The sequence below is a fragment of the Microtetraspora fusca genome (assembly GCF_001570365.1).
GTDB classification, from domain to species: domain Bacteria; phylum Actinomycetota; class Actinomycetes; order Streptosporangiales; family Streptosporangiaceae; genus Microtetraspora; species Microtetraspora fusca.
On sequence record NZ_BBYK01000056.1, the window covers coordinates 1 to 115343 of the forward strand.

Annotated in this window: 76 protein-coding genes (1 of these 76 running past the window's edge); 45 read left to right on the forward strand and 31 right to left on the reverse strand. The window is 72.4% G+C overall.

Annotated features, from left to right (window positions below):
* The 10 genes from AWQ68_RS25110 to AWQ68_RS25155 form a co-directional block, all read left to right on the forward strand.
* Window positions 1-2098 (forward strand): non-ribosomal peptide synthetase (locus tag AWQ68_RS25110; protein ID WP_157545693.1); only part of this gene is annotated, 2098 nt, incomplete at its 5' end.
* 75 nt (window positions 2099-2173) lie between these two features.
* Window positions 2174-2938 (forward strand): thioesterase II family protein, encoded by a 765-nt coding sequence (locus tag AWQ68_RS25115; RefSeq protein WP_066944334.1) that lies wholly within the window; start codon window positions 2174-2176, stop codon window positions 2936-2938.
* On the forward strand, window positions 2935-9318 hold the full coding sequence (locus tag AWQ68_RS25120; RefSeq protein ID WP_084464381.1) for a non-ribosomal peptide synthetase: 6384 nt from the start codon (window positions 2935-2937) through the stop codon (window positions 9316-9318). Before AWQ68_RS25115 ends, AWQ68_RS25120 begins: the two co-directional genes overlap by 4 nt.
* Complete coding sequence (locus tag AWQ68_RS25125; RefSeq protein WP_066944335.1) at window positions 9308-19201, forward strand: non-ribosomal peptide synthetase; 9894 nt, start codon at window positions 9308-9310, stop codon at window positions 19199-19201. Before AWQ68_RS25120 ends, AWQ68_RS25125 begins: the two co-directional genes overlap by 11 nt.
* Entirely contained in the window at window positions 19198-22392 is a 3195-nt protein-coding gene (locus AWQ68_RS25130; protein WP_066944340.1) for a non-ribosomal peptide synthetase, read from the forward strand. Before AWQ68_RS25125 ends, AWQ68_RS25130 begins: the two co-directional genes overlap by 4 nt.
* Window positions 22389-29873 (forward strand): non-ribosomal peptide synthetase, encoded by a 7485-nt coding sequence (locus tag AWQ68_RS25135; RefSeq protein WP_066944342.1) that lies wholly within the window; start codon window positions 22389-22391, stop codon window positions 29871-29873. Before AWQ68_RS25130 ends, AWQ68_RS25135 begins: the two co-directional genes overlap by 4 nt.
* Window positions 29857-30801: an ornithine carbamoyltransferase gene (locus tag AWQ68_RS25140; RefSeq protein WP_066944344.1), complete on the forward strand. Its 945-nt coding sequence runs from the start codon at window positions 29857-29859 to the stop codon at window positions 30799-30801. Before AWQ68_RS25135 ends, AWQ68_RS25140 begins: the two co-directional genes overlap by 17 nt.
* Window positions 30798-31922 (forward strand): Zn-dependent hydrolase, encoded by a 1125-nt coding sequence (locus tag AWQ68_RS25145; protein WP_066944548.1) that lies wholly within the window; start codon window positions 30798-30800, stop codon window positions 31920-31922. Before AWQ68_RS25140 ends, AWQ68_RS25145 begins: the two co-directional genes overlap by 4 nt.
* A 108-nt stretch (window positions 31923-32030) precedes the next feature.
* A complete protein-coding gene (locus AWQ68_RS25150; protein ID WP_066944552.1) occupies window positions 32031-32870 on the forward strand; it encodes an ABC transporter ATP-binding protein in 840 nt (279 codons plus the stop codon).
* Window positions 32863-33732, forward strand: coding sequence for an ABC transporter permease (locus AWQ68_RS25155; protein WP_084464382.1), 870 nt, complete (start codon window positions 32863-32865; stop codon window positions 33730-33732). The genes AWQ68_RS25150 and AWQ68_RS25155 overlap by 8 nt, the downstream gene beginning before the upstream one ends.
* 90 nt (window positions 33733-33822) lie before the next feature.
* On the opposite strand, the gene AWQ68_RS25160 is transcribed toward AWQ68_RS25155, so the two are convergent.
* From AWQ68_RS25160 to AWQ68_RS25170, 3 genes are all read right to left on the reverse strand, one after another.
* A complete protein-coding gene (locus tag AWQ68_RS25160) occupies window positions 33823-35337 on the reverse strand; it encodes an FAD-dependent monooxygenase (RefSeq protein ID WP_245656076.1) in 1515 nt (504 codons plus the stop codon).
* Window positions 35338-35500: 163 nt separating this feature from the next.
* Complete coding sequence (locus AWQ68_RS25165; RefSeq protein WP_066944348.1) at window positions 35501-36796, reverse strand: erythromycin esterase family protein; 1296 nt, start codon at window positions 36794-36796, stop codon at window positions 35501-35503.
* 55 nt (window positions 36797-36851) lie between these two features.
* Window positions 36852-37505 (reverse strand): CatB-related O-acetyltransferase, encoded by a 654-nt coding sequence (locus AWQ68_RS25170; RefSeq protein ID WP_066944350.1) that lies wholly within the window; start codon window positions 37503-37505, stop codon window positions 36852-36854.
* Between the two features lie 244 nt (window positions 37506-37749).
* Between AWQ68_RS25170 and AWQ68_RS25175 the strand changes: the two genes are divergently transcribed.
* Entirely contained in the window at window positions 37750-38400 is a 651-nt protein-coding gene (locus AWQ68_RS25175) for a TetR/AcrR family transcriptional regulator (protein ID WP_066944354.1), read from the forward strand.
* A 174-nt stretch (window positions 38401-38574) separates the two neighbouring features.
* On the opposite strand, the gene AWQ68_RS25180 is transcribed toward AWQ68_RS25175, so the two are convergent.
* Together AWQ68_RS25180 and AWQ68_RS25185 are read right to left on the reverse strand one after the other, a co-directional pair.
* Window positions 38575-40527 (reverse strand): Xaa-Pro dipeptidyl-peptidase, encoded by a 1953-nt coding sequence (locus AWQ68_RS25180; protein ID WP_218007019.1) that lies wholly within the window; start codon window positions 40525-40527, stop codon window positions 38575-38577.
* Between the two features lie 196 nt (window positions 40528-40723).
* Window positions 40724-41677: a LysR family transcriptional regulator gene (locus tag AWQ68_RS25185; RefSeq protein WP_066944355.1), complete on the reverse strand. Its 954-nt coding sequence runs from the start codon at window positions 41675-41677 to the stop codon at window positions 40724-40726.
* A gap of 632 nt (window positions 41678-42309) precedes the next feature.
* On the opposite strand from AWQ68_RS25185, the gene AWQ68_RS25190 reads away from it, so the two are divergent.
* The 3 genes from AWQ68_RS25190 (at window position 42310) to AWQ68_RS25200 (ending at window position 47572) form a co-directional block, all read left to right on the forward strand.
* Complete coding sequence (locus tag AWQ68_RS25190) at window positions 42310-44625, forward strand: M64 family metallopeptidase (protein WP_066944356.1); 2316 nt, start codon at window positions 42310-42312, stop codon at window positions 44623-44625.
* A 1067-nt stretch (window positions 44626-45692) separates the two neighbouring features.
* Window positions 45693-46709, forward strand: coding sequence for an ornithine cyclodeaminase (locus AWQ68_RS25195; RefSeq protein WP_066944357.1), 1017 nt, complete (start codon window positions 45693-45695; stop codon window positions 46707-46709).
* A gap of 206 nt (window positions 46710-46915) precedes the next feature.
* Window positions 46916-47572 (forward strand): LysE family translocator, encoded by a 657-nt coding sequence (locus tag AWQ68_RS25200; protein WP_066944358.1) that lies wholly within the window; start codon window positions 46916-46918, stop codon window positions 47570-47572.
* Between the two features lie 272 nt (window positions 47573-47844).
* Here AWQ68_RS25200 and AWQ68_RS25205 read toward each other — a convergent pair whose 3' ends face one another.
* The 4 genes from AWQ68_RS25205 to AWQ68_RS25220 form a co-directional block, all read right to left on the reverse strand.
* Entirely contained in the window at window positions 47845-48663 is an 819-nt protein-coding gene (locus AWQ68_RS25205) for a class I SAM-dependent methyltransferase (protein WP_306306826.1), read from the reverse strand.
* A 104-nt stretch (window positions 48664-48767) separates the two neighbouring features.
* Window positions 48768-49622, reverse strand: coding sequence for a DUF4253 domain-containing protein (locus AWQ68_RS25210; RefSeq protein ID WP_066944365.1), 855 nt, complete (start codon window positions 49620-49622; stop codon window positions 48768-48770).
* A gap of 182 nt (window positions 49623-49804) precedes the next feature.
* Window positions 49805-50950 carry an alpha/beta fold hydrolase gene (locus AWQ68_RS25215; RefSeq protein ID WP_245656077.1) on the reverse strand — a complete coding sequence of 382 codons (1146 nt, stop codon included), beginning with the start codon at window positions 50948-50950 and terminating at the stop codon, window positions 49805-49807.
* 489 nt (window positions 50951-51439) lie between these two features.
* On the reverse strand, window positions 51440-52051 hold the full coding sequence (locus tag AWQ68_RS25220; protein ID WP_066944370.1) for a TetR/AcrR family transcriptional regulator: 612 nt from the start codon (window positions 52049-52051) through the stop codon (window positions 51440-51442).
* Here AWQ68_RS25220 and AWQ68_RS25225 point away from each other — a divergent pair.
* On the forward strand, window positions 52050-53630 hold the full coding sequence (locus AWQ68_RS25225; protein ID WP_245656078.1) for an MFS transporter: 1581 nt from the start codon (window positions 52050-52052) through the stop codon (window positions 53628-53630). The genes AWQ68_RS25220 and AWQ68_RS25225 overlap by 2 nt on opposite strands.
* A 415-nt stretch (window positions 53631-54045) precedes the next feature.
* Here the strand turns inward: AWQ68_RS25225 and AWQ68_RS25230 are convergent, their stop codons facing one another.
* Complete coding sequence (locus AWQ68_RS25230; protein WP_066944374.1) at window positions 54046-55269, reverse strand: trans-sulfuration enzyme family protein; 1224 nt, start codon at window positions 55267-55269, stop codon at window positions 54046-54048.
* Window positions 55270-55368: 99 nt separating this feature from the next.
* Between AWQ68_RS25230 and AWQ68_RS25235 the strand changes: the two genes are divergently transcribed.
* Window positions 55369-55893, forward strand: coding sequence for an Lrp/AsnC family transcriptional regulator (locus AWQ68_RS25235; protein ID WP_066944376.1), 525 nt, complete (start codon window positions 55369-55371; stop codon window positions 55891-55893).
* A 31-nt stretch (window positions 55894-55924) separates the two neighbouring features.
* On the opposite strand, the gene AWQ68_RS25240 is transcribed toward AWQ68_RS25235, so the two are convergent.
* Together AWQ68_RS25240 and AWQ68_RS25245 are read right to left on the reverse strand one after the other, a co-directional pair.
* Complete coding sequence (locus AWQ68_RS25240) at window positions 55925-57064, reverse strand: winged helix DNA-binding domain-containing protein (protein WP_066944378.1); 1140 nt, start codon at window positions 57062-57064, stop codon at window positions 55925-55927.
* An 89-nt stretch (window positions 57065-57153) separates the two neighbouring features.
* Window positions 57154-57717, reverse strand: coding sequence for an EF-hand domain-containing protein (locus AWQ68_RS25245; protein ID WP_084464396.1), 564 nt, complete (start codon window positions 57715-57717; stop codon window positions 57154-57156).
* 73 nt (window positions 57718-57790) lie between these two features.
* Here AWQ68_RS25245 and AWQ68_RS25250 point away from each other — a divergent pair, with 73 nt between their 5' ends.
* From AWQ68_RS25250 to AWQ68_RS25260, 3 genes are read left to right on the forward strand one after another with little or no spacing between them, the layout of a single operon-like run.
* Complete coding sequence (locus AWQ68_RS25250; RefSeq protein WP_169808983.1) at window positions 57791-58852, forward strand: SDR family oxidoreductase; 1062 nt, start codon at window positions 57791-57793, stop codon at window positions 58850-58852.
* Window positions 58849-60507: a fatty acyl-AMP ligase gene (locus tag AWQ68_RS25255; protein ID WP_066944382.1), complete on the forward strand. Its 1659-nt coding sequence runs from the start codon at window positions 58849-58851 to the stop codon at window positions 60505-60507. The genes AWQ68_RS25250 and AWQ68_RS25255 overlap by 4 nt, the downstream gene beginning before the upstream one ends.
* A 30-nt stretch (window positions 60508-60537) precedes the next feature.
* On the forward strand, window positions 60538-60834 hold the full coding sequence (locus AWQ68_RS25260; protein ID WP_157545695.1) for an acyl carrier protein: 297 nt from the start codon (window positions 60538-60540) through the stop codon (window positions 60832-60834).
* Between the two features lie 279 nt (window positions 60835-61113).
* Here AWQ68_RS25260 and AWQ68_RS25265 read toward each other — a convergent pair whose 3' ends face one another.
* Both AWQ68_RS25265 and AWQ68_RS44335 read right to left on the reverse strand, forming a co-directional pair.
* The gene (locus tag AWQ68_RS25265) at window positions 61114-61737 is read right to left on the reverse strand and encodes a TetR/AcrR family transcriptional regulator (protein ID WP_245656079.1); all 624 of its coding nucleotides are present in this window, start codon (window positions 61735-61737) and stop codon (window positions 61114-61116) included.
* 233 nt (window positions 61738-61970) lie between these two features.
* Complete coding sequence (locus AWQ68_RS44335; protein WP_066944388.1) at window positions 61971-62414, reverse strand: J domain-containing protein; 444 nt, start codon at window positions 62412-62414, stop codon at window positions 61971-61973.
* A gap of 237 nt (window positions 62415-62651) precedes the next feature.
* On the opposite strand from AWQ68_RS44335, the gene AWQ68_RS25275 reads away from it, so the two are divergent.
* The 10 genes from AWQ68_RS25275 to AWQ68_RS25320 all read left to right on the forward strand — a co-directional run bounded on the left by AWQ68_RS25275 (window position 62652) and on the right by AWQ68_RS25320 (window position 75419).
* A complete protein-coding gene (locus AWQ68_RS25275) occupies window positions 62652-63086 on the forward strand; it encodes a CBS domain-containing protein (protein ID WP_066944390.1) in 435 nt (144 codons plus the stop codon).
* 110 nt (window positions 63087-63196) lie between these two features.
* Window positions 63197-65095 carry a S9 family peptidase gene (locus tag AWQ68_RS44340; protein ID WP_066944392.1) on the forward strand — a complete coding sequence of 633 codons (1899 nt, stop codon included), beginning with the start codon at window positions 63197-63199 and terminating at the stop codon, window positions 65093-65095.
* A complete protein-coding gene (locus AWQ68_RS44345; protein ID WP_245656080.1) occupies window positions 65044-66369 on the forward strand; it encodes a serine hydrolase in 1326 nt (441 codons plus the stop codon). Before AWQ68_RS44340 ends, AWQ68_RS44345 begins: the two co-directional genes overlap by 52 nt.
* 9 nt (window positions 66370-66378) lie before the next feature.
* Window positions 66379-67719, forward strand: coding sequence for a serine hydrolase domain-containing protein (locus tag AWQ68_RS25290; RefSeq protein WP_066944396.1), 1341 nt, complete (start codon window positions 66379-66381; stop codon window positions 67717-67719).
* Window positions 67712-68584 carry a serine hydrolase gene (locus AWQ68_RS25295; protein WP_066944397.1) on the forward strand — a complete coding sequence of 291 codons (873 nt, stop codon included), beginning with the start codon at window positions 67712-67714 and terminating at the stop codon, window positions 68582-68584. Before AWQ68_RS25290 ends, AWQ68_RS25295 begins: the two co-directional genes overlap by 8 nt.
* A gap of 29 nt (window positions 68585-68613) precedes the next feature.
* Window positions 68614-70200 (forward strand): PucR family transcriptional regulator, encoded by a 1587-nt coding sequence (locus AWQ68_RS25300; protein WP_066944399.1) that lies wholly within the window; start codon window positions 68614-68616, stop codon window positions 70198-70200.
* Window positions 70201-70294: 94 nt separating this feature from the next.
* Window positions 70295-71881: an ABC transporter substrate-binding protein gene (locus tag AWQ68_RS25305; protein WP_066944401.1), complete on the forward strand. Its 1587-nt coding sequence runs from the start codon at window positions 70295-70297 to the stop codon at window positions 71879-71881.
* Entirely contained in the window at window positions 71882-72904 is a 1023-nt protein-coding gene (locus AWQ68_RS25310) for an ABC transporter permease (RefSeq protein WP_084464386.1), read from the forward strand. It begins immediately after the preceding gene.
* The gene (locus AWQ68_RS25315; protein WP_066944403.1) at window positions 72904-74730 is read left to right on the forward strand and encodes a dipeptide/oligopeptide/nickel ABC transporter permease/ATP-binding protein; all 1827 of its coding nucleotides are present in this window, start codon (window positions 72904-72906) and stop codon (window positions 74728-74730) included. The genes AWQ68_RS25310 and AWQ68_RS25315 overlap by 1 nt, the downstream gene beginning before the upstream one ends.
* A complete protein-coding gene (locus tag AWQ68_RS25320; protein ID WP_066944405.1) occupies window positions 74727-75419 on the forward strand; it encodes an ABC transporter ATP-binding protein in 693 nt (230 codons plus the stop codon). Before AWQ68_RS25315 ends, AWQ68_RS25320 begins: the two co-directional genes overlap by 4 nt.
* Before the next feature lie 13 nt (window positions 75420-75432).
* Here AWQ68_RS25320 and menC read toward each other — a convergent pair whose 3' ends face one another.
* The 9 genes from menC to AWQ68_RS25365 form a co-directional block, all read right to left on the reverse strand.
* Window positions 75433-76533 (reverse strand): o-succinylbenzoate synthase, encoded by a 1101-nt coding sequence (gene menC / locus AWQ68_RS25325; RefSeq protein ID WP_066944407.1) that lies wholly within the window; start codon window positions 76531-76533, stop codon window positions 75433-75435.
* 62 nt (window positions 76534-76595) lie between these two features.
* The gene (locus AWQ68_RS25330) at window positions 76596-77372 is read right to left on the reverse strand and encodes a GNAT family N-acetyltransferase (protein ID WP_066944409.1); all 777 of its coding nucleotides are present in this window, start codon (window positions 77370-77372) and stop codon (window positions 76596-76598) included.
* Window positions 77369-78448 carry a M20/M25/M40 family metallo-hydrolase gene (locus AWQ68_RS25335; protein ID WP_218007020.1) on the reverse strand — a complete coding sequence of 360 codons (1080 nt, stop codon included), beginning with the start codon at window positions 78446-78448 and terminating at the stop codon, window positions 77369-77371. Before AWQ68_RS25335 ends, AWQ68_RS25330 begins: the two co-directional genes overlap by 4 nt.
* Before the next feature lie 193 nt (window positions 78449-78641).
* On the reverse strand, window positions 78642-80450 hold the full coding sequence (locus AWQ68_RS25340) for a DUF2075 domain-containing protein (RefSeq protein ID WP_245656082.1): 1809 nt from the start codon (window positions 80448-80450) through the stop codon (window positions 78642-78644).
* A 280-nt stretch (window positions 80451-80730) separates the two neighbouring features.
* The gene (locus tag AWQ68_RS25345) at window positions 80731-81144 is read right to left on the reverse strand and encodes a nuclear transport factor 2 family protein (protein ID WP_066944413.1); all 414 of its coding nucleotides are present in this window, start codon (window positions 81142-81144) and stop codon (window positions 80731-80733) included.
* Entirely contained in the window at window positions 81141-82688 is a 1548-nt protein-coding gene (locus tag AWQ68_RS25350; RefSeq protein ID WP_066944415.1) for a tRNA ligase subunit PheS family protein, read from the reverse strand. The genes AWQ68_RS25345 and AWQ68_RS25350 overlap by 4 nt, the downstream gene beginning before the upstream one ends.
* A 3-nt stretch (window positions 82689-82691) precedes the next feature.
* Complete coding sequence (locus tag AWQ68_RS25355; RefSeq protein WP_218007021.1) at window positions 82692-83903, reverse strand: cupin domain-containing protein; 1212 nt, start codon at window positions 83901-83903, stop codon at window positions 82692-82694.
* Window positions 83900-85060, reverse strand: coding sequence for an aminotransferase class I/II-fold pyridoxal phosphate-dependent enzyme (locus AWQ68_RS25360; protein ID WP_084464387.1), 1161 nt, complete (start codon window positions 85058-85060; stop codon window positions 83900-83902). Before AWQ68_RS25360 ends, AWQ68_RS25355 begins: the two co-directional genes overlap by 4 nt.
* Window positions 85060-85629, reverse strand: a complete 570-nt coding sequence (locus tag AWQ68_RS25365) for an EF-hand domain-containing protein (protein ID WP_169808984.1) — start codon at window positions 85627-85629, stop codon at window positions 85060-85062. The genes AWQ68_RS25360 and AWQ68_RS25365 overlap by 1 nt, the downstream gene beginning before the upstream one ends.
* 127 nt (window positions 85630-85756) lie before the next feature.
* On the opposite strand from AWQ68_RS25365, the gene AWQ68_RS25370 reads away from it, so the two are divergent.
* The gene (locus tag AWQ68_RS25370) at window positions 85757-86560 is read left to right on the forward strand and encodes an inositol monophosphatase family protein (RefSeq protein WP_066944421.1); all 804 of its coding nucleotides are present in this window, start codon (window positions 85757-85759) and stop codon (window positions 86558-86560) included.
* Between the two features lie 70 nt (window positions 86561-86630).
* A complete protein-coding gene (locus AWQ68_RS25375; protein ID WP_066944423.1) occupies window positions 86631-87959 on the forward strand; it encodes a nicotinate phosphoribosyltransferase in 1329 nt (442 codons plus the stop codon).
* Window positions 87960-88007: 48 nt separating this feature from the next.
* Here AWQ68_RS25375 and AWQ68_RS25380 read toward each other — a convergent pair whose 3' ends face one another.
* Window positions 88008-90395, reverse strand: coding sequence for a glycoside hydrolase family 65 protein (locus AWQ68_RS25380; protein WP_066944425.1), 2388 nt, complete (start codon window positions 90393-90395; stop codon window positions 88008-88010).
* 159 nt (window positions 90396-90554) lie between these two features.
* Between AWQ68_RS25380 and AWQ68_RS25385 the strand changes: the two genes are divergently transcribed.
* Window positions 90555-91151 (forward strand): CBS domain-containing protein, encoded by a 597-nt coding sequence (locus AWQ68_RS25385; protein ID WP_066944427.1) that lies wholly within the window; start codon window positions 90555-90557, stop codon window positions 91149-91151.
* Between the two features lie 52 nt (window positions 91152-91203).
* Here AWQ68_RS25385 and AWQ68_RS25390 read toward each other — a convergent pair whose 3' ends face one another.
* From AWQ68_RS25390 to AWQ68_RS25405, 4 genes are all read right to left on the reverse strand, one after another.
* Window positions 91204-93810 (reverse strand): FtsX-like permease family protein, encoded by a 2607-nt coding sequence (locus AWQ68_RS25390; RefSeq protein WP_066944429.1) that lies wholly within the window; start codon window positions 93808-93810, stop codon window positions 91204-91206.
* On the reverse strand, window positions 93810-94532 hold the full coding sequence (locus AWQ68_RS25395; RefSeq protein ID WP_066944431.1) for an ABC transporter ATP-binding protein: 723 nt from the start codon (window positions 94530-94532) through the stop codon (window positions 93810-93812). The genes AWQ68_RS25390 and AWQ68_RS25395 overlap by 1 nt, the downstream gene beginning before the upstream one ends.
* A 126-nt stretch (window positions 94533-94658) precedes the next feature.
* Window positions 94659-95546, reverse strand: coding sequence for an NAD(+)/NADH kinase (locus AWQ68_RS25400; RefSeq protein ID WP_066944433.1), 888 nt, complete (start codon window positions 95544-95546; stop codon window positions 94659-94661).
* 301 nt (window positions 95547-95847) lie between these two features.
* A complete protein-coding gene (locus AWQ68_RS25405) occupies window positions 95848-97110 on the reverse strand; it encodes an MFS transporter (protein WP_218007022.1) in 1263 nt (420 codons plus the stop codon).
* Window positions 97111-97186: 76 nt separating this feature from the next.
* Between AWQ68_RS25405 and AWQ68_RS25410 the strand changes: the two genes are divergently transcribed.
* Together AWQ68_RS25410 and AWQ68_RS25415 are read left to right on the forward strand one after the other, a co-directional pair.
* The gene (locus AWQ68_RS25410; RefSeq protein WP_066944435.1) at window positions 97187-97933 is read left to right on the forward strand and encodes an AraC family transcriptional regulator; all 747 of its coding nucleotides are present in this window, start codon (window positions 97187-97189) and stop codon (window positions 97931-97933) included.
* A 144-nt stretch (window positions 97934-98077) separates the two neighbouring features.
* A complete protein-coding gene (locus AWQ68_RS25415; RefSeq protein WP_066944436.1) occupies window positions 98078-98536 on the forward strand; it encodes a winged helix DNA-binding protein in 459 nt (152 codons plus the stop codon).
* Between the two features lie 78 nt (window positions 98537-98614).
* On the opposite strand, the gene AWQ68_RS25420 is transcribed toward AWQ68_RS25415, so the two are convergent.
* Entirely contained in the window at window positions 98615-99271 is a 657-nt protein-coding gene (locus AWQ68_RS25420; RefSeq protein ID WP_218007023.1) for a TetR/AcrR family transcriptional regulator, read from the reverse strand.
* Window positions 99272-99360: 89 nt separating this feature from the next.
* On the opposite strand from AWQ68_RS25420, the gene AWQ68_RS25425 reads away from it, so the two are divergent.
* On the forward strand, window positions 99361-100380 hold the full coding sequence (locus AWQ68_RS25425) for an aldo/keto reductase (RefSeq protein WP_066944438.1): 1020 nt from the start codon (window positions 99361-99363) through the stop codon (window positions 100378-100380).
* Window positions 100381-100438: 58 nt separating this feature from the next.
* Here AWQ68_RS25425 and AWQ68_RS25430 read toward each other — a convergent pair whose 3' ends face one another.
* Window positions 100439-100816 (reverse strand): hypothetical protein, encoded by a 378-nt coding sequence (locus tag AWQ68_RS25430; RefSeq protein ID WP_066944439.1) that lies wholly within the window; start codon window positions 100814-100816, stop codon window positions 100439-100441.
* Window positions 100817-101170: 354 nt separating this feature from the next.
* Here AWQ68_RS25430 and AWQ68_RS25435 point away from each other — a divergent pair, with 354 nt between their 5' ends.
* Window positions 101171-102181: a TolB family protein gene (locus tag AWQ68_RS25435; RefSeq protein ID WP_066944440.1), complete on the forward strand. Its 1011-nt coding sequence runs from the start codon at window positions 101171-101173 to the stop codon at window positions 102179-102181.
* Between the two features lie 269 nt (window positions 102182-102450).
* On the opposite strand, the gene AWQ68_RS25440 is transcribed toward AWQ68_RS25435, so the two are convergent.
* Window positions 102451-104133, reverse strand: coding sequence for a LamG-like jellyroll fold domain-containing protein (locus tag AWQ68_RS25440; RefSeq protein ID WP_066944441.1), 1683 nt, complete (start codon window positions 104131-104133; stop codon window positions 102451-102453).
* Window positions 104134-104782: 649 nt separating this feature from the next.
* Here AWQ68_RS25440 and AWQ68_RS25445 point away from each other — a divergent pair.
* The 9 genes from AWQ68_RS25445 to AWQ68_RS25485 all read left to right on the forward strand — a co-directional run.
* Window positions 104783-106975: a glycoside hydrolase family 18 protein gene (locus AWQ68_RS25445; protein WP_066944442.1), complete on the forward strand. Its 2193-nt coding sequence runs from the start codon at window positions 104783-104785 to the stop codon at window positions 106973-106975.
* 251 nt (window positions 106976-107226) lie between these two features.
* A complete protein-coding gene (locus AWQ68_RS25450; RefSeq protein ID WP_218007024.1) occupies window positions 107227-108342 on the forward strand; it encodes a GntR family transcriptional regulator in 1116 nt (371 codons plus the stop codon).
* 51 nt (window positions 108343-108393) lie between these two features.
* Window positions 108394-109683, forward strand: coding sequence for an ABC transporter substrate-binding protein (locus tag AWQ68_RS25455; protein ID WP_066944446.1), 1290 nt, complete (start codon window positions 108394-108396; stop codon window positions 109681-109683).
* 2 nt (window positions 109684-109685) lie between these two features.
* Window positions 109686-110630 carry a carbohydrate ABC transporter permease gene (locus tag AWQ68_RS25460; RefSeq protein WP_066944564.1) on the forward strand — a complete coding sequence of 315 codons (945 nt, stop codon included), beginning with the start codon at window positions 109686-109688 and terminating at the stop codon, window positions 110628-110630.
* Window positions 110623-111435 carry a carbohydrate ABC transporter permease gene (locus AWQ68_RS25465; protein ID WP_066944447.1) on the forward strand — a complete coding sequence of 271 codons (813 nt, stop codon included), beginning with the start codon at window positions 110623-110625 and terminating at the stop codon, window positions 111433-111435. The genes AWQ68_RS25460 and AWQ68_RS25465 overlap by 8 nt, the downstream gene beginning before the upstream one ends.
* 30 nt (window positions 111436-111465) lie before the next feature.
* Window positions 111466-112473, forward strand: a complete 1008-nt coding sequence (locus AWQ68_RS25470; RefSeq protein WP_084464389.1) for a Gfo/Idh/MocA family protein — start codon at window positions 111466-111468, stop codon at window positions 112471-112473.
* On the forward strand, window positions 112470-113240 hold the full coding sequence (locus tag AWQ68_RS25475; RefSeq protein ID WP_084464390.1) for a sugar phosphate isomerase/epimerase family protein: 771 nt from the start codon (window positions 112470-112472) through the stop codon (window positions 113238-113240). The genes AWQ68_RS25470 and AWQ68_RS25475 overlap by 4 nt, the downstream gene beginning before the upstream one ends.
* The gene (locus AWQ68_RS25480) at window positions 113237-114670 is read left to right on the forward strand and encodes a beta-N-acetylhexosaminidase (RefSeq protein ID WP_169808985.1); all 1434 of its coding nucleotides are present in this window, start codon (window positions 113237-113239) and stop codon (window positions 114668-114670) included. Before AWQ68_RS25475 ends, AWQ68_RS25480 begins: the two co-directional genes overlap by 4 nt.
* A gap of 1 nt (window position 114671) precedes the next feature.
* A protein-coding gene (locus AWQ68_RS25485) for an NAD-dependent epimerase/dehydratase family protein (RefSeq protein ID WP_066944454.1) crosses the window boundary here: on the forward strand, window positions 114672-115343 show its 5' portion. The gene runs 354 nt beyond the window's last position; 672 of the gene's 1026 nt are visible here — the first part of the coding sequence; it begins with the start codon at window positions 114672-114674; its stop codon lies off the right edge, out of view.

Consider the following 115343-nt stretch of genomic DNA (forward strand, 5'->3'; position numbering starts at 1 on the left):
CCCGCCCGGCGAGCCGTACACGCTGGCCGGGGCGGCCGCCACGGATGAGGACCGCATCGCCGACCTCTTCGCCCGCCGCGCCGCCGCGACCCCGGACGCCGTCGCCTTCATCACCCGCTCGCGCGCCCATGACATCGAATCCGACGCTCCCCGCGCGGATCGCACCGACGCCGAAGCGACCGGTGAGCTGACCTACGGCGAGGTGGACCGTCGCGCCCGGGAACTGGCAGCCCGCCTGCGCGCCTTCGGCGCCGGCCCCGAAAGCGTCGTGGGCGTCTGCCTGCCGCCGGGACCGGACCTGCCCGTGGCGCTCCTCGGCATCCTGTACGCCGGAGCCGCGTACCTCCCGCTCGACCCCGCACTCCCCATCGAGCGCCTCGCGTACATGATCGAGGACGCCGGGGCGGCGCTCGTGGTGATCGACCCGCCCGGCCCCTGGGCCCCTTCTGGCGACTCCACGAACCCCTCCGGTCCCGCGTACTCCGCTGGACTGCCCGCCGGGACGCGGCCGGTGCCCGTCCGCCGGCCCTCGGCCGGCATCACCGAGAACGCCCCGGCCGTGCACGGCGACATCGGCGAGGCCGTCACGCTGCCCGTCGCGGCGGACCCGGACGGGCTCGCGGCCGTCATCTACACCTCGGGCTCGACGGGACGGCCCAAGGGGGTGGCGATCACCGGTCGCTCGCTGCTCAACCGGCTCGCCTGGATGTGGCGCGATCTGCCGTTCGGGCCGGACGAGGTGTGCTGTCAGAAGACCGCGATCGGGTTCGTGGACAGTCTCTGGGAACTGCTCGGCCCGCCGCTCGCGGGGGTTCCCACCGTGGTGGTCGAGCCCGCCACGGTCCGCGACCCGCTGGCGTTCGTCGAGGAACTCGCCTCCGGCCGGGTCACCCGCCTGCTGCTCGTGCCGTCCCTGCTGCGGGTGCTCCTGCGCGCCGTGCCCGACCTGGACGCGCGCCTGCCCCGCCTGACGACCTGGATCAGCAGCGGCGAGCCGCTGTCCCAGGAGCTCTCCCGGCTGTTCCACGAGCGGATGCCGGGGCGGACGCTCGTCAACCTCTACGGCGCGTCGGAGGCGTGGGACGCGCTCTGCCCCGAGCCGGACACCGCGCCGACTCCGGTCGAACAGGCCGACTCGGGCGACTCCCAGCCGGGCGAGGGGGCGCACGGCGTACCCGTCGGCCGCCCGATCGCGGGTGTACGCGCCTGCGTTCTGGACGGCGGCCTCCTCCCGGTGCCCGGCGGCGTCCCCGGCGAGCTGTACGTCGGCGGACGCTGCCTGGCCCGCGGCTACCTCGGCCGCCCCGCGCTCACCGCCGAGCGGTTCCTGCCCGATCCGGCCGGGTCGGGGGAGCGGCTGTACCGAACAGGAGACCTGGCGAGAGTGCGTTCGGACGGCCGGATCGAGCTGCTCGGGAGGGCGGACCACCAGGTCAAGATCCGGGGGATGCGGGTCGAGCCCGGCGAGGTCGAGGCCGCGCTCGACGAGTTCCCGGAGGTGGGGCAGGCCGCCGTCGTGGCGGCGCGGGCCGGGGACGACGCCGTCCTCGTCGCGCACGTGGTGCCCGCCGAGGGCGCGGCCCCGTGCGTTCCCGCCGAGCTGAAGCGCGCCCTGGCCCGCCGCCTGCCCGCTCACCTGGTGCCCGCGCAGGTCGTGCTCCGTGACGAGCTGCCGCGCACGGCCACCGGCAAGATCGACCGCCGCTCGCTCGCCGATGAAGGCCTGGTCTCCGGCACGCTCGCCGAGGACCCGCAACGCGACCGGGACGGCCGGGAGCCGTTCGGTGAGGCGGAACCCGTCACCGAGCTGGAGCGCCGGATCGCCGCCGTCTGGGCCGAGGCGCTCGGGCGCGAGGTCGGCCGGTACGACGACTTCTTCGACGTCGGCGGCCACAGCCTGCTGGCTCCCGTCCTGGTCGCCAAACTCTCGGCCGAGCTGTCCGTGGACCTCCCGCTGAGCTGGGTGTTCGACCATCCGACCGTGTACGCCATGAGCCGGTCGCCCGAACCGGCCCGGACGGGCGACGGTGGCCCCACCGGCCCCTGCCACGCGCCCCACGACGTCGGCGAGCCGGGTCGAAAGGGGTGCATCCCGTGAGCCGAAACGGAGAGTGCCGTGAGCCCGGCCGAAAGGGCGTGGCGCCAACCCCCGGACGCGAGGTGAGGAGAGGTCATGACTGATCCGAGAAACCCCTGGCTGGCTCGCTTCCGCCCGGCCGGAGCCGGGGACCTGCGGCTGATCTGCCTCCCGCACGCGGGCGGCGGCGGGGCGACCTTCCGCGACTGGGCGGACGACCTGCCGCCCGGGATCGACCTGTGCGGGGTGCGCCTCCCGGCGCGGGAGAGCCGCCTGCGGGAGAAGCCGTACCTGCGGATGGACGACCTGATCCCCGCGCTCGCGGACGGCCTGGCCGACGTGCTCGACGGGCGCTTCGCGCTGCTCGGCTACTGCTCGGGCGCGCTCACCGCGTACGAGCTGACCCGCTTCCTGCTGGACACCGGGCGGCGGCCACCGGAACTGCTCGCGATCTGCGCCTTCCCCTCACCCGAGCTGGTGGAGCCGACGCAGGTGCACCGGCTGCCCACGGAGCGGCTCGCCGCCCACCTGCGCGGGCTCGGCGTCATCCCGGACGCCATCCTCGCCGACCCCGGGCTGTTCTCCATGTTCGAGCCGGGCGTACGGGCGGACTACGAGGTGTTCGAGACCTGGACCCACCGCGAATCGGGACCGCTGCCCGTCCCGATCACGGTCTTCGGCGGCCACGCCGACCCCAGCGTGACCATGGCCGAGCTGGCCGCCTGGCGGGGCCGGAGCACCGGCGAGTTCACGCTGCGGGCCCTCCCCGGCGACCACTCGTTCTTCACCGCGGCACGCCGCAGGATCACCGGCGCGCTCGTCGCCGACCTCCTCGCCGGGCAGGCGGTGAGCCGCCGATGAGCAACCCGGACGGACTCTCCGACGTCAAACGGCGCCTTCTCGCCCGCCTCGCCGCCGGATCGGCCGGAGCGGGCGGGCCGGTGGGACCACCGGCGACCAGGGTGCCGCGCCGGCAGGGCACCGATCCGGTGCGCCTGTCGTACGCCCAGGAGCGCGTCTGGCTGATGGACCGGCTGGCCGGTGAGCTGCCGCTGTTCAACCTGGTCATCGCCGGACGGGTGCGGATGGACGTGGACCTGGCCGAGATGCGGCGCCGGCTGGCCGAGATCGTGGCGCGGCACGACGCGATGCGCATGTCCGTGGCCGAGATCGACGGCGAGCCGGTCATGCGCATCGCGCCCGCCGTGCCGGTCGAGATCCCGCTGGTGGACCTGTCGCGCGCCGACCCCGCCGCAGCCGAACGGCTGGCCTTCGAGCGCGCCTACGAGACCGGGATGCGCCCCTACCGGCTCGACGTCGCGCCGCTGTGGCGGGTCGAGCTGCTACGGCTCGGCGACGGCGACCACGTCCTGGTGATCGCGGCCCACCACATCGCGGTCGACGGCACCTCGCTGACCCTGATCCTGCGCGAACTGGCCGGGTTCGAGGCCGCCCCGGAGCTGCTCGTGGGTTACGCGGACTACGCCGTCTGGCAGCGCGAACGCATGGAGAGCGGCGGCTTCGACGCCGAGCTGGACTACTGGCGCGACCGGCTGGCGGGGCTGGAGCCCCTGGAGCTGCCCGCCGACCGGCTCCGGCCCGCCCGGCCGACGTACGTAGGGGACTCGCTGCACGTCGCCATGGACCCCGAGCTGGCGCGCCGCCTCGTCGAGGTCGGCCGGGCGGCGGGCGCCACGCCGTACATGACGGTCATGGCGGTCTTCTGCGTGCTGCTGCACCGCTACACCGGCGCGCGGGACATCGGGTTCGGCAGCCTCGTCTCCGGGAGGACCGAACCCGAGCTGCACAACGTGATCGGCATGTTCGCGAACATGGTGGTGGTCCGCGCCGACCTGAGCGGCGACCCCGACTTCCGCGCCGTCGTGGGCCGGGTCAAGGAGGCGCTGCTCGGCGCGATGAAGCACCAGAACGTGCCGTTCGAGCGCCTGGTGCAGGAGCTGCGGCCCGACCACGACCGGTCGGCGCCGCCGCTGGTCCGCGTCGCGTACAACATGCCGGCCGAGACGACGGCGCTGCCCCGGATCGGCGAGTCGGTGCCGCTCGACATCACCCGCCACGGCTCCCAGCTCGACCTGACCCTGCACATGATCGAGGAGGCGGGCACCCTCCGGCTGACCTTCGAGTACGCGACCGACCTGTACGACCGCGAGACCGTGCGCCGGATGAGCGACCACTTCCTGCGGCTGGCCGCGGGCGTGGCGGACGACCCGGGGCGGCCGGTCGCGCGGATCGCGATGGCCCCGCCCGGCGAGGAGCGGGCGCTCCGCTCGTTCGAGGAGGGGCCGGTCCGCGGCGGCCGGACGCCGCTGCACGTGCTGGTCGCCGAGCAGGCGCGGCGCACTCCGGACGCGGTGGCCGTCCTGCGGGGCGGGCGGCGGATCACCTACGCCGAGCTGGACGCCGACGCCGAGGCGCTCGCCGGGCGGCTGCGCGCGTGCGGCGTCGCGCCGGAGACGCCGGTCGCGGTCTGCCTGGGGCGGGTGCCGTACCTGCCCGCCGCGCTGCTCGGCGTCTGGAAGGCGGGCGGCGCGTACGTGCCGCTCGACCCGGGCCACCCCCGTGACCGGCTGGAGGCGGTGCTCGACGACACCGGCATCGAGGTGGTGGTGACCTCGCGCGAGCTGGCCGGGGTCATCCCGGGAGGCCCGCGCCGCCTCGTCCTCGTCGACGAGCTGGAAGACCTGGACCTCGACGGCACGGACATGCCGTGCGGCCGGGCGGACGCGGCCGTCCACGCGGACAACGCGGCGTACGTGATGTACACCTCCGGCTCGACGGGCCGGCCCAAGGGGGTCGTCATCACCCACGGCGGCATCGCCAACCGGGTCATGTGGACGGTGCGGCGGCACGGCTTCGGCCCCGGCGACCGGGTCCTGCAGAAGACCCCGCTCACCTTCGACGCGGCCGGGTGGGAGTTCTTCGCGCCCCTGGTCAGCGGCGGCGCCGTGGTGCTCCCGGAGGACGGCGTCGAGCGCGATCCCGCCGCCATCGTGCGCGCCGTGGGCGACCACGGCGTCACCATCCTCCAGGTCGTGCCCGCGCTGCTGCGGCTGCTGGTGGACGAGCCGGGCTGGGAGCGCTGCGGCGCGCTGCGGCTGCTGTTCTGCGCGGGCGAGCCCCTGCACGCCGAGCTGTGCCGGCGCGTCCGCGCGCTCACGGACGTGGAGATCTGCAACACGTACGGCCCGACCGAGTGCGCCATCGACGTCACCGCCCACGAGGTCCAGGACGAGGAGGGGCCCGTCCCGATCGGCGCGCCCATCGACGACACGCGGGTCCTGGTGCTCGCGGGCGGGCAGCGGGCGCCGCTCGGCGTGCCAGGCGAGCTGCTCGTCGGCGGGGTCGGCGTCGCCCGCTGCTACCTGAACCGGCCGGGCGCGACCGCCGAGCGGTTCGTCCCCGATCCGTACGGCCCGCCCGGGGCGCGGCTGTACCGGACCGGCGACGTGGCGCGGTGGAACCCGCGGGGGGAGCTGGAGTTCCTCGGCCGCACCGACGACCAGGTCAAGATCAACGGAGTCCGGGTCGAGCCCGGCGAGGTGGAGGCCGCGCTGGCCGCGCACCCAGCGGTCCGGGCCGCCGTCGTGACCGTCCAGCGCATGCCGACGGGAACGGCGCGGCTCGTCGCGCACATCACGACCAGGAGCCCGGTGACCCCGGCCCGGATCCGCGACGACCTGCGGGAGCGGCTCCCCGACACGCTGATCCCCTCGGCGGTGGTCGAGGTCGCCGACTTCCCCAGGACCAGCAGCGGCAAGATCGACAGACAGGCTCTCGCGGCGCTGCCCGTACGCGAGGAGGCGGGGCGGTCCGCGTCCCCGATGACCGCGACGGAGGAGGTCGTGGCCGGGGTGTGGCGCGGGCTGCTCGGCGTGCCGGACGTCGGCCCGGAGGACGACTTCTTCCAGCTCGGCGGCCACTCGCTGCTCGTCGCCCGGCTCGCGGCCAGGCTCGGCGCGGCCACGGGCCGGCAGGTCGAGCTGCCGGAGCTGTTCGGCGCGATGACGGTCCGGGCGCAGGCCCGCTACCTGGAGAGCCGGGCGAGGCCCGCGCAGCCGCCGCTCGCCAGGATCGCCGCGGACGGCCCCGTGCCGCTGTCCTTCGGCCAGCGCCGCCTGTGGTTCCTCGACCGGCTCTCCCCGGGGAGCCCCGAGTACGTGGTTCCGCTGATCGTCCGCCTGCCCGGCGGCGGTCTCCCCGGCACGGACGTGCGCGCGCGGCTGCGCGCCCTGGCCCTCCGGCACGACGCCCTGCGCACCCGGTACGCCGCCGGGGAGGGCGAGCCGTACGCGATCGTGGACGACGAGGCACGGGTCGCGTACGAGGAGGCGGAGGCCGGTTCGCGCGACCAGGTGGCCGAGCTGGTCGCCGCCCGGCTCGCCCGCGGCTTCGACCTGGAGCGCGGCCCCGTCTGGCGGGCCCTCGGCATCCGCCTGCCCGGCGGCGACGGCCTGCTGCTCCTCACCGTCCACCACATCGCCTGCGACGCGCGCTCCCTGGAGATCATCGCCCGCGACCTCCACACCGAGGGCACGGGTGTGGGATCGGAGCCGCCGGTCGGGTACGCGGACTTCGCCGACTGGCAGCGCCGCGCTCTCACGGGTGAGCACCTCGACCGGCTGCTCGGCTTCTGGCGGGAACGGCTCGACGGGCTGGCGCCGTTCGACCTGCCGGCCGACCGGCCGCGGCCCCCCGTCCGCGACCCGCGCGGCGCGATGCTCGCCTTCGAGGTGTCCCGCGAGATCGGCACGCCGCTGCTCGACCTCGGCCGCCGCGCCGGAGCCACGCCGTTCATGACGATGTTCGCCGCGTTCTGCGTGTTCCTCGCCCGGCACACGGGCCGGACCGATCTGGCCGTCGGCGTCCCCGTGGACGGCCGGGACCGGCCCGAGCTCGACGACGTCGTGGGCTTCTTCGTCAACACGCTCGTGCTGCGCGCCGACCTCGGCGGCGATCCGAGCTTCGCGGACCTGCTCGACCGGGTCAGGGAGCGCACGCTGGACGCCCTGGCCCATCGGGACCTGCCGTTCGAGCGGCTGGTGGACGAGCTGCGGCCGGAGCGCGACCTCGCCCGGACGCCGATCGTCGGCGTGCTCTTCGACCTGCAGACCGGCGACGACCCGGGCGTCGCCGCGGACGACGACATGCTCTCGGCGTGGCGCACCGCCAAGGCGGACCTCACGCTCATGGTGCGGCTGCTGCCGGACGGCACGCTGTCCTGCCGGTTCGAGTACGCCACGGCGCTGTTCGAGCGGGCGACCGTCGAGCGGTTCGCCGCCCGGTTCGCCCGCCTCCTTGAAGGGCTCCACGGCGACCTCCCGGTCTCGCGGGCCGAGTTGCTGGACGAGGGGGAACGGCTGCTGACGGAGCGGCGCGGCCGGGGCGCCTCCGTACCCGAGCCGCCCGCCTGCCTGCACGACCTGGTGGCCGCGCAGGCGCGGCGCACCCCGGACGCCGTCGCCGTGGCCGCCCCGGGCACGGCCGGGCTCCGCTACCGCGATCTCGTCGTCCGCGCCGCCCGGCTCGCCGCGCGGCTGCGCGCGGCCGGCGTGGGCAGGGGCGACGTGGTCGGCGTCTGCCTGGAGCGCGGGCCGGATCTGGTGGTCGCGCTGCTCGCCACGCTCCATGCCGGAGCCGCCTACCTGCCGCTCGACCCGGCCGACCCGCGCGAACGCCTCGCCTGGCTGGTCGCGGACACCGACGCCGCGGCGGTGATCACGGACGCGGGCGACCTCTTCCCCTCCGCCGTGCCCACCGTCTCGCCGAAGGAACCCCCGGAGACCTCGCACGGCGAGGCCGCCCCGCCCGAGAAGACGGACCCGCGGGACCTCGCCTACGTCATCTACACCTCGGGATCGACCGGCACGCCCAAGGGCGTGATGATCGAGCACGCCGCGATCGTCAACCGGGTGCGCTGGATGCAGCGCGCGTACGGCCTGCGTCCGGGGCACCGGGTGCTGCAGAAGACCCCGTTCACCTTCGACGTCTCGGTGTGGGAGTTCTTCTGGCCGCTCACCACGGGCGCGACCCTCGTCATGGCTCCGCCCGGACTGCACCGGGACGCGCTCGGGCTGGCCGCGCTCGCGGAGGCGGAGGGGGTCACCCACCTGCACTTCGTCCCGTCCATGCTGGACACGTTCCTCGCCGTCGGAGCGCGCCTCCCCGCGAGCGTGCGCGAGGTGTTCTGCAGCGGGGAGGCGCTCGGCGCGGCCACCGTCCGCCGCTTCCGCGAGGTCTCCTCCGCTCGCCTGCACAACCTGTACGGGCCGACCGAGCTCTCGGTCGACGTCACCTTCCACGAGGTGGACGGTCCGCATCCGGCGCCCGCCGACGTGCCGGCCGGCGTTTTCGGCACCGTGCCCATCGGGGTGCCGATCGACAACGCGCACGCCGTGGTGGTGGACCGGGCGGGTGAGCGCGTCCCGGTCGGGGTGGCGGGGGAGCTCCTGGCCGGCGGCGCGGGTGTCGCCCGCGGCTACGTGAACCGGCCGGGCCTGACGGCGGACCGGTTCGTCCCCGACCCGTACGGCCCGCCCGGGGCGCGGCTCTACCGGACCGGCGACGTGGTGCGGTGGACCGCGTCGGGCGACCTGGAGTTCCTCGGCCGCGCCGACGACCAGGCGAAGATCCGCGGCGTCCGGGTCGAGCCGGGCGAGGTCGCCGCCGTCGCCGCCACCCATCCCGGCGTACGCGAGGCCGTGGTCGTGGCCGACGGCGACCGCCTCGTCGGCTACTACGTGCCCGAACGGGGCGAGCCTCCGGGCGAGGGCGAGCTGGCGCGGCACTGCGGACGGAGGCTGCCCGCGTTCATGCTGCCCGTCGCGTGGATCGCCCTCGACCGGATGCCGCTCGGCCGCAACGGGAAGCTCGACCGCCGGGCGCTCCCCGCGTACCGGCCGGTCCCGGCGGCGGGGGACGGGCGCCCGAGCACCGCGGCGGAGAAACGGGTCGCCGCGGTCTGGGCCGAGCTGCTCGGCGTCGAGCCGGGCGCGCACGACGACTTCTTCGCGCTCGGCGGCCACTCGCTGCTCGCCGTGCGCGCGCAGCACCGGCTGGCCGAGGAGTTCGACGTGGACGTGCCGCTGCGGGTCCTGTTCGAGGCCACCACGGTGGCCCGGCTGGCCGAGGCCGTCGAGGCCGAGCTGGAGGCGCAGATCGCCGGGTTGTCCGACGCCGAGGTGGAGAGCCTGCTGTCCCAGGGAGCGCGCGATGACGCATGACACCGTACGATCGGCCGCACTCCGCCGCGAGCTGCTGGAACGGCGGCTCGCGGGGACGCGCGGCTTCGGCGCGGACCTGCCCAGGGCGGACCGGTCGCGCCCGATCCCGGTCTCGCCCGCCCAGCGCCGCCTCTGGTTCCTCGACCGTCTCGACCCCGGGAGCGCCGAATACGCCGTCCCCCTCGTCCTGCGGCTGCGCGGCGCGCTGGACCGCGACGCGCTGCGCCGCGCCTTGTCCGAGCTGGTCGCCCGGCACGAGGCGCTGCGCACGCGCTTCGCGCTGGGCGACGACGGCGAGCCGTACCAGGTGATCGACCCGCCCGCGCCCGCCGAGCTGCTCGTCGCCGAGCTCGGCGACGAGCCGCTCGACCGGGCGATCGCCCGCGAGGCGTGGCGCGGCTTCGACCTCGCCGGTGCGCCGCCCTGGCGGGCGCTGCTCCTCCGCGTGGCCCCCGACGAGCACGTGCTCGTGCTGACGCTGCACCACATCGCCTGCGACGGCTGGTCGCTGGGCATCCTGAGCCGGGAGCTGACGGCGCTGTACGCGGGGTCCGCGCTGCCCGCCGCGCCGCGCCTGCAGTACGCCGACGTCGCCGCCTGGCAGGCGGCGCGGCCGGTGGCGGGCCGTGACCTGGACCACTGGCGCGAGCGGCTCGCCGACCTGAGCCCGGTGGAACTGCCGACGGACCGCCCGCGTCCGGCGCGCCGCCGTCCCGAGGGCGCGGTGACGGTGTTCTCGGTGCCCGTGAAGGTCGCCGCGGCCCTCGCGGCGGCGGGGCGGGCCCGGGGCGCGACGCCGTACATGACCCTGCTCGCGCTCTTCTGCCTGCTGCTCGCCCGGCACGCGGGACGCACCGACGTGGCGGTCGGCTCGCCCGTCGCCGGGCGGTCCCGCCCCGGGCTGGAGGGCGTCGTCGGCTTCTTCGTCAACATGCTGGTGCTGCGCGCCGACCTGCGCGGCGATCCCACCTTCCCCGAGCTGCTCGACCGCGTGCGCGAGACGGCGCTGGCCGCGTTCGCCCACCAGGACCTGCCGTACGAGCGGCTGGTCGACGAGCTGAGCCCCGACCGCGACCTGTCCCGCAACCCGATCTTCCAGCACGTGTTCGCCTACGAGGACGACGTGCCGGGGCCGACGGGCGTACCCGATCCCGCCTTCCCGACCGTTCCGCTGGGGGTCGCCGACCCGTCGAGGGGTTTGGAACCGTCGGGGGGCGCCGCCGGGCCCTTCAGCGGCGCCGAACCGCTGACGACGGTCCGGCCGCACGGGATGCCGGAGCCGTGGGCGGAGACGGTGCCGGTGGCGCCGGTCACGGCCAAGTTCGACCTGCAGTTCACGCTGCGGCGGCAGGCGGACGGCTCCCTGGTGGGCGTCGCCGAATACGCCACCGCGCTGTTCGACGCCGCGACCGTGGATACGCTGGCGGCCCGTTTCGTGCGCCTGGCCCGGGCGGTCGCCGCCGACCCCGGGGCCAGGCTGAGCGAGCTGCCCGTCCTCGACGACACCGAGCGCGCGACGCTGCTCGCCTGGAGCGGCGCCGCACCGGCCCTGCCCGGGGGGACGCCACCCCACACCGGCACAGCGGCGGCGCTCAGCGCCGATCCGGTGGCGCGAGAAAGCGACGTGGTTCCGCTCCAGCCCGATGGGGTGCGCGACCTGCTCGTCGGGGACGGGATCCCTCCCGGGGCCGCACCGGACGTGGTCGCCAGGTTCGAGGAGTGGGCGCGGATCGCGCCCGCGCGGGTCGCGCTCGTCGCGGGGGAGACGCGGCTCACCTACGGCGAGCTGGACGCCCGCGCCGACCGGCTCGCCCGCCGCCTGCGCGCCGAGGGGGCCGGCCCCGAGAGCCGCGTCGGCGTCTGCCTGGGCCGGGGCGCCGATCTGGTCGTCGCGCTCCTCGCCGTGGCCAAGTCCGGCGGCGCCTACGTGCCGCTCGACCCCGCCTATCCACGGGAGCGGCTGCGGTTCATCGCCGCCGACGCCGGCATCCTGCTGACGGTCACCGAACGGCGCCATGCCGCCCTGGTGCCCGGCCGCCGAATCCTGCTCGACGCCCCCACCGCCGACACCCCGGCGGGCACCGATGATCGCGTGCCCGGTGCGGAGGCGCCGGGGCTCAGTCCGGAGCGGGCGGCGTACGTGATCTACACCTCGGGGTCGACCGGACGGCCCAAGGCCGTGCTGGTCACCCACGCCAACCTGGCCCGGCTGTTCACCGCCGACAGGGAGCGGTTCGGATTCGGGCCGGACGACGTGTGGACGCTGTTCCACTCCTTCGCCTTCGACTTCTCGGTGTGGGAGCTGTGGGGCGCGCTCGTCCACGGTGGACGGCTGGTCGTGGTCCCCTCCGAGGTCGCCAGGGAGCCGGAGGAGTTCGCCGCCCTGCTGGCGGCCGAGGGCGTGACCGTGCTCAACCAGACGCCGTCCGCGTTCGCCGCGCTCGCGCCCGTCGTCTCGGACGTGTCCCGCCTCCGACTGGTGATCTTCGGCGGCGAGCGCCTCGACGCCGCCACGCTGCCGACCTGGCCGGGCGTCGAGATGATCAACATGTACGGGATCACCGAGACGACCGTCCACGTCACCCTCGCCTCCGTCACCAACCGGATGACGGGCAGCCCGATCGGCCGGCCGCTGGCGGATCTCCGCGCGTACGTGCTGGACGCCTTCGGCGACCTCGCGCCTCCCGGGGTCACCGGCGAGCTGTACGTGGGCGGGGCGGGCGTGACCCGCGGCTACCTCGGACGGCCGGGCCCGACCGCCGAGCGGTTCGTCCCCGACCCGTACGGCCCGGCGGGCGGCCGGCTGTACCGCACCGGCGACCTCGCCCACTGGACGGCCTCCGGCGAGCTGGAGTTCCTCGGCCGGGCCGACCAGCAGGTGAAGATCCGCGGCCACCGGATCGAGCCGGGCGAGGTCCGGGCCGCGCTGCTCGCCCACCCGTCGGTGTCCGACGCGGCGGTGGTGGCCCGCGAGGACGCGCCCGGCGCGCGGCGGCTGGTCGCCTACGCGGTGCCCGCGGACGTCTCTCCCGCCGCGCTCCGCGACCACCTCCGCCGGACGCTGCCGCCGTACATGGTGCCCTCGGCGGTCGTCCCGCTGGACGCGCTGCCGCGCACCGCCACGGGGAAGCTCGACGTGGCGGCGCTCCCCGCGCCGGACGGGGCGCGCGAGCGGGGTTTCGTCGCCCCCGCGACGCCCGGCGAGCGGCGGATGGCCCTGGTGTGGCGGTCGGTGCTGCGGCGCGAGGCGGTCGGAGCGCACGACGACTTCTTCGATCTTGGCGGCGACTCGTTGCGGGCCGTCGCGCTGGTGGGCGCCCTGCGGGAGGAGGGCTTCGACGTCGCGGTCCGCGACGTGTTCGAGCACCGGACCGTCGCCGCGCTGTGCGCGCACGCGGAGGGCCGCCCCGCGCCCGCGCCGCACGCGTCCGTCGCGCCGTTCGCGCTGCTCGACCCGGCCGACCGCGAGCGGCTCCCGGACGGGGTGGCCGACGCCTACCCGCTGACCCGCATGCAGGCCGGCATGGTCTACGAGATGCTCGCCGACCCCGACGTGCGGAACTACCACAACGTCACGAGCTTCAGCATCAGGGACGACGCGCCCTTCTCGGAGTCCGCGCTCCGCGCGGCGGCCGCGATCGTGGTGGCGCGGCATGAGGTGCTGCGCTCGTCGATCGACCTCACCGGCTACTCCGAGCCGCTCCAGCTCGTCCACGCGGAGGCGGAGATGAGCGTCGGCGGCGCCGACCTGCGCGGCGATCCCGACCAGGCCGCGCGGATCGCCGGCTTCCTCGCCGCCGAGCGGGCCACGCCGTTCGACCTGTCCGCCCCGCCTCTGCTGCGGGTGTTCGCCCACCGGGTCGCCGACCACACCTGGCGCCTGTCGATGACCGAGTGCCACGCGATCCTGGAGGGCTGGAGCTACCACTCGCTGCTGATGGAGCTGCTGGCCTGCTACCGCGCGATCCGCGACGGGCTCCCGGTGCCCGAGTACGAGGTCCCGCCCGTCCGCTACGCCGACCTCGTGGCCGCCGAACGCGAGACGATGGCCGACCCCGCCTCCCGGGCGTACTGGAGCCGGGCGGTCGAGGATCACGCCAAGCTGGAGCTCCCGGCACCCTGGGCCGACCCCGAGGGCGGGCGCGAGCCGTACCAGATCGGCGTCCCGCTGTTCGAGCTGTACGAGGGGCTGAGCGCGCTGGCCTCGGCGGCGGGCACGCCGCTGAAGAGCGTGCTGCTCGCCGCCCACCTGAAGGTCCTCTCCCAGCTCACCCACGAGGCCGCGTTCCACACCGGGCTGGTCTGCGACACCCGCCCCGAGGCGGCAGGGGCCGACCGGGTCTACGGCATGTTCATCAACACCGTGCCCTTCCCGTTCCGGGTCACCGCCCCGACCTGGCGCGAGCTGGTGCGGGACGCCTTCGCCGCCGAGGTCGGCATGTGGCCGCACCGGCGCTTCCCGCTGCCCGCCGTCCAGCGCGAGCTGGCCGGAGGGCGGCAGCTCGTCGACGTGTATTTCAACTACCTGGACTTCACCGTCGTCGACACCGAGCTGGTGGACCTGCCGGAGAGCATCGACGTCAGCCCGAACGAGTTCCCGCTGTCGGTGACCGTCCTCGGCGGCATGCTCACGCTCACCTCCCGCCCCGAGGTGCTGCGCCGCGCCGACGCGGAGCGGCTCGCCGGCATGTACCGGGCCGTCCTGGCCTCGATGGCGGCCGACCCCGGCGGCGACGCCCTCGCGTCCTACCTGCCGGGCGACGAGCGGCGGCTGGTGCTCACCGAGGTGAACGACACCGCGCTGCCCCGGCCGGGCATCAGCGCGTCCGCCGTCATCGAGGAGTCGGCGCGGCTGCTGCCCGACGCGGTCGCGGTGACCGCCTGGGACGGTTCCCGGCTGACCTTCGCCGAGCTGGACGGCCGGGCCAACCAGGTCGCCTGGCTGCTGCGCGACCTCGGCGCGGGGCCGGAGACCGTGGTGGGCGTCTGCCTCGACCGCGGCCTCGACCTGCTGCCCGTGCTGCTCGGCGTGTGGCGGGCGGGCGCGGCCTACACCCCGCTCGAACCCGCCCACCCGGCCGAGCGGTGGGGCGCCGTGCTCGCCGACTCCGGCGCGCGGATCGTCGTCGCGGAGGCCGCCTACGCCGACGAGCTCGGCGAGGTTTACGGCGGCGCCGTCGTCACGGCCGGGGAATGGGACGGCCGGCCCACGCGCCGGCCACCGATCCACGAGGCCGACGGTCTCGGCGGTCTCGCGTACGTGATCTACACGTCCGGCTCCACCGGACGGCCGAAGGGCGTCCTGATCGACCACCGGGGCCTGGCGAACTACCTCTGGTGGACGGTCGAGAAGTACGCCGCCCACGGCTGCGGCGGGGCGCCGCTGTTCTCCTCGATCGCGTTCGACATGGTGGTGCCCGATCTCTTCACCCCGCTGATGATCGGACAGCGCGTCCACATCCTGCCGCCCGACCTCGACCCGGGCGACCTCGGCCGCCTGCTCGCCGAGGCCGCGCCGTACAGCTTCGTGAAGCTCACCCCCGGCCATGTCGAGCTGCTCGCCCATCAGCTCGACCCCGACCAGGCCGCCGGGCTCGCCGAACTGCTCGCGATCGGCGCCGACGCCTTCCCGACCGGCGTCCTGGACCGGTGGGCGGCGATGGCGGGCGACACCCGGCTGCTCAACGAGTACGGCCCGACCGAGATCTCGGTGGCCAACAGCACCTTCGACATCGACGGTCCGGTCGACGGCGACCTGGTGCCGATCGGCCGTCCGATCCCCAACACCACGATGTACGTCCTCGACCGGAACCTCGAACCGGTGGCCGTCGGCGTCATCGGGGAGATCTACATCGGCGGCGACGGAGTGGCGCGGGGCTACAACGGCATGCCCGCCCGCACGGCGGAGCGCTTCGTCCCCGACCCGTACGGTCCGCCCGGCGCCCGCCTCTACCGGACCGGCGACCTGGGGCGGTTCCGGCCCGGCGGCGACGTCGACTTCCTCGGCCGTACGGACGACCAGATCAAGATCCGGGCGTACCGGATCGAACCCGGCGAGATCCAGGCCGTGCTCAACGCCCATCCGGACGTCCACGAGACGCTGGTGCTCGCGAAGGGCGACCGCCTGGTGGCGTACTGGGTGCCCTCCCGGACGCCCGGAGCGGAGCCGGGCCCCGAGGGGGCGACGGCGGCCGGGGGCGCGGAGCCCGTGCGGCGAGCCTGGAGCGCCACGGATGCGGAGGCGGGGCCGGGGCCCGACCTGGCCGGCTGGTGCCGCGACCGTCTCCCCGACTACCTCGTGCCCGCCCATTTCATCCGGATCGCCGCGATACCGCTCAACGCCAACGGCAAGGTGGACAGGAAGGCGCTGCCGGAGCCGGAGGAGACCGGCGAGCGGGTCCGCGTCGCGCCCCGCACCGACGTCGAGCGGCGGATCGCCGCGATCTGGGCCGAGACGCTGGGCGTGGAACCCGGCGTGACCGACGACTTCTTCCGTCTCGGCGGCCACTCGATCCTGGTGGTCCGGATGACCACCCGGCTCCGGGAGGAGTTCGGCGTCGCACTGCCGGTCCGCGCCGTCTTCGACCGCCCCACCATCGAAGGCATCGCGCGGCTCGTCGCCCCCGGACCGGACGACGGAACGGTCGGCGAGGCGGACGGCGTGGCGGACGGCGGGGCCGCCCCGGTGGCGGCGCCCGAGCCGATCCCGCCCGTGGAGCGCACCGGCCCGCTGCCGTTGTCACCCGCCCAGCGGCGGCTGTGGCTGCTGGACCGGCTCAGCCCGGCGAGCCCCGAATACCTCGTGCCGATGGCGGTCCGCCTGCGCGGCCCGCTCCGTCCCGAGCGGGTACGGCAGGCGTGGGACGGCATCGCGGCCAGGCACGAGATCCTGCGGACCCGCTACGTCGTCGTGGACGGCGAGCCGCGCCAGATCGTCGATCCGCCCGGTCCGGTCCCGTTCGAGACGGCCGACGTCGGCGCGGGCGGCGAGGCGGAGGCGTGGCGGCGCGCTCTCGACGCGGCGCGGCGGCCGTTCGACCTGGCCGGGCAGTGGCCGGTGCGGGTGCAGGTGCTCCGGATTGCGCAGGACGATCACCTCCTGGTCGCGGTGCTCCACCACATCGCCTGCGACGGCTGGTCCACCCGGCTGCTGAGCGAGGAGTTCGCCGCCCGCTACGCGACCGATGCCGAGCCCGCCGCGCCGCGCCTGCAGTACGCGGACTACGCGGCGTGGCAGGGGGACCGGTCCGTCGGCGGCTCGCTCGCGTACTGGCGCGACCGGCTCGCCGGGCTGGGCCCGCTCCCGCTGCCCGCGGACCGGCCCCGCCCGAAGGCGCGCGACTGGGCGGGGGACACCGTGACCTTCGCCGTGCCGGACGCCACCGCGCGGGCCCTGCGCGACCTGGCCCGGCGGGAGGGCGCCACCCTCTTCGCCACGCTGCTCACCGCGTTCCAGATGCTCCTGGCCCGCCAGACCGGGTCCCGCGACATCGCGGTCGGCACCCCGGTGGCCGGACGCGACCACCCCGACCTGGCGGGCATGGTCGGCTGCACGGTCAACACGCTCGTGATCCGCGCCGACCTGACGGGCGATCCGGCGTACACCGACCTGCTCGCCGCCACCCGGCGGACCGTGATGGACGCGCTCCAGCACCAGGACGTGGCCTTCGAGACGCTCGTGGAGGAGCTGTCCCCGGAGCGCGACCTGTCCAGGAACCCGCTGTTCGACGTGATGTTCACCGTCGAGCACGGCGACACGCGCGGGGTGTGGCAGGGCGGGGCGGACGCCGCGCCCGTCGTGCTCGACGCGGCCGTGGCGAAGTTCGACCTCACCCTTCACCTGGACGAGAACGCGGACGACGGCTCGCTCACCGGGCTGTTCGAGTACGCCACCTCGCTCTTCGACCGGACCACGATCGAGCGGCTGAGCGGTCGGTTCCTCCGGCTCCTCGATGACATCGCCGCCGACCCGTGTGCCCGGCTGTCCGGCCTCGGCCCGCACGTCGCGCCGGTCCCCGTACGTGAGGTCGAGGCGGGGGTGTGGCGGTCGGCTCCGGATTTGGTGGCGGCGCGTGCGGTGGCGGTCCCGGATGCGGTGGCGGTGGTTTCCGGTGGTGGGGCGCTGTCGTTCGGGGAGCTGGATCGGCGGGCTCGTGGGGTGGCGGGCCGGTTGCGGCGGCTGGGCGTCGGTCCGGAGTCTCTGGTGGGGGTGTGCCTGGAGCGTGGGGTGGATCTGCTTCCGGTGTTGGTGGGGGTGTGGTACGCGGGGGCGGCGTATTTGCCGGTGGAGCCGTCGTGGCCGCCGGCCCGGCGGCGGGCTCTGCTCGCAGACGCCGGCGCCCGCGTCCTGATCGCCGCCGAGGGGGCGGGCGAGTGGGGGCCGGGGGTCGTGGTGGTCACTCCGGAGGAGTGCCCGTCGTGGCGTCCGGAAGACGCGCCGGACAGTGCGGCTGGGGCGGTCCCGGTCGCATCGGGCGGGCTGGCCGACGGGGCCGAGGCGGTGCCGGTCGCGGTCGATCCGGATTCGCTGGCGTACGTGATCTACACGTCGGGCTCGACCGGACGGCCCAAGGGGGTCGAGGTCAGCCACCGCTCGCTGGTCGCCTATCTCCTGGACGCCGCCGCGCGGTACGACGCGGCCGGAGGCTCGGTGCTGCTCTCCTCGGTCGCGTTCGACATGGCGGTCACCGCGCTCTTCGCGCCCCTCGTGGCCGGAGGCTCGGTCCGCGTGCTGCCCCCGGACGTGGATCCCGCCACGCTCGGCCGGTCGCTGGCCGAGTCCGGGCCGTACGGCTTCGTGAAGATGACGCCCGGTCACATGGAGGCGGTGCTCTCGTCCGGCCCGGTGCCCGGGACCGCCCACCTGGTCGTCGGCGGGGAGGTGCTCGCGCCGTCGCTGGTCGAGCGGTGGCGCAAGGTCGTTCCCGGCTCCGTCGTGGTCAACGAGTACGGCCCGACCGAGGCGACGGTGGCGTGCTCGACGTTCGCCGTGCCCGAGGGGGCGGACGGCGTGCGGGCGCCCATCGGCCGCGCGATGCCGGGCGCCTCTGTACGCGTCTTCGACCCGTGGCTGGACCTGTGCCCGGTCGGCGTGCCCGGCGAGATCATGATCGGTGGGGTCGGGGTGGCGCGGGGCTATCGCGGCCGTCCGGCTTTGACGGCTGAGCGGTTCGTCCCTGATCCGTACGGGCCGGCGGGGTCGCGGATGTACCGGTCGGGTGATGTGGGCCGGGTGCTGGAGTCGGGAGACGTGGATCTGCTCGGCCGGGTGGACGAGCAGGTGAAGATCCGGGGCTACCGGGTGGAGCCGGGCGAGGTCGCGGCCGTGCTGGCGGAGCATCCCGGGGTGTCGGACGCGGTGGTGATCGCCGTCGACGGCCGCCTGGTCGGCTACGTGGTCCCGGCCGCGCCGACTTCCGGGGAAGCCGAGGTGCTGGCGTGGCTGCGTGAGCGGCTGCCGGCGTACATGGTGCCGTGGCGGCTGGTCGAGATCGCGGCGGTGCCGTTGACCGCCAACGGCAAGCTCGACCGGACCGCCCTGCCCGCCCCGGAGCACGCCTCGCCCGACGCGATCGACCGGGAGCCGCGCGGCCCCGCCGAGCGGCTGCTGTGCGAAATCTGGGCCGAGCTGCTCCGCGTGGACCGGGTCGGCCCGCACGACGACTTCTTCCAGCTGGGCGGCCACTCCATCCTCGCGGTGCGGCTGCTCTCCCGGATCCAGGAGATCTTCGAGGTGGAACTGGCGTTCCGGACGCTCTTCGAGCAGCCCACGGTCGCCCGGCTCGCCCTGGTGATCGAGGCGGAGATCCGCGCCCAGGTTGCGCTGCTCACAGACGCGGAGGTCGCGGCCGACGCGCGGACTCAGGAAGGCAGACGGTCATGACTGACGTGCTCCGTGAGGAACTGGTCCAGCGGCGGCTCGCCGGCGCCCGGGTGGGCAGGCGGGCCACGATCGAGCGCGCGCCGCGCGGCGGCCCCTTGCCGCTCTCCTTCGGCCAGCGGCGGCTCTGGGTGCTCGACCGCATCGACCCGGAGGGCGGCGAATACCTCGTGCCCACCGTCATGCGGATGCCCCCGTCGCTCGACCCCGACATCACGCGCAGGGCGTGGCAGGCCCTGGTGGACCGGTACGAGGTGCTGCGCACCCGGTACGTCGTGATCCGGGACGAGCCGATGCAGGTCATCGACGACCCGGGCCCGATCGACTTCGAGTACCGCGAGCTGTCCACCGCCGACGCGCTGCGCTGGGCGGACGAGGTCTCCCGCACGCCGTTCGCGCTGGAGCGGGAGTGGCCGGTGCGGGTGCGGCTCGCGCGGCTGGAGGAGGGCGACCACCTGCTCGTCGTGGTCCTCCACCACATCGTCTGCGACGTCTGGTCCAACGCGCTGCTCGGCGCCGAGTTCGGCACGGTGTACGCCGCGTACGCGGAGGGCCGGACGCCGGACCTGCCCGAGCTGCCCGTGCAGTACGCCGACTACGCGGTCTGGCAGCGGGAGCGGCTCACCGGCGAGTTCCGCGACCGGATCCTCGGCTACTGGCGGGAGACGCTCGCCGACCTGCCCCGGCTGCGGCTGCCGCTCGACCGGCCCCGGCCTCCGGTGCGCGGCGGGACCGGCGGCACCGTGCCGTTCCACGTTCTGGCGGACACCGCCGAGCGGCTGCGCCGCATCGCCGTCGAGCACGACACGACGCTGTTCACGGTCCTGCTCGCCGCCTTCCAGGCGCTGCTCGGGCGCCACTGCGGCACCCGTGACGTCGCCGTCGGCACCGCCGTGTGCGGCCGTACCCGTCCCGAACTGGACCAGGTGGTGGGCTTCCTGGTCAACACGCTGGTGATCCGGTCGCGCTGGCGGCACGACACCACGTTCGCCCAGCTCGTCGACATCGCCAGGGACGCGATGCTCGGCGCGATGGACAACCAGGAGCTGCCGTTCGAGCGGCTGGTCGAGGAGCTCCAGACCGAGCGCGACCCGTCGCGCATGCCGCTCTTCGACGTGATGTTCGGCTCGCAGACCGACGACTCGCTCCGCATCGACCTGGACGAGCTGACCGTGACCCAGATCGTGCCCGACTCTCCCGTGGCCAAGTTCGACCTCAGCGGCTACGTCGAGGACCTGGCCGACGGAGCGCTGCTCGGCCGGCTGGAGTTCGCCACCGTGATCTTCGACCGGCCCACGGTGGAACGGCTGGCCGGCCGGTACGTCGCGCTCCTTGAACACGTCGCCGCCGATCCCGGCGGCCCGGTGGCGCTGGCCGAGGTGCTGGACGGCCCCGGCGCCGTCGAGGGTCCCCCGCTGCCGGACGCACCGCTGGTCCTCGACGCGTTCGAGGCGTGGGCGCGGGCCACCCCGGACGCGCCGGCGATCCTGGCGGGCGACCGCCGCCTGACGTACGCCGAGGTGGACGCGCGGGCCAACGCCCTGGCGCACCTGCTGCGCGAGCGCGGGGCCGGGCCGGAGAGCGTCGTCGGCGTCTGCCTGCCCCGCGGGGAGCACCTGGTGCCCGCGCTGTTCGGCGTCTGGAAGGCGGGGGGCGCGTACCTGCCGCTCGACCCGGCCTTCCCGGCCGAACGGCGCCGCCTCATGCTCGCCGACGCGGGCGCCCGGATCGTCATCACCGACCTCGACGCGGAGGATCTGGCCGGATTCCAGGTCCTCTCTCCCGAACCGCCGCCGGGGACGCCGCGGACGGCCCCGCCACGCGAGGTGGACGGCGACAACCTCGCGTACGTCATCTACACCTCCGGCTCGACGGGACGCCCGAAGGGCGTGCAGATCACCCTCCGCGCCCTGGCCGGCTACGTCTCGCAGGCGGTCGGGTACCACCGGGGAAGCGGAGGGACGCCGCTGTTCTCCTCGGTCGCCTTCGACCACCCCGTGTCCGGGCTGCTCCCGCCGTTCGTGCTGGGGAGTTCGGTGCGCATGTTCTCCGACGACTTCGACCTCTCGCGGCTCGGCCGCACGCTCGCCGACACCGGGCCGTACGCCATGCTCAACCTCACCCCGGCCCATCTGGAGCTGCTCTGCCATCAGCTCACCCCCGAGCAGGCCTCCGCGCTGGCCGGCCTGCTCGCCGTCGGCGGAGAGGCGCTGTCGTACGCGACCACGTCCCGCTGGTACGCGCTCGCGCCGGACACGCCGATCGTCAACGAGTACGGTCCGACCGAGGTGACCGTCGCCTGCGTCAACCACCGGGTGCGCGCGGACGGCGCGGGCGTCATGCCGATCGGGCGGCCGATGGCCGGGGCGAGCGTGTCCCTCCTCGACGCCGAGCTGCGGCCGGTCCCGGAGGGTGTCATCGGCGAGCTGTACGTCGGCGGGCCGGGGGTCGCCCGCGGATATCTCGGGCAGCCCGGGCTGACCGCCGAGCGGTTCGTCCCCGCCCCGGGAGGCGGCCGCCTCTACCGGACCGGCGACCTGGCCCGGCTCACCGCGGACGGCGAGCTGGAGTTCCACGGCCGGGCGGACGAGCAGATCAAGATCCGCGGCTACCGGATCGAACCCGGCGAGATCGCGGCCGTGCTGCGCTCGCACGCCGGGGTGCGCGACGCCGTGGTCGTGCCGTTCGAGCAGGGCGGACGCGTGCGGCTGGCCGCCTACGTCGTCACGGACGGCGAGGCGGCGGGGGAGGACCTCGTCCGGCACTGCCGTGCCCACCTGCCGGATTACATGGTGCCCGGCGCCGTCGTGACCGTTGACGCGGTGCCGCTCACCCACAACGGCAAGGTGGACGTGGCCGCGCTGCCCGCGCCGGGCGACGCCTCGCCCGCCGCCGCCCACGAGCCCCCGCGTACGGCCACGGAGGAGATCGTCGCCGAGCTGTGGGCGGAGCTGCTCGCGGTCGACGACCCCGGCGTCCACGACGACTTCTTCGCCGCGGGCGGCGACTCGATCACCGCGATCCGGGTGATCGGCGGCATCCGCGAGGCGTTCGAGGTGGACATCCCGTTCCGTACGTTCTTCGCCGAGCCGACGATCGCGGCGCTCGCGGTTGCGGTCGAGGACGCGATCAGAGCCGAGGTCGAACAGATGTCAGAGGGCGAGCTGCTGGCCTACGACGAGGACCGCGCATGACGGCGAACGACACCGAGGCCCTGCGCGAGGACCTGATCCGGCGAAGGCTCGCCGGGGCGCGGCGCAAGCGGCAGGGCATCCCGCCGGCCGACAGGTCGGCGCCCCTCCCGCTGTCGTTCGGGCAGCGGCGGCTGTGGCTGCTCCACCGGCTCGACCCCGCCAGCCCCGAGTACCTGGTGCCGATGGCGCTGCGGCTGCGCGGGCCGCTGGACGCGACCGCCGTCTGGCGGGCGTGGGACGCCATGGTGATCAGGCACGAGATCCTGCGCACCCGCTACGTCGTCGTGGACGGCGAGCCCGCGCAGGTGGTGGACGAGCCGCGCGCGTTCCCGGTGCGGGAGGCGGACCTGACCGGTCTTCCCGCCGACGAGCGGCTGCCCGCGGCGCTCGAGGTGTTCGAGCGTGAGGCGCGGACGCCGATCTCGCTGGAACACGAGTGGCCGGTGCGGGCGTGGCTGGGCAGGCTGGACGACGAGGACCACGTCATGTTCGCCGTCTACCACCACATCGCCGTCGACGGCTGGTCGCAGGGCGTCATCAACACCGAATGGCCCGCCCTGTATCTCGCGTACGCCCTCGGGCACGAGAACCCGCTCGCGGACCTGCCCCCGCTCCCCGTCCAGTACGCCGACTACGCCTCCTGGCAGCGGAGCCGGATCTCGGGCCCGCTGCTCGACCGGGAGCTGGAGTTCTGGCACGGGCGGCTGAGCGGTGTGCCCCACCTGGAGCTGCCCACCGACCGGCCGCGCCCCGCCGTACGCGACTGGTCCGGAGGCAAGGTCGAGTTCCGCGTGCCGCCGGAGCTGGCCGAACGGCTGCGCCGGATCGGCCGCGAACGGCAGGCGACGCTGTTCATGGTGCTGCTCACCGCGTTCCAGGTGCTGCTGTCGCGGTACTCGGGGCAGCGGGACATCGCGGTCGGCACCCCGGTGGCCGGACGTACCATGCCGGAAATCTCCGGAATGATCGGCTTCACGGTCAACACCCTGGTCATCCGGGGACGCTGGCACGACGACCCGCTCTTCACCGAACTGCTCGACGCGACCCGCCTCACCGTGCTCGACGCGCTGGACCACCAGGAGCTGCCCTTCGAACGGCTGGTGGACGACCTCCAGCCCGAGCGGGACATGTCCCGCAACCCGCTGTTCCAGGTGATGTTCGGCCTGCACAACGAGGAGACGAGCGAGGGGGAGTACGGGACGCTCAAGGCCGAGACCCTGCTCACCAGCGGGTCGGTGGCCAAGTTCGACCTCAACCTCCAGTTCGAGGAGACCGCCGCGGGCGGGCTGTTCGGCGTGCTCGACTACGCCTCCGCGCTCTTCGACGCGGACACCGTGAGCCGGATGGCGGACCACCTCCGGCGGCTGCTGGAGAACATCGCGGCCGACCCCGAACGCCCCGTCTCCGCGCTGCGCCTGCTCGCGCCGCACGAGCTCCCGGACCTCGAGGCGCCGGCCGCGCCGGGCGATCCCGAGGACGTGGCCGGCTCGGAGGGGTGTGGCTCTCCTGGTGACCCGGTCTCCCTGGTGGTCGATCTCGTCGAAGAGCGGGCACGGGTCACTCCGGACGCGATCGCCCTGACCGTCGGCGGCGCGTCGACCACGTACGCCGAGCTGGACGAGCGGGCCGACCGGCTCGCGTGGCGGCTGCGCTCGCTGGGCGTCGGGCCGGAGTCGCTCGTGGCGGTCTGCCTGCCGCGCGGCGCCCTGCTGGTGCCCGCGCTCCTCGCCGTGTGGAAGGCGGGCGGCGCGTACGTCCCCCTCGATCCGGGCCACCCTCCGGCCCGGCTCCGGCAGACGCTCGCCGACTGCGGCGCCGAGGTGGTGGTGACCGACTCCGGCCTCGCGGACGCGTTCGACGGCGCGCGGCTGCTCCTCCTCGACGAGCCCGCCCCACATGCCGCTGCTGTGGGAGACGAGGACGGCTCCGGGGCGGACCGGCCGCCGGGGCCGCCGGAGCGGACCGCCGACCCGGACGGGCTCGCCTACGTCATCTACACGTCGGGTTCGACCGGCCGTCCGAAGGGCGTGATGGTCACCCACGGCAACCTCGCCCGGCTTCTGGCCGCCACGCGGGACGGCTTCCGCTTCGGACCGGACGACGTCTGGACGCTCTTCCACTCGGCCGCGTTCGACTTCTCCGTCTGGGAGATGTGGGGGGCGCTCTCGACCGGCGGGCGGCTGGTGGTCGTGCCGTACACCGTCTCGCGCTCGCCCGAGGAGTTCCTCGACCTGCTCGTCGCCGAGCGGGTGACCGTGCTCAACCAGACGCCGTCCGCGTTCGCCGGGCTGGCCGCGGCGGTCTCCGCCGACGACGGACGGCGGGCCGCGCTGCGCCTGCGCCTCGTCGTCTTCGGCGGCGAGCGCCTCGACGCCGCCGCGCTGCCGTCGTGGCCTGGCGTCGAGATGGTGAACATGTACGGCATCACCGAGACGACCGTCCACGTCACCCGGCACCCGGCCGACCCGGCCGAGCGCGGGGCGGGCAGCCGCGTCGGCCGCGCCCTGGACGGCGTGAGCGCCCGCGTCGTGGACTGCTACGGGGACCTCGCGGCGCCCGGCGCGGCGGGCGAGATCCACGTCGGCGGTTCCGGAGTCGCCCGCGGTTACCTCGGGCGGCCGGGACTGACCGCCGAGCGGTTCCTCCCCGACCCGTACGGACCGCCGGGTTCGCGTCGTTACCGGACCGGCGACCGCGCCCGCCTCCGCGGCGACGGCGGCCTCGAATTCCTCGGCAGGGTGGACGACCAGATCGCTTTGCGCGGCTACCGGATCGAGCCGGGCGAGGTCGAAGCCGTCGTCACGGCGCATCCGGCGGTCCGCGAGGCCGCCGTGGTGGTGCGGGACGGGCGGCTGGTCGCCTACGTGACCTACCGGACCGCCGAGAGAACCGCTGGAGCGGATCCCGCGGCCGGCTCGGCCGACACGAGGGAGGGCGGCGCGCTCGCGGCCGAGCTCCGTGGGCACTGCGCGTCCCTGCTGCCGTCCCACATGGTGCCCGCGCTCTTCGTGGGCATGGAGCGGCTGCCGCTCACGCCGAACGGCAAGACGGACCGGCGGGCCCTGCCCGAGATCGATCCCGGCGATCCGGCGGCCGGGTCCGGGGCGGCGACCCCGCCGGAGACCCAGGCCGAGGCGCGCATGCTCGGCCTCTGGACCCGCGTCCTCGGCCGCTCGTCGATCGGGACCGGCGAGGACTTCTTCGAGCTCGGCGGCGACTCCCTGCGCGCGGTCGCCCTCGTCGGCGACCTGCGCGCCGCCGGGTTCGACGTGTCCGTACGCGACCTCTTCGAGCGGCGGACCGTGGCCGGCCTCGCCCGCCTGGCCGACGAACGCCCCACGGCGGGGGAGCACACGGCCGTCGCCCCCTTCGCCCTGCTCGGACCGGACGACCTCGCCCTGATCCCCGCCGACGCCGTCGACGCGTACCCGCTCTCCCAGGTGCAGGCGGGCATGGTGTACCAGTCGCTCGCCCACCCCGAGGCGCGCTACTACCACGACGTCTTCAGCTTCGGCGTCCGGGACGAGGCGCCCTTCTCCGCCGAGGCGCTGCGGGCCGCCGTCGCGCGGGCGGTGGAGCGGCACGAGAACCTGCGCACGTCCATCGACCTCTCCACGTTCTCGACGCCCATGCAGGTCGTCCACGCCGCCGCCGACCCGCGGCTCGTCGTGCGGGACGTACGGCACCTGCCCGCCGGCGAGCGCGCCGAGGACGCGGCCCGGTGGCTGGCGCGGGAGTGGGAGACGCCCGTGGAGCTGGAGCGCGCCCCGCTCCTGCGGCTGTTCGCCCAGGTGGAGGAGGACGGCCACTGGCGGCTCGGGATGACCCTCCACCACGCGATCGTCGAAGGATGGAGCCAGCACACGCTCCTGATGGAGTTGCTGGACGACTACCGGTCGCTCAGGGACGGCCGGGAACCGCCCGAGCGTCCCCTCCCCGCCGTCCGGTACGCCGACTTCGTCGCGGCCGAAGTGGCCGCCCTCGCGTCCCCGGACGACGAGGGCTACTGGGAGAGGCAGCTCACCACCCACGCGCGCTGGGCCGTACCGGCCGACTGGGCGGACGCGACGGCGGGCGACGAGGTCGATCAGGTACGGGTCGATCTTCTCGATGCGTACGAGGGGCTGGCCCGGCTCGCCTCCTCGGCGGGTGTGCCGCTCAAGAGCGTGCTGCTCGCGGCGCACCTCAAGGTGCTCAGCGCGTTCACCCCGGACACCGCCTTCCACACCGGCCTGGTGTGCGACGCCCGCCCCGAGGCGGCGGGAGCCGACCGCGTCCACGGCATGTTCCTCAACATCGTGCCGTTCCCGTTCCGGCTCGACGCCCCGACCTGGCGGGACCTCGTACGGGATGTGTTCGCGCGCGAGGTGGACCTGTGGCCGCACCGCCGCTTCCCGTTCCCCGAGATGCAGCGGCGCTGGGCCGGCGGGGCGGAGCTGCTCCCGATCTTCTTCAACTACCTCGACTTCCACGTCATCGACACCGACGTCGTGGATCTGCCGGAGAGCACGGGGGAGACCCCCAACGAGTTCGCGCTTCAGGTGACGACGCTCAACGGGACGCTCACCCTCACCGCCCGCCGCCGGGACGTCGGCCCGGCCGCCGCGGCCCGGCTGGCCGAGATGTACCGACGTGTCCTCACCGCCATGGCGGAGGACCCGGAAGGAGACGCGCTCGCCGCCTACCTCCCTGCCGACGACGCCGTGGAGGGTGGCGTGGAAGGCGCCTCTGAGGCGGTGTCGGCGGTGGCCTTACGGGACGGCGGCGTGGTCGGGGAGTGGCGGTCGGCTCCGGATTTGGTGGCGGCGCGTGCGGTGGCGGTCCCGGATGCGGTGGCGGTGGTTTCCGGTGGTGGGGCGCTGTCGTTCGGGGAGTTGGATCGGCGGGCTCGTGGGGTGGCGGGCCGGTTGCGGCGGCTGGGCGTCGGTCCGGAGTCCCTGGTGGGGGTGTGCCTGGAGCGTGGGGTGGATCTGCTTCCGGTGTTGGTGGGGGTGTGGTACGCGGGGGCGGCGTATTTGCCGGTGGAGCCGTCGTGGCCGCCGGCCCGGCGGTGGGCTCTGCTGGCGGACGCGGGCGCCCGCGTCCTGATCGCCGCCGATCGGGAGCCTCATGCAGGTGGAGCCGTCCAGGAAGCCGAAGGGGCGCCGGAGGTCGTGGTGGTCACTCCGGAGGAGTGCCTGTCGTGGCGTCCGGAAGACGCGCCGGACAGTGCGGCTGGGGCGGTCCCGGTCGCATCGGGCGGGCTGGCCGACGGGGCCGAGGCGGTGCCGGTCGCGGTCGATCCGGATTCGCTGGCGTACGTGATCTACACGTCGGGCTCGACCGGACGGCCCAAGGGCGTCGAGATCACGCATCGGAATCTGGCCTCGTACCTGCGCCACTGCGAGGGGAGGGGCGGCGCGCCGCTGTTCTCGTCGGTCGCGTTCGACATGGCGGTGACCACGCTCTTCGCGCCTCTTGTGGCAGGGGAGCCGGTCCACCTGCTGCCGCCGGACCTGGACGTGGCGGACCTCGGGCCCGCGCTGGCCGAGTCCGGGCCGTACGACTTCGTGAAGCTGACTCCGTCCCACCTGGAGGCGCTCTGCCAGACCGTGCCGCCGGGCGGCGCGGCGGGGCTGGCGCGGGCCTGGCTCGTCGGCGGGGAGGCGCTCGCGCCCTCGCTGGTCGAGCGGTGGCGCAAGGTCGCGCCCGACTCCGTCGTGGTCAACGAGTACGGCCCGACCGAGGCGACGGTGGCGTGCTCGACGTTCGCCGTGCCCGAGGGGGCGGACGGCGCGCGGGCGCCCATCGGCCGCGCGATGCCCGGAGCCTCCCTGCGGGTGCTCGACCGCTGGTACGAGCCGCGGCCCACCGGTGTGCCGGGCGAGATCATGATCGGTGGCGTCGGGGTGGCGCGGGGCTATCGCGGCCGTCCGGCTTTGACCGCCGAGCGGTTCGTCCCCGATCCGTACGGTCCGCCGGGGTCGCGGATGTACCGGTCGGGTGATGTGGGCCGGGTGCTGGAGTCGGGTGACCTCGATCTGCTCGGCCGGGTGGACGAGCAGGTGAAGATCCGGGGCTACCGGGTGGAGCCGGGCGAGGTCGCGGCCGTGCTGGCGGAGCATCCCGGGGTGTCGGACGCGGTGGTGATCGCCGTTGACGGCCGTCTGGTCGGCTACGTGGTCCCGGCCCCGGAACCGCCGGTCGTCTTCGAGGGCGCCGCGCCTGCTCTGTCCGACGTATCGGCACCGCCTTCTTCGCCCGGATCGGCAGGGGCGGCCGGGCGGCGCGGTCCGGGAGAGGCGGAGGCGCTGGCGTGGCTGCGTGAGCGGCTGCCGGTGTACATGGTGCCGTGGCGGCTGGTGGAGATCGCGGCGGTGCCGTTGACGGCCAACGGCAAGCTGGACAGGGCCGCCCTGCCGGAACCCTCGGGGGCTGGTAGCGCGGCGCGCGACCCGCTTCCCGCCGCCACGCCGACGGAGGCGGCGATCGCCGAGGTCTGGCAGGAGGTTCTCGAACTCTCCCCGGTCGGCGTCGAGGACGACTTCTTCGAGCTGGGCGGGCACTCGCTGCTGACCCTCCGCGCCGTGGCGCTGGCGAACCGGCGCGGGCTCCCCGTCCGGGCCCACGACATCCTGGAACTGCGCACGGTGCGCGCGCTCGCGCGCCGGGTCGACGGAGCCGAGGCCGCCCGGCCGCTCGTCTGGCTGAACCGGCGGCCGACGCCGCCGCGCGTGGGAGCCCGCGAGCAGTCGGCGCCGCTCTTCGTCGTCCATCCGGCGGGCGGCGCGTCGCACTGGTACCGTCCGCTCGCCGAGCGCCTGTCGCGCCCCGTCGCGTCGTTCGTCGTGCCCGGCCTCGACGACGCCGCCGACGTCGTACGGCTGGCCGCCCACTACGTGGGGCAGATCCGGGCGGCGGAGACTCCGCCGTACCGCCTGCTCGCCTGGTCGTCGGGGAGCACGATCGCCTGGGAGATAGCCGCCCAGCTCATCGCGGCGGGCGGCCCGGCTCCGGAGCTGATCCTCGTCGATCCCATGGCCGACATCCCGGGCAGCGCCGTGGGGGCCGAGACCTTCGACCTGCTGGAGACCCTGCTGCGGGAGCCCGGACGGACCCGGCTCGCGCGCGGTGTCACGGCCTACCGGGCCAGGAAGCTGCTCGCCGAGCTCGGCATCACCGCCACCAGGGACGACTTCGAGGCGCTCGACGCCCAGATAGAGCTGTGGCGGACCCTCGACCAGGCGACCGCGGAATACCGCTTCCCGCCGCTGCCGATCCCGCTGCGGCTCGTCGTGAGCGACGACTGCGTGAGCGGGCGGCACACGGTGACCGGACGCCGGCCCTACGCCGAGTACCTGGACCGATGGCGCGCGCTCGCGGGCGGCGGGCTGACCCTCCACCGCCTCGGCTGCGACCACCGCGGCGTTTTCAACCCTCCCTACGTCGACCTTCTCGTTCGCATCGCCGGTGAGGTGACCCCCAATGAAGCCAGGACGTGACCGTACCCGCCATCTGATCTCTCTCTCCGACCTCTCCGACGAGGACCTCGAAGCGCTGGTCGAACGCGGCTGCGCCATCGCCGCGGGCGCCCCGATCGAGGGCATCCTGCGCGGACGCGTCGTCGGCGTCTACTTCACGAAGACCTCGACCCGTACGCGTACCGCGTTCTCCAGCGCCGCCATCCGCCTCGGCGCGGGCGTGATCGCGTACGGTCCGGACGACCTGCAGCTCAACACCGGAGAGACCCTGCAGGACACCGGCCGGGTGCTGTCCAGGATGCTGGACGTCCTGGTCGTCCGGACCGCCGGGCCGCCCGAGGAGATGGCGGCGCTGGCCGCGCAGCGGCGGATGGCGACGATCAACGCCATGAGCGCGGACGAGCACCCCACCCAGGCCCTGGCCGACCTGACCACCATGCAGCTCCGGTTCGGCTCGCTCTCCGGGCTGCGCGTCCTGTACGTCGGGGAGGGCAACAACACCGCCGCCGCTCTCGCGCTCGCCCTCACCCGGTTCCCGCGCGCGGAGCTGCACCTGCGCACACCCCCCGGGTACGGCCTCGCGCCCGGCATCGCGCTCAGGGCCAAGGAGTACGTCGCGGCGAGCGGCGCCCACCTCACCGAACGGCACGACATGGGGGACCTCCCGGGCGAGGTGGACGTCGTCTACACCACCCGCTGGCAGACGACGGGCACGTCCAAGCCCGACCCCGACTGGCGTTCCGTCTTCGCACCCTTCCACGTGAACCGGGAGCTGATGGCGCGCTATCCGATGGCCCTGTTCATGCACGACCTGCCCGCCCACCGGGGCGAGGAGGTGAGCGCGGAGGTGCTGGACGGCCCGCGCAGCATCGTGTTCGAGCAGGCGGAGAACAAGATGCACAGCGCGGCCGCCGTACTGGAGTGGGCCGCGGGCGGTGGGCGGTGGTGACCCGGATCTCGGCGGAGCGGCTGCTCGCCGACATCGCGTCCCTCGCCGCGTTCGGCGGCCGGGCGGACGGCGGGGTGGACCGGGTCGCGGGGTCGGCGGCGGACCTGGCGGCCCGCGACTGGCTGGCCGGGCGCATCGCCGAGGCGGGGTGCGTCGCCTGGCGCGACGACATCGGCAACGTCTTCGGCCGGACGCCCGGCGGCTCCGGCCCGTGGCTGCTCGCCGGCTCCCACACCGACAGTGTCCCCGGAGGCGGCCGGCTCGACGGAGCGTACGGCGTGCTGTCCGCGCTCGAGGTCCTCCGTACGCTGCGGGAGGCGGGGCACCCCGCCGCGGAGACGCTGGAGATCGTGAGCTTCTGGGACGAGGAGGGCGCGGCCCCCACCTCCGGCGGCGGGCTGGTCGGCTCCACCGCGTTCTGCTCCGGCGGCCACCTCGCCGAGATCACCGCGTTCCTGGAACTCCACATCGAGCAGGGGCCGCGGATGGAGCGCGCCGCGCTCGACCTGGCGGTGGTCGAGGGCATCGTCGGCATCGACCGGTACGCCGTCACGCTCACCGGCGAGACCAACCACGCGGGGACGACGCCCATGGACGGCCGCGCCGACGCCGGCCGGGCCGCCGCCCGGGTGCTCGTCGAGGTCAGGGAGATCGCCGCGGCGGCCGACCCGGGCATGGTGGCGAACGTCGGCTGCGTGGAGGTGCTCCCCGGAGCCCCGAACGTGATCCCCGGCGCGGCGCGGCTGGTCGTCGAGTTACGCGCGGCCGGCCGCGCCGCGCTGGACGCGTGCGCGGAACGGCTGCGCGCCCACGCGGCGCGCGTCGCGCGGGAGGAGGGGTGCGTCGCCGTCGTCGAGGTCCTCTCGCGCAAGCCGGAGGCGCGGTTCGACCCCGCCCTGTGCGACCACCTGGAGAAGGTCTGCAAACGCCTCGGCGTGACACACGACCGCCTGGTGAGCTACGCCGGGCACGACGCGGGCGTGCTCAGCCGCCACGTGCCGACGGCCATGCTGTTCGTGCCCAGCAGCTCCGGGGTCAGCCACGCGCCCGCCGAGCACACCCCCGACAGACAGCTCGTACTGGGCTGCCAGGCCCTCCTCGACGCCGTGGTCGCGTGGTGACCCGGAGGGCGAGATGGCGAGAACACGCCACGATCATTGCCCCCACGATCAGCCGCAAATACCCTCAATCCGTGTCTTTCCCCAGGTGAGAGGGGTAACGCCGTGACGATGGCTGTGCGGGTACGCGGGCTGCGCAAGCGGTACGGCGACGTCGCCGCAGTAGACGGCATCGACCTCGACATCGCCGCGGGCGAGGTGTTCGGCCTGCTCGGCCCGAACGGCGCGGGGAAGTCGACCACGGTCGAGATCCTGGAGGGGCACCGGCGGCGCGACGAGGGTGAGGTCAGCGTCCTCGGCACCGATCCGCATCGGGCCGCGCGCTCCTGGCGCGACCGGATCGGCATCGTCTGGCAGACCGCCGCCGACACCCCGGAGCTGACCGTCGCTGAGACCGTCCGGCATTTCTCCATGTACTACCGCAACCCGCGCGACCCCGAGCAGGTGATCGACCAGGTCGGCCTGACAGAGAAGGCCGGGACCCGGATCCGCGCCCTCTCGGGCGGCCAGCGGCGCCGCCTAGACGTGGCGCTCGGCATCATCGGGAGCCCGGAGCTGCTGTTCCTCGACGAGCCGACCACCGGCTTCGACCCGGAGGCGCGGCGGCGCTTCTGGGATCTCATCCAGGGACTCGCGGGCGAGGGTACGACGATCCTGCTCACCAGCCACTACCTGGAGGAGGTCGAGGCCCTCGCGGACCGGCTGGCGGTGATCTCGCGGGGCCGGATCGTCGCGGAGGGCGAGCCGCGCACGCTGGGCGGGCGCGCGGTCGCGGCCACCTCGGTCCAGTGGATGAGCGCGGACGGCCCGCGCACGGTCGAGACCGACACCCCCACCCGCGTCGTCCTCGACCTGGCCCGCGAGTTCGACGGCGAGGTGCCCCAGCTCACGGTGACGCGGCCCACCCTCGAAGACGTCTACCTCAAGCTGATCGGAGCCACCGATGAGTGACACGGCGCCCGCCACCGTCGGCGCCCCTGCGGCCGACGCGCCCCGGCCGGAGCCGCGGGCGCGGTCCCGAGGAGCGCTGCGCCTCGGGCTGGCACGCGCGGCGATCGAGCTGAAGATGTTCTTCCGCGAGCGGGACCAGCTCGTGTTCGTCTTCTCCTTTCCCGTGGTCATGCTGGTGATCCTCGCGTCGATCTTCTCCGTTCAGTACCACGGGACCCAGGTGACGGTCTCCCAGGTCTACGTGACCGGACTCATCGGCGCCGGCATCATGGCGGTGAGCTTCCAGAACCTCGGCATCACGATCGCGGTCGAACGCGACGAGGGGGCGTTGCGGCGGCTGACCGGCACGCCCATGCCGGGCGGCGCCTACTTCATCGGCAAGATCCTCAGCGTCCTGGTGATCGCCGCCGTCGAGGTCGCGGTCCTGCTGGTCGCCGGCGTCCTGTTCTACGACGTCGAGCTGCCCGCGTCGCCCGGGCCGTGGCTGACGTTCGCCTGGGTGTTCACGCTGGGACTGGCCGCGTCGGCGCTGCTCGGCATCGCCGCGAGCAGCGTGCCGCGTTCCGCCCGCGGCGCCACCGCGCTGATCACCATGCCGTTCGTGGTGCTGCAGTTCATCTCCGGCGTCTTCATCCCGTTCACCGACCTGCCGGAGTGGCTGCTGCGGCTGTCCGCCGTCTTCCCCCTCAAGTGGCTGTGCCAGGGCATGCGCTCGGTGTTCCTCGGGGACAAGGGTGCGGTCCTGGAGGTCACGGGCGGCTACGAGCTGGGCCGGGTGGCGCTCGTCCTGGCCGCCTGGGTCGTCGGGGGCTTCGTCCTGTGCCTGCTGACGTTCCGCTGGAAGAGCCGCCGGGACGGTTGAGCCGCCCGGCCCGGCCCGGATCGAAACGATCGTGAACCGAGCCGGGCAGCGTGTCATTCAGCCCTCAGCGTGGCGATCCGGTCGTCGTTTTCAGGGCGTGCCGAACCAGCCGGAGAGTGCTTCTCGCAGCGCGGGCGCGGCGACGTCGGTGGGCTCATCGATGGTCGCGGCCCAGGCGATGTGGGCGTCCGGACGGATCAGCAGGGCGTCGGCCGGCCGGTGGTCGGTCTTGGCGGTGTGGACGTCGACGCGATGCCGCCAGTCTCGGGCGGTCCGGCGGAGGTCCGGGCGGTCGGCGAGGTCGAGGAGGATGGGCCGCGCGGTGTGCATGAGTTCCGCGACGCTGGTCATCCCCTGGTCGGTGTGCAGCGTGAGGTCGGGGGCGAAGGCGCCGGCCAGCGTGTGGTGGTCGGAGCCGGGCATCGGGTAGCGGATGTCGGCGCCGGCGACAAGCGCTCCCATGCGGCGCAACGGCTGCTCGTCGGCGAGCAGCTCCTGGAAGACTTCCCGGAGCGCTTCGGCGGCCGCGTCGTGCCCACGCCGCAGTGCCACCTGAGCCCGGGTGTGCAGCAGGGTGCGGGCGCCGGCGAGGTGGCGTTCGCCGTGGTAGGTGTCCAGCAGACCGGCCGGCGCCCAGCCGTGGATGTCGGCGGCCAGCTTCCAGGCCAGGTTGACCGCGTCGAGCATGCCGGCATTGAGCGCCACACCGGTGGCGGGGAACAGATGCGCCGCATCACCGGCGAGCAGGATCCGCCCGTCACGGTAGCGTTCGGCCTGCCGAGCCTTGAAGGTGAAGCGCGACAGCCGAATCGGTTCTCCCACGGGCAGACGCACGCCGAGCACGCGGCGGACGCTGTCCTGGAGTTCGGACAGAGTCATCGGGATGTCGTCGTCGTATTCGGCGCTCTCGTCCTCGATGGTATAGAGCGAGACGACCTTGGAGCCAGGCGATGAGCCGACTCCGAGGAGACCGCGGTCCGTCCGGGTGAAACCCGCGCGGATCACGCCGAAGCCGGGGACGTCGAGATCGCCGTTGCCGAGCACGGTCACCGCATCGGGCAGGGTGACCTGGGCCAGCCGGTTGACCTCCGGATAGGTGGTGCCGGGGAACGGGATGCCGGCCCGGTCACGGACCGGGCTCCGTGCGCCGTCGCAGCCCACGAGGTAGCGGGCGACCATCCGGTACGGCCCGTCCGGGCCCCGCACGTCCACGGTCACCGCGGCATCGTCCTGGCTCACCCCGACCACCTCGTGTCCGCGGCGGAGGTCGACACCGAGTTCGCCGGCACGTTCGTCGAGCAGCCGCTCAAGCAGTTGTTGCGGGAGCGGCAGGGCGTGCAGCGGGGGATCCGCCAACTGGGTGAAGTCCAGGTGCACACCGCCGAACGGGAACCGGGGAGCCGGGACAGGGCTGGTGCAGGCTGCTTCGAATCGTTCGAGCACGCCTCGGTAGCGCAGCAGCTCCAGGATCTGCCCGCCGAGGCCACCGGCCTTCGGGGTGTCTCGGCGCTGCGGCTGCCGCTCAAGTACCAGCGGTCGCACACCGGCCAAAAGCAGTTCGGCGGCCAGCATGAGACCGGTCGGGCCGGCACCCACAATGATCACGTCGGCGTGATGCCGACCCGGCGGCGGCGTGGCCGGGGTGGGATCGTGATGCTTCATATCGATGATGCCCTTCCAATCGTGTCGTTCGGTTCCAGGCACCCACCCTGCCTCAATGGCGGGTGCGGGTGGACCTCACCCTGACGGCATGGAGGAACCGGCTCCCTCAACTTTTGACGTCGTCGGCCACGGTGGAGGTCGGGGTGGTGAGGATGCCGTCGAACGCGTCGAGGACGGGGGTGTGCACGTAGGCGCTTTGAATCCGGATGCGGTCGGGGCCAAGGGCGAGACCGGCGTCACCGGGGACCTCTCGGCGTGCCCGGCGAAGGTCGGCGATGCCGAGCCCCAGGCCGGCATCGGCGAAGGCGGCTTCGACGCTTCCCGGCTCGGGTGCCTCCAACGCGGTGTCGTCGATGGCGAAGCCGAAGCGCGCGCTCTCGTCGGGGCGCATGTCGGCTGTGTGTCCGGTGGGACTCGTCAGGGCGAGGGCGAAGTACTCATCGCCGAGAACGCGGTGCAGGTGCTGTCCCATCGGCAGGCCCGTGAGGTGACCGTTGAAGGAGATCGGAACCTTCTGGATGTGGGCGTTGTGGGCCGCCAGCACGACCCGGGTCCCAGGTTCAAGGCGCTCCAGATGCCACAGGACCGACTCGGCCATGTAGACGTCGCGGGCCGAGGTGTCGGCGGTCAGCCCGTTTCCGGCGTAGAGGCCGGCCATGGCGCGGAAGCCGTAGTCGGCGTGGCACGCGGCTTCGAGGCGACGCAGGGCGATGTCATAGCTGCGCTGGTCGCCGCGGGAAAGGTACAGCGCTTCGACGGCGCGGAACCGGATGAGCAGGCGCATCAGGACAGCGCTGAGGGCGTCCTGTTCGGCGGTGGCCAGGCGTGTCCAGGCCGGTGCGGCCGAGGCCGCGGAGGCGCCGGCGAACGATTCGGCGATCCGCATCGCCGTCTGGATGACCGGTAGGGCTTCGGGATCGATCTCGCGGAGGTAGTCGGCGACCGGCGCCAGGGCGGGAACCAAGGATCCACCGGCCGCCGGGATGTCGATCCCGGCGAAACGCACCGGCTTGGAGGCTGTGGCATTGTGCCGGCGCATCCAGCGCAGCGGCTCATCGACTCCCACGGGGATCGCCTCGGCGAGATGGGCCGACAGATCATCATCCGTTCCCTCCCCCTGGGCCCAGGCGTCAAGGGGGAAGCCTTCGCTCAAGCCGTATTCGAAGGCCAGGACGGTGAAACCGCAGCGCTCGACCAGGAACCGCAGGATGCGCCGGCGCATGAGTGAGAACTCGGTGATGAAGTGGGAGTTCTCACCGAGCGCGACGACGCGCGCGTCGCCGATGATGTCGCGTAGCGGCTCCAGGTCATCGAGCGGCGCCTCGGGGTCGAGGTGGGTGAGCGGGACGGCATGGCCGCGAAGCCAGCGGGCGAACGGGTTGTGGTGGGACGAAGCAGGCATGCTGATGGCTCGATTCCGAAGTGCTGGAACTGTGGGGTGCTGGAACGCGAGTCGATCACCGGCTCCGGAGCTCGGGCGCCGCCTTCTCCAGGTCGTCGATGCTCCCGGACATGATCGTGCGGATGTGCTCGGTGATGTGCTGGAGCGGCCAGTCCCACCAGGCCAGAGCGAGGAGGCGGTCGATGTCCGCATCGCTGTAGCGGCGGCGGATGAGCCTGGCCGGGTTGCCCCCGACGATGCCGTAGTCGGGGACGTCGTCGACGACGACGGAACCGGAGGCGATGATCGCTCCGTGGCCGATGCGGACGCCGGGCATCACCATGGACCGGTAGCCGATCCAGACGTCGTTGCCCACCACGGTGTCACCCCGTCCGGGCAGGCCGGTGATGAGGTCGAAGTGCTCGGCCCAGGAACCGCCCATGATCGGGAAAGGGAACGTCGAGGGGCCGTCCATGCGGTGGTTGGCGCCGTTCATGATGAACCGCACGCCCTCGCCCAACGCGCAGAACTTCCCGATGACCAGCTTTTCCGGCCCGTAGTGGTAGAGCACGTTGCGGGTCTCGAAGGCGGTCGGATCATCCGGATCGTCGTAGTAGGAGAACTCCCCGACCTCGATCAGCGGCGAGGTGACCAGCGGCTTCAGCAGCACCACCCGCGGCTCCTCGGGCATGGGATGCACCACGGTCGGGTCGGCGGGAACAGGTGACATCACGAATCGTTTCCTTCCTGGAGCTGTCTGCGAGCCTGAGAGACGTCAGGCCTTGGCACGGGAAGCCGGAGTCGCGTGCGCGGCAGGATGAGCGGCCTGCCAGGGCCGACACAGCAGGGCGACCGTCAAAGGCCGCATGACCGGGCGAATGCCCGGAAGAACATCGATAGCTCCACTAGTGCGACAACTGATGCATTAAGATACTGACATGACGCCGTCCCACCGGCAAACCGGATTACCCGCGATGACTCCCTCAGCACCACGACCGGAGGACGACCGGCCCGCGCCACCGACCCGGCGCCGGCCCGGTGGCCGTACCGCCCGTATTCGTACGCAGGTACTCGACGCGGTCCTCGCAGAGCTTGGAGAGCACGGTTATGACGGGCTCACCATGGACGCCGTCGCCGCGCGCGCGGGCGTGAACCGCGCAACGGTGTACCGGCGTTGGGGAGACGTCGGCGGCTTGCTCGCCGACGTCCTCGACGCGGCGGGCGAGGACGACTGGCAACCGCCGGACACCGGCTCGCTGGTCGGCGACCTGGCAGCGCTGAACCATGAGATCCAGGCAGCCCTGACTGCGCAGCCGCCGGTCGTCACAGCCCTGATCGCCGCCTCGTTCCGCTCCGAGAGAGCCGACCGCGCCCAACAGCGGCTTTGGGAGGACCGCTACGCCCGGTGCGAGATCATCGTCAGCAGGGCGGTCCGGCGCGGCGAACTCCCGTCGCCCACCGACGCTCGGCCACTGCTCATCGCCTCCACCGCGCCGCTGTACCACCAGCTGCTGCTCCTCCGCACACCACCCGACCCCCACCTGCCCGAGCACGCGGCCAGAACCGCCGCCCTCGCCGCGTCCGCCGGCGCCTTCGCCGAACCCCCGTCTGTTGGCGACACCTGACGGGGCCCCGTCGTCTCGCCTCCCGTCTCGACATCGACCGCGCGTTCAGCGGGACCACTCGTGCCAACCGGGTCGGCCTTGACCAGGCCCTCTCCCGACGTGAAAAGGCCCGCCCGCCGCGTTCTGCGGCGGGCGGGCCTGTGCTCGGCGGTCACTCGCGTGTCGCGGTCCCGGTCAGCCGTTCGCCGCGGTGAGCGCGGCCGCCCCGCCGACGAGCGGCAGCGTGACCGTGCTCTTCGTCGTGTCCAGGTACAGGGTCGTGCCGGGAGCGGGCCGGACCGTGTACTCGTAGTCGCTCGACAGCAGCACGACGCCGATGCGGTGTCCCGCGGCGAAGACGTAGTCGTGCGGCTGCAGGTCGACGTCGATGCGGTACGGGGTGCCCGGCTTGACCGGCTCGGTCCGCGAGATCGACTTGCGGTTCTGCGGGTCCGTCCAGCCCCGGGTGATGATCTTCGCCTTGCCGTTCTGGTCGTAGTCGACGAGCAGCGCCGTGACGTTCGCGGCCGGCCGGCCGAAGGACATCCGCAGCGACACCTGCGGCGTGCCGCTGAGGCGGACCGCGCCCGTCAGCGCCCCCGTCTTGTACGCCAGGCGGTTGGGCGAGGTCGCGGCGTCGGCGAGCGTCTGGGCCCGCTTCGTGGCGTCGTCGACGATCGTCTCGGTCACCGGCTTGCCCTGGCGGGTCCGGTCGAGGGTGAGCTCACCGGCGGCCCCGCCGTCGCCCGGCGCCAGGTTGAGCTCGGTGTCCGCGGCGGCGGGCTCGGGCCACTCCGGGTAGTTCACCAGCGTCCTGTCCTCCCGCTGGATCAGCGCCCGCGGGTCGTTCTCCACGCCGTTCTCGTAGCCCCAGAGGTAGCGGGTGAACCAGCGGTTGAGCACGTCGACGCTGGGAGAGCCGCCGTGGCCGCCCTGGTGCAGGTAGATCTTGTGCGGCACCCCGCGCGCCTTGAGCGCCTCGTACCACTGCGCGGCGTGCTTGGTCTTGACGTTCCAGTCGTTGAGCCCGTGCGCGACCAGCACCGCGGCGTGGACTTTGCCCACGTCGTTCATGTAGTTGCGCTCGTCCCAGAAGGCGTTGTAGTCGCCGGTGACCCGGTCCTGCGCCTTCGCGAGATCCTCGATGACGTTCCGGCAGATCTGCTTGTCCGCGCGGGTGTAGACGTACTCCGCGAGCACGTCGGTGTCCTCGCCCTGGTAGCCGCCCGGGGCGACGACGGCGCCGTTCGCGCGGTAGTAGTCGTACCAGTTGGAGATCGCCGAGATCGGCACGATCGCCTCCAGGCCCTCGACGCCGGTGCTCGCGACCGCGTTGGGCAGGGTGCCGTTGTACGACGTGCCGATCATGCCGACCTTGCCGGTCGTCCACGTCGCGTGGACCTCCCGGCCCGCGGCGTCGTAGGCCTTGGCGCGGCCGTTCAGCCAGTCGACGACGGACTTCGCGCCGATCGTCTCGTTGCGCCCGCCGGTGGTCGGGCAGCCGTCGGACTTGCCGCTGCCCAGCGACTCGGCGTGGACCACCGCGAAGCCGCGAGGAAGCCAGTTGGCCTCGTGGCTGGTGCTGATGGCGGGCTGCGGGCCGGTGCCCGCCGGGCCGGCGTCGGCGGCGGCCGCCTCGTCCACGCCGGCGGCGGCGGCCAGCCGCTCGTCGGCCGCCGGATCCTTCACCGGACCGCCGCGGTTCAACCAGCCCTTGCCCGGCCGGAGCGCCTCGTGGAGCTCGTGGTCGACATTGTGGTTGGCGACCGCGTTGCCTCCGGCGTAGTAGGGGCTGGCCTCGTACACGACGGGAGACTTCAGGCCGGCCGTCTCGGTCTCCTTGAGCCGGGTCACCTCGGCGTGCACCCGGTCGTTGCGGCCGTCGCCGTCACTGTCGATCGGGGTCTCGATCCACACTTCCTCGCGGATCCAGTCGTTGCGGTTGGACGAGAACACCGGCTGGGCCATGCCGTCCTGGAAGACCGGTCCGGCGGGGGCGGCCGCCCCGGCCGCGGCCGGGGTCGCGGCGACCGCGGCGAGGGTCATGGCGGCGGCGAGGCCCAGCGCGGCGGCGCCGCGACGCGCTGATCTCCGAGTACGGAACGCGGTCGGAGCCACAGGGCCCGTCATCCGGTGCGGCAGAGACATCGGCAAACCTTCCCCTAACGATCAGGGCGGGAGGGGCCGAAAAGCCGGCCCCATCGGGGGGTCAAGGGACCGTAAATCCAGCCCCAAGAAGGCCCGATGGTAGGGACAGGCGGTGCGGAATGTCTTCGGACGTCCGCTCTGTGTCGATCGAGGCGTTTCCGACAAATGTCGGGTAGCGGTGGCCCCGAACGCCGTGCTATCCGGCGGGCGGGGTGGCGCCGTGCCGGGCCATCCAGGCGGCGTAGTGGGGGCGGTCGGCGATGGCCTCGCGGTGCGCCTGCGCGGCGAACTCGGCCAGCTCCTCGGCTCGGGCGGCGAGCGGCCCGTCCCGCCGCCAGGCCACCAGGTGCCTGAGCCACAGCGGGGTGCCGGCGAGCGGGCGCACGACGATCCCGGGACCGTCCTGCACCGTGGCCTGGCAGGGGGAGATCGCGTGACCTCCGGCGACGAGCTGCCGGATCATCGCCTGCTCGGTCATGCTGTGCGGGACGCGGGGGGTGAAGCCCACCTGGCGGCAGGCGGAGTAGACGCACTCCGGCCAGCCGACGCCGTCCGGCGGCGAGATCACCCAGTCGTCCCCGGCGAGGTCGGCGAGATCGACCTCCTCCCGTCCGGCCAGCGGGTGGTCGCTGCTCATCAGCACGAAGACCGGCTCGGTGGCGATCAGGCGCATGCCGACCGAAGGTGGCGCGGGCAGCTCGTTGCCCGGATAGTCGACGAGGGTCGCCGCGTCCAGGCGCCGGGAGGCCAGCAGGTCGAGCAGCAGCCGGGGCGAATACTCCGTGTGCAGGGTGACCGACAGGTCGGGCACGCTGAAGAGCCGGGTGACCAGGCCGGACAGCACGGGCGTCACGTACCCGCCGATCCGCGCCACGTCGGTCCGGCCGTCGTACGCGCCGGCGCCGGAGACCAGCTCGTCCACGGCCAGCAGGATGGACCGGGCGCGGGCGAGCACGAACTGGCCGAAGGGCGTCGGGGTGACGCCGAGCCGGCTCCGCCGGAAGATCTGGCCGCTCAGGGCGCCCTCCACGCGTTGCAACTGCGCGGTGAGCGCGGGCTGCGAGACACCCACGGCGTTGGCCGCCCGGCTCAGGCTCCCGGCGTCCGCGATGGCGCAGATGACGCGAAGGTGGCGAAGCTCCACCTGCACTCAGGCCCCTCCTTTCACCACCATAACGCGAGCAATATAGCCCTCCATTAATTGATATTTGGTGACACGAGCGTCGCGCTTCTGAGCCAAAGGCGGGGCCGTGCACGCGTTGCCCACGTCGGCCCGAGGCCCGCTCGCCGGCCTCGCCCTCGTGGGCGGCCCGCGCTTTCGGCGGGAAGTCGGTCCGCCGGGCCCGTCCGCGGGGGTGCGCAGGGACGCATCGCGCCGTTGAGGCGATCAGGTGGGTCGGCGGCTGCAGGTGTTCCGCGCGCCTCCGGATGATCCGGTGGGCCGGCGACCGCGGGCGTTCCGCGCGGCCTCCGGTGCTCGGGTGGGTCGGCGGACGCGGCGTTCGGCGCGGTCTCCACGTGATCGGTGGGTCGGCGGACGCAGGCGTTTCGCGCGGTCTCCACGTGATCGGGCGCGACGAGTTCGGGGCGGCGGGGCGCTCGCTGGAGTGCGGGACTTCGCCCAGGTCAGCGAGGGAGACGCGGCCGAGAGCCAGGCGACGACGCATCTGTGCCGACCGTAGCCATAAATCCGGAGTTATCCCGACATGGGATGTGCCTGGGGAGCGGCGAAGCCCGATAGTGCAGGCACGCCCCCTTTCCCGCTCTGGAGGTTCCCTCCCCATGCGTGCACGAAGGCCGCTCGCGGCCCTGGCGGCCGTCCCGCTGGCCGCCGCTCTGATCACCGTCCCTCCCGCGCAGGCCGCCGATGTCGGCAGCGCCACCGTGGTCCCGATCCAGGTCACCGGTGACCCCGCCAAGCGGTTCAACTTGATCATCATGGGCGACGGCTACACCGCGAACGAGCTGTCCACCTTCGCGGCCGACACCGACCAGCAGCTCAACGTGATGTGGTCCATCGAGCCGTACAAGTCGTACCGGAACTACTTCAACGTCTACCGGGTGGACATCGTGTCCGGTGAGTCCGGCATCGGCTGCGACCCCGACCTGGCCTCCGGCAAGAAGAACACCCCGCTGAGCATGGCCTTCTGGGGCGGATGCAGCGCCTCCAGCGTGCAGCGGCTGATCACCATGAGCAACACCGCGGCCAACACCTACGCCAACAAGGTGGCCGGGACGAACAGCGCCAACCGGCAGATCCTCGCCCTCGCCAACAGCGGGACGTACGGCGGAGCGGGCGGCACCTACGCCACCTCCTCCGGGCACAACTCGATGTCCGCCCTCATCGCGCCGCACGAGATCGGCCACTCGCTCGGCGGCCTGCAGGACGAGTACACGTACTACAGCCGCGGCGTCGACGGCGGCCCGTACTCCGGTGGCGAGCCCAGCTCCACGCACCACACCCTGCTCACCGAGCAGCAGATGAAGGACCAGCAGAAGAAGTGGTGGCGCTGGCTCGGCGAGTCGAGCGAGGCCGGCGGCACCATCGGCAGGTACGAGGGCGGCCTGTACTACAGCAGCAAGGTCTGGCGCCCGAGCGAGCACTCGATCATGCGGACGCTCGGCTACTACTACGACCAGGTCGGCCGCGAGGTGATGACCCAGCGGATCGCCGCCAAGACCAGCCTGATCCAGGACAGCACGCCCACCACGGCCAAGGTCGGCGCCGACCGGGTCCTCTGGGTGGAGCCGCTGCACCCCAACAGCCACGCGCTGACCACCACGTGGAGCGTGGACGGCGCCGCCGTGTCCGCCCGCGGCGCCGCGCTCGACCTGCGCAGCCTGAAGCTGGCGCCCGGCACGCACACGGTCAAGGCGACCGTGACCGACCAGACGGACTTCGTCCGCGACCCCGCCATCCGCGGCGGCGCGCTCACCGCGACCCGCACCTGGACGGTGGACACCGCCGTGACCACCACGCCGGCCCAGGTCGCACCCGGACTGCGCTCGTCCACCCCCACCGAGCGCGCCGTGGCCCACGACGAGGTCGTGTACGTCGAGACCACCCACCCCGACGACACCGTGCCCGCGGTCACCTGGGCTCTGGACGGCACCGCCCTCGGCGAGACCGGCCCGGTCCTGGACCTGTCCGCGCTCGACCTGGCCCCCGGCAACCACACGCTGACCGCCTCGGCGGGCGGCGACACGCGCACCTGGACGGTGGACAACACCCCGCCCACCACCGAGTACGAGCTGTCGGAGCCGCTGGCGAAGTCCGGCGAGAGCTATGTGTTCAACGGCCCGTTCACCATGCGCCTCACCGGCAAGGACGACCGGGACGGATACGTGGTGCGCGAGTCCCGCGTGGACGGCGACGGCTGGTTCAACTACTTCGGCTGGCCGACGTCCGCCGACGAGCCGTGGCTGTTCACCGAGAAGGGCACGGTCATCGACAGCCTCACCTACGGCAAGCTGCCGCGCGGCAGGCACACCGTCGAGTACCGGTCGATCGACCCCAGCGGCAACTACGGGACGCCGAAGAACTTCACCGTGACCACCCTCGCCGCACCGCCCGAGTGCACGACCACGATCACCGGCACCCGGAACGGCGCGCTGTCCGTGCGGTCGGGCGTCACCTGCCTCGACGACGCCCGGATCAACGGCGGGGTGACCGTCGCCTCCGGCGCGTCCCTGGTCGTCAAGGGCGGCGCGATCAACGGATCGCTGAACGCGACCGGCGCCGCGGAGATCCACCTGCTCAAGGCGACCGTGCACGGATCCGTCGCGATCCACGGCACCACCGGCCAGCTCGTCGTCGCGGGCTCCGACCTGCGCGGCTCGGTCGGGCTGACCGGCAACACCACCGTGGACGCCCCGGTCGTCACCGGCACCTCCGTGCGCGGCGGCCTCGCCTGCAGCGGCAACACCCCCGCACCGTCCGACGCCGGCGTGGCGAACGGGGTCACCGGCGCCGGCCAGTGCGCCGAGCTGGTCGCCGACCCGCGGGCCAAGGGCAAGGACGCCCCGTACGCGGCGGTGCGCGGCAGCAACGTGCCCGAGCACGGCGAGGCGGCCGCGTACGAGCACGCGCACGAGTGATAGCCGGCCGGGGCGTCCCCTCCCGCCCCGGCTTCCCCCCGCCCGGGGGCGCAGGGACACACGTCCCTCCGCCCCCGGGCGGCGCCGTTTCCGGCGGTGAGTGGGCGGGCGGGGGCGACCGGGGACGCCCTTGCTTACCGACGTTGGCGAACGCGCCGGGCGGGGGCGACCGGGAGACGTCTGCCGGGGCGCCTGGTTCCCGACGGCGGGGGAGTACGCCGTTCCGGGCTTGGTTCTTGTCCGGGGGGAGTGCGCCGACATGATCGAGTGGCTTCGGCTACGGCGGCGTTCGCGGTTTCGCCCTTCGGGCGATGCCGCCAGGACACGTATCCGATGCCCTTCGTCCATCGATTTTTGCCTTGCTCCATCGGTGGTGGGAATCCGTCCGTATTTGTGACCGGCGCCGTGGCGGTGGCGCGAGACGCAATCGGTGACCTATTGACGATGTCCCGACTTGTCCGTCTAATACTTAAGCGGGCATTAAAGGCGGGAGTGACGTATCGTGCCCCGCCGCCCGTCAGGGCGACCGGCGGGCGATATGTCGTCTGCCCGCGCGAAGAAGCCGCGTCGGCGAGAAATCTCACACCCGGGCACTGAATCGGATGAACGCAGGAGTGACCCACCGTGGACGAGAGAACCGCCCAGACGTGATCGCCCTCGGTGCAATCTCCGCTCGCACTCGCGCCATTGGCGACGATTTCGAATCCCGGTCGCCTGGTGAGGTGGCGTCGTGACCTCACTGCGGTGGGCGGAAATCATGACCGATCCCTGGAAAGGCGACGGTTGGCGACGTGGCGGCGCGCCGATTGCTCGCTCCGCGCCCCTGTCGCTTTGCCGGGGCCGGCGGAAACCGGAATCCCGGTACACCTTCGACTCAGTGCGGGTGCAGCCATCTCCCGGGGACATCGACCAGCGCGGCACGCCGGAACCCGGCGACCGCGCCGACGCCGCCTGCCCACGCCGGGCGGCGGCGCGCAGTATCGCGAAATCCCGACGGCGGACGAACGGCGCGCGACATGCCTGGTGCTCCGTTTTCCGCTCCGGCTGAGCTGAAGGTGAGGACTCGAATGGCCGCGGTTCCCGATGACGCCCTGCTGTACCTGAACGGCGCCGACGTGTCCGCGCTCTGCGCGCGGATCCCCGTGACCGACGTGGTGCGGGCCACCTTCCAGGAGAGCCGGCGCGGGAACGCGGGCGTGTCGCCGGAGGCCGCCCTGCGCTGGACCACTCCCGACGGGTACGCGGCCCGGAGCCTGATCCTGCCCGCCTGGGCCGGGGACGACCGCGGCTGCAAGATCATCAACGCGAGCATGGGCAACGAGCGCAACGGCCTGCCCCGCGCGCACGGCCTGATCGTGCTCAACGATCCCGAGAGCGCGATGCCGCGCTGCCTCATGGAGGGGGCGCGCATCAGCGCCCTGCGGACCGCCGCGGTCTCGGTCGTCGCCCTGGAGGCGGTACGCCCTCTCGCGGACGTGGGACACGTGGCCTTCCTCGGCTGCGGCAGGCAGGCCGCCACCCACCTGGAGTTGCTGCGCCAGCACTGCCCCCGACTGAGCCGCGTCACGGTCTTCGACGCCGATCGCGGCCGAGCTGAGCGGTTCGCCGCCGACGCCGGGATGCGCGTGCAGGTGGTCGGAACGGCGCTCGCCGCGGTACGCGACGCGGAGATCACGGTGGCGGTGACCACGACCACCACGCCGTACGTCGAGCTGGACTGGCTCCCGCCCGGCGGGATCTTCGTGAACGTCTCGCTCGACGACGCGACCGAGGATCTCCTGCTGGGCTGCGACCATCTGTTCGTGGACGACTGGGCTCTCGTGGCCGCGGACTCGCACCGCCTCCTGGGCCGGCTGTACCGCGCGGGCAAGGCCGCCGCACCGGACGCTCCGGGCGACGCGCGGGGACGCCGGGTGGACGCGGAGCTTCCGGTGCTGGTGTCCGGCGGCTACCACCGCCCCATCGCCGCGCACGAGCGAGTGGTGATCAACCCCTTCGGCATGGGCATGAACGACATCGCTCTCGCCGCCGCCGTATACGAGCGGGCCGTCTCAGAAGGCGTCGGCCGCTGGCTCGAACGCTGACCTCGTAGGGAGACGCGGAGAGCGACTGAAGGCAAAACAACATTGCTCCGAGTGCAATGAGAAATATTGCACTCAGCCGGCTCGGTGGAATAGCCTCAAAGCAGCCTTCCAATTCGGCGCGAATGGCCTTCCGAAAGGTGGGCCTTCATTCGTGCGTCACGATGCCCTGATCCGTATGGGCCGATCGTAGAAAGAAGGCGGCGTCGATGGTCGAACAGAGTGCGATTCTGGGCGTGGTTTCCGTCGCTCTCGGAATGGTGCTTTCTCCGGGGCCGAACATGATGTATCTCGTTTCACGGAGCATCAGCCAGGGGCGGCGGGCCGGAGTCATGTCGCTGTCCGGAGTCGTGGCCGGATTCCTCATATACCTGGTCGGGACGAACCTCGGTCTGGCGGTGCTGTTCACCGCGGTTCCGCAAATCCTCACGCTGATCAGACTGGTCGGGGCCGCATATCTGCTGTGGCTCGCCTGGAAGACGGTCAAGCCGGGCGGCGTTTCGGTGTTCACCGTTCAGGACATACCCCCAGATCCGCCGCGCCGGCTTTTCGCGATGGGGCTGATGACGAATCTGCTCAATCCGAAGATCGCCATCCTCTATATATCCGTCATTCCGCAGTTCATCGACCTCGGCAAAGGGAATGTGCTGCTCCAGGGCATCATTCTCGGCGGTTTCCAGATAATCGTCGCCACCACGGTGAACCTGTCGATCGTGCTCGCCGCCGGCGGCATCGCCGGCTTTCTCGCCCGCCGCCCCACCTGGCTGCGGGCGCAGCGGGTCGTCATGGGCAGCACGCTCGGGGTGCTGGCCGTCATGCTCGCCTTGAGCGACAACAGCGGAAGCGGCTCACACATGGCGACCTGACGGAGCAGCAGCGGGCGAGTTCGACCCGGCCCGCGCTTCTCGCAGGTGAACGTTCTCCTGTCAGCGCCTCCGCACCCCGCCTGTCGACGTACTCACCGTCGGCGGCGACATCGTCGAGAGCGGCACCGTCTCCTACCACCCGTCTCAAGGCCGACACGTCAGGCGAACGAAGCTTGAGAGCTCCCGCCGCCTTTCGGTGATCGCGGCAGCGGGAGACGTGCGTCGTACGACGGCGATCTCCCGCGCCCGTCTTCGTGCCGGCCTACTCCGGCCTACTCCGGCTTGCTCGCGCGGATCGAGTAGAGCAGCGGCACCCGCGGCTGTCCTGCGGGGAAGTGATAGCGCTCGCCGTCCTGTTCCAGCGCCGCGAAGTGCGCGAAGAGGGTGAAGTCGTGCTCGTGGAGGAACTCCACCCGGAGACCGGCCGCCGTCAGAGCACTGACGACGTCGCCGATGCCGTGCCGCCACTCGACCGTCACGCGCGCGCTCATCTCGGCGTTTCCGTCGGTGTACGTGCCGGGCTCGTCCCATACGGTCGGATCCTGGTGGAAGTAGTCGTACGCGACGGTGCGCCCGTCTTCGCCGAGGATGTCGGCGTAGGGGTGGAACTCGGCCAGGTAGAGGAAGCCGCCGGGGGCGACGAGGGTGGCCGCCGTCTGCGCCCAGCGCCCGATGTCCGGAAGCCAGCACAGGGCGCCCAGGCCGGTGTAGACGATGTCGAAGGTCTGCGGAGCGAGCGCCTGCACGGCGTCGTAGACGTCCGCGGCCACGAAACGGGCGCTGCCGACGCCGATCCGCTCGGCGATGTCCCTGGCCGCGTCCACCGCGGGCTCGGAGAAGTCGAGGCCGGTGACGACGGCTCCGCGCCGGGCCCACGACAACGTGTCCAAACCGATGTGGCACTGCAGGTGGAGCAGGGTCTTGCCGGCGACGTCCCCCACCTCGGCGAGTTCGAAGTCGCGCAGCGCGTCCTTGCCCGCGACGAAGGCGGACACGTCGTAGAAGTCGCTTGCCACATGGATGGGGACGCGCTCATCCCAGTTGGCGCGGTTGACCGCGCGCCAGTCCATGGATGCCGGGGTCGATGTCACGACGGGCCACGGTAGCGAAACGCCCCCAGGCCACTCAAACCGTTTGTCGTCCCGCTCAACCGGGCGGGGAATGTCGGAAAACCGGGTAATCCGCCGTCACGTGTTCAGTCCCACCAGAAGTCCCAGGAGCTCGCGCCGATCAACCGTTCGGCGTACGACCTGAGCGTCCCGTCCGGGTGGCCCTGCCCGACGTTGTCGGGGCAGAACACGAAATGCTCCGCCGCCACGTGCAGCGCCTCCGGCAAGGTCGTCGGCGGCGCGGCGACGCTGAGGTGGAGGGTGTCGAAGCCCACGGACACCACCCGGACGCCGAAACGGTCCTCCCAGCTCCGCAGCATCGCCGACAGCGGCGGCGTCTCGTGATGGTTGACCGGGCCCAGCCAGCCCATCGCGGTCAGCGCGTCGGCGCCTCGCTCCGCCGCCACCAGGCCGAGATGCGCCGGTCGAGCGGCCATGTGCTCCGCGAACCGGTCGGCGACCTCCGCGGGATCCCGGGTCATGGCCGGCGCGGCGGCCAGGCCCGGACACTCGCGCCCGAACGGTTCGAGATGTTTCAGGCCGAAACCCTGGTCGTCCCCGTCGCCTTCCTCGGCCCAGCTCGCCCACTCCGCGGCCATGAAGCCGGCGGCGTCGTGCCGGTCGATCTCGGCCACCGGCCAGTACGTGAGTTCGCCGTCGGCCCACGGGCGGTCCTCGCCGTACGACAGATCGTGGGACAGGAGGAGCGGCCAGAGACCCGATCGCGAATGCTGCGCGCGGAACGCGGACCACACCTCCGCGTCCACCGGCCGGGCGCTCATCCACAGCACGGGGCGATCGGCCGCCGCGTCGTCCGAGTCCGTCATGGACGGATCCGGCGCGACGAGCCGGCCGTCGGGCGGGGCCACCTCCAGCACGCGGTGCCTGCCGTCGTCGGGCAGGAGCTGTGCCAGCTCGTCGGGCACGGCGAACTCGGGCATCGGGTCTCCTCGGGTTCCGGACCAACCGTCGCGTCCCGCGTACGGAAGCCCCTGGTGGGCGCGGGAACGAGAGCACCGTATCGGCCGGGTACGACAAGACGAGCCGTCACCCGGCAGCGCGGGCGAGCCCACTCACCCGTCGGTCACTTCACCGCCGCGCCCCTCGCGAGCCCGCCCGTTCCTCAGTCCGGACACCGGCGGGCCGCCGCGTCGGCCAGAAGGGATTCAGCGCAGACCAGCGGAAGTCCGTCGGCGGCGTCAGCGATCTCCTTGATGCCCTCCGCGCCGAACGGGGCGCCCTCCAGAAGGAGGTCGCGCGCGTGCACACCGATCAGGCCGGAGGGACGGGTGGCATCGAGGATGACGCGCGCGACCAGCGCGGGCGCGTCGTTCATGGGCACGTGCCCGCATCCGGGCAGCCACACCATGTGCGCCCCCGGGATCGTCGCCGCCGCCCGTGCCGCCTGCCGGGCGAAGAGGACGCGGTCCGCGCTGCCCCACGCGATCGTCACCGGTACGCCGGGGATGTCGCCGACGAAGAGGTCCGGAGCCCGCCCCGCGCGCAAGGTGGCGTTGAACGCCACGGACTGGCGCAGGATGGCCAGCGACGTCACGACCTCGCCCGGCGGGCAGCGATCCGGCCGCCCATAGAGGGTGCCGGTCAGGGCCGCCCGGCCGATGGGGGTCGCCGCGAGGCGGGACACCATCCAGGACGGCAGCCGGGCGATGTTGCGGGCCGCGCTCAGGACGGCGAACGCGTACCGCCGCTCGGCCTCGGTCCAGAACCCGGCGGGCGCGAGCGCGGTGACGGACCGGACGAGACCGGCCTGGGCCAGCCGCAGCGCGATCAACCCTCCGAGCGAGTGGCCCGCCACGTGCGGCAGGTCGAGCCCGAGCGCGGTGAACATGGCGCCCAGCTCGGTCACCATGGTCGGCAGATCGCGGGACAGGCCGCGCGGGAGGTCGGGGGAGTCGCCGAAACCCGGAAGGTCCACCGTGATCACCGTGTGCTCCGCCATGAGCAACGGCACGATCGGGTCCCACGCCTGACGGTGCGATCCGATGCCGTGCAGGAGGACCACCGGCTCGCCTGATCCGTGCCGCTCGTAGGCGAGGGTGATCGGCGGCAGGCCCTCGGGGCGCGCTTCCACGAAGCACGTGGCCGTGGCCGAGGCAGGACCGCAGAGCCCGTCGCCGCACGGTGTGAGCAGCCCGGACGGCGCTGCCGTGAGGTCACCCGCCCATCCGCGGATCTTGGCAGCCGCCGACGCCCCCGCTCGCCATGTCTCGCCTTCGAGGCGGGCCACCAGGGCGAGGGAGGATGTCACTGCCTTCAGCGGTCGGATGCTCCACATGATGGGCGGCGGTCAGCCTGGCTCCCTTCGTTCGGTCGCGTTGCCCCGACAAAGGCCTTCATATGGGAATAACAACTTTCTTGAGTCCAGGCATAGCAGGAAATCTCAGCCTTTACGTGGCCCAGACATGTCCTCGCCCGCACGCGGATGGAGCACTTTCCGGCGGAGTGTCAGGGGTCCGCGCTCCAGGTCGTACAACCATCCAGCCGGCCGCGCTCTTCCCGGGAGCGACCCTCTCGGGCCGAGAACGGCCCGCCGCGCCAGCCCCCGGTCCAGCGGCACGTCCTTGCGCGGCCACCGGGTGCGGATCGCCGCGAGGACCTTGCCGACGCGGCTGCCGCGGCGGGGCGGGGTCTTGGGCACCTTGACGGTGTCGATGCGGTCGATCGGGTTGGCCGCCAGCAGGTCGTGGCGGACCGCCCAGCGGCACAGAGAGTTGGCGCCGCTCGCTCCCCGCCCCGTTCACACCCCACTGGCCCAGCCGGTTTGGTCCGGCTCGTCTACCCGGAGGTGGAGTCCGTCGAGCATGACGGCCAGAAGTTGGTCACGGTGTGCGGGGGTCCGCTCTGCCGCCCAAGCGACCGAAGCGATCAGGGAGAAGAGGGCGGAAGCGTCGAGGTCGGGCCGGATCGTTCCTGCGCGCTGGGCTCTGGCCAGTAGTTGCGCCCCGGCGGTCTTGACGGCTTGGCAGGTGGCGTGGAGTTCGGATGCGGGGTCGCCGAGGCTGTCGACGAGGGCGTCGACCAGGCCGCGATAAGCCATGGCGTGCTCGACCGCGGCTGTGAGCCAGGTGGTCAGGGCCTGGTGCGGAGACGGGGAGGCGAGCAGCTCGTCTGAGCGTGTGTGCAGGCCGCGCAGGCTCTCGCCCAGCAATGCCTCCAGCAGTGCCTGGCGGGTCGGGAAGTGCCGGTAGAGGGTCACGTTGCCGACGCCTGCGGTGCGCGCGATGTCGTTCAAGGAGGCGCCCACGCCGTGCTCGGCGAAAGCCGTCCGGGCGGCCGTCAGCAGACGCTCGTAGTTGCGTCGTGCGTCTTTGCGCCCTGCGGGCCGGGTCTGCGTTGATCGATCCGCCATGGGACTCTCCACACGTTTGCCAAAACGAGGAACCTCCTCATATTTTAGCTCACCGGAAACCGAGGAGCTTCCTCGTTTTGTCGCGTACCTCCTGAGGAGTGCCATGACCGAACAGCGCACGCACATGGCGACAGCGGGATCCGGGCCCGGTCCCGCCGGCGCCTCCCGCCCCCAGCGCCACCCCGGCCTGGTGCTCGCCATCGTGCTGATCTGTCAGACGATGTTCATCCTGGACACCAACGTGGTGAACATCGCCCTCCCCGACATCCAGCACGACCTCGGCTTCTCTGCGGCCGGCCTGTCCTGGGTGCTCAATGCCTACATGCTGGCCTTCGGCGGTCTGCTGCTGCTCGGCGGTCGCGCGGGCGACATCATCGGCCAACGGCGGGCACTCATCGGCGGGGTCGTCATCTTCACCGTCGCTTCACTGGCCGGAGGGCTGGCCACCTCGGCCGAGATGCTGCTGGCGGCCCGTGCAGGTCAGGGGATCGGCGCCGCCATTGCCGCACCGACCGTGCTCGCCTTCATCACCGTAGGCTTCCCGGACCCCGCACGCAGGGCGCGGGCGCTGGGGGCCTACGCGGCAGTCTCCGGCTCCGGCGCCGCGATCGGCCTCATCGCCGGCGGCATGCTCACCGACTGGATCTCCTGGCGGTGGGTGCTGTTCATCAACGTGCCGATCGGCATCGTCCTGCTGATCCTGGCCCCGCTGTTCATGACTGAGACCGATCGCCACCCGGGCCGCTTCGATCTGGCGGGTTCGCTGACCTCGACGCTCGGCATGACCGCGCTCGTCTACGGCTTCATCCGCGCCGCCGAGAAGGACTTCGGCGACGGGGTCACCCTCGGCGCGCTCAGCGCGGCCGCCGTCCTGCTCGCACTGTTCGTGGCCGTCGAGTCCCGTGCCCGGCAACCGATCGTCCCTCTGCGGCTGTTCGCTGACCGCAACCGCGCCGGCGGCTACGTCGTGCTGCTGTTCGTCCTGGCCGCGGGCAACGGCATGTTCTTCTTCCTCACCCAGTTCCTGCAGCGGGTCCGCGGCTACAGCCCTCTGCAGGCGGGATTCGCCTTCGTGCCGCTGGCCCTCGTGATCCTGGTCTCTTCCGGCGTGGCGGCCCGGCTGCTGCCACGCCTGGGCGCCAAGACGCTGATCGCCGTCGGCGCGGCGGCGATCACCGTGGCTCTTCTGTGGATGACGCGGCTGACGCCCCAGGCCGACTACGCCACGGCGCTGCTCGGCCCCATGATGATCGCCGGCCTCGGCATGGGCATCGTGCTGGTAGGAGCCACCACCGTGTTGTCCTCCGGGATCCGAGCCGAGGATGCCGGCGCCGCCTCTGGCCTGCTCAATGTCATGCAGCAGATCGGCGGTGCGCTGGGACTGGCCATCCTCGTCACGGTGTTCGGCGCCGCCACCCGCGCTTCACGCGGGCCGGCCCACCAGGTCCTCACCGAGGGAGTCACCGCGGCCTTCACCCTCGCAGCGGCGTTCACCGCCTGCACCATCCTTCTGGCCCTGACCATGAAGAACCGGCAGGCTCCCGCCGAATCCCCAGCGGCGGAGGAGCTCACCCGATGAAGTAGGCGCACATCGGCGAGGATGGCCGACGTAAAGCGGGGGGCCGATCCCATCCGTATCCCTGCGATTCAAGGTGTCAGCCCCAGCTCGCGCAGTGATGAGATGCGGGAACGACCCAGGTCGGATCGCCCGGGGGGATCGCACCCCCGGGCGATCCGCGCCACCACTGGCTTTTCGCTTTCCATGCTGGCTCACACCCCATCCTCGTCCACCGGCGTGGCAGCGTCAGGCACCGTAGAGGCACCGACGGGCGGCATACGCGCGTACGGCACGGAGGAAGTCCACCTCGCGGAACAACCGGCGGGTCCGGCCGGGTCCTCCCGATCCGGCTTTCCCTGGGATGGGAGCGACGGCTTGGGCCGCTCCCATCCGTGTCGGTCACGTCTCTTCGGCCGTCCAGGCCGACCGGAGGGAATCAGGTCTGGAGATCCGGGATCCGGGACCTGATCGCCGAACGGTGCACATGAGTGTGGCCGTTCCCGGAAAGTGCGCGATCCAGGTCGTCGATGAGGTCCGTGGGGTTCTCCAGGCCGATGGACAGGCGGACCAGGGCCGGTGTGGGGCGGGCGTCGGGGGTGACCGGGCGGTGGGTGAGCGCCGCCGGGTGCTGGATCAGAGAGTCGACGCCGCCCAGCGACACCGCGTGCGTGAACACCCGGACGCCTGAGGTGAGGCGGGCGGCCTGGTCGTAGCCGCCGCGCAGCTCGATCGACAGCATCGCGCCGGTGCCGTTCATCTGCCGCCCGATCAGCGGATGGTCGTCGGCGGGGTAGTGGAGGCGAGCCACGTCCGGGTGGTCGGAGAGCCAGGCGGCGACGGCGCGCGCGTTCGCCTGCTGGGTGCGCACCCGCACCGGCAACGTCGCCAGCCCGCGATGCAGCAGGTAGGCGCCCAGCGGATGGAGCAGCGCACCGGTGATCGCGCGTACCCGGCGCAGCGCCGCGGCGCGCTCCTGGTCGCAGGCGATCACACCCGCCACCACGTCGCCGTGCCCGCCCAGGTACTTGGTCGCGCTGTGCAGCGCCATCGCGGCGCCGAACTCGAGCGGGTTCTGCAGCACGGGCGTCGCGAACGTGTTGTCCACCAGCACCGGCACCCCGTCCGCCGCCGTCACCACGGAACGTATGTCGACCAGGTCGAGCGTGGGGTTGGCGGGAGTCTCCAGCACGACCAGTGCGGTGTCCGGGCGCATCGCCGCGGCCACCGCCGTGCTCGTGCCCTCGCAGAACGTCGTCTCGACGTCCAGCAGGCCGGATGCCAGCAGGTGGTCGGTGCCGCCGTACAGCGGGCGGACGGCCACGACATGGCGTCGCCCGGTCTCCCGCGTCGCGGACAGCACCGCCGCCGTCAGCGCCGCCATGCCGGAAGAGAAGGCGACCGCCGCCTCCGCGTGCTCCAACCTCGCCAATCCCGCCTCGAATCGCGCCACCGTCGGGTTCCACAGCCGTGCGTAGACCGCCGTTCCCTCCGGAAAACCGCCGGAGGCCAACGTCTCGTAGGCGTGTCCTCCGGTCTCGATATCCGGCAACGGGTTGGTCGAGGAGAGATCGATCGGAGGCGCATGCACCCCGAGGTCCGCCAGATCCTCACGCCCAGCGTGTACGGCAACGGTGTCGGGATGAAGAGAACGCGATGTCATGGCCCGACTGTCGGCGAATCGCCAATCACGTTCAAGATATGTTGCGGAAGACGGTCCGTTTCCGGATAGTCGGTGCGGATTCCGTAAACAGGAGGGTCGATGTCGCGACGTGCACCGCAGGATCCACAGCTCGACGGCACCGACCTGAAGATCCTGGCGGCCCTGTCCCGGGACGGCCGCCTGACCAACGCCGCACTCGCGGCTCAGGTGGGTGTCGCCGAGTCGACGTGCGCCTATCGCGTGCGCGCGCTGCGCGCTTCCGGTGTGATCACCGCTATCCACGCGCACATCGACACCGCCGCGCTGGGCCGCCCGCTGCACGCGATCATCCGGGTCCGGCTGGGCGGCCACAACCGCGACCCGGTCCACACCCTGTTCGATCGGCTGGTCGAAACGCCCGGCGTCCTGACGGTCTTCCACGTCAGCGGCGACGACGACTTCCTCGTGCATGCCGCCGTCGCCACCCCGCAGGACCTCCGCGACCTGATCCTCGAACGAATCACCGTGCATCCCGGCGTACGGCAGACACAGACCCAGCTCGTCTTCGAGGCCCGCACCGGTGTCGGCGTCCTGCCGCCCTCCCCGGCCCTCGAAGCAAGGAAGACGACCAGGCCCACCCGGTAGCGAGCGGCCGGGGCGGAGCCTGGCGGTGTGGTCAGCCCTTGACGATCGTGCTCTCGACGCCGGGAAACCCCTTGTCCCACCAGTGTCCGTAGCGCCGGTAGACGGCTGGATCGCGGTCGGCGAGCAGCGCTGACAGCTTCTCCGCCTCCTCGGTCAGACCTTGCCACGCGGCCTTGCCGAGCTTGCGGAAGGCGGTCAGTTCCAGCCCGCCGCCGGCCGCGCGCCACACTCCGGCGACCTGCCCGTCGACGAGCAGGCAGGGCAGCACGTCGCCGTTGCGCCGGACGACCACCGGCCGGTAGTCCTCGGGCACGACCCGACCGGGGCCGGCGTGGGCCAGCAGTGTGCTGTCCCACATCGGCAGCAGCCTCGGCGGCGCCGGGGTGTCCTCGGCGGGCACGATGGCGTCCGGCAGGTCGAACAGGGTGGCGCGGCCCGGGCCTGTCACCCGCACCACCTGGTCGCCGAGCTCGTGCAGCGCCTGTGCGATCACGGCGCTCCGCAGCAGGGTGAACCGGGCGAAGTCCTGGGCCGACGCGGGCCCGAACGCCCGCAGGTAGGCGAGCAGTAGCCGCCGCACCCCGGCACCCGCTTCCTGCGGCGCGGATCCCAGGGCCGCCGGGGAAGCACGGTAGGTGTTCGGCAGCGTGAACGACCACGGGCCGCCGGTCGGCACATGATGCATCGGCGCGTACGTTCGCAGCGCCCACCACACACGGTGCGCGTGCTCGCCGAACCGCCCCATGACCTCGTCCTTCACCTCGGCGCCGGTGCGGGGTCGCGCCAGGAAGCCGGCAAGCTCCGGGAGCAGCGCGTCGGCGTCGGCGTGGGTCAGCTCTGTCGAGGTGAAGCGGCGGTCGTACAGCCGCGCCGCCCGCAGGCTGCTCAGCATGGCGGCGTGGTAGGGCGCGTAGTCCTCGGCGTGCACCGCGTGCAGCGTGATCCGCATGAGGGTCGCCTTCACGATCCGGCGGTCCGCGAACGCCGCGTCGAGATCCTCGGGCGCGAAGTCCTGCACGCGGTTCCACAGCGCCAGGTACGGCGATGCCGGTGTCTGCGCCTGCAGAGCGCAGACCCGGCGGACCGCCTCCGCCACATCAAGGCGCCGGCGTTCGAGCAGGAGCTGACGGTCCAAGGTGGCCAGGGTGAGTTGTCGCGCGGTGAGCCTCATGGCCGGATTATTCCGTCCAGGGAGAACAGCCCGCCGCCTGGTTCCTTGGCCCAGCGAATGACCCTGTCAGGATCAGGATCGGCGGCGACTCAGGTCCGCGGTGGGAGCGGGCCGAACAGCCAGTTGCCCGGGGCCTGTGCGTCAGGGCTACGGAAGAACTGCTCGTTCGCCCTGTGCAGCTCCTGCCTGCTCAGCGAGCCGTTCCCGTCCAGGTCGAGGCGCTCGAACGCGGAGAGGCTGTTCGCCTCCGACATGCGGAACGCGCTTCCGGCCATGCGGAGATACTCGGTCCGGGTGATCCGTCCGTCTCCGTCGGTGTCCATCAGATCGTAGAAGGCGTCGGCGACCGGCGCGATATGCCGGAGGTAGCCCTCCTCGGGCTGCGTGACGAACCGGTCGAACCCGGTCGTGAACTCTGTCCGATCGACACGCTCGTCTCCGTTGGTGTCCATGGGAAGCGTCACCTCGTCCCACAGTCGCGCGTACTGCGCCCGGACCCGCTGCGACTCGGTCGAGCCCGGCGCGAACCCGAACGCGTTCACCAGCCGGTCGGCCGAGGCGGTGTAGTCCATCTTGTCGATGACTCCGTCGTCGTCCACGTCCAGGAGCGCGAAGAGATGGGCCATCTTGCGTAGCTGCAGGTCGTTGAGCATGGAGCCTCCCGATTCGACTACGTTGGGTGCCGGTTACTTTACTGTCAGTTGCCGGTTGTGGGAAGGTTCCTTGGTGAATGTTCAGGTGATCGACGGGGCCAACGGATTCGTGGGCTCCCATCTGATCGGTGCCCTGCTGGCCCGGGGCGACGAAGTGATCGCCCTGGCTCGCGCCTCCGCGGAGGTGGTGCGCCGCAGGGTCGCCGACGCGCTGCTCTGCCTCGGTTTCGCGGAGTCCCTGGCGGGCCGGCTCCGGGTGCGGAGGCTGGCGTTGAACGAGCCGGACCTCGGCCTGCCGGTGGCCGAGGTCTTCGACGAGCCCTGCACCTACTGGCACACCGCCGCGCTCGTCACCTTCTTCCCCCGCCGCGAGGAGGAGCTCATGAACGTGAACGTGGCGGGTTCCGCGAACGTCCTGGCCACGTACGAGCGGTGGGCCCGTCCGGGGTCGCGCTACATCCACATCGGAACGGCCTACCAGTGCGGGCTCGACACCGAAGGTCCGGTTCCCGAGGACTGGCCCGCGCACGCGCCGCCGGACAGATTCCGGAATTTCTACGAATACTCCAAACGCGAGGCGGAGATCGCGCTGGCCCGGTCGCGGTCCGTCCAGGAGGGGGCCGTCCTGACAGCCCGGCTGGGCGTGATGGTCGGCCACTCCCACACCGGCCGCGCGCTGACCGACTACGGCCTGTACGACTTCCTCCGCGTGATGGCCTTCTTCGCCCGGCGCACGCCCGGTGAACGCGTCCGCCTGCCCTGCCACCCGGACGCCAATCTCCACCTGACGCCGATCGACACGACGGTCTCCAGACTGCTTCCGCTCGCCGCCGCGGATCTCGATCGTCCGATCGTCCACGTCGTGAACGGAGGGACCGTGCCCGTCCGCGAGCTGTTCGAGGTGATCAACGCTCGGCTGCCGATCGAGCTGGTCCCGGCCACGCCCGAGCAGATCCGGGAGGAGCCTTTCACCCGGTTCGAGGCGGTGGTCAACATGCGAGCCAAGTACACCGCGACCTACTTCCGGCATCACTACGACTTCGAGTGGCGCGACCTGGCGGCCCCGCCGGCCGTCACTCCTGAGGTCCTCGACCGGCTGGTCTCCTGGTACGTCCGGGAGGGGTTGCCGGAATGACCGACTTCGTCACGCACGTACGGAGCCGCCTCAGCGATGATCGGCAACTGATCTTCGTACAGGACAACGGGAAGGCGCCCCGGCTCACTTTCGCCGAACTGGATCGGCGGGCCCGTGCCGCCGCCGTGTGGCTCACCGAACGCGGCATGACCGACCGCCCGGCGCTGCTGCTCTATCCGGCCGGGCTCGACTTCACCGTCGCGTTCCTCGGCTGCCTCTACGCTCGGGTTCCGGCGATCCCCGCGCCTTTGCCGGACGCGGGCGCACCGCACTCGAGCCGCGTCGGGGCACTGCTGCGGGACGCGGGCGTCCACCTGGTCCTGACCGATCCCGCACACGCGGCCGAACTGTCCGACCTCTCGGCCCGTGTCATCGCCCCCTCCGCCGACCCCGACGCCTGGACCTCGCCGGTTCTGGGCCCCGACACCATCGCCTACCTGCAGTACACCTCCGGCTCGACGAGCGATCCGCGCGGAGTCGAGGTGTCACACGGCAACCTGCTGCACAACCTTGAGTTGTTTCTGTCCCTGGCAGGAGCGAAACCGCCACGGCGGCTGGCCGGATGGCTGCCCCACTACCACGACATGGGCTTGGTCGGGCTCCAGCTTCAGGCGCTCTACGCGGGTGCCGACCTGGTGTTCATGTCGCCGAACGCGTTCGTCGCGCGGCCGGTGCGCTGGCTGGAACTGATCAGCCGGTACGGCGCGGACTGGACGGTGTCCCCGGACTTCGGATACTCCTGGTGCACCCGCAGGATCACCGATGAGCAGCTCGCCGGCCTGGACCTGTCCACGCTGGACATGGCCCTCAGCGGAGCAGAGCCGATCAAGGCCGCCACGCTCGCCGACTTCGAGCGCAGATTCGCGCCTGCCGGCTTCCGCCCGACTACCTGGAACCCCGGCTACGGCCTGGCCGAGTGCACCCTGATGGTCAGCTGCGTGCCGCGAGGGCAGGGCGCGACGGTCCGCACGTTCGCCGCCTCCGCGCTGGAACGGCATCAGGCGATTCCCGACCCCGGCGGAGTTCCCCTGGTGGCGTGCGGCCCGGTTGCGGGGCTCGACCTGCGGATCGTCGACCCGGACGATTGCGCCCCGGTGCCCGATGGCAGGATCGGGGAGATCTGGGTGGCGGGCCCGAGCGTGGCCCTCGGCTACCGTGGCCGTCCCGAGGAGACCCGTGCCACCTTCCGCGCGGGTGGGGGCCGCTGGTTGCGCACCGGTGACCTGGGCTTTCTCCTGGACGGACAGCTCTACGTGACCGGGCGGATCAAGGACGTCATCATCGTCAACGGCCGCAATCTCTACCCCCAGGATCTGGAGGCGGCGGCCTCCCGGGCGAACTCCGCCGCAGGGCGGAGCGCCGCCTTCGGCATCCGGCGGCCGGACGGCAGGGAACACGTCGTCCTGATCCAGGAGGTCCGCCAGGGAGATCCCGCGGCCCTCAGCGAAACGGCCGACCGGGTCATGGACCTGGTGACGAAAGAGTTCGGCATCCCGCTGAGTCTGATGCTGGTGGCCCGTGGCGCGGTGCGGCAGACCACCAGCGGCAAGCTTCGCCGCCGGCACATGAGGGAGCTCTTCCGCGGTGGGAGGCTCACGCCACTGCACGCCGAGCTGGAACCCGCGGTGCGCGACCTGCTGCGGGTCGTCTCATGAATATGTCCGAAATCCGACCCGGGAGAGGCCGTGCCCGACCGTGACCTGCACCGATGGCTTACCGAGCGGGTGGCTCACTACCTCGAACTGCCACCGGCCGAGATCGATCCGAGGGTCAAGCTCCGCACCTACGGTTTGGAGTCGATCCACGCGCTCAGCCTGTGCGTCGATGTCGAAGAGGCCACCGGCCTGCTGGTGGAGCCGACGCTGGCCTGGGACCACCCGACGATCGACGCCATCGCCGCCCACCTCACCGAGCTCCTGTCCCAAGACCGGGCGAGCGCACCCCAGAACGGCCTTGAACCATTCTTGGAAGGGAACGGCTGATCACCAGGTGACCGAGATGGCCGCCCCGGCCCGGCGGGGTGGGCGTCGAGGAGCCGCTTCAGGTCGGTGACGTCGGCCAGGTCAAGGCGGGCCCTTCGCACGGTGGCGGGGAGACGGGCGCCGTCAGGGTTCCGCCCGGCGGCGATGACCCGGCCAGGGAACCATCCGTCCGGGGTGGTCGACACCTGCGCTCCCACCGCTCCATAGCCCCCGATCACGTTGATTTCCGACATGCCTGTCTCCGGATTTTCGCCAGAGCATCACGCTAGTAATTAGCCGTCACGCAAGTAGTGTGTCGATCAGCGTCTCGCCTGCCCAGTCGGCCCAGGCCCGGCCGTTCCAGCCCCGATGGCGGGTGAGCAGGTGGTAGGTCTCCGGCGCCAGGACGGCGAGGGCCATATCGGCGGCGCGCAAGGCATTGAGGCCGGGGCGCAGCGCGCTCTTGGCGGCCAGTGCGCCGGTGAACACGGCCAGAACGGTGTGCCGTTGTGTGATGTTGGTGGACCACAGCTCGGCGATCTGCGGGTCGGTGGCGGCGGCTGAGCGGACGACCTCCAGCAGCGGCGCCACGCGGGCATGGATGTCGGTGGTGGCTTCGGCGAGCAGGCGCAGCAGTTCCGGCGGTTGCGCGGCGAGGGACTCGGCGACCCAGGGGCGGTCGAGAGTGGCGATCGGGGCATCGTCGCCGGCGACCTCGACGTCGAGCAGTTCCTTGAGGATCGCTCGCTTGGTCTCGAACGTGAAGTACAGCGTCTGCACGGCCACGCCGGCCTGGGCCGCGATGGCCTGCATGCTCGTCGCGGCGTAGCCGCGTTCGGTGAACAGCTCGCGAGCGGCGGCGAGCATGCGGGCTCGGGTCTGGGCCGCCTTGGCGGCGCGTACGCCGGGCTTGGGTGGTGTCACCGCTGGTCTCCCCACATTGACTGAAGTGCCACTCTAGTGCAACTTCGCTGAAGTCTCGCTCTAGTGAGAGGTGCGGTGGATGGGCAACCGCCACCGTCACCGGTGGCGCGGCAGGGAGCTCAAGCAGCGGCGCGTGATCGCCACCAGCGTCGACAAGCTCGCCTGCTGCCACCTCGCCGGCGTCACCATCGGCTGTCCGATGCTCTGGCTCCGCCACGCCGGATGGTCACGCTCTAGAAGGGCCAGCCGATCAGTTCCCACAGGCGGCGGCGGAGGCGATCGTGCAGGTCGTCCGCGTTCACGTCCCACCAGTCCTCCGCGTCCGGCCCCAACAGGAGGTCCGCGAGACCGAAGGGGAACAGGGGCGGCGGGAACCCGGGGGCCGCCTGGCGGGTGCGGGTGACGCGGACCGTGATCCGGTGGGCCCCGCCGGCCGCGCGGTTGCCGCGCTCGGCGTCGTAGGCGGCGCGGCGCTTGCTGTCCCGCAGGACCGCGTACGCGGCCACCACCTCCGTGAACCGCTGTCCCGCCTCCGGGCCTTCCGTCCCCGTGTCGGGGTGCAACGTACGGACCAGGCGGCGGTAGGCGGAGGCGATCTGCTGCCGCGAGGCGTCGGGCGGGACGCCGAGGGTCGCGTAGTGATCACGCCACGGTTCTGCCCCGGCCACCGTGCTCACTTCCCTCCGTCAGAGGCCCTCTGACGTGCGAAAACCAGCATAACCGCGACGGGCATGGCAGAGAGCTCGAGTCGCTGCTCGCCGGATTCGTCCGCAGCTCTCCAGTCTTCATGCCTGGCCAGGGGCCGGGTGCCGCCGCTTGGCCTGTGGCCGTACGGGGCGCGGCGCTGGTTCGCCCCAACCTGGGTAGGGGGTCCTTAACGGCAGGATCCAATCGCATATTCGGGGGGTGCGGCGATGAGCGCACAGGAAACCGGGAAGAAGGCCCGCGACGTGATGCACGAGGGCGTCCAGTGCGTCGGCGAGCACGACAGTCTGCGTACGGCGTCGCAGATGATGCGCGACCTCGGTGTGGGCGCGCTGCCGATCTGCGGGGACGACGACCGGCTGAAGGGAATCATCACTGACCGTGACATCGTGGTCACGTGCTGCGCGGAGGGCCGGGACATCGACCAGACCACCGCCGGCGAGCTGGCCCGCGGCCTGGTGTGGGTGGACGCCGACGCCAGCGTCGAGGAGGCGCTGTACACGATGGAGGAGCACCACATCAAGAGGCTGCCCGTGATCGAGCGGCACCGCCTGCTCGGCATGATCAGTGAGGCCGATCTCGCCAAGGAGCTGTCCGACACCAAGCTCGCGGAGTTCGTCCACCGCGTCTACGCGCTCGACTGACCGCGGGCCGGCGGCGTGCCGGACGGGATTGGAAAACGGCACAACGGATCGAGTCGGATTCGTCCTGGAGGCCGATGAAGGCGAGACATGCCGCTGCCTAGGGTTCGGTCATGTCTCGCCTCTCCCTCAGCGACATCTATCGAATCGCGGTTCCGGGAGACCCCCGGTTGCGCCCCGACGGGAGCACGGTGGCCTACACGGTCACGACGGCCGACCGGGAGTCCGATGAGAACCGCTCCGAGATCTGGCTCGTCGCTGCCGGCGACGCGCCGCGGCGCCTGACGGGTGGCCCGCGCGACTCCTCCCCGCGCTGGTCGCCCGACGGGCGCTCGCTCGCCTTCCTGCGGCCCGTGGACGGGAAGCCGCAGCTCCACCTGCTCCCTATGGAGGGGGGCGAGCCCCGCGTCATCACCGCCGTGTCCCTCGGCGCGGGCCCCGCGGTCTGGTCGCCCGACGGGCGCTCCATCGCGTACAGCGCGCCGTCCGGCGAGATCGACCCGCACGCCCCGGTCGTGGCCGACAGCCTGGAGTACAAGGCCGACGGCACCGGCCTGCTGCGCGGCCTGACCATGCACGTCTTCGTGGTGGAGGTCGAGACGGGGGAGACCAGGCAGGTCACCTCGGGTGACTTCCACGCGGGCGAGCCCTCCTGGTCGCCGGACGGCGGGCGGCTCGCGTTCACCGCGAACATGGAGGCCGACCGCGACCTGGTCGTCGGTGGCGCCGTCTACGCGGTGGACGCCTTCGGCGGCGAGCCCGAGCGGCTCACCGGCGCCGACGTGATCTGTGCCGGAGCCTGGTGGCTGGGCGAGCGGCTGCTCGTCGTCGGGCACGCCGGCGATCCGGTGAGCCACGCCCGCATGTTCGAGCTCGGCCCGGACGGCCTCGTGGAGATCAAGACGGGGCTCGACCGCAACATCATGGTGGGCGCTCCCGGCTATCCGGGCGCCGTCCCCCAGCAGGCGGGCGACGATCTGATCTTCTGCGCCCGGGACGGCGGCTGTACCCACGTCTATCGCGCCCCCGGTGAAAAGATCGTCGGCGGCGACCGGGTGGTCTCGGGCGTCAGCGCGGCGGGCGGCAGGATCGCCTACGTCGCGTCGACGCCGTACAGCGCGGGTGACGTCTACCTCGCCGACCTCGACGCGCTCCCGGGCGACGGCTCGGACGACACGGCCACGACACGGCTCACCGACTACGCGCTGCACGACGTCGAACTGTTCACGCCGGAGCGCCGTACCTTCACCGCGCCCGACGGGACTCCCGTGGAGGGGTTCGTGCTGCGGGACGAGACGCTCACCGAGCCGGGGCCGCTCCTGCTGGACGCGCACGGCGGCCCGCACAACGCCTGGGCGCCGGTGTTCGACGGGATCCACCTCTACCACCAGGTGCTCGCCGCGCGCGGCTGGACCGTGCTCGCCGTCAACCCGCGCGCCAGCGACGGGTACGGCGAGGCGTTCTACACGGCCGCGGTCGGCGCCTGGGGCGTCGCCGACACCGGCGACTTCCTGAGCCCGATCGACGAGCTGGTCGAGGAGGGGATCGCCGACCCCGACCGGCTCGCGGTCACCGGCTACAGCTACGGCGGCTACATGTCCTGCTGGCTGTCCACGCAGACCGGCCGGTTCAAGGCGGCCATCCCCGGCGGGTGCGTCAGCGACCTGGTCAGCATGGCCGGCACCTCGGACGCGGGGCACTTCCTCAAGGCGTACGAGTGCCGGGACGACATCACCGCGCAGTCACCGATGACGCACGTCGCCCAGGTGACCACGCCCACGCTGCTTCTGCACGGCGAGACCGACGACCGGTGCCCGGTCGGCCAGGCCGAGCAGTGGTTCGCCGCCCTGCGCGAGCAGGGCGTGCCGGTCCGGCTGGTCCGCTATCCGGGCGGCTCCCATCTGTTCATCCTCAACGGCCGCCCGTCCCATCGGGTGGACTACAACGAAAGGATCGTCGAGTGGCTGCAGCAGTGGATCCCGGTCGGTGGCACGCCCGGCTCGCCGAGCTGATCACCCGGTTCGAGGTGCCCGGCGCGAACCTGGCCTTCCTCCACGAGGGTGAGGTGCACGAGTTCGCGGCGGGCGTGCTCAACACGGACACCGGGGTGGAGGTGACCACCGACTCCCTCTTCCAGATCGGCTCGGTCACCAAGGTGTGGACCGCCACCCAGATCATGCTGCTCGCCGAGCGGGGCGAGCTGACGCTGGACACCCCGGTCGTCGAGGTGCTGCCGGAGTTCCGGGTCGCCGATCCCGAGGTGACCAAGACCGTCACGATCCGGCACCTGCTCTCGCACACCTCCGGCATCGACGGCGACCTGTTCCTCGACACGGGCCGCGGCGACGACTGCGTGGAGAAGTACGTGCGGGCGTGCGCCGACCTCGCGCAGAACCACCCCCTCGGCGTCACCCAGTCGTACTGCAACTCCGGGTTCATCGTCGCCGGGCGGGTCGTCGAGCGGCTCACCGGGAAGGTCTGGGACGCCGCGCTGCGCGAGCAGATCATCGAGCCGCTCGGCCTGACCCACACCTGGACCCTGCCGGAGGACGTGCTGCGCTTCCGCGGCGCGATGGGCCACATGGGCGGCCGCCCCGCCCCCACCTGGGGTCTGATGCGCTCGGCCGGGCCGGCGGGGCTGATCTGCGCCCGGCCCGCGGACGTGGTCGCCTTCGCGCGGGCGCACCTCGGCACCGAGCTGCTCGCCGACCCGCGGGTGATGTGGGAGCCCCAGGTGGACATCCCCAACCCGTACACGCTCGGCAAGCAGTGGGGCGTCGGCTGGATCCTGGACGAGTGGCAGGGCCGCAAGATCGTCTCTCACGGAGGCAACACCATCGGCCAGGCGGCCATGCTCTGGATGATCCCGGAGACCGAGACGGTGGTGTGCGTGCTGGCGAACGGCGGCCACACCGCCGCCTTCCACCACGCCGTGGCCACCGAGCTGTTCGACGAGCTGCTCGGCCTGGCCGTGCCGCCCGTGCTCGGCCCTCCGGCCGAGCCGTACGAGACCGACGTCGAGCGGTACGCCGGCGTGTACGAGCGGGCCGGCGTCCGGATGACGCTCTCGGTCCGCGATGGCCGGCTCTCGCTGTACGGCGAGCCGACCGGCGCCCTGGCCGGTGTGCAGCCGCCCATGGAGTTCGACCTCGTCCCGGTGAACGACACCACCTTCGTGGGCCGTCCGGACGGCGAGCCGCAGTGGACGTCGGCGGTCTTCTACGAGCTCGCCGACGGCTCCCCGTACATCCACCTCGGCGTGCGCGCCACGCCCAAGACCGCCTGAGGAGCCGGCATGCGTGAGGATCTGCAGAAGCGTTTCGACGAGGCGGCCGCTCGGCACGGAGTGCCCGGCGCCGCGCTCGCCGTCTGGACGGGCGGCGAGCTCGTCGAGGTCGCCACCGGGGTGGTGAACCGCAACACCGGCGTGGAGGCCACGCCCGACAGCGTCTTCCAGGTCGGCTCCACCACCAAGGTCTGGACCGCCGCCCTGGTCATGCAGCTCGTGGACGAGGGGCTGGTCGAGCTGGACCGGCCGGTCCGGGACTACGTGCCCGAGTTCGCCGTCGCCGACGGCGCGGAGAAGACCATCACCGTCCGGCACCTGCTCACGCACACGGGCGGCTTCGATGGCGACCTGTTCGTGGACACCGGGCGGGGCGACGACTGCCTGGACAAGTTCGTGGACTACCTGCACGGCGCCAGTCACGTGCACGACCCCGGCGCCCTGTTCTCCTACTGCAACGCGGGCTACTGCGTCCTGGGCGCGGTGGTCGCGCGGGTGCGGGGCACCACGTGGGAGGAGGCGATGCGCGAGCGCCTGCTGAAGCCGCTCGGCGCCACGAACTGGGCGCTCCTGCCCGAGGAGGCCATCCTCTTCCGGGCGTCGGCCGGACATGTCGGTCCCGAGGGCACCGTCTACCCCTCGTGGCAGATGCCGCGCTCCAACGCCCCGGCGGGCTCCACCATGTGCCTGGCCCCGCGCGAGCTGGTCCGCTTCGGCCGGATGTTCCTGGCCGGGGGAGTGGCCGAGGACGGCACCCGCCTGCTGTCGGAGGAGTCGGTCGCCGCCATGCGGACCCCGCAGGTGGAGGTGCCGGGGGTCCCCGGGCTGCTCGCCAACCGCTGGGGGCTCGGCTTCGAGCTGTTCGACTGGGGCGGCGAGGTCTTCGGTCACGACGGCGGGACGATCGGGCAGAGCACCTTCTGGCGGGTCGTGCCCGGTGCGGACTTCGCGATCGCGATGACCGTCAACGGCCCCGGCTTCATGGGACTGCTCGCCGACGTGGCGCTGCCGCTGATCCGCGAGGCCACCGGGCTCGACGTGCCCGACTTCCCGGTTCCGGCCGAGACGCCCGAGGTCGTGGACCTCACGGCCTACACCGGCAGGTACGACGGCCCGGCGCTTTCGTACGAGGTGGCCGGGGCGGACGGCGGCCTGGACGTCACGTTGATCCCCGGCGAGTTCATGGCGAGCACGGGGGCCGCGGAGACCACCTCCCGGTTCGTCCACTACCGCGATCACTCCTTCATCGCGGTCGAGCCGGAGGAGGGCAGGCACGAGACCCTCACCTTCCTGGTCGAGGACGGCCGGGCCGCCTACGTCCACAACAGCCGGGCGCTGCGCCGTGCGTGACCTCCTGAAGGAGGTGTTCGACGACGCGGACGTGGAGGGCTTCGTCCACGTCCGCGACGTCGACGGCTCCGCCGAGATCGGGCTGAACCCCGACGAGCCGGTCGTGCTCGCCTCGGTGTTCAAGATCCCTGTAGTGCTGGAATACGCCAGGCAGGCGGCGGCGGGGACCCTGGAGCGCACCGAGCGGCTCACCGTCACCGCGGCCGACAAGGACGGAGGCATCGGCACCTCCGGGTGCGCCGACGACATCTCGCTGACCCTGCGCGACCTGGCCCACTTCATGATGACCATGAGCGACAACGCGGCCACCGACGTGCTGCTGCGCCGAGTCGGGCTGGAGAACCTGCACGCCACGCTGCGCGGGCTCGGCCTCGGGCGTACGCGCCTGGTCGGCGGCTGCGCCGAACTGCTGGGCAGCATGGTGACCGAGCTCGGTCTCTCCGCCGGGGACCTCTCCGAGGAGGATCTCGCCGGAGTGTCCGAGGAGCGGATGCGGGCGCTGTCGGTGCTCGACCCGGAGCGGACGACCTCGGGGACGCCTCGTGAGACCACGACCCTGCTGAGCAAGATCTGGCGGGACGAGGCCGGTCCGGCGGAGGCGTGCGCGGAGGTACGGAAGATCATGGGCAACCAGATCTGGCCGCACCGCCTCTCCTCCGGGTTCGGCGACGAGGTGAAGGTCTCCGGCAAGACCGGCACCCTTCCGGGCGTGCGCAATGAGGCCGGTGTCGTGGAATATCCGGACGGGCGGCGCTACGCCGCCGCGGTTTTTCTCCGGACGGACTCGCTCGGGTTGCGGCTGCCCCAGGCGGACGCGGCGATCGGCCGGGCGGCCCGCATGGCAATTGACTGCCTACGCGAATAATGTCGGTTTACGTTCACTATCGTGAGCGGATGAACGATCGGCCCCGCGCGAGCCTGCGTCGCATCCTGGAGGACCTCGGCAGCACCGTCCTTGACGTTGCCGCCGCGGAAGGAGGCCTCCTCGACGCCGAGGTCACCGGAGTCCACATCTACGATCCGCTCGACGAGCCGCTCCTGCCCGCCGGGAGCATCGTGCTCGCCGTCGGGGTCGATCGCGCCGAGCAGATATGCGCCCTGCTCGACGCGGCGGGCCCGGCGGCGGGCGTCGTCGTCAAGCAGCCGGTGGACGTGGACGGCAGCGTCCACGCGAAGGTCCGCGAGACCGGGGTGGCGGTGCTGGGGCTCACCCGGGCCGCCTCCTGGGCGCAGGTGGCCGCGCTGCTGCGCGCCCTGCTGGCCGAGGGCGACTTCGCCGAGCCGGGGGAGACCCCGATCGACGACCTGTTCTCGCTGGCCAACGCCGTGTGCGCGCTGCTCGACGCGCCGGTCACCATCGAGGACCGGTCCTCCCGGGTGCTGGCGTACTCGGGGCGGCAGGACGAGGCCGACGCGGGGCGGATCGAGACCGTGCTCGGCCGCCAGGTGCCGGAACGCTACCGGCGGATGCTGGAGGAGCGCGGGTTCTTCCGGCAGCTCTACCAGAGCCGCGAGCCGATCTACATCGAACTGAACGACGGGACCATCGGGCGGGCCGCGGTCGCCGTACGCTCCGGGGACGAGATCCTCGGCTCCATCTGGGCGGCGGTGCGCGAGCCGCTGAGCGGGCAGCGCCGGCAGGCGCTCGCCGACGCCGCCAAGATCGTCGCCCTGCAGTTGCTGCGGCAGCGGGCCGGGGCCGACACGCGGCGGCGGCTGCGCGCCGACCTGCTGTCCACGGTGCTGGCGGGCGGCGGGGACGCCGCCGAGGCCGCGGGCCGGCTCGGCGTGGCCAGCGAGCGCCTCTGTGTGCTCGCCGCCCAGCTCAGCGACGGCCCCGACGCCGACGCGGCCCGCCGGGAAAGCGACCGGCAGCGGTTCTGCGACGCGCTCGCCCTGCACGTCGGCGCCATCCACCCCAAGGCCGCCGCCGCGCTGGTCGGCTCGGTCGCCTACGCCGTGCTGCCGATGCACGGGAGCGGCGACGAGGAGGCCCGGGCGGTCCGGGTCGCGGAGAGTTTCCTCGCCCGGGTCGGCCCCCGGCACGCGGCCAACATCGGCGTGGGGCGCATGGCGCACAACCTCGCCGAGGTGTCCCGGTCGCGGGCCGACGCCGACCGGGCGCTGCGGGTGCTGCGCGCCCGGAGCACGTCCGGGGCGGTCGCCTGCTACACCGGCGTCCACTTCGAGTCGTTGCTGCTCCAGCTCTCCGACCTGGTCCACGCCGAGGAGCAGACGCCCACCGGGCCGTACGAGCGGCTCCTGGAGCACGACGCCCGGCACGGCAGCGAGCTGGTCAGCACCCTGCGGGCGTACCTGGACGCCTTCGGCGACGTGAACGCCGCGTCGGCCAAGATCCACGTGCACGCCAACACCTTCCGGTACCGGCTCAAGCGGCTGGTCCAGATCAGCGGGCTCAACCTGGCCGATCCCGAGGCCCGGCTGGCGGTGATGCTCCAGATGCGCATCTTCGGCGGTTAGCACGAGAGATCACCCGCTTTTCGTCCCGGGCAACGAAGAAGGATCGCCCGGAACCGGCGAATGTGGGGCATCTCCCCAGCTTCCAGGAGCCCCGATGAGAAACACACGAGCGGCGGCCGTGCTCGGCGCCCTCAGCCTGTTCGCCGTCGCCTGCGGCGGCAGCACGGACACCGGATCCGGCCGGAGCGCCGACGGCGGTACCTTCACCTTCGCGATCAACGCCGACCCCGGCGTGCTCGACCCGTCCATGGCCGTGCTCTCTGTGACCAACTCCGTGTTGTCGTTCGCCTACGACACGCTCGTCCACTACGGGCCCGACGGTAAGATCGTCCCTGGACTGGCCGAGAAGTGGGACGTCAAACCCGACGCGGTCACCTTCACCCTCCGCAAGGACGTCACCTGCTCCGACGGGTCCCCGCTCACCCCCGCGGACGTGGCCGAGAGCGTCAACCACATCACCGACCCCGCCACCAAGTCGCCGATCAACGGTGTGACCGTCCCCTTCGGCATGAAGGCCGAGGCGGACGACGCGGCGGGAACGGTGAAACTCTCCACGCCGAAGCCGTTCAGCTTCATCCTGGAGAGCACCCCGCTGATATTCGTCGTCTGCGGCAAGGGGGCCAAGGACCGCTCGGTGCTCGCCCACGGCACCTCGGGTTCCGGGCCGTACACGCTGACCGAGGCGGCTCCCAGCGACCACTACACGTTCCAGGTGCGCAAGGACTACGCCTGGGGACCCGGCGGAGCCACCACCAAGGAAACCGGGCAGCCCGCCAAGATCGTGCTGAAGGTCGTGCCGAACGAGCAGACCGCAGCCAACATGCTGATCTCCGGCGACATCAACGGCGCGGTCATCTACGGCGCGGACCGCGCGCGGCTTGAGGCGACTCCGGGCATCGGCAAGATGGTCATCTCGGCGGGCAACGGGCAGTTCTTCTACCACCAGGGCGAGGACCGGCCCGCCAAGGACCCGGCGGTGCGCAAGGCGCTCACCCAGGCGGTCAGCCTCAAGGAGCTCGCCGGGATCGCCTCGAGCGGCACCGGCCGCCCCGCCACCGGGCTGGTGCTGGACCCGCGGCCCTGCCCGGGTGACAGCGTCACCGGTCACGTCCCGGCCTTCGACGAGGCCGCCGCGTCCGCCGCGCTGGACGCGGCGGGTTGGAAGGCCGGCCCCGACGGTGTCCGGGTCAAGGACGGCCGCAAGCTGACCCTGCGCCTGCTCTACGGCACCACCAAGGGCGCGGGCGTGCAGGCCGCGGCCGAATACCTCGCGGCGGCGTGGAAGAAGGCGGGCGCCGACGTCACGCTGAACGGCGTCATCGACACCAAGCTGTCGGAGTCGCTGACCACCACCCAGGACTGGGACGTCATCTGGCTGCCGATCGGTGTCACGCTGCCCTCGCAGCTCGAAGGATTCCTGTCCGGCCCGGCCGCGCCGAAGGGCGCCAACTTCGCCCACCTGGCCAACGACCGCTACGAGAAGCTCGTGACCGAGGCCATCGGCAAGCCGGGCGAGGAGGGCTGCAAGCTCTGGCTGGAGTCGGAGTCCGCGCTGTTCGAGGACGCCGACCTGGTGCCCGTCGTGGAGAACACCGTGCTGGTCGCCAGCAAGAACGCGAAGTTCGACATACTGGCGGGCTCGGTCGTAGCGACCTCGATCCGGATGACCGAGGCGGGCTGAATGGCGGAGTCTCTGCGCCCGTCCGCCGCCGGCCCGTCCGCCGAGGGCGGGCGGGCCGCTCGGCGGACGCTCGCCGGCCGGGTCCGTAACGGGTTCGTGCTGCGGCGCGTCGTCCGGTTCGTCGTCTCCCTGGCCGTGCTGCTCGTCGCGTCCTTCGCGATGATGCACCTGATCCCGGGCGACCCCGTACGCGCCTCGCTCGGCCCGGCCGCGCCGGTCGAACTCGTCGCCGCCAGGCGGGCGGCGCTCGGGCTGGACGAGCCGATCCTGTCCCAGCTCCTGTCCTACGTACGCAACGTGCTCAGCGGGGACTTCGGCACGTCGTTCCTCAGCGGGGAGCCGGTCCGGGAGATCATCGCCTCCCGGCTCCCCAACACCCTCGGGCTCGCCCTGATCGCGACCGTCGTGGCGCTGCTCGTGGCCGTGCCGCTCGGCATGTGGGCCGCGATCCGCACCGAGAACGGCCGCAACCGGGGCACCGAGGTGACCTTCACCTCGGCGACCGGCGCGGCCGTCGCCGTTCCCGAGTTCCTCTACTCGATCGCCCTGGTCACCGTGTTCGCGATCGGACTCCGCTGGTTCCCTCCCGCGGGCAAGGCGGGACCGGTGTCCTACATCCTGCCGATCCTCTCCCTGTCCATCTCGCCGACGGCGATGATCGCCCGCATCTCCCGCGTGGAGACCCTGCGCGAACTGGGCTCCGACTACGTCCGGCTGGCGCGGGCCAAGCGGCTGCCCGCCGCCCGGCTGTACTTCCGGCACGTCCTGCCCAACACGCTCACCGCGACGCTGACCGTGGGCGGCCTGCTGCTCACCGCTCTGATCGCCGGGAGCGTGCTCGTCGAGTACGTCTTCGCCTGGCCGGGCCTGGGACTGCGGATCGTGGAGTCCATCACCCAGAAGGACTATCCGGTGGCCCAGGGCGTGATCCTCGTCTACGGCGCGATCGTGCTGGTGGTGAACCTGCTCGTCGACCTGCTGCTCGGGGTGCTCGACCCCACCTCCAAGCTGAAGGAGACCTGATGCGTCACCTGCTGCGGACCCCCGCCGGGATCGCCGGGACCCTCCTGGTCGCGCTCATGGTGATCCTGGCGATCGCCGGGCCGCTGATCTGGGGAGCGGAGGCCGAACGCATCGACTCCGCGGCCATCCTCCAGGGCGCCTCGGCCGCGCACCCGCTCGGCACCGACAACCTGGGCCGCGACATCCTCGCCCGGGTGCTGGTCGGCGGACGGCTCTCGCTCGGCCTCGCCCTGATCGCCACACTCATCGGCGCGGTGGCCGGCGTCCTCCTCGGCGCGCTTCCCTCGGTGCTGCCGCGTAGGGCCGCGCGCCTGGTCACCGGTACGGTCAACGCGCTGGTCGCGTTCCCCGGCCTGCTGCTCGCGATGTTCACCGCGGTGATCGCGGGTCTCGGCGCGCGCGGCGCCGTGCTGGGCATCGGCGCCGCCCTCGCCCCCGGATTCGCCCGGCTCACCCAGACGCTGGCGGCCTCCGTCGCCGGTGCCGACTACGTGTCGGTCGCCCGCATGCTGGGCGTCTCCCGGTGGCGGGTCCTGACCAGGCACGTGCTGCCCAACATCGCCGAGCCGCTCATCCTCAATCTCACCCAGGCGCTGGGCGGCGCTCTCATCGCGCTCGCCGGGATGTCCTTCCTCGGTCTCGGCGTGCAGCCGCCCTCGTTCGACTGGGGACGGCTGCTCTTCGACGGCTTCGGCCGGATCTACGCCACCCCGGCCGTCGCCCTCGGCCCGGCCGCCGCGATCGCGCTCGCGGGCATCGGTTTCAACCTGCTGGGAGACGTCCTGGCACGGGCGGCGTCGCGCCGTGCCACGCCGCCCGGTGAGGCCGCCGGACGACCCGTACCCGAGGTGGGCGAGCTCGGCGAGCCCGACCAGGACGCGGTCCTGGAGGTGCGGGACCTGACCGTCGCCTTCCCCGGCGGCGTCACGCCGGTGCGCGGGCTGTCCCTGACCGTCGCGCCCGGCGAGATCGTCGGCCTGGTGGGGGAGTCCGGCAGCGGGAAGAGCCTGACCGCGTCGGCGATCGGCGGGCTGGTGCCGTACCCGGGAGAGGTGAGCGCCAGGCGGCTGCGGCTGTGCGGCGCCGACCTCGACGAGCTGCCGGAACAGGAACGCCGCAAGCTGCTCGGGACGTCGCTGGCGATGGTCTTCCAGGACCCGATGGCCTCGCTCAACCCGGCGCTGCGCATCGGCGGGCAGCTCGCCGAGGTGGCGACCGTCCACCAGGGCGCGAGCCGGACCGAGGCCTTCGCCCGGGCGGTGGACCGGCTGGAGCACGTGCGCATCCCGGAGCCCGCCGCGCGGGCGCGGCAGCACCCGCACGAGCTGTCCGGCGGCATGCGGCAGCGCGCCGTCATCGCCATGGGCCTGATGGGCGAGCCGCGGCTGATCATCGCCGACGAGCCGACCACCGCCCTCGACGTGACCGTGCAGCGGGAGATCCTCCGGCTGCTGCGCGAGGTGACCGACGAGACCGGCGCGGCCACCCTGTTCATCTCCCACGACATCGCCGTCATCGGCGAGCTGTGCCACCGCGTCGTGGTGATGTACGCGGGCCGGGTGGTCGAGGAGCTGCCGGTCGAGGGGCTGGCCTCGGACGCCGCGCACCCCTACACGCGGGCGCTGGTCGCCTCGCTGCCCGACATGGAGACCGACAGGTCGCGGCCGCTGGCGAGCATCCCCGGCCGGCAGCCGTCTCCGGCGGAGGTGCCCGACGGATGCGCCTTCGCGGACCGCTGCGAGCTGGCGAGCGCCAAGTGCGCCGAGCTGCCGCCCCTGATCCCGTACCGCGCGGGGCACCGCGTCGCCTGCTGGGAGGCTAAGTGATCATCAAGAACCTGACCGTCCGGTTCGGCTCCTTCACCGCCGTGGACGACGTCACCCTGGAGATCCCCGACGGCGCGATCGTCGGCCTGGTGGGCGAGTCCGGGTCGGGCAAGTCCACGCTGGCGCGTGCGGTGAGCGGGCTGGTGCCGTACACGGGGGCCGTCGAGGGGGTGGACCCGGGCCGGGTGCAGATGGTCTTCCAGGACCCGCTCACCTCCCTCGACCCGCGTATGACGGTCGGCGCGTCGGTCGCGGAGGGCCTGCGCCTGCCGCGGGCCGCCCGCCAGGCGGAGGTGGAGCGGCTGCTGACCCTGGTGTCCCTGCCCGTCTCGCTCGCGGGGCGCTACCCGCGCGAGCTGTCCGGGGGCCAGCGGCAGCGGGTGGCGATCGCCCGCGCGCTCGGCGCCCGGCCGGCGCTGCTGATCGCCGACGAGATCACCTCCGCCCTGGACGTCTCCGTCCAGGGCGCGGTGCTCAACCTGATCCGCTCGCTGCGCGAGGAGATCGGGCTGTCGATGCTGTTCATCTCCCACAACCTGGCCGTGGTGCGGTACGTCTCCGACGTGGTGGCGGTGATGCACCGGGGCAGACTGGTCGAGGCGGGGCCGGCCGAGGAGGTGGTGAAGGCGCCCGCGGACGCCTACACCCGCTCCCTCCTCGACGCGGTTCCCCGCCTCGCGCGAAGCTGAGAAGCTCCGGAAACTATCTGCTGATCCATTCGGTGGAGGTGGTGACCTCGTCCAGGATGTCCGGGACGGGGTCCACCCCGATGCCGGGCCCGGCCGGGACGTCCAGGTGGCCGTCCCGCAGCTCGAACGGCGTGGTGATGTCCGTCGCGAAGTAGCGGCGCGAGGCCGAGGTGTCGCCCGGCAGCGTGAAGCCGGGCAGGGCGGCCAGCGCGACGTTGGCGGCGCGGCCGATGCCCGTCTCCAGCATCCCGCCGCACCACAGGGCGACGCCGTGGGCGCGGGCCAGGTCGTGGATGCGGCGCGCCTCCAGGTAGCCCCCGATCCGGCCCGGCTTGACGTTGATGATCGAGCACGCGCCCAGCGTGATGGCGGCCGCGGCGTGCTCGGCCGACTCGATCGACTCGTCCAGGCAGATCGGGGTGGAGACCCTGCGGGCGAGCGCGGCGTGCTGGACCATGTCGTCGTTGGCCAGCGGCTGCTCGATGAGCAGCAGGTCGAAGGCGTCCAGCTTGGCCAGGTGCGGGGCGTCGGCCAGCGTGTACGCGGCGTTGGCGTCGACCTGGAGCAGCAGGTCAGGGCCGAACCGCTCGCGTACGGCGCGGACCGGCTCCAGGTCCCAGCCCGGCTCGATCTTCAGCTTGATCCGGACGTAGCCCTCGGCCACGTAGCCCTCGACGGCGTCGAGCAACTCGGGGATCGAGTTCATGATGCCGACCGACACCCCGCAGGGGACCCGCTCACGGGTCGCGCCGAAGAACGCCGCGAACGACTCGCCGCGGGCCCGGAGCTGGGCGTCCAAGACCGCGGTCTCCAGCGCGGACTTGGCCATCCGGTGCCCCTTGAACGGCGCGAGCGCCCGGCCGGCGGCCTGGGCGTCGGCGTGGGCGGGCAGCGCCGGGATGAGGAAGCGGCGCATGACCTCGGCCGCGCCGTCGACGTACTCGGAGGAGTAGAGCGGCCGTGACATGGCCGAGCACTCGCCCCACCCCTCGGCCTCGGGCGTGACGACCCGCACGAGCAGCACGTCGCGCGCGGTCTCCGTCCCGAACGAGGTGCGGAACGGCGCGACCAGCGGCATCGCGATCCGCCGAAGCTCGATTCCAGTGATCTTCATGGTGGTGTGCGGCGTCTCGCCGCGTCTCCTTCCGGTAGGACCGTCGCCGCGCAGGGCCGCGATCAGACGGTGCGTTCCACGATGTAGCACGTTCTCCGGTGGAAACCGGTGATCCGGGCCCCCTCCTCCAGCAGGCCGCCGAGCACCTCGCGTACGGCGTGCCGCCACGCCTTGGCCGCGCCGGGGTCGGTGCGGCGCAGGCTCTCGATGTCGTCCGGCACCGCCACGAGGACCGTCCCCGCGTCCGTCCGGCCGAGGACCGGCCGCCCGTCCACGTCGGCCAGCCCGACCGCCGCGTCCGCGGGGACCGCAGGCTCGTACGGCTCCCGCCGTACGGCGGCGAGCACGAGCGGATCGGTCAGCCGCCAGACGGCGAGCATCCGGTCCGACTCGTCCCCGGCGTTGATCGCGTCCTCCATGACGCCGTAGAACGACGGCAGGTACTCCTCCGGGCGGGCGCCGAGCTTGGCCAGGTTGAAGTAGGCGTTGCGGCGCACGAGGGGGTCGTAGGTCCAGGTGATCCGCTCGATGCCCCGTTCGAGCGCCCAGGCCCGCTGATGTGTCTTGAGCGCGAACCCGATCCCACGGCCGGCCGCGGCACCGGTGACGTGCGAGTGCAGGACCCGCCCCGCCGGGGCCCCCAGGAAACCGACCGAGGCGCCGGCCAGCCGGCCGTCCTCGTAGACCCCGGCCACGTAGTTGCCCGCGTGGGACAGCGCCCGCATCAGCTCGACGCTGATGGGCGCCCCGCCCGGCTCGGGATGCCAGATGTCGTCGAAGAGCCGGTAGACGTCCTCGAACTCCTGGATGCTGTGCAGCTCCCGCGGCGCGGCGGTCATGCGAGCACCGCCCGGATCAGCTCGGCCAGCAGCCGGGTGCGGCCGGGCATCTCCGCGACGAGCGCGTGCTCGTGCGCCGCGTGCGCGCCGCCGCCGACCGCGCCGAGTCCGTCGAGCGTGGGACAGCCGACGCCCGCGGTGATGTTGCCGTCGGAGGCGCCGCCCACGGCCGCGCCCCGCAGCGGGGGCAGGTCCAGGCCGTCGGCGATTCGGCGGGCCAACTCGAACAGCCCCGCCGACGAGGCGTCCTCCAGCGGCGGGCGGTTCGGCCCGCCGCTCACCCGCAGCCGGGTTCCGGCCACGCGCGGGGCCAGCGCCCGTACCAGCTCGTCCACCCGCTTCTGCTCCTCGACCGTGGGGACGCGCACGTCCACCGCGACCGAGGCCAGGGCGGGCACGGTGTTCATCGTGCTCCCGGCGGACACCAGGGTCGGCGTCACCGTGGTCGCGCCGTCGCCCATCGCGCTCAGGGCGAGGATCTGGTGGGCCAGCTCGACCGCCGCGTTGGCCCCCGCGTGCGGTTCCAGGCCCGCGTGCGCGGCCTTCCCCAGCACCGTGAGCTCGTAGGCGGAGATCCCTTTGCGGGCGGTCTTGAGCGCGCCGCCGTCGGCGCTCGCCTCCAGCACGAACGCGGCCGAGCAGCCGCGCGCCGCGTCCTCGATCAGCGCCCGCGAGGTGGGGGAGCCGAGCTCCTCGTCACCCGTGATCAGCAGGCACACCCCTTCGGGGGAGGGCAGCGCGGCCAGCGCGTGGAAGGCCTGCACCAGCCCGGCCTTCATGTCGAACACGCCCGGTCCCCGGGCGACGCCGTCCCGCACCGACCAGGGGTGCTCGCGCAGCGACCCGATCGGCCACACCGTGTCGTGGTGCCCGACGAGCAGCACGCGGGGACGGCCGAAGGTCCACCGCAGGTGGCTGACCCCGTCGATCACGATCGTCTCCGGGGGCGTCCCGAGCCGGCGGGCCCCCTGCTCGGCGACCACGGCGGCGCTGCGGGCGACCGCCTCGTGGTCGGCGGAGAAGGACTCGCAGACGACGAGCTCCTCCAGATCCTGGAGCATCAGGTCGAGGTTCACCGCGGGCACCCCCGCCGGGCGATCCGGGCGCGGTGATGAAGACCAACGGACAACGCGTACCAGCCCTCCGGTCGATGTTTACCGCCACGGTATGAGAAGGGCCGGTCGGGGAATTCGTCCGTTTTTCCGAAGACCGCCGAGCTGTTCGTCCGTTCGTCCAAGATCGCCGGCGAGGCTCGGGCCCCGCCGGGGCCTATCGCTCCAGCAGACCGGCGATGAAGTCCTGCGTATCGGGATCGACCGAATAGATCGTCGTGCCGACCATGCCGCGGGTGAGCAGCACCTTGTAGGTGTTGCGGATCAACCGGTCCGCCTGCTCGTCCGTGACGGACCTCTTCGTCAGCGCGGGATCCCTGCTGGCGGCACGTACGGTGACCAGTCGTCCGTCGCGGTAGACCAGGTCGGGGCCGATGATGACGCCGTTCCAGTCGTACTCGAAGCCCTGGGCGGTGTACACGCAGCCGACCTGCTCGAAGCCGCCGTCCATGGTGGCCCACAATGCGCTGGCCGGGGCGTTTCCGACCGACCGGTCGCCCTTGGCGTTCCACGGCTTGGACCACTCGCCGATCCGCACGTCCGTGACCAGGGCGTCCTCGACAGGGTCGCTCCAACGCCAGCAGTAGCCGGCCGTCATCCGGGCCGAGTAGCCGTCCTGGAGCTTGCCGCGCAGCAGCGCCTCCAGTTCGTACGGCGACTCGGCCGGCGTGATGTCGAAGTGGTCGTCGCCCTTCCACGGCTCGGGGTTGCGGCCGTCCAGGCCGAGCAGGCACAGGACCCATTCCTCGTACACACGGCTGCCCCCACAGCGGTACTGCGCGTCAAGGTCGATCCGGTGGACAGCCAGGCCGAGGGACGCGGCATGGGCCGTGATGTCGGCGACGCTTCCGGTCTCGCCCGGCCGCACCACCTGGTGCTCGTCCAGGAGGAAGACCGGCACGCGGGCGGCGGCGATCAACTCGTCGAGCTGGGGACGCCCGGTGCGCTGGGCGGCCTTGGTGAAGCGGTTGGCCGATGTCTCCCGGATGCGGTGGGCCTCGTCGCAGATGAGCACGTCGAGGTCGTTGGGCGTGGCCGTCATGAAGTTGTTGAAGTATTTGAACATCGCCTTCATCCGCGTGGACCCCTTGGCCACGTGGCGGCGCATGGTCTCGGTGAAGGACCGTGACCCCGTGGCGTGGTGCGTCGCGTAGCCGCGCCCGGCCAGCTCGCCGAGCAGCGACAGGGCGATGACGCTCTTGCCCGAGCCCGGACCGCCGGTGACGATCACGACTTCCTTGGAGTTGGCCACACGGGCCTTCTCCACCGCGTGCAGCACCATCTCGTAGGCCAGGCGCTGCTGATCCAGCAGGACGAACTGGCCGCGATTCTTGATCTCGGCCGCGGCGACCGCCAGCAGCTGCTTGGACGGCCTGATCCTTGAGGACAGCAGCCGGTCGGCGGCGCCGGCGCCGGACTCCGGAGCGAACTGCGCCTTGAGGTAATCGAGGAACGCGCCCCGGCGGGTCTTACTGAACAGGCGGGTGCGCTCGTCCTCGACCTTGTCGTAGAGGTCGCGGATATCCGGATCGCCGGCGTTGTGAAGGTAGGCGACGCCGCGGACCGCGTCGCGCCGGTCCTCGAGGGCGCTGACGAAGTCGGCGAGGTAGTCGCAGTAGCCGCGCACCTGGGTCACGGGGTGGAGCTTGGGGCAGGCGCCCAGACCGGAGACGAGGACCAGTTCCGGGTCGTCCTCGTACAGCTCCGCCTGGCTCCACTGCTTAAGTTCGACGATCACGTACGCGTCCCCGCCGCCGCGCCGGTCCACCCCCGCGAGGATCACGTCGGCGCGCTTGCTCGTGAGGGGCAACTGGTACTCCACGAGCATCTCGACGTTGCCGAGCCCGGCGTCGACCAGGTCGCGGGCCAGAACGGGCAGGCTGCGGTCCCATGACCTGCGCTCGCTCCTGCCCGGATTGATGCCATGGGTGGAGCGCAGCGTCTCGGCGATCACCTCGCTCAACACCCTCTCCGGCATCGACGCGAGCTGGACCAGACTTTCCGCCGAGTGCCGAATGACGGCCACGGACCTACCCCCAGGCAGCACGAAGGACTCGTGCGGTATGGGGGCGTGTCCGCTCTCAGGCGAGCAGCGGAAGCCCGTCGGGCCGCATCAACCGATACGCCGGGAAGATTACAGTGATCTACCGACGGAAGTCAGCCCGATGACCGTGCGCCGACCTCGCCCGACGGCGGAGGTCCGAGCAGGCGAGCCCGGGTTCCGCCGGCAGGCGGGGCGTCCGGGGTCAGGATGAGGGACGCCAGGAGGTGCCTTCGCCCTTCTCCGCCTCGTAGGCGGGGCGCGCGGTGACGGTGTCGTAGATGATGTGCAACGCGGCGATCCGGCCGTCGTCGGCGAGTTCGAGGACGTCGACGCATTCGAAGTCGGCCGGCTGGCCCGAGGGCAGCGTCCAGTCGAACTGGAACCAGATGGTGACGATCCGGCCGCCGCTCGTCGCGGCCCCCTCGGCCGCGCCGAGGAGGTTGAGCTTGGCCCGGCCCGTGTCCGCGAACAGTTCGGGATAGAACTCGGTGGCCGGGATCGGCCCGTACAGGGGCGAGTGCACGATCGCGCCGGGACGGTACAACGCCAGGACGGCGGGCAGGTCGCCGCGCGCCAGGGCGTCGAGGTAGGTCTCGGCGAGCTCCTTCGGGGTCATGCGGGTCGGGTCCTTTCTCCGCCGCTGAGGCGGTCCAGCGTGTCGAGGTCGAGGGTCAGCGCGGCGACGCCGTCGGGCAGGCGGAGGCGGCGCAGGACGGCGGGATCGAGTTCGCCCGCCTCGCCGACCGAGGTCCCGTCCACGGTCAGGCGGGCCCACCGATCGCCGTGCCAGGGCCAGGCGCTTCGCGTGCCGCCCGGCCCGCCCTCGGTCCGGAGGCGCAGGCCCCAGTGAAGGCCCACCGCGTGACCCGCGGTGACGGCGGCGTGCCAGTCGCCGCCTGTCAGGGCCGCCGCCAGGTGATGGGGCTGGGCGGGGATCGCCGCGTCCAGGGCCGCCAGCTCCTCCGGGCGCGGCGGGCTGCCCGCGGGCAGCGGCGGCGGGTGGAGGCCGCCGGGCGGGCGCGGGAAGACGGCCCCCTGCTCGAACACCATCAGGCCGCCCGGAGAGCGCCGCGCCCGTAGCTCGGCGAGTACGCCGGGGAGCAGCGAGGTGCGCAGCGCGGCCGGGTACCCGTCGAGGGGGTTGGCGACACGCAACTGGGCGCGGTGCGGGTCGTCCGGCGGCAGGCCGAACGCGTCCCAGACGGCCGGGTCCAGGAACGGGAAGGTCTGGGTCTCCGTCCAGCCGGCGGCGGTGAGCGCGTGTGCCGCCGCCTGCCGTCGCCGGAACGGCGACACCGGCTCCGCCCGGGCGAGAGCGCCCGGGACGCGCGCCCGGTTCGCCGCCGGGCGAGGCGGGGCGAGAAGGGGCTCGCCCGCCCGTGCCGCCGCCGGGCGAGGGCGGTCACTCGGGACGTCCGCCCGCACCGCGGCCGGGCGAGGCCGGTCGTGCCCGAGTACGTCGCGGATGTCGCGCAGCCCGTGGCGCAGCATCAGCGTGCGTTCGACCCCCAGGCCGAAGGCGAAGCCCGTGTGGCGGCCCGGGTCGACGCCGCAGGTGGCCAGCACACGCGGGTGGACCATGCCGCAGCCCGCCCACTCGATCCAGCCGTCCTCGCACAGGTCGCATCCTCCGCCCCGGCAGGTCGGGCAGCGCACGTCCGCCTCCGCCGACGGGTCGGTGTAGGCGAACCAGTGCGGGCGCAGCCGTACCGGCGTGCTGTCCCCGAACATCGCGGCGGCCAGGTGCCCGAGCGTGGCGCACAGGTCGTCCATCGTCAGCCCTTCGGCGACGGCCAGCCCCTCGGCCTGGTGGAAGACGGGGCTGTGCGTGGCGTCCGGCGGATCGGGACGGAAGACGCGGCCGACCGTCACCATGCGGAGCGGCGCGCGGTGGCCGAGCATCGCACGCACCTGCACGGGTGACGTGTGGCCGCGCAGCACCAGGCCCGACGGCCCGCCGCCGGAACCGTGGATGGAGAAGGTGCCGTCGGCGGAGCGGCTGGGGTGGTCGGCGGCCATGTTGAGCGCGTCGAAGTTCAGCCACTCGGCCTCGACCTCGGGTCCCTCGGCGACGCGGTATCCCTCGCCGGCGAGCAGGTCCACGATCTCCTCGGCCAGGGCCGCCACCGGATGGCGGGCGGCGGCCGGACGGTCGGCCATGGGTCAGCGCCCTTCGAGGACCCAGGCCGCGATGCGGTTGTGGACGAGGTCCATCTGGTCCCAGGCCCGGCGGCAGATCGCCACGAGCCGGGGGATCTCCGAGGGAGGCATCGTGGCCAGCCGGTGGCGCCCGAGCTCCCGGTGCTCGTCGTCGGCGACGGCGTGCAGGGCGAAGAAGTCGTCGCCTGCGGCGTCCCGGGCGCACACGTCAGAGGCGGTGGAGTCGCCGCACATGCCGGAGGGGGCGGAGTCCCGGCCGTACACGTCGGAGGCGGCCCCTCCGAACAGATGGCCGCTGGTCTCGACGACCATGTGGACCAGGACGATCTTCTGGGCCTCGTCCAGCTGGTACATCTGGGCGACGAACCAGGTGCAGACCGCGTCCAGCACGGGGTCGTCGACCTCGTCGAGGACGCCGTAACGGTCGCGCAGCAGCCGGTCGTGGCCGTACTCCTCACGCAGGTGCGCCTCGTACTCCTCGCGCAGGACGGGATCGACGCAGACGGCCTGGCGGGCGAGCAGCATCCGCTGGAAGTGGCGCGACCACACGTGCAGCGCCGCGACGAAACGGGCGCGCATCCGCGGATCCTTCCGGAGCCGGCCGGTGCGCAGCAGCCGGAACAGGTCGTTGCCGGTGTGCCGCTCGGCGAGGGAGGCGTTGATCTCCTCCAGCTCCGCGAGCGACGCCGGGACGTCGGAGCCGTCCGGGACCGCCTCCACGATGTCGTCCACTGCGCCGCCCACTGCGTCGTCCGCGGTGTCGTCCATGTCGTCGGCGAACGACACCCGGGGCGCGAGCTCGTCCTCGTACAGGCCGGCGCCCTCGAACTGCACGGACAGGCCGTGGAACTCCTGGCCCGGCTCGGTGCGGAACCCGTGCGCGCATCCGGGAGGCACGCACACCACGTCGCCTTCGGAGAGTGGTCGTTCCCGCTCTCCCAGCAGCCGCACCGATCCCCGGCAGACGATGATCATCGAACTCGTCGGGTGGCTGTGCACGGCCAGCTCCTCGCCATCGCGGAGCCGTACCCACGCGAAGGACGGCCGTCCGTAGTCGGGCAGGAACGCCGATAGGACGGGGTGGCGCCGGAAGTCGCGCTGCTGCCCGAGCCGGTGCACCTCCCCGTCGACCACGACCGAGGTGATCGGCCGGATCTGCGCGCGTGCGACGGAGGTCACGGATGTGACGGCGTCCGTCGTCGCCATTGTGGTCATGTGGGTCCTTCTCTTTCGTCTATGTGGACGCCGTTCTCGGCGAGGACGGCGAGGAGCCGGTCGTTGTCGGCCGGTTCTCCGACCGAGAAGCGCAGGCGGCCGCGCCAGCCCATCGGGTCGGGCAGGACGGCCAGGCCGGCGGCGCGCAGCCGTCCGGCGACCTCGGACGCCGGGCGCTCCGTGCGCACGGTCACGAACCCCGCCGCCGCGCCGACCCAGAGGATGCCGGGGCAGCGGCGCAGCCCTGCGGCGAGCCGATCGCGTTCCGCCGTGAACATCTCGACGCCGCGGCGCAGGGCCGCCGGATCGGCCAGCGCCGCGGCCGCTTCCGCGGCCACCGGGGCCGGGAGCGCGAAGGGCAGGCGGGCCCGCCGCAGCGCGGCGACGATCCCGGGCTGCGCGAGCACCGCCCCCAGCCGCAGCCCGGCCAGCCCGAGCGCCTTGGACATGGAGCGGACGACGACGAGGTTCGGATGGCGGGGGACGAGGTGCCGGTGGGAGGCGCGGCCGGTGTACTCCACGTAGGCCTCGTCCACCACCACGAGGCCGTCGTAGGCGGCCAGCAGCCGCTCGACCTCGCCTTGACGCAGCGACGTCCCTGACGGGTTGCCCGGATCGCACAGGATGACGCCGGCCGCCCCCGAGCGGGCCAGCGTCGGGACGTCCAGCCGGTCGTGCCCGGGACCGAGGAGCGGCCCCCGCAGCCGCTCGACCTCGTGGACGGCGGCCAGCTCGTCGAAGAGCGCGAAAAACGGCGGCGTGACCGCCACCGCGTCCGCGCGGGGTTCGAAGAAGGCGCGGAACACCAGGTCCAGGGCGTCACCGGCGCCGCGGGTGAGCAGGATCGTCTCCGGGCCCCAGCGCCAGTCCTCAGGCGGAGCCGCCGCGGCGGCTCCGTGGCCCTCGAGGACGTCGAGCGCATCGGCGTACAGGCCGACCAGCGGGCGGTTCGTGTTGTCGGGGTAGCGCCGGTGCGGGCCGGCGAACGGGTTCTCGTTGTCCCTGAGGTTGACCAGGCCCTCGTCCTCGGGACGCGACTCGAACAGGAACGAGGGGCGGAGCGACCTGATCGCCCTCCGGGCGGGCCATCCGCCCCCTTCAACCGCGGCCCGCCGCGCTCCGGGCGCGGCGGGCGTGGGTCCGGCCGGTCCGGCCATCAGCGGGCGGGCGCCGTCAATCCGTGGACGGGGATGTCGGAGCGCGCCGACGTGTAGTAGTCCACGATGGTCGCGGCCCAGACGTCCACCGGGACCAGGCCGTCGCCCGACTCGTCCAGGTCGGCGAAGAGCCTCTCGACGTTGGCCTTGGCGAACCCGACCGTGGTCATGAGCGTGACGAAGTCGTCGAGCTCGATGAACCCGTCGTCGTTCCGGTCCGCCAGGGCGGCCAGCGACTCCGCGTAGCCGACGACGGTCTCCCGGGCCTCGACGGGTGCTCCGAGCCGTGCCATGTACTCCTGCGGGCTGATCCGGCCGTCGCCGTCGGTGTCGAGCGCCGCGAGCAGGCCCTCCCAGTAGCGCCGGTGTCCGGCCAGGACCGCCTGCCCCTTCCGCGACCCCTCCGGCTCGTCCATCGCCGCCAGGACGTCGGCGGCCAGCCGTTCGAAGTCGTCACTCTCCAGGTATCCGTTGCCGTCGGCGTCGAGCATCCGGAACCGGAATCGCAGCCGCTCCAGCACGCCGGGGCTCGCCTCGGTGCCCGACATGTGCGCAGGTTCGTAAGACATACGACCTCCCATCGCTTTGCGCGTTCATGAAGATACATTGAGTGACCGTTGACGGAGTGTGATCGCGCGCTAAAGGCGGGAGTCCCCGGACGCGGGCCGTCCCGGCGGCCTGTCTATCCTGCGCATCATGTTGATCACAGATGAGGAGCTGGCCCTCGCGGCGGCGGAGGCGGGGGCGGCCGTCGTGCGCGCCATGTACGGTTCGTCACCGGTGCGCGTCCAGAAGGCCGCCGGCGACTTCGCCACGGCCGCCGACATCGAGGCGGAGCAGGCGATCCTCGACGTCATCCGCGCCGCCCGGCCGGACGACGCCGTGACCGGCGAGGAGAGCGGACGTACGGGATCGGCCGGCGCGGGACGGATGTGGCTGGTCGACCCGCTGTGCGGCACGCTCAACTACGCCGCGCGGACCATGCTGGTCGCGGTGAACGTCGCCCTGCGCGTCGGCTCGGACGTCACCGCGGCGGCCTCCGCCGATCCGTTCGCCGACGAGGTGTTCTGGACGGACGGCGACCGCGCCTACGTCCGCCGCGACGGCGTGGACGAGAGGCTCGCGCCGTCGTCCGGTTCCCGGCTGGTGGACGTCAATCTCGATCCGCCGTTCCCGAACGCGCCGGGCTTCCAGGCGGCCCGCCTGCTCTGCGACCCGCGGTTCGTCGAGCGGTTCCGCCCGCGCGTCGTGTCCACCACCCTGGCGGTGGCCTGGGTCGCCGCCGGCCGGCGCGCCGCGTACGTCACCGACGGCCACCTGCGGGACAGCGTTCACTTCGCGAGCGGGATCGCGCTGTGCCAGGCCGCCGGATGCGTGGTGACCGACCTGCGCGGCGAGCCGCCGCACACCGGAGCGGGCGGGCTGGTCGCGGCGGCCGACCGGGAGACGCACGCCGCGCTGCTGGAACTCATCGGCGACCAGCGGTCGCCCGATCGGTGACGCCGGTGCCCCGCCCCTGATCGGAGCCTCGTCCGTGCCTGTCCACCTCGTGGGTGGGCAGGGGAGTGGCATGCCGGGTGGACTGCTGACCGACATGTACGAGCTGAACATGGCGGCGAGCTACCTGCGGCACGGCATGACGGACCAGGCGACCTTCAGCCTGTTCGCCCGCCGCCTGCCCGCGGGCCGGGGCTTCCTGGTCGCCGCCGGGCTGGAGGACGCCCTGGACTTCCTCGAGAGCTTCGCGCTTGAGCCCGAGGATCTCGCCTACCTGCGTGAAGTCCAGGGGTACGACGCCGAGACGCTCCGCGCGCTCGCCGGCCTGCGGTTCACCGGGGAGGTCTGGGCCGTCCCCGAGGGGCGCGCGGTCTTCGCGGGCGAGCCGCTGCTGGAGGTGACCGCGCCGATCGCCGAGGCGCAGCTCGTCGAGACCGTCCTGCTCAACCACCTGACCTTCCAGACGAGCGTGGCCTCCAAGGCGGCCCGCTGCGTGCTCGCCGCCGACGGAGCGCGGCTGATCGACTTCGCGTTCCGTCGTACGCAGGGGATCGAGGCCGGCGTCGCCGTGGCTCGGGCGACCGCGATCGCCGGGTTCGCGGCCACCAGCAACGCGGAGGGCGCCCGGCGGCACGGCCTGCCCGCCTCAGGGACCATGGCGCACTCTTACGTCCAGGCGTTCCCGGACGAGGAGGCGGCGTTCGCCGCCTTCGCGGCGGACTTCCCCGACCGGACGACGTTCCTGGTGGACACGTACGACACGGTCGCCGGTGTGCGGACCGCCGCCGAGGTGGCGCGGCGGCTGGAGCTCGCGGGCAGCGCCGTGGGCGTGCGCCTGGACTCGGGCGACCTGGCCGACCTGGCCGTGCGGGCGCGCCGGCTGCTGGACGCCGCCGGGCTGCGGCAGGCGGTGATCGTGGCGAGCGGAGGGCTGGACGAGTACGCGATCGCGGACCTGGTACGGGCCGGGGCCCCGATCGACGCGTACGGCGTGGGCACCAGGGTCGGCGTCTCGGCCGACGCGCCCTCGCTGGACACGGCCTACAAGCTGGTGGCCTACGGCGACCGCCCCGTGATGAAGCTCTCCCCGGGGAAGATGACGCTGCCGGGGGCGAAGCAGGTGTTCCGCGGGCCGCGCTCCGACGTGATCGCGCTGCGCGAGGAGGCCCCGCCGCCCGGCTGGCGGCCGCTGCTCGTCCCCGTGGTGGTCGCGGGCCACCGGGTCGCTCCTCCCGAACGCATCGGGGTGATGCGCGACCGCTGCATGAGCGAGCTGGCCCGGCTGCCGGCGCCCGTCCGGGTCCTGCGCGCGCCCGGCACGGTCCCCGTGGAGATCAGCCCCCGGCTGCGGCGGCTCCAGGACGACCTCGTACGGACCCTCCGTGGGCGCGGCCCGGCGTGATCATCGGGCCCACGGGACTCGAAGGCGCCTGACGCCCGGACGCCTCGGTCAGCGTTCTTCGCCGCTCGCGGGCAAGGGGAACGTGCGGCTCTCGCCGCGCCGCAGCCGCACGTGGCGTCCGGTCACGGCGACGTCCAGCGTGGGCGGCCCGTCGTCGGCCCGGGTGATCCGCACCTGGGCGGGGCCGGCCTCGATCGCCAGCTCCGCGCCGCGATAACGCAGGCACAGCGACAGCATGGTGAACCGCGCGGGGAGCACGGGGTTCAGATGCAGCCCGTCGTGCCGGGGTTCGAGGTCGAGGTAGCAGCGCTCGACCAGGTCCACCGTCCCCGCCATCGCTCCCAGGTGGACGCCCTCGGCGGTGGTTCCGCCCTGGACGTCGTTCAGGTCGCCGGTGAGCGTCTCGGTGAAGAACCGCCACGATCCGGCGCGGTCGGCACGGGCCAGCACCCAGGCGTGGACCACCGCGCTCAGCGTGGAGCCGTGGCTGGTGCGCGAGAGGTAGTGGCGCACCGTGCGGCGGACCATGTCCGGCGCGATCGGATAGCCCAGCCGTTCCAGGATCCGCCGCAGCTCCCCGGCCGTGAGCAGGTAGAAGAGCATGAGCACGTCGGCCTGCTTGGACGCCTGGTAGCGGTTGGTGCTGTCCCCCTCCGCGTCCAGCGCCCGGTCCAGCCGCCGTACGCCGGCGTAGCGCTCCCAGTCCAGCTCGGCCAGCTTCTCGTAGCCGCTGAACTGGCTGATGACGCCGTCGGGGAGGAAGTCCACCCGCATCAGGCGGCTGATCTCCTCCCAGCGCTCCGTCTCGGCGTCCGTCAGATCGAGGCGGCGGCGCAGCTCCTCACGGGCGCGGCGGGGCAGCAGGTCGAGCGTCTGCCGGGCGCGCAGCAGCAGCCACACCGTCATGATGTTGGTGTACGCGTTGTTGTCGAGCCCGGGGGAGGCCGCGCCCGGATAGCCGTCGTGGTACTCGTCCGGCCCCATCACCCCGTGGATCTCGTACCGGCCGGACAGGGGGTCGAGCCGGGCAAGGGATGCGAAGAAACGGGCGGTCTCCACCAGCAGGCAGGCGCCGGTGCCGGCCAGGAACTCCATGTCGCCGGTGATCGCGTAGTGCAGCCAGGCGTTGTAGCCGACGGCCAGGCCCACATGGCGCTGGAGCCGCGAGTTGTCCGGGTGCCACCGCCCGGAACGGGGGTTGAGATGGAACCGCTGGGTCTCGTCCCGTCCGTCGCTGCCGCTCTGCCACGGGAACATCGCCCCCCGCAGGCCCAGTGCGCGGGCGGCCGCCCGCGCCTCCGGCAGCCGCCGCAGCCGGTAGCGCAGCACACCCCGGGCGATCTCCGGGAAGCGCAGGCTGAGCCACGGCAGCACGAACAGCTCGTCCCAGAAGACGTGCCCCCGGTACGCCTCGCCGTGCAGGCCGCGCGCGGGCACGCCGACGTCGAGATCGGCCGTGTGGGGCGAGAGCGTCTGCAGGAGGTGGAAGGTGTTGAGCCGGATGTCCCGCTGGATGTGGGCGCGCATCACCTCCAGCCGGGCCCGCTCCCACAGCCCGTGCCAGGCGGTCGCGTGCCGTTTGAGCAGGGTGGCGAAGCCCGGCGCGCGGCGGGCCGACCGCACCGCGCCGGACCAGGCGTCCGCGACGGCGTGGTCCTGGGACGTCACCAGCGCGACGGTCTTGGTGACCGTCACCGGTCGGCCCCGTTCCAGCGCCAGGACCCGCGTCTCGGTGACGCGGTCGTCGCTCCGGTCGATCTCCGGCTGTCCTCCGCACTCCGGCGGAGTGGCGCGCAGGCGCGCGGCGAGGACGACCTCCACGCCCGAGGAGCGGGTCCGCGCGCGCAGCCAGGTCAGCGCGCCCTCGATCCCCGTCGCGTGGCCGGTCAGGTGGTCGCCGCGCAGCTGGCGGTACCGGGGCACGCCGCCGTTGACGACCCTGCCGTCCAGGGCGGACGCCACGCGCAGCGGGCCGGACCAGTCCTCCGCCGTGAAGGTCGTCTCCAGCGCGGCCAGGAACGGGTCGGCCATGGAGACGAGGCGGCGCTGCCGCACCGAGGTGACGCGGCCGTCCGCGTCGCGGAAGCGGAGCCGCCGGTGCAGGACGCCGTGCCGCAGGTCCAGCTCCTGCCGGTAGTCGAGCAGGTCGGCCGAGCGCGGGGAGAACCAGGCGCCGTCCGGGGTGGCGAAGGTCAGCGGCAGCCAGTTCGGCAGGTTCACCAGGTCCTCGTTGGTCACCTGGTGACCGGCGACGGAGGAGGTGAGCCGGTTGTAGCAGCCCGCGACGTAGGTGCCCGGGTAGTGGACGCCGTCGGCCGCCGACTCCGGCGCCGCGCCCCGGGTGGCGAAGCGGCCGTTGCCCAGCGTGCACAGCGCCTCCCGGCGCCCCTCCTGGTCCGGGTCGAACCCCTCGTACACCAGGGACCACGGATTCACCCCCGTTTTCACCGGTGCTCCTTCCCATACGGCCGGGCGACCCCGCCGCGTCCGCCCGCCGGGTCCCGTACGGGTGACGTACGGGTGACGTATGGGTACGCGGGACGGCGTAACGTCGGAAGTGTCATCCGAACATGATCGAGACGTGGGGCGATCGCCATGCTCGTCGCGGAGATGATGACGACCCCGGTGGTGTCGGTACCTCGTACGTGGAGTGTGAAACAGGCGGTCCGCCTGCTCTACGAACAGGACATCACGGCCGCGCCCGTGGTGGACGAGCGGGGGCGCATGGTGGGGATCGTCAGCGAGATGGACCTGCTGCGCGCGGAGTTCGAGACGGACCCGGGATCCTACCGCCGTCCCGCCGCCGAAGCGGGCTCGCGGCCGTCCGTGGGCGTCGCGGACGTCATGACGACCGCCGTGCGCACGGTCCAGGAGGACGCCGACATCCTCGACCTCGCGGCGCTGATGATCACGATGGGCGTGAAGAGCGTGCCGGTGCTGCGCGGCGACGAGCTGGTGGGCATCGCCAGCCGCCGCGACCTGATGGGAGTTCTCGCGGAGGGGGACGAGCGGATCCGCGACGACGTCCTCGCCGCGTTGCGCGACTCCACTGAGACGGCGGGGTGGCGGGTGGCCGTGCACGACGGGCTCGTGGAGCTGTCCGGCGGCGACGCGGACGAGCGGTCGGCGCGGATCGCCGAGCTCATCGCCGGCACGGTGCCGGGCGTCGCCGGCGTCACGCTCACCCGGTGACCCGCGCCCGCCCGGCCGGCGGGGGCCGCGAAACGCCCCCGCCGGCCGGAGTTCAGCCGCGGACCCGGTCGGCCGGCCTGCCCGCGAGGGCGGCACGGGCGGGGAGCAGGGTCGCGGCGAAGGCCAGGCCCAGCGTGGCGGCCACCATCGCGGCCAGCACCGCCGGCCGCACGTGGGGGATCGCCGAGCCCGTCAGCCCGTAGCTCACCGCCGCCAGCGTGGGCACCGCGATCGCCGTGCCGACGACCAGCGCGACGCCGCCGACCAGCAGCGCCTCCCAGCGGATCACGCCGAGCACCTGGCGGCGGGTGCCGCCGACCAGGCGGAGCAGCGCGAACTCGCGCACCCGCCCGGCCGTCGCCATGACCAGCGTGTTGACCACCGAGATGGCGATGAACACGATGATCAGGCCGAGCGCGAGCAGGTTGACCCAGTCGTTCAGCTCCGCCGCCGCGTCCCGGTCGGCCTTGGCTCCCGCGCGGTCCGTCACCGTCAGCCCCGGGCTCACCGCGGCGAGGCGGCTCCGGACCGACCCGTCGCCCACGACGAGGAGCCGGTCGGCCATGCCGGAGGCGGTGTGGGCGCGCACCAGGTCGTACGGCAGGGCCACGTCGCCGAAGCCGAGCCCTCTGTCGTAGACGGCCACCACCGTCGGCGTGATCGGCGTGCCGTCGCCGAGGCGCAGCCGCACCCTGTCGCCGACCGACGCGCCGAAGGAGCCCGCGGCGAGCGTGCTCAAGGCAACCGTCTTCCCGGCGTCCCCGCGCAGCCGGTCCAGCGACCCGGCCCGGACGTCCAGGTCGAGCCCGTGCGCCGGGACGGTGAGCCCGAGCGCGCCGTACGGGCGCAGCGTGGGCTCGCCCAGCTCGTCGAAGTGGCCGATCACCCGGGTGTCGATCACCTCGGTCACCCCGGCGACCCCGGGGAGCGCCCGTACGGCGTGGGCGGCGTCCGCCGGCACCCCCGGCCCGGCCGAGCTCACCACGTAGTCGGCCCGCATGCCCTCGGCGGCCTGCCGCTCGGTCGCGTGGCCGATCGTCGACTGGGTGAAGACGGTGGTGCCGGCGAAGGCCAGCATCAGGGTGAGCGGGCTGACCACGGCGGCCAGACTCCTGGCCCCGGTACGGGTGTTCGCGACGGCGAGGTAGCCGCCCACCCGCGACGCCCGGCCGAGCGCGCCGCCCACCAGCGCGACCGCGACCCGGACCAGCCACGGTCCCAGCAGCGCGGCGGCCACGGTGAGGAGGATCACGATGCCGCCCGCGCTCATCGCCGCCGTCTCGCCGGTCATGAACATCGAGAGACCGCACAGAGCCGTGCCCAGGGCCAGGAAGACCAGCCCGGTGACGGCGCGGACGCGGCCCAGCGCGCGGGGCTCGGCCGCGGCCTCGCCCAGCGCCTCGGTCGGGCGGATCCGGGTGGCCCGCCGCACGGCTCCCCGGGCCGACAGCCAGGCCGTGGCCGTCCCCAGCGCCACGGCGACCAGCATCGGCACCGGTCCGACCGTGAGCGGGAAGGCGTCCGGGATCATCCCCTTGGAGACGAGCTCGCCGAACATCCACCGGCCCGCGGCGACGCCCGCCGGCACGCCGGCCGCGCTCGCCACCGCGCCGATCAGCAGCGCCTCCTTGCCGGTCATCGACCGGACCTGTGCGGGGGTGGCGCCGATCGCCCGCAGCAGCGCGATCTCCCGCCCGCGCTGGCGCAGGGCGAGCCCGAACGTGCCGGCGACCACGAAGGCCGCCACCATGACCGCGATGCCGCCGAGGCTGCCGCTGAGCACGACGAGCGTCTCCCTGGCCGCCGAGGACCGCGGCTCCTCGCCGAAGCCGCGCTCGTCGCCCGCGTACGTCACCGGACCGGCCGCGGCCGGCGCGTCGCCGCCCTTCCGACCGCCCTTCAGCCCCAGGGAGACGCGGCCCGTCGCGTTCTCCGACCTCGGCAGCGCGGCGTCGATCCTGTCCTTCAGCCGTTCGGGGTCGCCGGAGCCGAACACCCCGAACGCGGACACCCGGCCCTGATGGCCGAACAGCTCGGCCGCCCGCGGCGCGGAGAAGAAGACCGCCGGCTGCCGGGCGACGCCGGAGCCGGAGCCGGCGATGCCGGCCACCGTGTAGGCGCGGAGGCCGTCCCGGCCCAGCACGCGCGCCGTCGTGCCGACCTTCAGCCGCGCCGCGTCCGCCAGGACGGCGTCGAGGACGATCTCGTCGGGCGAGGCGGGCGCGCGTCCGGCGCGCAGCGTGTACGGCGTGAGCCGCGCGGACTCCCACCCGTGGCCGTAGACGCTTCCGTGGACGGCGCGGCCGTCCGCGTCCAGCAGCCCGACCGGGAAGGTCAGGTCGGGCACGACCTCCCGCACGCCGGACACCTTCGCGAGGTCGGCGGCCAGCGAGGCCGGGATCGTCGTGGGCTCCTCCAGCGGCACGCTCTCGGTCACCTCGATCGGGCCGTCCTCCTTCTTGAGGATCGAGGTCGACTGCGGTCCGGCCACCACGACGGGGGCGGCGCCGTACCGCTCCGGCCGGATCTGGGCGCGCAGGCCGGTCTCCATGAGCACCCCGCAGGCGGTGACCAGGACGGCGGCGAACAGCAGGGCGAGGACGGAGCCGACCAGCGACGGCAGCCGGCGGCGCATGGTGGCGAAGGCGAGGCCGAGCATCACACGGCCGCCATCGACCGGCCGAGGGCGGACATCCGCCGCGCGATGGCGTCGGAGGTGCCGGAGCGGACGGTGTCCACGATGACGCCCTCCGCCAGGAAGAGCACCTGGTCGGCGTAGGCCGCCGCCACCGGGTCATGGGTCACCATCACCACGGTCTGGCCCATGGCGTCCACCACCTGGCGCAGCAGGCCGAGCACCTCGGCGGCCGTCGTGCCGTCGAGAGCGCCGGTCGGCTCGTCGGCGAAGACCACCTCGGGCCGGGTCACCAGCGCGCGGGCGAGCGCCACCCGCTGCTGCTGGCCTCCCGAGAGCTGGGACGGCCGGTGCGCGACACGGTCGCCGAGCCCGACCCGCCGGACGACCTCGTCCAGCCAGGCCCGGTCGGTCCGCCCTCCGGCCAGCCGGAGCGGCAGCGTGATGTTGTCGGCGACGCTGAGCGAGGGGATCAGGTTGAACGCCTGGAAGACGAAGCCCGCCTTCTCCCGCCGCAGCTCGGTCAGCCGGGTCTCGCCCATCCGCGACAGCTCCACGTCGCCCAGGTGGACCGTGCCCGACGTCGGCGTGTCCAACCCGGCCGCGCAGTGCAGGAACGTGCTCTTGCCCGACCCCGACGGCCCCATCACGGCGGTGAACCCGCCCCTGGGCAGCCCGACCGTCACACCGCGCAGGGCGTGCACCTCGTGCGCTCCCCGCCGGTACGTCTTCGTCACCGCATTCATGCGAATGGCAGGTGATGCCACCTGAATCCCCCGTTTGTCCCGAGTTCTGATTACCGGGTCAACCGTATGGACCAGGGGGTTTCCCACGGGAGAAGGCGTTCCGCCGTCTCGGTGGTAGGGCTGGCCCTACTGTCCGTCGGCGTCCGCCGCGTCGGCCTGGACCGCCAGCAGCTCCGCCGAGTCGGTGAGGCTGAGCTTCCTGCGTACGCGTTCGTAGAACGTGGTCAGGCCGAGCCGTACGACGTGGGCGGCGGCGGGCCGGGGGCGGATGCCGATGCGGTCGCCGGGCTCGACGTAGCCCGCCACGTTCCCGTCCACCTCGACGGCGAGCCGCCCGCTGGTCGGTAGCACGGCCAGTTCGACGGTGTCCCGCAGCGACAGCACCACCCCGCGGTTGCTCGCGGAGTGCGGGGCGGCCGGGGTCACGAGCAGGGCCTCGACCTCGGGGTTCACGATCGGGCCCCCGGCCGAGAAGCTGTAGGCGGTGGACCCGGTCGTGGTCGCGACGATGACGGCGTCGCCCGCGTAGCCGATGAACGGCCGGCCGTCCACGCGCACCGCCACGACGGCGCTTTTTTGCCCGGGGACGCGGACCACCGCGACGTCGTTGAAGGCGGTGACGCCCCGGGAGCCGAGGACGGCGTCCACGGCCAGCCGGGGCTCGATCGTGTAGCGCCCGGCGTCGATGGCCGACAGCGCGCCGTGCAGGTCGGGAACGTCGACCTCGGCCAGGAATCCGAGCTTGCCCACGTTCACCCCGAGGACGGGGGCGCACTGCCGGTCGGCCAGCCGCATCGCCCTGAGCATGGTGCCGTCGCCGCCGAGGCTGATCAGGAGCTCCGACCGCGGGCCCAGCTCCTCGGGCGGCACCGGGACCACCGCGTGGTCGAGCCGCTGAACCTCGTCCTGGACGCCGAGGACCAGCGCGTCCCTGCGAGCGGCCCACTCCAGGATCGCGACGACCGCCCCGGCGCAGTCGCGCCGGGGGTGCAGAACCAAGCCGACAGTGCGCATGACGGCGAGCCTCCGTGGTCCGGCCCGGGGGACGCGGGCGCCGTTCCGCGCTGGTGAACGCGGTCCGCTGCTCTTCGCCCAGGGCGGCGCTCGCTCATCACCGGGGGAGCGGTGCCGCCACACCCGCCGCCTTCGGAGTTCCCGCCGAGTCGGAATCTGATTTATCTCAGAAATGACATTTTAGTGATGAGGAGTCGGATCTCTGGAGGCGGCCCGCGGCAACCGGCCGTGCTGTGGCCGCCGGTCGCGGCATGTCCTGGTTCGCGTCTGTGATGACGGGGCCCTGGGCGCCGGGCGGCTCTCAGCGGGGGCGGGAGAGGAACAGCCCCAGCCCCACGGCCGGGAGCGGCACCATGCACAGGATCGTGAAGACCCCCTCCGGGCCGTACGCCTCGGCCGCGGCACCCAGGGCGGGGGCGGCCAGGCCGCCGACGCTCACGGCGAGCCCGAGCGTGACGCCGGCGGCGGTGCCCGGCCGGTTCGGCAGGTAGTCCTGGCCCAGCTTGACGAGCACGGCGAACGGGATGTTGATCGCGATCCCGGCGAGTACCGCGAACAGCAGCGGGAGGTAGGGGCCGGGCGCGATACGCAGGAGGACGAGCGCCGGGACGGCCAGCACACTGCCGAGCTGCACCGTACGGACGAGGCCGATCCGGTCGGCGATGCGCCCGCCCAGCACCGTTCCGGCGACCCCGCCGACCAGGAACCCGGCCAGCGCCGTACCCGCGACGCCGCGCCCGGCGTCCAGGTGCCTGATCCAGAACAGCTCGATGAAGGTGAGCACGCCGAAGAACACCACCGAGCGGACGATCTCGACGCCGGTGAGCACCATGAAGGGCGCCCACCTGTCGGTCCCCGACCGGCCGGCCGCCTGTACGGCGACGGCCGCGGGCCGGTTCCTGAGCAGGACGAAGGCGATGAGCACGGCGGGCGGGATGAACAGCGCCGTCGCGCCGACGCCCATCGCCATCAGCGCGGGGGTGGCGAGGACCGGCGCCAGGAAGAACCCGACGCTGCCTCCCGCGGCGAAGACGCCCATCGCCGTGGTGCTCTCACCGGCCACCTCCCGGGCCGCCTTGCCCGCCGAGGGGTGGAACATCGCCACCCCGAGCCCGGAGAGCAGGATCAGCGTCCACACCGCCGCGTACGACTGCACCAGCCCGGACAGGCCGAGCCCGAGCCCGGCGAGGGCGACGCCCGCGGCGGCGAGCCAGCCCAGGCGGAAGCGGTCGACCGCGAGGCCGATGAACGGCTGCGGGATCGAGCTGCCCAGGGCCGCCGCCAGGGTGAGCCCGGAGGCGGCCACATATCCGTAGTGCCGGTCGAGCACGAAGTACGGCACGCAGGCCGGGACCAGTCCCTGGTAGAGGTCGTCGACGGCGTGCGCGGCGGCCCACACCCAGATGCGCCGCCCGGGGGAGGCCGGGGCCGTTTCGTCGCCGTCCTGCCCGTGTGGTCGCGCCGTCCCGGCCGCCTCGGCCGCTCCGCTGAGTCCGGCGGGCCTGGTCGGCCCGGCTGGTCCGGCTGGTCCGGCTGGTCCGGCTGTCTCGGTTGTTTCGGTCACTGAGGGTCTCCTTGTCGTTGCCCGAACGAGCATTTCGGAGGACCACATCAGCGGGCTAGCGATACTCTGCCGTCTTATGTCGACAACCAGCCAACGTGGCCACGGCGGGCCGGTGCGCATCCCGCTGGCGCACCGGGAGCGCATCGACTGGCACGACCACGCCGAGCATCAGCTCATCGCCCCGCGTCTCGGCGTGCTGCGCATCTCCACCCCGACGGGGACGTGGGCCGTGCCCCCTCATCGGGGCGTGTGGATCCCGGCGGGCGTGCCGCACGCGCACGAGGCGTACGGCCCCACCGAGATGCGGGCGATCGTCTTCGACCGCACGGTCAACCCGCTGCGGGCGGACTGCCCGACGGTCCTGGCGATCACGCCCCTGCTGCGGGAGGTCGTCATCGCCCTCACCGACGAGGGCGACCTGACCGCCGGGCAGCGGCGCAACCTGGAACGCGTGGTCCTCGACCAGCTCCGCCGGGTTGAGGCGCTCCAGGTCTTCCTGCCGTCCCCGTCCGACCCGAGGCTGCGGGACATCGCCGTGATCCTGGACGCGGACCCGGCCGACGGCCGCACGCTCGCCCAGCTCGGCACGGCGGTCGGGGCGTCCGAACGCACGCTGAGCCGGTTGTTCCGGAGCGAGACCGGCATGAGCTTCCCTCAGTGGCGAGCCCAGTTGCGGCTGCACCGCTCGCTCACTCTGCTCGCCGCGGGCGCGTCGGTGACCTCGATCGCCGCCGCCTGCGGCTACAGCGGACCCAGCGCCTTCATTCACGCTTTCAAGCACGCCTTCGGCACCACCCCGGGCGCGTACGGCACGGACGACTGATCCGGCGCCGGCCCCGCCTCCCAGTGACCTGCACGGCAGACACCATCGGCTGACCGGCGCCGGCCGCTCCGTGTTGACCTCAAGCATGCTTGAGGTTCTACGGTCGTCCCTGTTCCGGTGTTGTGTGGAAAGGGGTGTGTCGGCGTGACGATCAAGGAGTACCCGCAGGAAGTGGTGGCCGCCCAGCCCATCGGGGCGTGGAGCGGCGAGGCGTACCGGCGGGTGGTGGGCGCCCTTCGTGGGGAGCTGGCGCGGGAGAACCTCACCCAGCCTCATTGGTGGACGCTGAACCATGTCGCCGGGGAGCCCGGCACGTGGACCAGGGAAGCGCTGACCGAGCGGCTGACGCCGTACGAGGACCTCGGGATCGGCTTCGACGGCGTGTTCGACGACCTGGTCGCCCGCGGTTGGATGACCGAGGACGCGGGGGTCATGACGCTGACCGAGGCGGGTGAGGCCGGGCGTCTCCGGGCCCGCGAGCGCAACCTGCGGGTCCACGAGCGGACGCACGACGGCATCGACACGGCCGACTACGTGACCACGGTCAACGTCCTGCGCCGGATGGTCGCGAACCTGGGCGGGAACGGCGACCTGCCCGACTGAGGTCCCATGCCTCGCAGACGCTGCGCAGGCCGGATCGCGGCCGGGGTGCCCGGCCGCGATCATCTGCCCGGCCGATCGTCAGTGCGGTCGGCGGAGTCCCGCGATGAGGATCCCGACCAGTCGACGCGCGTCGTAGCGGGGATCGCTGTCCGCGCCTATGCAGAGGTTCCCGACGCCGCGCATGAGCTCGTAGGCCTCCAGGTCGGATCGGATCTCGCCGGAACCGGCCGCGGCGTCGAGCAGCTCGGTGCACACGGGCACGAGACGGTCGAGGAAGTAGGCGTGCAGGGCGTCGAAGCCGGCGTCGTCGGACCGCAGCGCGGCGGCGAGTCCGTGCTTGGTGACCAGGAAGTCGACGAAGAGGTCGATCCATCGCCCCAATGCGGCGTAGGGAGTCACGCTGGTCGCCAGCAGCGCTGGACCGGCCTCCACGCAGGCCTCGACCTGGTGCCGGTAGACCGCGATGATGAGATCCGCTCGAGTCGGGAAGTGACGGTAGATCGTGGCCGTCCCGACGCCGGCCTTGGCCGCGATGTCGCGTACCGGCGCTTCCACGCCCGACGTCACGAAGATCGCGGCGGCCGCGTCGAGCAGGGTCTCCTTGTTGCGCCGCGCGTCCGCCCGTTTGGGCCGGGCCGCGTGCCCTGCGCCACGGTCGCCGTCGTTCACTTCGCCGTTCCCTCCACCATCGAGATTGCTAAACGGGACAACGTTCCGTATCTTCAAGCGGGACATGGTTCCGTTTGCTCATGATGCCAGAGCAGGGGACCGGCGACCAAGCCACGCGTCGCCACCACACTTCACCCGCAATGGAGGAGACGGTCATGCAGTACCGCACCTTGGGTCGTACCGGTGTGCAGGTCAGCTCCCTCGCGCTCGGCGCGATGAACTTCGGTGCGATCGGACGCACCACCCAGGACGAGGCCACCGCCATCGTCGACGCCGCCATCGAAGCCGGGATCAACCTCATCGACACCGCCGACATGTACAGCGGCGGCGGGTCGGAAGAGATGGTCGGTAAAGCCATCGCCGGTCGCCGCGACGACATCGTGCTGGCCACGAAGGCGACCATGCCCATGGGCGACGAGCGCAACCATCGGGGCAGTTCGCGCCGCTGGCTGGTCACGGCGCTGGACGACAGCCTGCGCCGCCTCGGCGTGGACCACGTCGATCTCTACCAGATCCACCGGTGGGACCCGAGCACCAGCGACGAGGAGACGTTGTCGGCTCTGACCGACCTGCAGCGCGCGGGAAAGATCCGCTACTTCGGCTCCTCGACCTTCCCCGCGTACCGCATCGTGCAGGCGCAGTGGGCCGCCCGCGAGCACCGCCTGAGCCGGTACGTCACCGAACAGCCCAGCTACTCGATCCTGCAGCGCGGGATCGAGAGCCACGTACTGCCCGTGACCGAGGAGTACGGGCTCGGCGTGCTGGTGTGGAGCCCGTTGGCCTCGGGCTGGCTGTCGGGAGCGATCCGTGAGGGCCGGGAGATCGCCACCCACCGCTCGACGTTCATGCCGCAACGCTTCGACACCGCCATTCCGTCCAACCGGGCCAGGCTGGACGCCGTCGAGCGGTTGGCCGGCGTCGCCGACGAGGCCGGCCTGACGGTGATCCAGCTCGCGCTCGGATTCGTGACCGCGCATCCCGCCGTGACCAGCGCGATCATCGGTCCCCGCACGCTGGACCACCTGCACTCGCAACTCGCGGCCGCCGACACCGTGCTCTCCGCCGACGTGCTCGACGCGATCGACGCGATCGTCGCCCCCGGCACCGACCTCGCGGCACACGAGAAGTTCGACACTCCGCCCGCGCTGCTCGACCCGTCACTGCGACGTCGCTGACCGCCCGAGGGGCAGCCTCCACGTCCTCTGACCTCGCGGCGCTCGGCCTCGCCTGATGTCACACAGGTGTGTACGGCGTCCAGGCGATGACGAATGCGGTGACCAGCAGGAGTGGCAAGACCTGCACCAACGCGATGTCCCGTCGGTGACGCCTCCACGCGACGACGGCAACCGCCAGCAGAATCAGGGCCACGACCGCCGATGACGTGTAAGCGGCAGCGGAACGGAAGTTCATCTCCGCCAGCCATTCGGCGGGGGTCGGGTCTTCCCGCCCATCACACCAGACACTGGCCCCATCACAGAGCTTTCCCCGGAGGTGAACACTGCTTCGAACCCACCCCGCCACCAACAGGAGGAGCATGTCTCCCATCAGGATCGCACCGGCGGACACGACTCGCTGGGTGGCGGGAACTTCCCCGGCCTTGTGATCCTTCACCCCTCGATCGTACGGAAGGCATGCCTGCATCCCGCCCTGCCGGAGACGCCGACGCCGTCCGCGACCACCTGCGGGACTACGTCGTCGTCACTTGGGAGCGGTGCTGGCCGCGGACGAGGTGGGGCCCGGCGTGCTGAAGGCGGTCAGGAGCATGCGGCGAGCAGCTTCTTGGTGGCCGCGTCGGCCTTGCGAAGGGCGGAGACCTCGGCGGCTGATCGGCTTGCGGGCTCCTTGCGGTGTGGGCGGCAGGCTTTGATCAAGCGCTCTGCAAGCGGGTGAGCTTTCACTGCGTGCACAAGCCCGGGAGGCACCGCCAAGCCGGACCGGGACCTGCCCGTCATCCCAGGAGATCCGATGAAGCACACCACACCTGGCCCGGCCACCGCCACGCTCGCGTCGAAGCGGCGTGTCCTGTCCGGACTCGCCCTTGTCCCCATGGTGGTGACCCCTCTGCTGCTCGCGCCCGACGCCGCTCTCGCCCGCACCGCCCCGGCCGCCGGGGCCGGGGGAGCCGGTGCGGTAGGGGCGGCCGCCGCGTCCACAAGTGCGGCGCCGAAGCCGCTCGAGGGGGTCGCCGTCTACTACAAGGAGGGCAAGGGCACGATCAGACGGTACGAGCCCGGTAAGGGGTTTACCAAGATCGGCAAGGCGCCGGACTTTTCGTCCCAGTTCTCCGCCTCGCCCGACGGAACGAAACTCGCCTGGATCACAGAGGACGGCCGGCTCCACGTCGGTGACGGGAGCACGGAGAAGGTCGTGGCCAAAGGCGCGGCCGCCGGGTTCCCCTGTCTCACGCCGGTCTGGTCTCCCGACTCCACCCAGGTCGCCTACTTCCCCAAGGCCAATGCCGACAAGTTGCCGCTGATGGTGGTCAACGCGGACGGCACGGGCGCACGCAAGGTCGGCGAGGTGCTCGGCGACTGCCACCTCGCCTGGTCCGCCGACGGGCGCCATCTTGCCGGGGCGTCCGGCTCCACTGACCGCGTCTACGTGTTCGACATGCGGACCGGGACCTCCGTCCGGGCCAAGGGCATCAAGCTGGCCAACCACGTGCAGAGCCTGTCGCCGGACGGCAGGAAGGTCGTGGTGCACGCGCTGTCGCCGGAGGATCCGTCGGGCGATGGGCTTTGGCCGGAGATGTTCAGGCCGACGGTCGTCGACACCGTCACCGGGAAGAAGGTGCCCATCTCGGTGAAGGGCCTGAAGATCGGCGCGTTCTACCTCGCCGACGGCCGCCTGGTGGTCCGCGTCGCCGGCCGCAAGTACAACACCCTGGTCGTGCTCGACTCGTCCGGCATGGAACTGCAGCGGCTCGCCGAGCCGGCGGAGGTGCGCGACCAGGGCATCCTCCAGATCGTCAGATGACCGGCACCGCCGGAACGGCCCCCGGCTCCCGACGAAAGAGCGGTCACGTCGTCGCGGCCGGCTCGGCACGGTGCTGCCTCTGTCTGAGCTCCATGCGCCAATGCCGCTTGGATAGTGGCTCCGGTGAGGTGTGGATTGGGACGACAGGGGAGCAGAGTTGGACGTCCTCTCCTTCCCTGTCCCCTCACCGGGGGCACGGCTTCACTCGAAGGTGCGGCCAGAACCCAGAACCCTGCGTAGAACCACCTGAACCCGGTCCCGTCTCTTTGTCAGCTGATGGGCTGGTTCATGTCGACCAGGATCTGGTCGCGGGTCAGGGCCACGTTGTAGACGCGAACCTCGTCGATCAACCCATGGAAGTATTCACCTCGGGAACTGCTGCCTATGCGCAAGGTGCTCCAGCTTGTATTGATCCCCTGGCCTGCGCCGCTGTGGCCTCCGACGAGTTCGCCATTGATGTAGAGGCGACCGCCATCCGGGCCGAAGGTGTAGGCGAGATGGCTCCAGGTGTTCAGCGGGAGGGCAGGCCCTCCCGCGCCCCAACACCCCGATGCTAGGCAGACCATTCCCTGCGGGATGTTGTCGAAGCTGGGCTGCATGGACGACCAGAGTCCGTAATCAAAGGACGTGGTCGTCCCCGCGTCCTTTGTCACCACAGCGCTCTTGAAGTTGAGTACGCCGTAGGACGCCGGCTTGACCCAGGCCTCGATGGTCAGCGCGCTGGCGGCCACAGGGGAGGAGGGTGACGGGGACACCTCCACCCAACTCGAGGTTCCATCGAAGGACAGCGCGTTTCCGTACTTCCCGATCGCCCAGGTGGTGTTTCGGGCGACGCCTTTGTTGTTCTGACCAGAGGAATCGCGAACGACGGTTCCGGTCCCTTCTTGCATGCCATAGGCCGCGAAGGGTATCGGATGGGGCGGCTTGACCACGCCGACGGCCTCGGGGGTCATCGGACCGGCCTGTCCCGCGCTGTCCACGGCGACGATCCGGTAGTAGTAGCGCGTCCCGACAGAACGACTCGGGTCCGTGTAGCCCGGCGTGGCGACCGTGGCGATGAGATTGCCGACCGAAGGCGTGAAACCGGGAGACGTGGAGCAGTGGATGCGGTAGGCGGCGATCCGCCTGTCGTCCTTGGATGCGCTCCAGGTGAGCTGAATGTCAGCTCTGTAGCCGCCCGCCGGAGCCGTCCCGCCGGTCGCGGTGAAGTCGCCTGGTTGGGTGGGCGGTGTGTCACGTGTCGTGAGCCCGTTCACCGAGGTGGCCATATCCGCCTGGATTCCACCGGCGTCGAGCGCTGCGTCGTAAATCCTCACCTCGTCGACACGACCCTTGACAGTGGCTCCGCCGGACTGCGGATTGAGCACCAGGGGTTGAGCATCGTAGGCGATGGTCTGAACGATGGAGCGATTGGCGATTTCGACCCCGTTGACGTAAAGGCGTACGGTGCTTCCGTCATAGGTGCCCGCCACATGACTCCAGGTATCGGGCGGCAGCGTCCGACTCGCAGTGACCGGGGCGGTACCCACGCGGAACGCCGCCAACCCGCTCAGGACCGTCAGGCCATATGACAGCGCGCTCGTCCCGTATTTTTTCGACAGGATCCAGAAGCTGGAGTTTCCGGTCGGCGAGGCCAATGACGATGGGTTCACCCAGGCTTCCACCGTTATTCCGTTGGCCGGGCGAAGGGATGGCGAATCGCTGATCGTGACCGAACTTGTCGGATCGGTGAAGGCAAGAGCCTGACCGAACGCTCCGTCCTCCCACAGGGGCTGGCTCACCGTGCCGTCATTACCGTTCCCCGAACTGTCGTGCACGATCGTGCCCGAACCTTCGTCGAGCGCGTACGACGCGACCGGCGCGGGTTGCGCCTCGGCCCTGCCGGGTAACGCGAGCAGGGTCGTGACGATCACCCCGGCGATCGCCCCGCGCCCGACTTTCATGAATCCCATGCGGTCCCCTCATGATGGATCCGACCTGAACCCGGTTTTCGTGCGCGCTCTGTCTTCTTGCTGAAATGCGCACACGGATTCCGAAGCAAGCGTCCACCGCCCCTGTATATCGGCGGTATATTTCGATGTTCCGCAGTCGAGTCAAGCCCGTATGTCCGAAGCCCGATGCCGTATAGATAGCAGTTGATCAGGGTCTTTGCTGGGCGGCCGACGGTGTGGACAAGAGTGTGACGGTCGGTGGACCCGCGTACCGGCGGTGCGCGACTTGGTGGAGGGTTCGGGGCCAGGAGGCGTCGGCTGGCTCAGGGGAAAGGCCACGCGGTAGGTGACCGAGCGGCGCACGATGCGGACAGTGCCGAGCGACTTGATCCTCCAGTCGAGTCAGATGCCGGGGCGGATTCGAGGAGGTGTCGCCGGCCGGCCGGTGCCGTGCCGGTTCCGGGGCGCGGCACCGGTGACGCGGATCGCCGACCTGTGAGGTCGCGCCCTGCGGCCCCGAGCGTCGGCGCGTGGTGCCAATTCATTCCATTTTTCTCCCTTCACTTCGGGGCTATGGTTTCGCCATCTCACGGATTCCTGTGTCCGGATATTTCGTCATCCGGCATTAATTCATTCCTGTGGAGGTGACTTTCCTGTGCCTTCTGGCCTTATGAGGATCGCCGGGGCGCTCGTGCTCGCCCTGGCGACTGTGCCGGCGGTCGCGGTCGCCGCTCAGGCGGCGGAGCCGCCGTCGGTGGTGATCGATTCATCCGAGACCGCGCCCGGCGTCGTACGGCTCGCCGGCCGGTTCACCGCGGCGTACGACGTGAACGTCGTGGTGAACGGCGAGCGGATCGAGCGTGCCAGGGTGAACGACCCGGACGCCGACGACAACGGGACGTGGTCCTACGACCTGGACACGAGCGACATCGACGGCGAGATCGAGGTCTACGCCAAGGCCACGGTGGCGGAGACGCGGTACGGCACCTGGTCGCAGCCGCTGCGGCTCACGGTCGACAACCCGCGGGCCAGGTCGCCGAAGGTGTCGATCGCCGAACCGGCCGACGGGGCCCGGCTGACCCGGCCCACACCCGTACGGGTGAAGGTCGCCGGAAATGACGTGCGCTCGGTGCGGGTCCGGATCAACGGCGGTCCCTGGCAGCGCGCATCCGGCGCGGCCGGGCGGTACGTCGTCCTGGTGAACCCGGCGAAGTACGGCGACGTCATGGCGAGCCTGGAGGCGGAGGCGGTCGACGCGCGCGGCCACGTGTCCCGGTCGGCCAGCACCTACGTGGCGTTCGGCGCGGCGAAGAAGGAGCGCCCGGAGCGGCACCGGCAGGACCGGGCGATGTGGATCTGGGAGAAGGCCTCCTACAACCTGGTGCTCAACGCCGGGTCCCGCCGCCTGCTGGAGACCGTCCTCGCGCCCGGCTCGACGATGTACCTGGGCGTGGACACGTACGCCGGGCGCGACATGATCGAGGACGCGCGTCCGCAGCTGCGCGACCTCGTCGCCTGGGCGCACGGCCGGGGGATGAAGGTGCACGCCACGGTGGCCGGCGGAACGCGGCCGCCCTACCTCGGGGCGCTCTCCCGCTACCGCGACCGGGCCGTCCGGGAGATGGAGCGGGTGCTCGACTACAACCTCTCGTCGGCGCCGGCCGAGCGTTTCGACGGGATCAACGTGGACATCGAGCCCTACATCCTGCCGTGGTTCAACAGCGCCAAGCCGGACGTGCAGGTCCAGTGGCTGGACACGCTGCGCGCGATGATCGCCCGCCGGGACGTGTCCGGGCAGCCGCTGCTGTTCGGCCCCGCCGTGCCCCGCTGGCTGGACACCTCCGCCTGCTGCACGGACATCACGTACGGCGGGACCACCCGCACGATGGCCGAGCACATCCAGGACATGACGGACTACATCGCGATCATGGACTACCGGGACCAGGCGGACGGCTCCGCGGGGATCATCGCGCAGGCCGCCGACGAGATCGCGTACGCTGAGCGGATCGGCAAGCCGGAGTCGGTGGTGGTCGGGGTGGAGACCCTCGACATCGCGACCAGCGGCGACCCGTCCAGCATCACCTTCCGTGAAGAGGGCAGGGACGTTTTGGAGACCGAGCTGGCGAAGGTCTACCAGGCGTTCTCCGGCAGCCCCGCCTTCGCCGGGGTGGCGCTGCACCACTACGACTCCTACCGGGAGCTGCCCACGGTGTGGGGCGCGTCCGCGCGGTGGCCCGACCTGCCCGCCGACTCCGGCCCGCCCACGGGCGTCGAGTCGCCGCCGAAGGCCGTCGCGTTCGACCACGCCACCGTCGATCTGACGTACGGGCGCGCGTACGACGACACCGAGGTCGAGTTCTACGAGGTGCACCGATCGACGGATCCGCGCTTCACGCCGGGGCCGGGCACCGTCGCCGGGCGGGCGCGCGGCCTGACCTACACCGACGCCGGACTGCTGCCCGGCACCACGTACACGTACCGGATAGTGCCGGTGGACGTGGCGGGACACCGCGGCCCCGCCTCCGCCCCGGTCACCGTGACGACCGGGACCACCGACCTGCGCCCGATGGTGGTGGAGTCGATGGCCGTCACGCTGGAGGGCGGCGCGGCGCGGGTGCGGCTGCGCGTCGTCGACAAGGAGACCGGGCGGCCGGTGGCCGCGACCGTGCGCGGCCGGTTCACCTTCTCCGGGGGACGGTACGTGACGGTGACGGCGGACGCCGACGGCCGGGCCACGGCGACGTCCGAGGGATTGAAACTGCCGACGGGCGAGATCGGCTTCGCCGGCCACCGGCTGACCGCCCCCGGCCACTACTGGGCCGCCGCCTACGACCGGGACCGGGAGGTCACCGCCCGCTGGTGATTCGCTTCCCGCGGCCTCCCCGCAGCGGGAGGCCGCGACCCACAGATGATCGGAGCTGACCGACGGCCGGAGCTGACCGTCCGCCGGTGACCCTCGCCTGTCCAGGGCCGCCTCCCCGCCGGAGGCGGCCCTTTCCTGTGCCGGTCATTGGGATAAATTCATTCCGTTTAACCGCGAAATATGGGGTGAATTTAGGATTGACATTACGGACATATGGCGAGAAGAATCCCGTTATGGAGCCACCTGATGGAATGAATTCCCTCCCAAGGGGACGGCGATTCCGCACCCTGGCCGCACGCCTGCGGCAGGAGATCGTGCAGGGTCGCTGGCCGGTCGGCGGCAGGCTGCCGACCGAGGCCGAGCTGGCGCAGACCTACTCGGTCGGGGTGAACACGGTGCGCCGCGCGGTCGACCTCCTGGTCGAGGAGGGGCTCGTCCGGCGGCGGCAGGGGTCGGGCACGTTCGTGACCGCCTCCGCCACCACGGGGGCCAGGCCGCGCCTCATCGGCGCGCTCGTTCCGTCGAACACCTACTACTTCCCCCAGGTCGTCCAGGGCATCGAGCGGGCGGCCACCGCCGCCGGCGTCCAGCTCGTGCTCGCGTGCTCCAACTACGACCCCGGCGTCGAGCTCGCGCAGATCCAGCAGCTCGTCGACGTCGGGGTCGCGGGCCTGCTGCTGGTGCCCAACCTGCACCTCGCCGCGGACCCCGCCGCGCACCTGGCCCGGCTGCGCGAGCTGCCCGTGCCGTACGTGCTGGTGGAGCGGAGGCCGTCCGACCCCCGCCCGGCCGACCCCACCTCCTACGTCTGCACGGACGTGCACGGGGGCGGCTACGCCGCGGTCCAGCACCTGAGCGGGCTCGGCCGCGGCCGGATCGGCTACCTCGGCCGGATCGGCACCGCCACGTCCGAGCAGGTCTTCGCCGGGTACCGCCAGGCCGTGGCCGACCTCGGACTGCCGGAGATCCCGGAGGCCGTGGCCCGGCAGCCCGTCTGGACCGGCAACGACATGCTCGCGTTCGCCAACGCCTGCGTCACCCACAAGGTCCGCGCGGTGGTGTGCCTCGGTGACCGCGAGGCGACCGCGCTCCTGCCTTACCTGCGCCGGGTCGGCCTGAACGTCCCGGACGACGTCGCCGTCGTCGCCTACGACGACGAGGTCGCCGACCTGTCCGAGGTGCCGCTCACCGCCGTCTCCCCGCCCAAGGCGGAGGTCGGGCGCATGGCCACGGAGCTCCTGCTCCGCCGGATCGAGCTCGGCTCCGTCGCTCCCGTCTGCCGCGTCGTGCTGCAGCCCCGCCTGGCCGTACGGGCCTCCTGTGGCGCCGCCTCCGGCAGCCTCGTCGAGGTCCGCGTCCCCATGTGACGCCGGCCGCGTCTTCCTCACCCCCTTCCCCCCTTCCTGCTGGAGGTCCTCATGAGAGTGCGCATGCTCGCCGCCGCGGCGGTGGCCGTCCTGACCGTCGGCGGCACGGCCGCGTGCGGCGGCTCCGCCGACGACTCGGGAGCGGTCACGCTGAAGCTCGGCTTCTACGCCGCCGCCGGTGACCCGGCCGACACGACCATGCGCGAGCTCGTCAAGGAGTTCACGGCCGCCAACCCGTCGATCAAGGTCGAGCTTGAGGTCGCGCCGTACGTCAAGTTCTTCGAGCGGCTGCGCACCCAGATCGCCGGCGGCCAGGCGCCGCAGGTGTGGCTGTCGGACGGCGTACTCGTGCAGGAGTTCGCCGCGCGCGGCGCCCTCGCCGACCTGACCGACCGGGTCAAGACCGTGAACGCCGACGACTACTCCGGCATCGAGCTGAACCGGGACGCCAAGGGCCGGATCTACGGCTTCCCGCAGGGCGCCCAGACGCCGGTGCTGTTCTACAACAAGAAGCTGTTCGCCGACGCCAAGGTCGCCGAGCCGACGGCCGACTGGACGTACGACGACCTGGCCGCGGCGGCGAAGAAGCTGACCACGGACACGAACGGCGACGGCAAGCCGGACACGTACGGCTTCCGCGCCTACTCGCCGGGCTTCACCGAGAGCTGGTGGCCGATCATCAAGGCGTTCGGCGGCGACATCGTCACCGACGGCAACCGCAAGGTGGTCGTGGACAGCCAGCAGTCGAAGGCCGCGCTCGACTGGATGCTCGGCGCGATGGGCAAGGACGGGTTCGCCCCCGACTACGCGACCACCGAGGGCCTCGGCAAGGGCGTCGTGCACACGCTGTTCGCCACCGGCCGGGTCGCCATGTCGTACGGCATCTACGCCCGCAGCCTGCCCGCGACCACCGCGGGCGTCGACTTCGGGGTGGCGCCGATGCCGAAGGGCCCGGCCGGCCGCGGCAACGTCGCGATCGTCAACTCGTGGGTGGTCAACAAGACGGCCTCGGCGGCGCAGGCCGACGCGGCGTGGAAGTGGATCACCTTCTTCTCCGGCGAGGGCCCGCAGCGCAAGTGGGCCGAGCTGGGCGAGGCGATCCCGATCAACAAGAAGGTCGCCTCCACGGCCCTGCCCGCCGACCGCCATGCCTTCCTCGACTCGCTCGACGCGGCCACCGACCTCGGCGTCAACGCCGTGTGGTCGGAGTACACCGAGGCCCTGTCCAAGCGGATCAACGAGGCGCTGTCCGGAGCCACGCCCGTGGACACGGCGCTCACGGCCGGGCAGAAGGACGCCCAGGAGGTCATCGACCGCTTCTACGCGGGGCAGACGCAGTGACCGTGCTCACCGGAAGAGCCGGGAAGGCCGGGAAGGCCGGGAAGACGGCCGCCGACCGGCGGCCGTCCGCCCGCAAACGGCTCGCGGGGGAGCGGGCCTGGGCGATCGGCTTCGCCTCGCCCTACCTGCTCCACCTGGTCGCGCTGGCCGCCTGGCCGCTGCTCGCCTCGCTGTGGTTCAGCATGACGGACTACGACCTGGTCTCCTCGCCGAAGTTCATCGGGTTCGACAACTTCGTCCGGATGTTCAACGACGGCCTCTTCTGGCGGACGCTCGGCAACACGGCGTACTTCGCGGTGCTGTTCGTGCCGACCCAGACCGCCCTGGCCCTGGGCCTGGCGATCGCGCTCAACCAGCGGCTGCGCGGCATGGCCCTGTTCCGCGCTGCCTACTTCGTCCCGGTCGTCTCGTCGTGGGTGGTCGTCGCGTACGTCGCCGACGCCGTCTTCAACCCGCAGACCGGCCTCGCCAACCAGGTGCTCGACTTCTTCGGGCTGCCGGCCGAGAACTGGCTGCAGGACCCGGCGCTGGTCATCCCCACGCTCGCGGCGGTCGCGGTGTGGAAGGGCGTCGGCTACATGATGGTGCTCTTCCTCGCCGGCCTGCAGGCCATCCCGGAGGAGCGCTACGAGGCGGCGAAGATCGACGGCGCGTCGGCGTGGAACCGGTTCCGCTACATCACCCTGCCCGGCATCTCCGGCACCACGTTCCTGGTGCTGGTGCTCACCTCGATCGAGACGCTGCAGTCGTTCGAGCAGGTCTTCGTGATGACCGACGGCGGTCCGCACGGGGCGAGCGAGCTGACCGTGCTCCACCTCTACCGGCAGGGATTCCAGTTCTTCCAGATGGGCTACGCCTCGGCCATCGCGTGGGTGCTGTTCGTGCTCGTCCTCGCGCTCACCCTGGTGCAGTTCCGGCTCCAGCGCAGGTGGGTGCACTATGCGTAAGACCCTCTCCTACGTCCTGGTCACGGCGGGCGCGCTGGTCATGCTGGTGCCGTTCGTGGCCGCGCTCAGCAACTCGCTCAAGAGCTTCGCGCAGTACATCCAGGTGCCGCCGACGTGGATCCCCGACCCGATCCAGTGGGACAACTACGTGGAGGTGTGGCGGCGCACCCCGTTCGGGCTCTATCTGGTCAACAGCCTGGTGATCGCGGTCCTCGCCGTGGCCGGCAACGTGCTGACCAGCGCGGTGGTCGGCCACGCCCTGGCCCGGATGCGGCTGCCGGGCCGGCAGGCGCTGCTCACCATGGCGCTCGGGACCATGATGCTGCCGACCGTCATCACGATCGTGCCGAACTTCCTGCTGTTCCGCTCGCTGGGCTGGCTGGACACCCTGCTGCCGCTCATCGTGCCGTACTGGCTGGCCACGCCCATCGGGATCTTCCTGATGCGGCAGACCTTCCTCGGCATCCCGAAGGACTTCGAGGAGGCCGCGAGCCTCGACGGCGCCAACCCCTGGCAGGTGTTCTGGCGGATCCACGTGCCGCTGGCCAAGCCGGCGCTGGCCACGCTCGCGGTCTTCACGTTCACGACCTCGTGGAAGGCCGTGCTGGAGCCCACCATCTACCTCACCTCGCCGGAGAACTACACGCTGCCGGTCGGCGTGCTGAGCCTGAAGGGCCAGTTCGTCGGGAACGACCAGCTCGTCACGGCGGCCGCGATGATGAGCCTGCTGCCGATGCTGGTCGTGTTCGTCCTGGCCCAGCGCTATTTCGTCCGCGGAACCATGTCCGCGGGACTCAAGGGCTGAAGCGCCCCCATCCCTATCGGAAAGGAAATCGTGACCACATCATCCGGGCTGCGCCTGGGCGTCATCGGCGCGGGCACCATCGCGGAGTTCCACGTGGCCGCCGCCCGCCGGACGGCCGGACGGGCCAACGTCGTCGCGGTGTGCGACGTGCGGGCCGAGGCGGCGGAGAAGCTGGCCGCCGAGGCCGGGGCCCGCGCCTTCACCGACCACCAGGCGATGATCGACGCGGGCGGCCTCGACGCCGTCGTGATCACCGTCCCGCACGCCCTGCACGCCCCGATCACCCTGGACGCGGCCGCGGCCGGGCTGCACGTCCTGCTGGAGAAGCCGATCGCCACCACGCGTGAGGACGCGATCCGCATGATCGACGCCTGCCGCGCGGCCGGTGTCGTGTTCGCGGTCGGGCACGTCCTGCGCTTCGTCCCGACGCTGCGCGCCGCGGCCGCCTACCTCGCCTCCGGCGAGATCGGCGGCGTCGTGGTGGCCTCGGAGCGGCGTACCGCCGACTACGCCGACCCCGCGCGGCCCCGCTGGTTCCTCGACGCGGGCATGGCCGGCGGCGGCATCGTGCTCAACGTCGGCACCCACAGCATCGACAAGCTCCAGATGCTCGTCGGCTCGCCGATCGTCGAGGTCACCGCCCACACGGCCGCGCCCGAGGGCGGATCGGTCGAGACGGAGGCCGTCGCGCTCGCCCGGCACGCCGACGGCACCCGTTCGACGATCTCCGTCACCGGCACCGGCCTGCCGTTCACCGACGAGGCCGAGATCGTGTGCGGCGAGGGCGCGGTACGGATCAGCCGCGGCGAGGGCGTCTGGTCCTTCCGCAGAGGGGCCGCCTCCCAGGTGGCCGCGCCCGAGCCCGGCGAGATGGCCGCCGCGTTCGCCGCCCAGCTCGCCGACTTCGCGCGGGCCTGCGCGGAGGGGAGCACGCCCGAGGTCACGCCCGAGTACGCGCTGTCGGTCCTCGACGTCGCCCTCGCCGTCTACGAGTCATCCCGTCAAGGTTCCACCGTCACAGTGAAGGGACACCTGTGAACCCGCTCGCGTTCAGCACGCTCGGCATGCCGGGCGCCCCCGCCGCCGACGTCATCGAGACCGCCTCCCGGTACGGTTGCGCCGGCGTGGAGCTGCGCTGCGCCGACGGCGAGATCGTCGCGCCGGACACGCCCACCGCCGAACTGCGCGAGATCGCCCGCGCGTTCTCCGCGGCCGGGGTCGAGATCGTCGCGGTCTGCTCCTACACCCGGGTGGCGCGGCCGGACGGCGACCCGGTCGCCGAGGTGCTGCGGCACGTGGAGATCGCCGAGGCCCTCGGCTCGCCGTACGTGCGGGTCTTCGGCGGAGTGGAGGGGCAGGCCGACCCGGCCGCCGCCGCGACTCGGAGGCTCGCGGAGGTGGCGGAGCGGCTGCCGGACAACGGCGTCGACGTGCTCCTGGAGACCCACGACGTCTTCCTCACCGGCGAGGCGATCGCCGGGGTCCTCGCCGGTGTCGGCTCGCCGCGGGTTGGCGCGCTGTGGGACGTGGTCAACCCGTGGCGGGCGGGGGAGAGCGCCGCGGCCACGGCGGACGTGCTCGCGCCGTACCTGCGGCACGTGCAGATCAAGGACGCGGCGGCGCCCACCGAGCTGGCGCCGGTGCTGCCCGGACGGGGCGCCGTCGGCGTGGCCGACGTGCTCGCCGAACTCGACCGCATCGGCTACTCCGGATATCTCGCGCTCGAATGGGAACGCGCGTGGTACCCCGACGCGCCGCCCGTCGGAGAGGCGCTCGCCGCCTTCCGCGAGGTGCTCGGGCGGTGATCCCCCAGGTCGCCTCCTTCATCCCCGGAGAAGGGCGGTTCCCGCTGGACCTCGGCGTGCGGGTGAGCGGCCCGCACGCCGAGGCGGCGCGCGGGCTGCTCGGGACCGCCGCGGACGGCGACGGCCCCGGAGAGATCGTCCTGGGCCTCGTGGACGACCCGACCCTCGGGGACGAGGGGTACACCCTCACCGTCACCCCCGGGGAGGTCCGGATCGCCGCGGCGACCGCCGCCGGGCTGCGCTGGGGCGTCCAGACGCTGCGCCAGCTCGACGGGCCCGGCGGCGTCCCGTGCTGCGCCGTACGCGACGTGCCGAGGTACGCCTGGCGCGGCGTCATGATCGACGTGGCGCGCTGGTGGCGTCCGGTGTCCTTCCTGCGCACGTACGTCGACCTGCTGGCGCTGCACAAGTTCAACGTCCTGCACCTGCACCTCACCGACGACCAGGGCTGGCGGTTCGAGGTGCGCGGGCACCCGCGGCTCACCGAGGTCGGGGCGCACCGGGCCGAGTCCTCGGCCGGCCACGCGCGGGACGGCAGATTCGACGGGACCCCGCACGGCGGCTTCTACACCCAGCGGGAGCTGCGCGACCTCGTCGATTACGCGGCCGCCCGCGGCGTGACCGTGGTCCCCGAGATCGAGTTCCCCGGGCACTCCCAGGCCGCGATCGCGGCCTACCCGTGGCTCGGTCACTCGTCCACGGAGCCCGTCGAGGTGCGGACCTCGTGGGGCATCTCGTCGCACGTGCTCAACGTGAGCGACCGCGCCGCCGGGTTCGCCCGGGACGTGCTCGACGAGCTGAGCGACGTGTTCCCGTCCCGGTACGTCCACATCGGCGGGGACGAGGTGCGCGGCGGCGAGTGGGCCGCCAGCCCCGAGGCGGCACGGCGCGTGGCGAGCGAAGGGCTCGCCGGGCCGGCCGCGCTGCTCGGCTGGTGGGGGCGGCTCCTCGCCGACCACCTGCGCGGGCTCGGCCGCCGCGCCGTGGCCTGGGACGACATGCTCGACCACGACCCGCCCGACGACATGGTGATCATGGCGTGGCGGGGCGTGGACCGGATCGAGGCGGCCCTGCGGGCCGGGCACGACGTGGTGGCGGCCCCGCACACCCACACCTACCTCGACTACGCCCAGTCCGACGCTCCAGGGGAGCCGCTCTGCATATCGGGGCCGCTCCTCTCCCTGGAAACCGCGTACGGATTCGACGCGGGGGAGGGCGTCCTCGGCATGCAGGCCCAGCTCTGGAGCGAGTACCTCCCCACGAAGGAACGCTTCGACTACAACGCCTTCCCCCGCCTGTGCGCCGTCGCCGAGGCCGCCTGGTCCTCCGGCCGGGACCTGGGCGACTTCACCCGGCGGCTGACCGCCCATCTGCCGCTTCTCGACGAGATGGGTGTGCGTTACCGGCGGCCTCACGACGAAGGAGTGTGAGATGTTCACCTCTGAACAGCAACTCGAGGACCGGCTGGCCACCCCGTCGGCCGCGCTGGTCGCCGACATGGGCCGGCTGGACGGCGACCTCGTCGTGCTCGGCGCGGGCGGCAAGATGGGGCCCAGCCTGGTCCGGCTGGCCCGGCGTGCCCTGGACGCCGCGGGACGCGGCTCCGCCCGCGTGTACGCGGTGTCACGCTGGTCGGACGAGGCCGCGGCCAAAGCTCTGACAGAGCAGGGCATCGACGTGGTGCGCCACGACCTGATGGGCGGCGGCGACCTCGCCGAGCTGCCCGACGCGGCGAACGTCGTCTTCATGGTCGGCGCGAAGTTCGGCACGTCGGCCGCGCCGTACCAGGCCTGGGCCGTCAACGCGGCGCTGCCCGCGGCCGTCGCGCGGCGCTACCGCGACTCGGCGATCGCCGCCTTCTCCACCGGCAACGTCTACCCGCTGGTGGACGTCTCCTCCGGCGGCAGCGCGGAGGAGGACCGGCCCGATCCGGTCGGCGAGTACGCGATGAGCTGCCTCGGCAGGGAGCGCGTCTTCGAGCACGCCGCCGCGACCTACGGCACCCGGGTCGCGATCCTTCGGCTCAACTACGCGGTGGATCTGCGCTACGGCGTGATCGCGGACATCGCCGCCGCCCTGGCGGCGGGCGAGCCGGTGGACGTC

Bases quoted from the DNA above. Each gene is read 5' to 3' on its own strand.
- AWQ68_RS25115 (WP_066944334.1), top strand. From the start codon at position 2,174: ATGACTGATCCGAGAAACCCCTGGCTGGCTCGCTTCCGCCCGGCCGGA.
- AWQ68_RS25120 (WP_084464381.1), top strand. From the start codon at position 2,935: ATGAGCAACCCGGACGGACTCTCCGACGTCAAACGGCGCCTTCTCGCC.
- AWQ68_RS25125 (WP_066944335.1), top strand. From the start codon at position 9,308: ATGACGCATGACACCGTACGATCGGCCGCACTCCGCCGCGAGCTGCTG.
- AWQ68_RS25130 (WP_066944340.1), top strand. From the start codon at position 19,198: ATGACTGACGTGCTCCGTGAGGAACTGGTCCAGCGGCGGCTCGCCGGC.
- AWQ68_RS25135 (WP_066944342.1), top strand. From the start codon at position 22,389: ATGACGGCGAACGACACCGAGGCCCTGCGCGAGGACCTGATCCGGCGA.
- AWQ68_RS25140 (WP_066944344.1), top strand. From the start codon at position 29,857: ATGAAGCCAGGACGTGACCGTACCCGCCATCTGATCTCTCTCTCCGAC.
- AWQ68_RS25150 (WP_066944552.1), top strand. From the start codon at position 32,031: ATGGCTGTGCGGGTACGCGGGCTGCGCAAGCGGTACGGCGACGTCGCC.
- AWQ68_RS25155 (WP_084464382.1), top strand. From the start codon at position 32,863: ATGAGTGACACGGCGCCCGCCACCGTCGGCGCCCCTGCGGCCGACGCG.
- AWQ68_RS25165 (WP_066944348.1), bottom strand. From the start codon at position 36,796: ATGCCTGCTTCGTCCCACCACAACCCGTTCGCCCGCTGGCTTCGCGGC.
- AWQ68_RS25170 (WP_066944350.1), bottom strand. From the start codon at position 37,505: ATGTCACCTGTTCCCGCCGACCCGACCGTGGTGCATCCCATGCCCGAG.
- AWQ68_RS25175 (WP_066944354.1), top strand. From the start codon at position 37,750: ATGACTCCCTCAGCACCACGACCGGAGGACGACCGGCCCGCGCCACCG.
- AWQ68_RS25180 (WP_218007019.1), bottom strand. From the start codon at position 40,527: ATGTCTCTGCCGCACCGGATGACGGGCCCTGTGGCTCCGACCGCGTTC.
- AWQ68_RS25190 (WP_066944356.1), top strand. From the start codon at position 42,310: ATGCGTGCACGAAGGCCGCTCGCGGCCCTGGCGGCCGTCCCGCTGGCC.
- AWQ68_RS25195 (WP_066944357.1), top strand. From the start codon at position 45,693: ATGGCCGCGGTTCCCGATGACGCCCTGCTGTACCTGAACGGCGCCGAC.
- AWQ68_RS25200 (WP_066944358.1), top strand. From the start codon at position 46,916: ATGGTCGAACAGAGTGCGATTCTGGGCGTGGTTTCCGTCGCTCTCGGA.
- AWQ68_RS25210 (WP_066944365.1), bottom strand. From the start codon at position 49,622: ATGCCCGAGTTCGCCGTGCCCGACGAGCTGGCACAGCTCCTGCCCGAC.
- AWQ68_RS25225 (WP_245656078.1), top strand. From the start codon at position 52,050: ATGGGACTCTCCACACGTTTGCCAAAACGAGGAACCTCCTCATATTTT.
- AWQ68_RS25220 (WP_066944370.1), bottom strand. From the start codon at position 52,051: ATGGCGGATCGATCAACGCAGACCCGGCCCGCAGGGCGCAAAGACGCA.
- AWQ68_RS25230 (WP_066944374.1), bottom strand. From the start codon at position 55,269: ATGACATCGCGTTCTCTTCATCCCGACACCGTTGCCGTACACGCTGGG.
- AWQ68_RS25235 (WP_066944376.1), top strand. From the start codon at position 55,369: ATGTCGCGACGTGCACCGCAGGATCCACAGCTCGACGGCACCGACCTG.
- AWQ68_RS25240 (WP_066944378.1), bottom strand. From the start codon at position 57,064: ATGAGGCTCACCGCGCGACAACTCACCCTGGCCACCTTGGACCGTCAG.
- AWQ68_RS25245 (WP_084464396.1), bottom strand. From the start codon at position 57,717: ATGCTCAACGACCTGCAGCTACGCAAGATGGCCCATCTCTTCGCGCTC.
- AWQ68_RS25255 (WP_066944382.1), top strand. From the start codon at position 58,849: ATGACCGACTTCGTCACGCACGTACGGAGCCGCCTCAGCGATGATCGG.
- AWQ68_RS25275 (WP_066944390.1), top strand. From the start codon at position 62,652: ATGAGCGCACAGGAAACCGGGAAGAAGGCCCGCGACGTGATGCACGAG.
- AWQ68_RS44340 (WP_066944392.1), top strand. From the start codon at position 63,197: ATGTCTCGCCTCTCCCTCAGCGACATCTATCGAATCGCGGTTCCGGGA.
- AWQ68_RS25290 (WP_066944396.1), top strand. From the start codon at position 66,379: ATGCGTGAGGATCTGCAGAAGCGTTTCGACGAGGCGGCCGCTCGGCAC.
- AWQ68_RS25300 (WP_066944399.1), top strand. From the start codon at position 68,614: ATGAACGATCGGCCCCGCGCGAGCCTGCGTCGCATCCTGGAGGACCTC.
- AWQ68_RS25305 (WP_066944401.1), top strand. From the start codon at position 70,295: ATGAGAAACACACGAGCGGCGGCCGTGCTCGGCGCCCTCAGCCTGTTC.
- AWQ68_RS25310 (WP_084464386.1), top strand. From the start codon at position 71,882: ATGGCGGAGTCTCTGCGCCCGTCCGCCGCCGGCCCGTCCGCCGAGGGC.
- AWQ68_RS25315 (WP_066944403.1), top strand. From the start codon at position 72,904: ATGCGTCACCTGCTGCGGACCCCCGCCGGGATCGCCGGGACCCTCCTG.
- menC (WP_066944407.1), bottom strand. From the start codon at position 76,533: ATGAAGATCACTGGAATCGAGCTTCGGCGGATCGCGATGCCGCTGGTC.
- AWQ68_RS25330 (WP_066944409.1), bottom strand. From the start codon at position 77,372: ATGACCGCCGCGCCGCGGGAGCTGCACAGCATCCAGGAGTTCGAGGAC.
- AWQ68_RS25345 (WP_066944413.1), bottom strand. From the start codon at position 81,144: ATGACCCCGAAGGAGCTCGCCGAGACCTACCTCGACGCCCTGGCGCGC.
- AWQ68_RS25350 (WP_066944415.1), bottom strand. From the start codon at position 82,688: ATGGCCGACCGTCCGGCCGCCGCCCGCCATCCGGTGGCGGCCCTGGCC.
- AWQ68_RS25355 (WP_218007021.1), bottom strand. From the start codon at position 83,903: ATGACCACAATGGCGACGACGGACGCCGTCACATCCGTGACCTCCGTC.
- AWQ68_RS25360 (WP_084464387.1), bottom strand. From the start codon at position 85,060: ATGGCCGGACCGGCCGGACCCACGCCCGCCGCGCCCGGAGCGCGGCGG.
- AWQ68_RS25365 (WP_169808984.1), bottom strand. From the start codon at position 85,629: ATGTCTTACGAACCTGCGCACATGTCGGGCACCGAGGCGAGCCCCGGC.
- AWQ68_RS25370 (WP_066944421.1), top strand. From the start codon at position 85,757: ATGTTGATCACAGATGAGGAGCTGGCCCTCGCGGCGGCGGAGGCGGGG.
- AWQ68_RS25375 (WP_066944423.1), top strand. From the start codon at position 86,631: ATGCCGGGTGGACTGCTGACCGACATGTACGAGCTGAACATGGCGGCG.
- AWQ68_RS25385 (WP_066944427.1), top strand. From the start codon at position 90,555: ATGCTCGTCGCGGAGATGATGACGACCCCGGTGGTGTCGGTACCTCGT.
- AWQ68_RS25390 (WP_066944429.1), bottom strand. From the start codon at position 93,810: ATGCTCGGCCTCGCCTTCGCCACCATGCGCCGCCGGCTGCCGTCGCTG.
- AWQ68_RS25395 (WP_066944431.1), bottom strand. From the start codon at position 94,532: ATGAATGCGGTGACGAAGACGTACCGGCGGGGAGCGCACGAGGTGCAC.
- AWQ68_RS25400 (WP_066944433.1), bottom strand. From the start codon at position 95,546: ATGCGCACTGTCGGCTTGGTTCTGCACCCCCGGCGCGACTGCGCCGGG.
- AWQ68_RS25410 (WP_066944435.1), top strand. From the start codon at position 97,187: ATGTCGACAACCAGCCAACGTGGCCACGGCGGGCCGGTGCGCATCCCG.
- AWQ68_RS25420 (WP_218007023.1), bottom strand. From the start codon at position 99,271: ATGTCCCGCTTGAAGATACGGAACGTTGTCCCGTTTAGCAATCTCGAT.
- AWQ68_RS25425 (WP_066944438.1), top strand. From the start codon at position 99,361: ATGCAGTACCGCACCTTGGGTCGTACCGGTGTGCAGGTCAGCTCCCTC.
- AWQ68_RS25435 (WP_066944440.1), top strand. From the start codon at position 101,171: ATGAAGCACACCACACCTGGCCCGGCCACCGCCACGCTCGCGTCGAAG.
- AWQ68_RS25440 (WP_066944441.1), bottom strand. From the start codon at position 104,133: ATGGGATTCATGAAAGTCGGGCGCGGGGCGATCGCCGGGGTGATCGTC.
- AWQ68_RS25445 (WP_066944442.1), top strand. From the start codon at position 104,783: ATGAGGATCGCCGGGGCGCTCGTGCTCGCCCTGGCGACTGTGCCGGCG.
- AWQ68_RS25450 (WP_218007024.1), top strand. From the start codon at position 107,227: ATGAATTCCCTCCCAAGGGGACGGCGATTCCGCACCCTGGCCGCACGC.
- AWQ68_RS25455 (WP_066944446.1), top strand. From the start codon at position 108,394: ATGAGAGTGCGCATGCTCGCCGCCGCGGCGGTGGCCGTCCTGACCGTC.
- AWQ68_RS25465 (WP_066944447.1), top strand. From the start codon at position 110,623: ATGCGTAAGACCCTCTCCTACGTCCTGGTCACGGCGGGCGCGCTGGTC.